A 103,560-nucleotide genomic window follows, 5' to 3' on the forward strand; every position below is an offset into this window, starting at 1 on the left:
CAAGGAAGCTACAGACATCACTCTATCTAATAAATTAATTATACATGTAAATGTATAATTGTTGATAGCTTTAAAGGTTATAGGTCGTCCTTTAAAACCTAAATACATTATATAAGGAAGACTGACATGTGAAAGCGGGTGATCATTTTGCTTTTGGGATGTCAGTCGAGGATCGGGTATGTTGTTTTTTGCAGGTATTATTATGTTTATGAATGTTTTGTTGTTGACGGTTCTGGTGCCGGGCGGACCAATTGAAAACAGAGATTTTAGTGCACTAAAAGGCATTGTATTTTGGGGATTTAACGTTTTTCTCATTACTTTGGGGCTTGCATCTTACGGTACAAGTTATTTATTGCTAACGGCAAACCACTATGCTGTGCGGGCGGCACAAGTACTTGCCGTATTGTACTTTGGTGTTTACATGGTAGATTTAGGAGGCATTTTTCCAAAATCACCGACGAAGATGTCAAAAGTGCTGATGCTGATGGAAATTATCAACGCATCCATGGCTGTTTTGCTCTTTATTTGTGTTACAGCTGTCGAAAAGGGTGTGATGTAAATGCTGGCAAAGGCGCCCATTTCCATTTATTATTTTTCAGGGACAGGGAATACACTGCTCATGGCAAATGCGATTAAACAGGCATTTGAGCAAAGAGACTATCGAGTGACATTAAAGGATATGATGCGCTCAAAAGCGATTGAAGCAACGGAAGCTGGCTATTTAGGCATTGTTGTTCCCGTAGCGGTGCAGTCGACATTTCCAATCGTATGGGATTTTATTGAACAATTGCCGCCTGGAAAAGGTCGAAAAGTCTTTTTTGCCGATACAATGGAAAGTTTCTCCGGCGGCATTGTCGGACCGATGAAAAAAGCATTGACGGCAAAGGACTATATGTGCATTGCCGCACATGAATTCAAGATGGCGACGAGTATGCAGACAACACCGAAAAAAGTTGATGAAGGTGAGCGAAAAAATGCAAAAGCGCTGGAAGAAGCAGATGACTTCGTTCAGGCGATCGTGACTGAAAAAGCAGTGTGGCGACGTGTACCGATCTTTTCAGATGCAATGCGTGCCATATCCAAGGGACGCGGCATTTGGACTAAGACCAGTGAACGTATTCAAGCGGAAACAGCGCTATGCGTTCAATGCGGCTTGTGTCAGAAACACTGTCCTGTTAATGCCATTACAATGACAGCGGACAGTGTTAAAATTCAACATGAAAAATGTATTGCCTGTGTGCGCTGTGTGAATTATTGTCCCCAAAATGCTTTCACGCTGGGCGGCAAACACGTGATGCAGAAAAAAGTGATTGCCATTCAGTCTCTTTGATACCAGAAGGTGTCGACGGTGGCTGATTACGATTATCACGTAATGTAATGATGAGATGCGAAATGCCTTTGTCCGATAATGAATGCGTCGGGAGGAACAGCATCTTTTTGTTTTTTGAGGAAAGCTTGTAATGTTTTGATATTGGTGTGATTGCATCTGATTTTTTTGCTGACGGGATGGTATAATAGGGAATAGAAAGGATGGTTGCCATGAAACTCAAGGGAGATTATCATATGCACTCTAAATACAGCGGTGATTGTAAAAATGAGATGGAAGCAGTGGTTAAACAAGCCATTGAAATGGGACTGTCGGAGATTGCCATCACAGATCATGGGCCGATGCATTCAGGGTATGGCATCAAGGCATCACAGTATCCGGAGATGCGTGCAGAGATAGATGCTTTAAGGCAAAAGTATCCGCAAATTAGTATTTTGCTTGGTTTAGAGGCCAACCTTATCGGAACAGCTGGGGAGATTGACCTAACGGATACCATGCAACCACTTTGTGATTGGCTTAACGTTGGATATCATTTTGGCAGCAATCTCGGTCGTGATATGGGACTCCATATTCGCAATTTTTTAAGTAAGTTCAGCAAGCGCATTTATGAACGCGCCAAGAAAGACAACACAATGGCCATGATCAATGCGATGCGCAAACATTCGATTCGCATGCTGACACACCCTGGTGCCAAAGGCCCTGTCGATATTGACGCTGTAGCGCGCGTTGCGGCAGAAACGGGTACGATGCTTGAAATCAACAACTCACATGGTCATTTGACAGTAGAAGAAATTAAAATTGCGATGCAGTACGATGTCGTTTTTGTGGCAAACAGTGATGCACACCGCATTGAACGAATCGGCATCGTCACGGACAGCATTCAGCGCATTGTCGAAGCGGGGTTGCCGACTGACCGCATATACAATCTGGATGACGCATGCGTTTGAAACCATCACGGCTGTATCAATGATCACGTACTAAAACAGCGGCGCTTTACAATAGTCGTGTTCTGTAGCAGCATTGTTTTGCAGCAATTCTGTTTTCTACCGCTGTGTTTACGGAAAGGCTCCGTGTATGCGCTGTGTTATATTGAAATAAAATGCCAATAGAACCCATGATTAAGTTTGATAGGAAGGTGTCACGTGAATTTTATTATCATCTCCGGACAGTCCGGTGCAGGCAAAAGTCAAGCGAAAAAGGTCTTTGAGGACTTGGGGTATTATTGCATTGACAATTTACCGCCGTCGCTCATTCCCAACTTTGTGGAGCTGGTAGAGCAAAACTCTGAAGGTATTCACAACATTGCTCTTGTCATTGACATTAGAGGCGGCAGATTTTTTAAAGATCTGGAAGATCATCTCGAAGGGCTCAAACAGCGGCATTACGAGTATAAGATATTTTACTTCGAAGCCAACGATGATATTCTGGTGAAACGGTTTAAAGAAACGCGGCGAACGCATCCGCTTGACCCAACAGGTCGCATTGAAGATGCATTGGCTTCTGAAAAGCAGATTTTGGAGACGCTAAAAGATCAGGCACACTATGTGATCAATACGTCCAATCTGACACATGCCGAGTTAAAAGCAGAAATTACACGGTATCTTGACTTGTCAGAAGGCGATCAAAGTCTGAATCTGACGATTATGTCCTTTGGGTTTAAAAAAGGACTGCCGCTCGATGCGGATTTTGTCTTTGATGTGCGTTTTTTACCAAATCCTTATTATATTGAAGATTTGAAGCATCGTACGGGCAATGAAGCGGCGGTGCAGTCTTATGTGATGGGATTTGAAGAGAGTCGCCAGCTGATGACGCATATTCAGTCACTGCTTGACTTTGCCATGCCCGGCTTTATGAGGGAAGGGCGCAGTCAGTTGGTGATTGCCATAGGCTGTACCGGCGGACAGCATCGGTCTGTGACCTTTGCGAACTTACTAGCCGCTTATTACCGGGAACAGCATTATCCCGTCAAATGTGTTCACAGAGAACTGGATTAGACAAGATGACAATGGTATAAGGGCTGAATAAAACGTAAGACGATTTGAAGAAAATCTATAAAAGGAGATGCAACACTTGAAAATAGTAGCAATAGGCGGTGGGACGGGTTTATCCATTCTCCTAAGGGGGCTTAAGGAAGTTTCACAAGAGATTACAGCAGTTGTGACCGTTGCCGATGACGGCGGTGGCTCGGGTGTATTGAGAGAAGACCTTGGCATGCTGCCGCCGGGTGATATTCGCAACTGTATTTTGGCGCTGGCCAATACCGAACCTATTTTACAGGACTTGCTGCAATACCGTTTCTCAGAAGGTCGTCTGAAAGGCCAAAACTTCGGCAATTTAATGATTGCCGCTATGCAAGGAATTTCAGAGGGGTTTGAAGATGCGATTCGGAAAATATCAGATATTTTCGCCATCACTGGGAAAGTACTGCCGGTTTCTGTCGTTCCAATGGTGCTCTATGCACAACTGACGGATGGCATCCACGTTAAAGGCGAATCAAATATTCCGCTGGAAGTCGTTAAACGCGGCGCAGGTGTCAAGAAGATCTGGGTTGAACCGCACGATGTGGAGAGCGGCGATGAAATTATTGAGGCGATTTTAGCGGCGGATGTGGTAGTGCTGGGACCAGGTAGTTTGTTTACCAGTGTTATTCCCAATATGCTCGTCGATAATCTGATGGCGGCGCTTAATGCAACCCATGCCAAGCGCGTCTATATCTGCAACATTATGACGCAGCCGGGTGAGACCGACCACTTTACCGTTGGTGATCATGTCAAGGCGCTTTTTACCCATACAAAACTCAAAGCACTTGATGCCGTCTTTATCAACGAAGGAACGCTGACGGAAGAACAGATGGCGCGATACTTAAAAGAAGATTCTAATCTTGTTGCCTTCACGCCTGAATGTGAGGCGATGCTGGCTAAAATAGGCATAGATGTCTATAAAGATGACTTAATCGAAGTGGTTAAAGGCTATGTCAGACATAATGCGGGATGCATTGCAATGAAACTGGAGGCGATCTGCGAACGTGCTTATACGCCGATTAGTCATGATCTAAAAGTGTAAACAGTGCAAATATCTTGCTGTGTCTATTTTTTGCCCCTCAATGATTTGCATTCCGACGGTATGATGATAAGAAGAACATCCATAAAAAGGCTATCAGTAGATGCTATTATTGTATACAAGAGAGATTGGCTTCAAAATAAACTGGAAATCCGATATAATAAGGATGACCACGAAATTTTGAAGCCATAAAAATTTTTTGGAAGCTGAGAAGGAATGACATTGTGATTTGCAAAGGCGTCTAGCGATGCCTTTTAAAAATTCACCTTATATCATCACATAAGGAGGATTAATTTTATGGCAAAGCGAGTACCAGAACCATTCAGAATCAAGATGGTGGAAAGCATGAGCATTATTCCAAAGGAGGTCAGAGCACAGCGTCTCGTCGAAGCGGGCTACAATCCATTTGCATTGCGCGCTGAGGATATCTACATCGACCTCTTAACGGACAGCGGCACAGGCGCTATGAGTGACAGACAGTGGGCCGCACTGATGCTTGGCGACGAATCCTATGCGGGGAGTCGATCATTCTATAAGCTTGAAGCGGTGGTTCAAAAAATTACGGGTTACAAGTACATCATACCATCACATCAGGGAAGGGGTGCCGAGCAAGTTGTCTTACCTAACGTCATTAAGAAAAAAGGCGATTACGTGTTGAACAACATGCACTTTGACACCACCATGGGCCATGTGCTCATCGCTGGCGGCAAGCCGGTAAACCTCATTCATGAAAAAGCCTATCATACAGAAGTCTATGATGACTTCAAAGGCGATTTTGACTTGGAAATGTTGGAAAACTTTATCGTCGATAAAGGCGTGGAGAACATATCCTGTCTTATTATGACTGTGACATGCAACTCCGCAGGTGGTCAGCCTGTTTCCATGGCGAATATGAAAGCGGCTAGTGAAATTGCCCATCGTCATGGGCTCAAGGTCTTTATTGACGCAGCGAGGTACGCAGAAAATGCTTATTTTGTTAAAACGAGAGAAAAAGGCTATGAAGATAAAACCATTCTCGAAATAGCACAGGAGATGTTCGGCTATGCAGACGGTCTTATGATGAGTGCTAAAAAAGACGGGATTGTCAACATGGGCGGCCTTATCGGTATTAAGGACGATGAAGACCTCTATAATGCTTGTCGTTCAACGGTTGTACCAATGGAAGGCTTTCCGACTTACGGCGGTCTTGCAGGCAGAGATATGGAAGCACTTGCCGTCGGACTCGAAGAGGGACTTGATTTTGATTACCTTGAATACAGAATTGGTCAAGTCAAGTATTTAGGCGATCGGCTGAGAGAAGCCGGCGTTCCGATTCAATATCCAACGGGTGGACATGCGGTTTTCGTAGACTGCAAGAAACTTTGCCCTCAAATCCCATTTGACCAGTTTCCGGCACAGGCTGTCTGTAATGAAGTTTATATTGACAGCGGTGTGAGGGCTGTTGAGATTGGTTCTTTCTTGCTTGGCAGGGATGATGAGACTGGTGATCCGCTGGAATCACCACTTGAACTGATGCGGTTAACCATTCCAAGACGCGTTTATACGAACGATCATATGGATTATGTTGCTGACGCAGTCATCGAGGTGGCAAAGAAAGCAGATACGCTCAAAGGTTTTACTTTTGACTATGAACCAAAAGTGCTGAGACATTTTACGGCGAAGCTTAAACCCGTTGAGTAGAGGGCATATTGTTCAAGTCAATGTTATAAGCGTGAGAAATGTTTTGACATAGCAATATCAGTGCTGCTACAGAAAAGAGCACGTGAGGTTAAACGGATGCAAACAGTTTAGCAGAGCATAAAAAAGAGATACTCAGCAATGGCAAAAATCGAAGGAAACGCTGAAACTAAAGAAGTCAGCACACGGCGAAGCAACGCGCCGTGTGCTTTTTTTATGGATGGTTTCGCGCTGAAATTTGGTGCCGAATTACCAGCGTATTTATGATATACTAATAGTTGAACCAGCTGTGTTTAAACGGTTTTGGTTTGTGAGTTAAATGAATGTTAGAAGGTGAATGCTTGAAAAAGGTATACAGTGCCGGCGGTGTTGTCTTTCTTAAAAACAGCGTTCTCATGCTTCAAAAAATTAACGGTGATTGGGTCTTGCCAAAGGGAAAAATTGAAACCTATGAGCATAGTTCAGATACGGCGATTAGAGAAGTGCGGGAAGAAGCAGGGATCAAGGCAACCATTGTACAGCCAATAGGTGAGACATCCTACAAGTTTAAAAATTATTGGTCCAATAATCACGTTATTGAAAAACGCGTCGCATGGTTTTTGATGAAAGCCGTATCGACACAGGCAAAGCCGCAGCGTGAAGAAGGGTTTATTGCCGCCAAATTCATTCACATTAACAACGTTCAGCAACTGGCGAAATACGATGATGAGCGAGAGATGCTTATCAAGGCACTAGAAGTTATGAAATCATTGGAAGGTGTTTAATGTCCTTTTCTTCAAAATCAAAAAATGAGTTGACCCGTATTGTCACCGAGGGTAAATGCTGTCATCGCGCAGAGCTCTCAGGCATTATTCGGGTAAGTGGTGCGCTTGAATTTGCAGGCTTTCAGAAAATAAATTTGAGGATTACAACCGAAAACCCGGCAGTGGCTAGGCGTATTTTTTCGTTAATCAAGAAAACCTACAAGCGCCAAACAGAAGTATTGATGAAAGAAAATAAGATGCTGAATAAGCATCATCTATATGAAGTGCTCATTCAGGATGTGGATGATATCCTCAGAGATCTGGAAATCTTTGAAACAGATGAAGATCATATTGTTCTAAATGATGTACTGCCCGCAAAACTTTTAAAAAAGCAGTGCTGTCGAAAAACATATCTGCGCGGTATATACTTAGGCGGCGGCTCGCTTAGCAACCCAGAAAAGAGCTATCATCTGGAACTGATTACACACAATGCGGATTATGCTCAAGCGCTGTCCGACTTTATGAACCACACTTATGAATTGGGCGCGAAATGGACGGCACGAAAGAAAAATTTTATCGTCTACATTAAAGAAAGTGAGAAGATCGTTGACTTTCTCAATATAATCGGTGCACATCAAACGCTTTTGGAATATGAAAACGTGCGTATATTAAAACAGATGCGCAATAACGTCAACCGCGTTGTCAACTGTGAGACGGCGAATCTAAACAAAACCATTGACGCCGCTTACGAACAGGTTGCCAAAATTGAGGCGATCGAAGCTTCCGTTGGCATTGATACTTTGCCTGAGAAACTACAGGAAGTTGCACGTGTTCGCCTTGAAAATCCCGATGCTACACTCCGCGAGTTGGGAGAACTGATGGATCCGCCGATAGGCAAATCTGGCGTTAACCATCGACTTAAGAAAATCATCGAAATTGCAGATAAATTGCCAAATGGAGGTAAGCCGTTGTGATAAGACGTAGGACATACAAGATAAAGGCCAGTGCTTTGCGAATTGGTATGATACTCATGACAGTGTATTTTCTGTCAGGTTGTACACTGTCTGAGCGTATTCTCGCCAGTAATGACAGCGAATCTCAGGCGTGGGAACTGATTACGGACAGTGCAAATCGAACCGAAGTCGTCCTCTGCGTCGATCCATCCGATGAAGCACTGATTGACTGGCTTAAAGATGACTTTGCTGAACGCATGAAAGTTAACTACAATGTGACGGTAACCGTACTGGTACAGTCAATTGCAAAAACCTATGAAAAACTAGGTGATGACCAGCTAAATGAACGTGAAACAGGGCAATTTGATGTTGTGTTTCTGAATGGCGATACCTTTGATATTGCAATGAAAAATCAGTACCTTTACGGTCCTTTTGAAGATCAAGTGCCCAATGCGGTTTCGTACCTCAATGCCTCGGATCTTGAAATGCAATACGATGAGGCGCGCGCCATCAATGGTTATGAACTGCCCTATGCGAAAACACAGCTTTACATGATTTACGATGAAAACTATTTTTACGATATCCCCGAAAGCAATGAAGCGCTTTTAGCACTTTTTAAGTCTTTTAAAGGTCAATTTACTTACCCTGACCCACGAACCAGCGATGTTGGCGAAGCTTTTATCGTCAGCCTGATGCTGCCGTATCTCGATATTGAAAAACTCAATACAGGAGAGTTGGATGACGCAGCGCTGCTGGAAGCTGTGACGCCGGTACTGGATGCTTTAAAGGCATTAAAGCCTTATCAGTATGGTGAAGGAACCAGTTTCCCACAGACAGCGGCGGCAATGGATCAGCTTTATCAAAATGGCGATCTTGTTTTTTCCATGAGCCTCGTCAATAATTATGCAACGGATCAACTGAGGGCATATGAATATCCCGAGGAATCAAATGTCTTTGTTATGCCGGAGGGCAGTACTGGATTGACGGACTACGTTGGCATCGCCAACAATGCGCCCAACAAATCGGGTGCTATTGTCGTAATCAATGAACTGCTTTCAGCGGCATCACAGGCAGACATTTACAATCCGAAATTCTTGGGCAAATTGCCGGTTTACGATTTGACGACGACACCGGATGAGGCCTTTACTGATTTAAAATCCGTTAAACTTAAATCGACGACGCTTTCCTATAGTGAATTGCTGGATATGCGCTTTCCGGAAATTGCACCGGGGATGCGGCAAAAAATGGTGAACCTTTGGACAGCGCATGTCTTAAACGATACGACAGGGGAATAGCCATGGCAACATCTGATTTTGTACATTTGCATTTGCACACCGAATACAGCCTTTTGGATGGCTTTGCACGTATGGACATGCTCTTTGACCGCGTCAAGGAGCTTGGCATGCAAGCCGTCGCCATTACGGATCATGGGGTTATGTTCGGTGTTGTTGATTTTTATAAGGCGGCAAAGAAAGCAGGCGTCAAGCCAATTATTGGCTGTGAGGTTTATGTTGCGCCGAATTCAAGATTTGACAAAGTTGTTTCCGAGAAAAATGCCGGTCATCTCGTGCTGTTGGTTAAGAATGAAATTGGCTATCAAAACCTCATTAAGCTAGTTTCACAGGGGTTTACAGAAGGCTACTATTATCGGCCGAGAATAGACTATCCTTTGCTGGCGAAGCACAGTGAAGGGCTCATCTGCCTTAGTGCCTGTCTCGGCGGGGACATTCAGCGCATGCTGTATGAAGGCGACGATGCGGGTGCAAAAGCGCTGGCGTTGAAACTTGAAGCGATGTTTGAACCGGGTGACTTTTATTTGGAACTTCAAGATCACGCGATGCCGGAACAAAAGATAGTCAACCGAAAACTCATCAATCTCCATTTGGAGACGGAGATCCCACTCGTCGCAACCAATGATGTACACTATATTAATAAAGATGATGACGGTGTACACGATATTTTACTCTGTATTCAAACGGGCAAGACGCTGGGAGATTCCGATCGTATGCGTTTTCCCAGCAATGAATTTTATTTGAAATCACCGGATGAGATGACGGCGCTTTTTAAAGGTCGTCCTGATGCCATTGAAAATACAGTGGCGATTGCAGCAAAATGCAATTTCGATTTCGATTTTTCAAAGACGCATTTACCGGCATACCCATTAGAAAATGATCCGATGGCAGTGCAGTTTTTTAAAAACCAAGGAGAGCCGCCGGCGATTGCAGATGATAACCGATTGCCTGCGGATGAAAAGAATCGGGAACGAATAAATTCGTCGATGACTTATCTCCACTGGCTATGCGAACAAGGCATCTCACAAAAGTATGATCCCGTGACTGATGTTGAACGGTCGCGAATGCGCTATGAACTCGATGTGATTCACGAAATGGGCTATGACGATTACTTTCTCATCGTATGGGACTTTATTCGTTATGCAAAAGATCACAATATTGCTGTGGGACCCGGTCGGGGCAGCTGCGGCGGCAGCATCGTCGCCTATGCACTCGGGATCACTGAAGTTGATCCATTAAAATATGATCTTATCTTTGAGCGATTCTTAAATCCTGAACGCGTGACGATGCCTGATATAGACATTGATTTTGAAGATGACCGCCGAGGCGAAGTGATTCAGTATGTCATTGAGAAGTACGGCAAAGATCATGTGGCGCAGATTATAACCTTTGGAACCATGGCGGCACGGGCGGCAATAAGAGACGTGGGACGCGTGATGAACCTCTCCTATCAGGAAGTGGATCGCATGGCAAAAGAAATTCCTTACGAACTGGGGATGACCATTGAACGCGCACTTGAAGTCAATCCAAAGCTGCGGCAGTTAAAGGTCGAAAGTGCAGAAGCCAGTGCGTTAATTGAAGCTGCCCTAAAATTACAGGGCGTACCGCGACATGCATCAACCCATGCGGCGGGTGTTGTCATATCCCGCAAGCCAGTCGATTCATACGTTCCGCTGTATATGCAGGACGATAATATTTCAACACAGTTCAATATGGTGCTGTTAGAGGACTTGGGACTTCTTAAAATCGATTTTTTAGGACTCAGGACATTGACAGTTATCAAAAATGCTTTAAAATTAATTGAAGAGCAACATCATCAACAGTTGAATATTGCTGACTTTCCAGATGGTGATCCGATAACGTATCGCATGATTGGGAAAGGTGATACACTGGGGGTTTTCCAGCTTGAGTCCGCTGGATTTCGCAAGTTTATGCGTGAGCTAAAACCCACAGTGCTTGAGGATATTATAGCCGGGATATCATTGTACCGGCCGGGACCAATGGATTCCATCCCACTCTATATTAAAAACAAGAACAACCCTGCAGGCATCGCCTATTTGCATCCGAAACTTAAGCCAATTCTGGAAGTAACATACGGCTGTTTGGTTTATCAGGAACAGGTTATGCAGATTGTCAGAGATTTAGGCGGCTATAGTTATGGTCGATCTGATATTGTCAGGCGCGCTATGAGTAAAAAGAAAATGGATGTCATGCAGCGCGAACGTACCTATTTTAAGTTTGGCAAGCATACCGGTGAGGAAGACGATATCACAGGGTGTGAAGGCAATGGCGTTTCTGCTGAAATAGCAGATCAAATTTTTGATGACATGATTGACTTTGCCAAATACGCATTTAATAAGTCACATGCTGCGGGATATGCAATTATTGCCTATCAAACGGCATATCTCAAGGCGCATTACACTGTCGAATATATGGCGGCGCTTATGACGAGCGTGACGGGCAGCCATTCCAAACTGGCACTGTACATTCAGGATGCGAAAGATCACGGCATTGAAATTTTGCAGCCGGATGTTTCAAAGAGTTATAAATATTTTTCGGTCGAAAATGGAAAAATACGCTATGGACTTGGCGCCATTAAGAATGTCGGTTCGGGCATTATCAAAGCAATTGTCAAAGCACGTCAAAAGAGGCCGTTTCAGAGTTTCTTTGATTTTTGTGAAGCCATTGAAACTTCTGAACTCAATAAAAAGGCGGTTGAGAGCCTTATTAAAGCAGGTGCCCTTGACAGTGTCGGCGGGTATCGATCACAGCTGCTTGCCGTCTTTGAGCGAACGGTAGATGGTGTTCACAGTCAGAAGCGGCGAAATGCAGAAGGTCAATTTTCCATGTTCAGCATGGATTTGCCCGATCTCAATTCTGAGGCAATGGGCAACAAACTGCCTGAAATGCCGGAACTCAGATTCGATATATTTTTGCAATTTGAAAAGGAAATGTTGGGTATATATCTCACGGGACATCCGCTGGATCCCTATAAAGCGCGATTAAAGCACATTTCGACACTTAATATGAGTGAGCTGCAAGAGACGGTAGAAGATCAGCTGTCACCGCTCGTGAAAGACGGCGATATGATTTCGCTAGGGGGCCTCGTCGTATCAAAGCTAGAGAAGATCACACGAAATGGTCAGAACATGGCCTTTATTACCGTTGAAGATCTTTACGATCAAATCGAAGTGATTATATTTCCTAAAGTTTATCAGCAATGTGAGGCACTTATTCAGAAGGATAGCTTTGTCGCAGTAAGAGGGCGGTTGAATTTGAAAGAGGATGAACCGCCGAAATTAATTGCCGATCGAGTTGTCGCAATTGACGATAGCGCATTTTCAGGCATCAGGCTTAAAGGAACCATTCGAAAAGAGACGCTGTACATTCGTTTTAGCCGGTTTGATCAAAGGATGATACGAGAGGTTGAAGCCATCGTGGATAATGCACGTGTTACAGAGCAGAACAATAACCCCGCGGCCAATCGTACAACTGCCGATGTGGTTTATTATATAGAACCAAAGAAACTGAAAAAGAAAGCAAAAGGACAAATTGTCGTGTCACAAAAGCTCGTCGAAAGTATTGAGCGTATTGTCGGCACGGAAAACATCAAATTACAGTAATGCAGATTCACGGAGGAGTGAAGGTAGTGAAAAAAATTGGCGTACTAACAAGTGGCGGCGACGCACCGGGCATGAACGCCGCTATTCGAGCGGTTGTTCGAACCGCAATTTACAATGGGATGGAAGTTGCCGGCATCTATAGAGGCTATCAGGGGCTCTTAGAAGGCGATATAGAAGCACTGACAGTCGCTTCGGTCGGCGATATTATTCACAGAGGCGGTACGATGCTGAGAACGGCGCGCTGCCTCGAATTCAAGACAGAAGAGGGCTTTCAGAAGGGCTTGACAATGCTTAAAATGTTCAAAATCGACGGATTGGTCGTTATTGGCGGCGATGGTTCATTCAATGGTGCAAAGAAGCTTGCGGAAGCAGGTTTTCCAACTATTGGCGTACCGGGTACCATTGACAACGATTTACCTTATACCGATTTCACACTCGGCTTTGACACGGCACTGACGACAGTTGTCAATGCAATTGGCAATATTCGGGATACATCATCCTCACATGGCCGTATTAACATTATTGAGGTCATGGGGAGAAACTGTGGTGATATTGCACTGTACGGCGGTTTAGCCGGCGGTGCGGAAGCAGCCATTATTCCAGAAGTACCAATGGATATCAACGATATCTGCAGTACGATACTCAGAGGTAAAAGACGCGGCAAGTTACACAGTATTTTACTGTTGGCGGAGGGCGTGGGGAAACCCTACGAACTTGCCGAATCCATTACTAAAATTACCGGTGCAGAAGTGCGCGTAAGTGTGATTGGACATCTCCAGCGCGGGGGAACGCCAACACCAAATGACCGCATTCTCGGCAGTCGGTTCGGCGCGTATGCCGTTGAGCTCTTGAGAGACGGCAAGGAAGGACGTGCTGTCGGTGTAAAAGGCAATGCTCTAATAGATCTCGACATTTCTGAGGCATTGGCGATGAAGAAAACACTAAATCAGGAAGTCTATGATTTAGCGCAGATTCTGGCAATTTAGAATAGGTGTGACTAGAAGCACCAAAGCGCATCGCATAAGTGAAACGTTTGGCAGGCTGTATGATGAAGCTGGTTGAAGTCAAACGATCTACTCGGATAATTGGAAGTTTAAAATTGTGAGGGAGCAAGTTAAAACCGAAAATTAGGAGGAAATTATGTTAAGAAAGACGAAGATTGTATGTACCATTGGGCCTACCAGTGAGAGCAAGGCGACTTTCACAAAATTGGTTCATGAAGGGCTAAACGTCGCGAGATTAAATTTCTCACACGGCTCCCATGAAGAACATCTCGCGCGTATTGAAATGATTAAGGAAGTACGCGAAGAACTCAATGCACCCATTGGTATACTGCTTGATACGAAGGGGCCTGAAATTCGAACCGGCAAATTTAAAGAACCCGTTTTTACGCTGGTTGAAGGACAGGAATTTGTGCTGACAACTTCTGAACGCGTTGGCGATCAGGACGGGTGTCAGATTTCTTATAAAGGACTACCTGCCGATGTCGTCAAGGGAAATCGCATTCTTATTGACGATGGGCTCATCGAACTCGAAGTGCTTTCCACAACGGAAACGGATATTGTAACCAAGGTCTTAAACGGCGGAGATGTTAAAAATAACAAAGGTATTAACGTACCAAACGTTAAAATTAATTTGCCTGCCATTACACAGAAAGACATTGATGATATTGTTTTTGGCATTCAAAATGACATCGATTTTATTGCCGCTTCTTTTATTCGGAAAGCCGCTGACGTTTTGGAGATCAGAAAAATTTTGGAAGCCAATCATGCACATGATATTCATATTATTTCTAAAATAGAAAATCAAGAAGGTGTTGACAATCTTGAAGAAATTCTTGAAGTTTCGGATGGACTCATGGTTGCTAGAGGTGATCTCGGTGTGGAAATTCCAACAGAACTCGTACCGCTTGTTCAAAAGCACATGATTGAAATGTGCAATACGGAGGGCAAGCCCGTTATTACAGCAACCCAAATGCTCGATTCGATGATGCGGAATCCTAGGCCGACACGTGCAGAAACCACAGATGTTGCCAATGCGATTTTTGACGGTACGGATGCCGTCATGCTTTCTGGCGAAACTGCTGCCGGGAAATATCCCGTTGAGTCGGTTAAGACGATGGCGAAAATTGCACTGGCGGCAGAGAGCTCTATTAATTATCGTGAAGCGCTTCAAAAGCGCATTGCGATGGCTGATGAAGCTGGTGTCACTTACGCAGTTAGTCACGCGACGGCATCGACGGCACTGGATCTCGATGCATCAGCAATTTTAACGGCGACAGCCTCTGGATTTACAGCTCGTAAAGTCTCAAAACTCAGGCCGAAAGCACCGATTATTGCCTGTACGATGTTGGAAAATGCGAAATACCGCATGGCATTGGTATGGGGGGTTATTCCACTCGTCATCGGTGAAGCGACAAATACAGACCGTATTTTTGAAATGTGCGTTGAGCATGCGAAAGAGGCGGGACACATTGAAGACGGCGATCTCGTCGTTATTACCGCAGGGATTCCCGTTGGTGTGTCCGGTGCAACAAACTTAATGAAAGTACACCTCGTTGGCGAAGTGATCATTAAAGGAACTGGACTCGTCAAGGCAATGGTTCGCGGGCGCGCCTGCATCGGCAGTACCGCTGAAGAAATTGAAGGTAAATTTGAAGATGGCGATATTATTGTCGCAACATCAACAGATCGCGATTTAGTACCGTTTATGTCACGTGCAGCGGGCGTCATCGTAGAAGAAGGCGGCTATACGTCTCATGGCGCCATTGTTTCGCTCAGTCTGAAAAAACCTTGTGTTGTCGGTGTGGCGCATGCAACCACCCAGCTGACTGATGGTATGGAAATCACACTTGATTCTAGCAAAGGCATTGTATATGCTGGGAAATCACGCGTCCTTTAGGATGTAAAATATTTAAAACAGTATGAAATGACAAAGAGTCAGATATGATACCCTTCTTGAAAACGACTTATCGGTTTAAGCGTTTTTTAGAGGGGTGTTTTTATATAAGCGTTATGTAAGGAAATGGCATCATGTAAAAAATCCGATAAATAATTGTAAAATCCTGAGAAACAGATAAAATTAAGGGTATAACCTACAGTGATCGAAATGATTGCATCACGTTCTTTTAGTCAATCATCTTTAGGCAGAGGATGTTACATTATATTTAACGATGGAGGTAGTTCATGAACAGCTTACAACTCGAGAGAATGAAAAATGATAAAGGTTTTATTGCAGCACTTGATCAGAGCGGCGGCAGTACGCCAAAAGCATTGGCCAACTACGGTATTCAAAAGGATTCGTATAAGGATGAAGCAGAGATGTTCCAATTGGTACATGATATGCGTAAACGTATTATGCAAAGTCCGGCATTTACAAAAGAACGTATTTTGGCTGCGATCTTATTTGAAAAGACCATGGATATGAAAGTTGATGGCAAGTATAGTGCCGATTATCTTTGGGAAACGAAAGGGATCGTCCCCATTTTAAAAGTCGACAAGGGATTGGCTGAACTTGCAAATGGCGTACAGCTTATGAAACCGATGCCGCAATTAAATGAACTGTTAAAGCGGGCAAAAGAGCGCAACATCTTTGGCACAAAAATGCGTTCCGTTATAAAAGAAGTGAATGAAGCGGGAATCAAGGCGGTTGCTGCGCAGCAGTTCGAGATCGCTAAAATAATTTGCGAGGCTGGATTCGTGCCAATAATTGAACCGGAAGTCGACATTCACACAAAGAATAAAGCAGGTGCAGAAGCCATTTTAAAGCAGGCGCTGCTTGATGAACTGAAAAATTTGGATTCACAATATAAAGTCATGTTCAAGCTCACAATCCCAGAAGAACCCAATTTCTATGAAGCATTAATGGATTCGCCAAGCACCATAAGGTGCGTCGCATTGTCAGGTGGTTATTCGCGTGAAATGGCAAATGAAAAACTGTCGAAAAATCACCAGCTTATTGCCAGCTTTTCAAGAGCGCTGACAGAGGGGTTAAGCGTTGATCAGACTGATGATGCCTTTAATACGATGCTTGATCAATCTATTCAATCAATTTTTGATGCATCTGTAGCAGGCTAATCCTTATGATACTAAATAAATTCGAACGTTGCCTGCAATTGTTTTTCAAAGCTTGAGCCAATCGCAGGGAAAGATCACAAATGGGGGTTCTGCAATAAAATAGGTGCATAAGTGATGCGCTAGATGCAATGGATAAAGATAATCTTGAAAAGATGAACGGCCAGCGTGCTGTTCATCTTTTTCTATGAGCAAGTACAAAGAGCGCTTTATTTAGACGCACGAAATTATGCTATAATAAAGAGGCGAAGCGACTGTGATTTGTTCGTGAGGAGGACTAAAGGAATGATAAATAATGAACTTGGCAATACGGGGTTAAACGTATCGCGGATAGGTTTCGGCGGGATCCCTATTCAGCGATTGGCGCAAAGTGAAGTCAATAAAATCATGAAGCATTTAACGGAACAGGGCATTAATTTTATTGATACCGCGCGTGCTTATACTGTTAGCGAAAGCTACATTGGCGAAGCGTTGAAAGATGGTTTAAGAGAGAAATTCATATTGGCGACAAAAACACAGGCGAGAACATATGATGCTATGAAAGCGGATATTGAAACGTCTTTAAAAAATCTGCAAACGGATTATATTGATTTATATCAGCTTCATTTGCTAAAAACAAGGGAAGATTATGATTTAGTGATGAGTGAAAATGGTGCTTATCGAGCGTTGAAAGAAGCGAAAGCAGCCGGTAAAATTGGACACATTGGTGTAACGGCGCATAATGCAGTTTTTTTGGAAAGCCTTTTAGATGAGATGCCTTTTGAAACGATACAATTCCCATACAACCTCGTTGAGCGACAGGCGGAAATGCTGTTTGAACGCGCGAAGGCGAAAGGGATCGGCGTGATCGTGATGAAACCGCTTGCAGGCGGCGCGTTGGACAATGCGGACTTAAGCATACGTTTTATCCTTGAAAATAAAAATGTCGATATTGCAATCCCGGGTATGGATAGTATTGAACAGGTTACCCAAAATGCAGCAATTGGCGCCGGCAATCTTCCACTCTCAGAGAGCGAGTGTTTGCAGGCGGATCAAATTGCGCTTGAACTGGGTACACAATTTTGCAGGCGCTGTGGTTATTGTCTACCGTGTGCTGCGGGGATTGATATTCCGATGCAGTTTTTACTCGAGGGTTATTTAACACGTTATGACTTAAATGATTATGCGACGACGCGCTATGTCAATCAGCCAGTTGATGCGTCAGCTTGTATCAAATGCGGGCTTTGTGAGCCAAGATGTCCTTATCATCTGCCGATCAGAGAGATGTTGACCCGCGTGACCAAAGCATTTGCAGCTGTCTTGTAAAGAAAGAAACAGGTGAGAATCAAAAGTTTTTTAAAGCAGTTTTTTAAAATTAAAAGCGTTGTCATAACAATCGTTCGTCATTAAAATGACGCCGACAGTGTGACAACGCTTTTTTCAGGATGCGCATCCCGTATCTTTTCGATGCTGCAAGAGGAGGCCTGCAGCAATGAGACATAAACCGAAAATTCGCTTGACATCAAATATGCCTGCTGTGTAATAGTCGAGAACCATGCCCATGCTCATTTGACCAAGGAAGGGCAGCAGAACAATATGGAAAGCTTTTATTTTCGGTGCAATATGATTGAGCAAAAACAAGACCGCACAGCCTAGTGCACCGCCAATCAAGCCGTTTGTAAGGGTCAAAGGCGATTGAATGGCGAGGGCAGTGCCGTTGCCGCTCAGCAAACTCACTAAAAGATAAGTGATGCCTGCCGTTAAAGTTGCAAATAAATAATTATAAAAGGATGCGCCGAGATTACCTATTTTTTGGGCGTTGTTCCCATTGGCAATGGGTGTGACCACAATGAGAACGCCCATGAGAAAGGCGAGCAACAGATACATATTACCTCCATATGGATAAAATCGTGATCAGGCTGTTAAAAAGAGTCCTAAACCTGCTGCGATTAGGATAAACCCAATGCCTTGATCTCTCGTGACAGGTTGTTTTGCTTTTCCCAGCAATCCAAACTGATCAATAATCATGGATGCTGTTACTTGTCCAAAGAGGCTGAGACCAACCATCAACGCGATTCCAAGCGGTCCGATAACGGTATTGCTAAGCAAGACGGTTAAAGCAGACATGATACCGGGTATAATAAATTGCAGTGGTATGCGCTTGATTGGCAGTGAATGCGACTTAAACCAAAGGACGATACTAAAAAAGAGCAGTCCAAAGCCTTGGAAAAATAAGTTGGCAAAGGCTGCACCGGTTTCAGCAGAGATTTGTCCGTTGAAATAGACCATTAGCGCCAAAAGGGCGCCTGTAAATAGTGCTAACATAAAGCCTCCATAACAATCATTTCTAATCTTATTGTAAAGTAAGATTGCCATTAACAAATAGGACATATGTCATGTTTTTGGAAATTGTGTTATCATTTTTTATATAAATTAAGTTGGATTTGTGGAGGCTTGTATGCCGTTTACGCTAATACAGACAGCTGTAGAAAGGAGCGCTATGATAACACGATGTAAGAAAAATCGGATCATCATGCTGATATGCATTGTAATATGATTCAGGCGGATTGAGAGAGCGATTAATAGTGAGGAGGCGTAACCATGAAAATAATTGAATCCGGGAAGGCATCGCCTTTGATTAATAAAATGATTTTGGAAAACAATTTATCCGATATACTGACTGATTCGTTGTTGGAGCGTATAGAATTGTGTCTTTATGAAAGCGGCGAAAACATTATTCGCGAAGGTGAGGCAATGCAGCATTACTTTTTCTTTATTACAGGTCGGCTTAAGATTTTCCAAACATACGAGAATGGCAAATCACTGTTGATTCAATTTTATACGGCGATGGATTCACTTGGAGAAGTTGAGCTTATTGAGGAATGTGATGCCTTTTGTTCAGTAAGTTGTATCATGGATTCTATGCTGCTGCGTCTGCCGATGTATGAGATGAAAGCAATTTTATATCAGCATTTGCCCTTTTTAACCTATGTTTCGAAGTCATTGAGCAGAAAGCTTACATCTGCAAACCACAATCAGGCATTTAACTTGCTGTATCCAGTAAAGTACCGATTAGCCAGCTATTTGCTTTGGCATTGTCCCGATAAGAAAGAAGTGCGCTACGCTGAGAGCTTTCAAGAAATCTCTGAATTTATTGGGACGAGCTATCGTCAATTTAATCGAGCACTCAATATGCTGATTGATGAGGGTTTTATTGAAAAGAAGGGCAAGAGGATTTGCATTATTTCCTATGAGGCACTCGCTAAGCTGTCAGGGCATATTTACATTGGTGCATAAAGAATGGATGCACATCGCGAATCACATCACGAATACACATCAGAAGATTTCTCAAGTGAAAGCGAGTGGGGGCGGTCTGTAATGCCGGGCGCAGCATGGAGGAGGGGGGAATACAAAATATTTATACGAATAAACCATTGACCGATATTAATATTTTTCAGCGGGTATGTATAGAATGATACTATAAAAAAATGAGGCAATTGTATGATTAAATTTTAATCCTTTCACGGCAATATGTATTATTTTCGCAAGCTGAAAATTCAACTGATTTTCGTGAAGAATCAACGAATGGCAATGATGCAATTTCCTTATATAAGTGGGAATGGGGCCTATGGACAATAAGCGTATAATAATTGTAGATGATGATCCGATGATGCTCAAATCGCTGGCGAGACTACTCAAAAAAGCGCATTATAGTGTGGAAGCTTTTGTTGATCCTCGCGAGGCTGAAAATGCTGTGTCTCAATATTATTATGACATAATGATTACGGATTACAGTATGCCGTATTTAACAGGGATAGAGCTGATACGACGCTTTAAGCGGCGTCATGAAAACAGTGAGGCGATCCTCGTAACGGGGCTCACTGAATTCGGACTCGCAGTCAGTGCTGTCAACGAAGGGAATGTTTTTAAATTTATTACAAAACCATTTGAAGCCAATCGTTTGATTAATTATGTGGAAGATGCATATCAGCAAGTAGAGAAAAATAGCATATACAGGCATTTTAAAGACTGGTCTTTTGAGACGTTGGGCAATAATGATTATGATGATGTCGTTGTTGCACTTCAAAGAAATGCGATTGATGGTCTTATGAATCTCATGAAAGCAAAAGATGAGGAGCTGTATGAGCATTCGCAACGCATTGGCAAACTCTGTCTCTTATTTGCCAATGAAATTGGCTACCCGATAAATGATGTTGATAATTTATACCATGCTGCTTTACTTCACGATATCGGTAAACTGGCGATTAAAGATCAAATATTAGATAAACAAAGCGGTCTCAATGCGCTTGAATTTAATGAAATAAAACGACATCCAAGCGTTGGTGCGGATCTTGTTAAGAAACTGGGGGTCAATCATGTAATTCAAGATTATATTCGTCAGCATCACGAGCGCATTGACGGTAAAGGCTATCCCCTGGGATTGTCGGGGGATGAGATCGCACAAGCAGCCAAAATTATTGCAGTGGCAGATGCTTATGATGCGCTGAGTTCAAAACGTGCTTATAAAGCAGCCTTAGATTTTAAAGAAGTTCAACGCATATTGATTGAGATGAGCGTGGGGACGTTTGATCGAGTTCTCGTAGATGCTTTTCTAGAAATGTTGACGCGGAAACATTTAAGAATTGTTTAAAGGAATGGGACATGATGAAAGCCAATAAATGCAGTAACCATGCGTTACGCTTTATTGGCTTTTTGATAGAAATAAAAGTGCTCTTCTAAGTGCTCTTCCGGATTATTCAGCATACGATAATGACATCCTTTAATGACGGCATAAGAAGAGATTATAGTGCCATTGCATTCTGATTAAGAAATGCTGGGATCCATATTGATGTAGAGCGGTTGTGTGAACGGCTTTGAGATATCAACGCCATAAAAATCGTCGATGATTTCATGGTTGACAATTATTTGTACACTGTCAATATTTTCATAACTGCAATAGGAATAAACGATACTGTCAATCATTCGCTGTGCCGCATTTGATGCGATTTCATCGGAAAGAGTGTCAAGACAGCTTTCGAAATTATCACTAAAATCCAAAGTGATGGTGCCGTTTTCGTTTAGATCGGTTCCGAGCAATGAGACTTGCGCAGGTATCGATGGTGATAAACCATCAATTGCCTCTTGATCCCGAAGCGCCAAGGCGCCTTTTAGAATACGAAGCATTCTTTCGTAGGTAGAATCGTCAGCGCTTTCAAAAGCATCAATTGATATCGGCATCATCATGCTGTAATCACTGTTCAAACTGTAATTGAGATAGGCCATATTCGCTTTTGTTGGTTCATAATGTGCTTTCAGATCGACATTGCCAAATGCTTCATCATCCTTATTGTCAATATAGAATTTCACGGATGAGATAAATGACAGTGATGTCATTGAGTTGACAATAGATTCTGTCACCTGCTCAAAACGATCTTCGTAACCGACTTGTTCAGGCGAATAAATGTAAACTGAAGCGACGCCATTGCTGATATAAATACGAGAAGCATACGGAATCGTCGGTCCGGGTAATAGTCCCAGTGTTTCTGTTGGTCCAGCGTGCAGTGCTTTAAAAAGCGTTCTGGATCTGTTTTCCGGATAGGCGACGCGTGTCGAGATCGGAACGAGATGTTTATAATCATCAGTTGGACAATACAGTGTCATGGACAGTCTGCCGTTTTGCTCTGTATCCGATGTAGTGAGATACGTTTTGTCGAAGTTTAGTACGGAGAAATTCGCCATAGCTTTGACAGTTTCACTGTTTGATGCATCAATCTGATAATACCCCGGCGAAAGTGCATTTGAAATTTCACTGAGGTTAATGACAATTGAAGTTATTAACGGATCATCAGTGGCACTGATGGTATAATTAAGTTCTGAAAGTTTCAAAACCGCAGGAGACTTTAATGGCGAATTAATCGTAACTTGTAGGGTATTTAAAAATGAATCGGTCGGCTGCGCAATATCTGAAGCTAAAATGGCAAGTGTCATGCGTTGTGGGTTGACCGGATCTATCTCAATTGAATCTTCTAGCGTAAATTGAACGGGTTTTTCTGTAATCGTCGGTGTTTCAATAACGGGCTGGAAAGGATTGATGTCTAGGATTTCCATATTCATGGGCATTCCGGACAGAAAGAAAAAGAGCATGATAATAAAGATTAGATTTGTGAAAAACTTTAACATGCATTGCCTCCTGCAATCATTTGCCAAGTTCAGAAAACTTCTATAAAATAAACGTCAAGCGTGTGATACAATCATATTGTGACCTATTTGAAAGTGTTAACAAAAGATGATTAAAATCATTGTAAATGGCTTTATAACGCCATTCATTTCAACATAACGTAGGTGAACCATAGAATGATGTATAAAAAGTTATCATAAAATCACTATACTCTATTCTATAATAATATAATCACACATTGATTGCAAATGAGAAACGGCAATAAACGAACAATTGCCATGAAAAATCCATTTTGAAATAGAGGAAATTCATATGAAGTCAAAATCATCCAAAAAACGTTCGAAAAAAGAACTCAAATCATCGGAGGCAAAAGTACTTGACGATAAAATCCTTTACCCGATTACGATAGAAGACATTACCGAGGAGGGTGAGGGCATTGGCCATATTGACGGCATGACAGTCTTTGTTCACAATGCACTGCCGGGAGACCATTTATTGACAAAATTGATAAAAGTGAAGAAGCGTTATGCCATTGGCATTATTCATCAAATGCTGGAACGATCGGAAAACCGCATTACCGCGCCATGTCCCTATGCCAGACAGTGCGGCGGCTGTCAGTTGCAGGAATACGATTATGCGGCACAGCTCGCTTTTAAGGAAAACCATTTAATTGAAACGTTAAAACGCATTGGCGGTATTGAAACGTATCAGTACGATGGCTTTATTGGCATGGCGTCGCCGGAACATTATCGCAACAAAGGTATTTATCAAATGGCGCTTGTTAAAAGCAGCGGTGCCGTTGGCTTTTACAGAAAGCGCAGCCACGATATCGTTGACGTCAAACAATGCATGCTTCAAACGCAGTCAACCAATGATCTTATCTACCTGCTCAGAGGTTGGATTGAACGCAGCGGCATTGCCATTTACAATGAAAAGACCGCGGAAGGTATTTTAAGGCGCGTGATGGTGCGCGATACGCAAAAAGGCGACGCCATGATGGTGGTTTTTGTCGTGACAAAGCGTGATAAAACTGTCGATCGCCTTTTGGCTGCTGTGAAAGCAGAACTGCCGCCGACGCTAAAATCCGTTTATTTGAATTACAATGCTGATTTAGGGAATACCGCACTTTCCTATGATTATGAACACGTATACGGTGATCCTGAAATTATAGATACCATCGGGACGGCGTCTTTTAAGATTTCGCCGCAGTCGTTTTTCCAGATAAACCGCGTCCAAACAGAGCGGCTCTACGACGTCGTCGTGCGCTATGCGAGTGACATTTTTGGGGAAAAGCAGGCCATAGAAGTGGCGCAGAATTTTGAACAAATGCAGCCTGCAGCGAAGCAGCCTTGTGATGAAACCATCGTGAATACAGTGAATACTGGCGCTGAAACATGTGATGCTGCAGCAGGGGACATTGAAAACGCTAAAAACATTGAAGACGGGGATAACGGGGATAACGCATTAGAAGGCTTAACGGTGCTTGATCTCTACTGCGGCATCGGCTCCATTGGCATTTATCTGGCGAAGCATAATCCTAGAATAGCCCGGATTATTGGTGTGGAGGTGGTATCGAATGCCATTGAGGATGCACGTGTCAACGCGGCCTTTAATGGTCTTGAAAATACCGAATACCACGTTGGCAAAGCGGAGGCAGTGATGCCAATGCTCAAAGAGCGTGGCATCACCACTGATCTCGTCATCCTCGACCCACCGCGAAAGGGTTGTGATGAAGCACTCCTTTCGACGCTCGTGGCAATGGCTGTTCAAAACATTATCTATGTGTCCTGCAAGCCATCCACTTTGGCGCGCGATCTTAAATACCTTACAGAAAATGGTTTCATCGTCCAAAAGGTCACAGGTGTGGACATGTTTCCGTGGACAGGGCACGTGGAAGCGATAATTCTGATGACGCGTAGTGGTTCAGGTGAGAAAAAGTAGATGTTGACCACAACATATAGTGGTTTTGGTCTAAAATTTGGGCAAAAAACAGACGAAAAAATGACGTTTTTTGACCCCGGAAAAAGGGCTAAAATATAGATGACATAGCGGATTTTATGAGTTGAGAGTATAATAAGAGCTTAGAAGCATATGAAATAAGAAATTAAAAAGTTTGAAGGAGGACAATGGATGAGTGAAGAAAAATGTTGCTCTTGTTGCAGTACTGATAGTAAGGATCCTGTAATTGGTGAATATGTTTGCTATTGCAACCATGTAACTGAACAAGATATTATAGAAGCAATTGAAAATGGAGCATTAACTGTAAAAGACGTGATTGATAAGACTGGCGCTATGAAGAACAGCAATTGCGCAGTCAATAATCCAAAAGGGGTATGTTGTTATTCTGATATAGTTTATGTTTTCAATAAACATATGGAAAATACAAAATTATAGATTGTAATGAGTGAAATTTATTGAACTTAAATAATCAATAAATGATAATTTGAAAGGCGAGGCAGAGTTTTTAGATCAACTAAAATGATCTATAGACTCTGCCTTTTTTATGTCCAAAAACAGAAAGTGAGGAAAAAGAGATGGCTAAATTTCTTATGTATGATTCTGGATTACAGGAACTAGAGCAGTTGATGATGCTAGTTCCAAATTTTGTACCAAGAGGAAGCGGTATGGTTGTAGTCCGCGGATTTGTAAAGGAAGATACACATCAAGTATTAAAGTCACTGCCTAACTTATTAACCAAGTAAGCGTTAAATCAGATACTGGATATCTTGATTAATGTTGGAATTGTTAAGCAAACATAAACGATGGGAGTTCTGAACAAGTAATATTAATCCAGCTAAAATTTAATTAATTGAATAATCAATGGCTTAAGCGTATAGTATGGCAATTAAACCGTACATTTTTTTTACTATAACCCAATGGGTCACTTGAAAAACTGCAATATGCAGTGAATCAAGCGGCCTTTTATGCCCAAAATCAGAAAGCTGAAAATGGTCACGTTGAATTAAAAACAATGACTCAGTTCTTCAGTAACTTGAGTACCTAACAGCTCTTCTTATTCCCAATTTTTACCAAAACGAAGTAGTGAGCTTGTTATGTAAAGTATATAAATATAGAAAGGTAAAATGATATATGAGTGTGCATTCATATATGTTGACATTTTTAATATAAATGGTAAAATGAAATTATAATATATGAACGTTTGAACATATAATCATACGAACAAGAGGTGGCATAGTGATCAAAGATTTCGAAGCAGAGCGATGTGACTGTAATGTGCTTCATGAAGATGTGGTGAAGAAGGTAAAATTGAAGATGCCTCAGTACACAGATATGAATGATTTAGCAGAATTATTTAAGATCTTTGGGGATACAACCAGAATTAACATTTTATCTGCATTATTTGAAGAAGAAATGTGCGTATGTGATATCGCATATTTATTAAACATGACTCAGTCTGCGATATCTCATCAATTAAGAGTCTTAAAACAAGCAAGAATAGTGAAGAATAGGAAAGATGGTAAAGTAGTCTTCTACTCTTTAGATGATGAGCATGTAAAGAGAATAATTGATCAAGGCTTAATTCATGTTAATGAAAACAATAAAGGGAGGGCTTTAAATGAGTAGCACAATCAAGAAAGAACTGATACTGGAAGGCTTAGATTGCGCAAATTGCGCAACTAAGATTGAGGATAGAGTGAGTAAACTAGAACATGTTACTTTATCTTCAATGAACTTTGCAACCAAAACACTGACGATTGAAGTTTTGCAGACTGGTGATATCGATCAAGTGATGAATGATACCACTGCCATTGTTGCAAAACTGGAGCCAGATGTAGTTGTTAAAGAGAAAGTTATTACTAAAGCAGAAAAAAAGATTTTGATGCTTATGGGTTTAGGATGTGCAAATTGTGCCTCTAAGATTGAAAAAGAAGTAAAAAATATCGATGGGGTTGTGAATGCAACAGTGGATTTTGTTTCAAAAAAACTCATTATAGAAGTAAGACATAAACGAGAACTACCAAGAATTGTTGAAGAAGCAACAAAAATAGCCGTAAGAATTGAGTCAGGAATTAAAGTGGTTGATATGGAAGTGCACAAGAAAAAAGAAGTCAGTGAAGACAACAGACATGAAGAAAGTGGACATGAAGAAGATGGTATCAATAAAGTAGAGATAATCCGTCTCGGCTCAGGTTTTGTTTTGTTCTTAGTAGGTCTACTGATGAATTTCTCACCAATGATTGAATTGGTAGTTTTTTTAACAAGTTATCTTTTAGTTGGTGGAAGTGTCGTTCTAAAAGCTTTGAGAAATATATCAAGAGGACAGGTTTTCGATGAAAACTTTCTGATGGGTGTAGCAACCATAGGCGCATTTGCTATTGGAGAATATCCAGAGGGTGTTGCAGTAATGCTCTTTTACCAAGTGGGAGAATTTTTCCAAAGTATGGCTGTAAATCATTCAAGAAGGTCAATAACTGCTTTAATGGATATTCGACCTGACTTTGCAAATCTCAAAATTGGTGATAATGTCGAGAAGGTTTCTCCTGAAGATGTAGCAGTTGGAGATACTATTATTGTAAAACCGGGAGAAAAGGTTCCACTAGATGGCAAAGTACTTTCTGGAACTTCTATGTTGGACACTTCAGCAATCACTGGTGAATCGGTTCCTAGAGAAGTAGAAACGGGAGATGATATTCTTTCTGGAACAATTAATAAAAACGGACTTTTGACAGTTTTAGTGACGAAAGAATTTGGAGAATCAACGGTTTCTAAAATTCTTGATTTGGTTCAAAATGCAAGCAGTAGAAAAGCGCCTACCGAGAACTTCATCACAAAATTTGCTAGATACTACACACCAGCCGTTGTTTTTATCGCTCTTGCACTGGCTATAATTCCACCACTAATGATTCCGGGAGCAACTTTTAGCGAATGGATTTATAGAGCACTTGTGTTCCTTGTAGTGTCATGTCCTTGTGCATTAGTAATATCAATTCCGTTAGGTTTCTTTGGTGGTATTGGCGGTGCATCAAAAGCAGGCATTTTGATGAAAGGGAGTAACTACCTTGAAGCCTTGAACAATGTTGATACAGTTGTTTTTGATAAAACAGGAACTTTAACTAAAGGCGTTTTTAAGGTAACAAAAATTGTGAACTTAACAAATCAATTATCCGATGAAGAACTTCTTGAATACGCAGCCTACACTGAAAGCTATTCAAATCATCCAATAGCTCAATCAATTTTGAAAGCCTATAAGAATAATGTTGATAAGAGCATGATTGAAGAGTACGATGAAATTTCTGGATATGGTATTCAAGCGAAAGTTAAAGGGAAAACCGTACTGGCTGGGAATCTCAAACTGATGAAAAAGGAGAATATATCCTTTGATGAAGGTCGTACGAAGGACGAAGTTGGTACGATTATTCATATGGTTATCGATCAAAAGTACTCAGGATTTATTGTTATTTCTGATGAGATCAAGGAAGATTCAAAGCGAGCAATTCAAGAGTTAAGAAAATTAGGCGTTAAGAAACTTGTAATGTTGACAGGTGACAATAAAGCAATTGGTGAAAAAATAGGTCAACAACTTGGATTAGATGAAGTATATTCAGAACTTTTGCCACATCAGAAGGTTGAAAAGCTTGAAATGCTGGAAGGCCGAGAGGGTAGAAAAGGTAAATTGGTGTTTGTAGGTGACGGTATAAATGATGCCCCAGTTTTAACACGGGCAGATATTGGTATAGCAATGGGTGGGATTGGTTCTGATGCTGCAATTGAAGCTGCGGATGTCGTAATCATGACGGATGAACCATCAAAAATTGCAAGTGCAATACGCATTGCAAAACGAACGAAGACCATTGTGTGGCAGAATATTATATTTGCTTTCGCAGTTAAAGGAATTGTACTGGTTCTTGGCGCTGGCGGACTAGCCACAATGTGGGAAGCTGTATTTGCAGATGTTGGTGTTGCTGTTCTAGCTGTTTTCAATGCTATGAGAGTACTTAATTCGAAAACTCAATAAACGCATTGTTGAGTTTCAGGAGGTAACATGCTAAATGTAATATCAAGTGGGTGTCTGCTTCTTTTTGGTAGTGTGTACATTGCGAAATTGTTGCTTTTAAAGTATAGGGATAAAATCCTCGCCAATTCATTAGGTGATAAGGGAAAAGAACGAAATTTGAGCAGAGTTGAAAGACTGGTTAAATGGTCTGTATATACTTGGATTGCAATTTGGATTTTGAATATTTTCGGAATTTCGATTTATGCACCATTGTTGATGAATATGCCACTTAGGTACATTGGTGTGGCATTGAATGCACTTGGAGCAATCTTGTTTTTCATATCCGTTATTGTTATGAACAAGTCGTGGCGAGTAGGTATTGATCACAATAGCACTGCTAAACTAGTGACAAGTGGGATTTACAAATTTTCTAGAAATCCTGCTTACGTTGCCTTTGATACTATGTTTTTAGGAACGGCAATTACTTTTGGAGATTTTGGATTGTTGTTGATAGGTATAGTTGCTGGATTTAGTTTGCACAATTTGATATTGAAAGAAGAATCGTATCTTGAAGAAAAATTTAAAGGTGATTATATAAAGTATAAAAATGATGTTGGTAGATATTTATAAAGAATAAACTTATTAAAATCCCTGAACGCTATGAATCGACAATTCAATTCAGGGATTTTAATTATTTGGTTTATAGGTTAGTAAGCATGAATTGGTTTGACAATTACGGATAATGTGCTATTATAAAATTATATTAAATAAAAGTAACAGTGAAGAGATACTCTTTTCACGATAATGGCAAACCATTGGAAACGGTGGGACGCAAAGCTATAGGGCCTTTCGAATGAATGGCAGCCTAGCCACCGAATGAGAAGATTTTCTGTTTTTTGAAAACTTCAATAAGTCCATATTGTGATGAGTAACTCTCAACGATAATAGCAAACCATTAGTAATGATGGGACGCAAAGCCATAGGGCCTTTTAAAAAGAGGCAGCCGTGCTACCGAAAGGAGAGTTATTATGAAAAAAATAATAAGCATTTTAATGGTTTTAATGATTTTAGTTGGAAGTTCAATACAATCATATGCTTCAACACAAGCGCTCCAAGCTGATACTGATAATGGATTAGTAAGAGTTCAGCTTGATGATGTAGACGGTGCTAAAATGCTGTTATTAGTTGAAAAAGATGGTGTACGATACTCTTATCCAATTACTGATACAGATATCAATCAATTTCCACTTCAATTGGGAAATGGCAACTATCTCGTTAGAATTATGCAAAATACAACCGGCAACAGTTATAAAGAGTTATCCAGAATTGATGTTACATTAGAATTAGAAAACAACAATAATGTATTTCTAGCATCTATACAAGACATAGAGTTTGATGATACTTCATTACCTATCGTCAAAGCCAAAGCATTAACAAAAGGATTAAAAAATGACATCGATAAAGTTAAAGCAATATATAATTATGTAAATCAAAATATTAAGTATGATTATACAAAAGCAAAAAATGTTAAAAGTGGTTATTTTCCAGATATCGAGTCTACTTATATCACAAATACAGGTATTTGTTATGATTACGCTTCAATTGTAGCTGCGATGCTTAGAAGTGTTGGTATTCCAACAAAATTGATAAAGGGTTATTCAATTCCAACGAAAGACATCTATCACGCATGGAATGAAGTATATGTCGATGACGAATGGAAAATAATAGATACTACAGTTGACTCTGCATATGTTCAAGCAAATTTGAGTACAAAAATGTTTAAATCATTTACTGATTACAAGGCATCTAAAATGTACTGATATAATCTTCGATTTTGATTTTTAAGAAGTCATTGTCGTGTTTATTAGTCTCTGAAAATCGTAAATGGATGAGCTATCGGAAACAAATTTGATTCAATAAATTCATATTATTACTTGTCGGGCCCCAAAAGTCAATTATGCAGATTTCTGAATTAGGGATTTGATTTTTGACAACAATGAAGATTTATGAAAGTATATTGATAGAGCTCACATTAGCAGAAAAGCGTGAATGCTTTGAATTTGATTTGAATTGAATAGTCGAATTAATATTTGAAAAGTTATGAGGCAATTGTTTAAGGTCAACTATAATGACCAATAAGCTATGCCTCTTTTTTTATTTTAAAAATCTGTGAAAAAGAGTCATTCATAAACAAGCCAATTGTTTATTTAGCTTATGTAAGAATCAAAGTTATATGAATTTAAAATGGATTTGAAGCCGGGGTCAAATAGTTGATTCCGGTTTTTTCATATCAAAAATTAAACGAAAGGATGGAAAATTTATGAGACAGAAAGAAAAACGCATTGGTATTGTTGCACTCGCCTTCTTGATTCTGCTATGTAGTGGAATCTATATTGCTTACCGACTTCATCCGGAAAGTTTTATAGGAAAGGACGAAATTATCACACGTGGCGAATACGCTGCGATTCTAGCAAATGAGATTTCGCTTGATATCTCAAATTCAGAAAAAGAACCACCAAGTTTTCACAGACATCGATGATCATTGGGCAGAGAAATACATTGAGGCTTTAGTAGATGCAGGAATCTTTGATCTAGCAGACTATCCAGATGCTTTCAAACCCGATGAGCCAATTACCCGTGCTGAAATTATCAAGCTTCTAGTGAAAATTAAAGGTTTGGAAGATGAGGCAATGAACACTCAAGGGCACAGTGGCTATAAGGATCAAGAAGTCATCAAAGATGAAGACAAAGGCTTTGTAATCATTGGTCGAGAGAATGGAATCATTGGAGATGAGGAGGATGATAAAATCAGGCCAAATGATCAGGCGACCAAAAGCGAAGCGGAGGAGATGACAGAGAGTATTAATCAAAAGCCGATTGAAGAAAAGCCTACAATACCATCACAAACGCCTGATACGACAACACCAGAACCAATTAAACCGACTGAACCTGAAACTCCCACAGACCCAACGACAAATCCAGAAGAGAACATGCCACCTATAACACCAACTCCAGACTCTAGTGGTGGAAGTTCTCACGATAAATCTGATAGAGATTCTTATCATCCTACAGCAGAGGTGAAGTTTGAATTACCCGAAGTAGTCCACACAGACAATGAAATTGAAGTGATGCCTATGTGGAAATACATGAATAGCTATACTTGGACACTGTCTAAAACTGATGTAGATGGCTCTGAAAAGTCTATTGAGATGAAAGATGCTGTTACAGGCGCACTTGGACTGGAGGGTGGCACCGTTAAGTTTATGGAGTACGGTCAATATACTTTGACAGCCACCGCTAAAAATGCCAGAGGAAAAGAAACTGTACTATCCATGCAAATCAAAGTATACCCAGTTATCAATATGAACTTTGATATGCCTGAAACAACGCACACTGATAAATCAACAACCATCACATACTCGTTAGAAAATCTATATGGAAACAACATCGAGTGGTCAGCGATAAAAGATGGTGAAGTAGCAAAAATAGCTGACATCTTTGACGGTGAACTTGGAAATGAAGGTGGAACCTTTGTTTTCAGGAACAAGGGGGAATATACCCTAACTGCATGGATTAAGGACGCTACTGGCCGTATATTTTCACATACGGAATCCACAAAAGTTTATCCTGTTGCGGGAATTTCATTTAACCTTCCATCCGTGTCTCATACGGATAAGGAACTTAATCTTTCAACGGTCCTAATTGAAGCAAATAACATGAACGTTGATTGGATCCTACTGAAGAATGGCGAGGCAGTTGAACTTTCAAATGAGCTCGAAGGTAAGCTAACCAATGAAGGTGGAAATATTCGTTTCAAGGATAAGGGCGTGTATATGCTCATTGGAAAATTAATCGATGAAACCAATAGAACATTTGAAGTTTCACATAGCATAACAATCTATCCCATTGGTTCTGTTGGATTTTATGCACCTGAAATTACGCATACAGATAAGACAATCCACGTAGAAACCCGATTTGAAAATCTCGGAGATGCATCAATTCAGTGGTCACTATCCAAAGATGGTGAAACAGTTGAAGTTAAAAATGCAATTCAAGGTGAACTTGCTGATGAGGGAGGCTTCATCAGCTTTGTAAATAAAGGAGAGTATGTTCTTAAAGCATCCTTCACTGATAAGGCAGAAAGAAGTTACAGTTACTCAGCTCCAGTCAAAGTGTATCCAGTCCCGAGCATCTCGTATACTTTGCCTAAAACGGCTCACACAGATACTGTAGTCCAAGTGGTTCCTGAAACCTCAGAGATGGATGGCCTTAATGTTCAGTGGTTACTTGAGAATGGTTTTGGATTCCAAGATTTTGGAACGTATGTTAATGGAACGCTTGATAATAATGGTGGTTCTATAAGTTTTAAACATGCTGGAACTTACGAATTGATTGCTCGCATTACTGATGAAACAGGTCGAGTATTCCTATTTGAAAACGGTGGTAAGATTGAGGTTCTGCCAGTGCCGAACATTTCATTTGAACTTCCGGAAACGACACATCTCGACCGTACCTTAGATCTTAGAACAAGAGGAAATAACAATGTACTTCCGGTGAATTGGTCAATCATGAAGGATGGTGAGTTAGTAAATTTATCTGACGTTATTGATGGAGCCATTAATGCCTATGGTGGACAAATTCGTTTTACTCAGACTGGAGAATATACACTTACTTCCTCAATGACAGATGCTCTGGGAAGAGTATTTTCTTATACAGCATCAACTACAGTCTATCCAGTTCCGGAGATTTCACTTTCTGTGCCAGAGACTTGGTATGTAAGTGAGATGGGGGCAATCAGTGTTACCGGTACTTATATTGATAACCTCATTACAGAATGGACTATTATAAAGGATGACGGTGGCTCTGAACCTTATTCCAATTTTGCAACTGGTGAATTAAACAAACAAGGTGGCAACCTAACATTCCCTTCAAAGGGCCAGTATGAACTAACCCTAACAATGGCAGATACTTCTGGTCGAAGTTATGTAAATAGTGGTAGGTTTACGGTTTACCCAATCCCTAGCATGAGCACTTCACTGACACCAATCAGTTACAGTGGTGATGCCATTACCGCTACAGCACTTGGTTCAGAACTTGATGGTATGGACATTGAATGGCTAATTTCTGTTGATGGTGGTGAGGAAAAGCCATATGCACAATGTGTAACAGGCTCGCTAGGTGAAAATGGAGGCAGCTTTACAGTCACTACAGATAAAACAATCTCTATTAAGCTGGTTGCTGAGGTGACAGATGTTAATGGTAGGAAATTTACTTTCACATCTAATACTGCGACAGTCAAGCCGGTAGCAAGTTTTAGTTTCTCAGCTCCACAGACTGTTCACGTTGGTGATAGCATAAACGTTTCTATGCAGTCCTTATCTGGACTTGAGGGTAGGAATCTTAATTGGTCTCTATCTCAAGATAGCAATCCAGAGAATTATTCTGGAACATTATCAAATAGTGGCGGTAGCATTGTCATAAACAAAACCGGCAACTATGTTATAAAAGCTAGTACTATTGATAGCACCGGTAGAGAATTCAGTTTTTCCAAGAGCATCGCCATAACAAACACAGCACCTAACAAGCCAATCGCTAGTGCTGTTGTAACAAGAACTGCACTGAACTCTAAGCTAAAGGTCAATATTTCAGCCACAGCAACTGATCCAGACTCAGATGCATTCACACTTGAGTATTCAGGCAGTACGGCAGACAATTATTATCCTGTAGGAACTCATACTGTAAAGGTTAGAGCAAAGGATAAATGGGGTCTATATTCAGAATGGACAAACATCACTTTTACAGTTACAAACTCTGTACCTACTACACCAGTGATTACACGTACACCAGACGGAAACAGTGTCGCTCCCGGTGTACCAATAACCATTACAGCATCGAGCAGCGATCCTGATGGTGATGCCATCACATATGTTTGGGAGGGACGACCTTCACAAACAAGCACAGCTTATCCACTGGGTAAAAATGTTGTTCGCGTCAAAGCAGTAGATTCTACTGGAGCAGAATCGCCATGGGCAGCTATCGTATTCTTTGTTGCTGATCCTAATAGTGGCGGTGGTATGACGCTAAACGGTCCTGAATCCGTTATTCTTGAACAGGGGATTGCAGGTGCGACCATTACAAACTATACCTTTACAGTGCCACCGGTTAGCGGACATAGTGGTCAAGATTATGGAAGAGTACGTGGATATAACGTTTTAGCTGGACAGTGGGATCAACTTGACTATGCAACGACTACAAATGGCATTACATTCAGTAGAACTCTGTCGCCGAGTGTTTACAGCAAATTGGAGTTTTATTACTACACCAATCACGATTGCATGTACAACAAATCAAATATCACCTATTCAGTAAGCTTCTATTTTCAATAACGATTCAGATTTAAATAACAAAACTTGAAAGAGAGGTAGATAACCAATGTCAAAATTATATATGTACGGTACAGAGCTTGGGGAGCTGGAACAATTGATGATGCTAGTGCCCAATTTTATGCCAAGGAAAAGCGGAATGATTGTTATGCATGGTATTAATAGGGGGAAAGAGGCATCGAAATGTCAGCCATGCTTGTATGAGGAGAGTAGCTCCCAAATAAGTGAAATTGGAAATGTGATTAATGAAATAAATCGATTAGGATTTGACAGCTATAAAGACATCACTTTCACTTGTTTTAAAAATCATAGGTCAATTCGACTCAATGAAAGACTTATCAATTTAGCCAGAAATTATGATGGGGAAATATTTTTAAATGAAATTCAGCGTTCGAGATTTTATTCAGTGTGCAGGTTGCAAGGTGTATCCACTAAAGATAGAAATTCGTTTTACCTTGCCACATTGTTTTTGCTTACTGCGGATGATAAGTTGTGGAGCGTTGCAAAAGATCATGTTTATTTAGACAGTTTTGAATTTAAAAAGATGCAGCTTAGTGGAATTAATACTGAAGGATATGCTCTCTATCAAACCGCCAGAACCATTTGCATGGGTAGAGAGTACATCAAACTGGATGAGATTGCAGACAAGACGTTAATCGGTGATAGGGCTTTTAAAGCGATTATCAATGCAATACTCATTTCAAAATATGGATTACTAGTGCTAAACCTAAATGACTAGAAGAGTTACTTTCTTACCGAGATGACTGTCTCAATAAAATAGAAGGTAGTTCTTTTTTATTGGCTCAAACTAGAAAGCGGGTTAGCTTATGAGATCATGAGAATTGGTCTCTGAAGACCGCTGAAGAGCTTGGAGTAACAGAATGTACAGACAATGGAGGGATAGGTATATGCATGGTTTTAAATCTCGAAACGAAGTTGAAAGAATCAAGGAGCAGTATCCTGTAGGCACTAGGATAGAACTTATCCAGATGGATGATCCATATGCACCTGTTGAGTCTGGTATACAAGGAACTGTTGAAATCGTTGACGATGCAGGCACTCTTCATATGAAATGGGATAACGGAAGAACTTTGGGCATCGTCCCCGGGGAAGATCAGTTCAAGGTAATCTCAAAACCTGCTGAGGAAACAATGGACAATGATCAAAAGCAAGGCATGGGAGGATTGAATATGTAAAGACAAGAACAAAAACTGCTACAAGCAAATTAATTGAATAATTCAAGGCATATATGTACGGAAAGTAAACCGTGCTTTTTTTTATGCCTTGAGTTCTATGAGGCCGCTTGAATGACTGCAATATGCAGTGAATCAAGCGGCCTTTTTTTATTTCAAAAAAACTATCCCACCAGAAAAAGGAGGCGAGGAGGTGGAATATGTAAATCTTAATGAGAGATTTTTAAGTCACTTAAAAAGAAATCATACAGGTGCAGGGAGTGCTGTACAAAGCAAGGGGTTGGAACTACGGTTTCAAATGAGCGGAAGGAAGATCCGTGACATAGTCAATACACTCAGATGCGAGGGACATCCCATCTGCAGTGACGATGGCGGTTATTATTATGGCGCCAATAAGCATGAGGTTCTTGGTAGCATACGTCAGCTGAATAGCCGGATTGAAAAAATTGCAGAAGCTAAAAATGGACTGGTAGATGCCCTATCCCTCTATCCGGATTCAAGTAGCAATGAACAGCTTCAAATCTGGTTTGTGTGTGTGAAGGAGGGATGATTTATTAATAGTTTTATGAGTTGGATAGGCGGAAAGAAATCCATGAGGGAACTGATTGTTTCGCTCTTTCCGCTTTATTATGAAAGGTATATTGAAGTATTCGGTGGAGGGGGTTGGGTTTTATTTCATAAGCCACCGGGCAATGATTTTGAAGTTTATAATGACTTCAATAGTTTGCTCGTAAACCTTTATCGATGTGTCAGAGATCAATATGAAGAACTTCAAAATGAGCTGAAGTATGTTTTAAATTCAAGAGAGGATTTTGATGAAGTCAAAGCTGTCCTTGATAAGGCATATGTTGAAAATGACGTCAAACGTGCAGCGTGCTTTTATCAACTAATCAGATACAGCTATGCATCAGGACTTACGAGCTTCGGCAGCCAACCCCATGACATCAGAAGCAATTTTCCTATCATTGAGCAGGCTCACCGTAGACTAGCAAAAGTAGTCATCGAAAATAAAGATTTTGAAAAGCTGATTCGGCAATATGATCGCCCTGTCAGCTTTTTTTATTTGGATCCACCTTACTTCGACACAGAAAAGTACTACAAGAATGTCGGAGAAGGTGGTTTTCAAAAGGAAGATCACATCAGACTCAGAGATACACTGCTTGGTATAGAAGGGAAGTTTCTACTTTCCTACAATGACTGCGAGTATATCAGAGAACTGTACGATGCCCCTGGCATCACGATCGAGAGTTACAACCGAATCAATAACATCAAGCAAAGATATGATAATGGCGCTCAGTTTTCAGAGATTCTCATAGCCAATTATGACATGCATGAACGTGAGCGAGACGGCTTGGGGCAAATGAATTTATTTGATATCAATAACGAATTTAATAAGGAGGAAATCAGCTTATGAAAAGACTAGAACAAGCGGTAAAAGGTTTTCTGTGCCTTCCAATTACAGAATCTGCAGAAAGAAAAATTGGTGATGTCGGAAAGTTAGAAGCAACCATCATCAAAAGTGGTGTAGTGCTTACAAAGTCAGAAATGACGGCGATGGATGTATTAGAAACCATTGATGGACTTGAAGAAATACTCAAAGAATTGTACAACGCTCTAGTTGGTGCAACAGGCATTTGTTGTGAGGATTGCGACCCAGATGAAACTGAAGATGCGGTTGCAATCAAACTGCCAGAATTTATTCTCGAAGATGCAGGCATTCCAAAAGACGCTAAGCTTTGTGCGTTCACAACTGAGGCGAGTGGCGAAGTGACCGTCATGGAGGCTGAATACAAACATGATCTCACCGATGTGCCTGAAGACATGCTTAAGTTATTAAAGGACATTGGAGTTTGCTTATCTTGCCTCAATGAGTGCCTGATGTCTGAAAGAATCATTTATGGAAAGTAGAAGTAACCTAAACCTAAAATCAATTTATGTGAGCGGACATGGGGCAATGGGAGGTGATGTAAATGAGCGGAATTGAAATGAAAAACGGACTACTTGTCTTTTATGGGAATCCTGCAGGTTATGTCAAAGAGAACGAAGCAACTGTTGACACGATGTTTCAGGGTAAAGAATTTGACGAGTGGCTTGCAGAAAAAAAGTTCATTCCCAATTGGACAGAAGGCGTTTTTGAAAGGCTTTCTAAAGGTGAAAAATTAGGGGGCTCACTTGAGGCTAGCAGTCCCCTTAAAAAAGTTCGAATTTGGCAGCTTAAACCTGAGTCAGATTTTGAACTCAGATTCAGATCTTACGATGATGTAGTGACAGCCTCTGGAGAGCCATGTAAGGATAATTACGATGTTATCTTTGATTGTGAACTTGAAACAAATGATCTTGAGTCCATCTATACAAATTTCAACTTGAACCACCCATCAGATTTTAAAGGACACTCTCTTTCAATTTCTGATGTGGTGGAGCTTTACGATGAAAACGGCAGAGAATTTCATTATGTGGACCAATTCGGATTCAAGGAAATTGAATTTATGGATCAAGAAAAAGAACAGGATATAAAAATGAGCATGTAAAAAATCTAAACTACTGGAGGAACTATCAATGAAAAGATTTATGAAAAACGTAAATAACTTTGCTGTAAGACAGGCTATCAGAGCGGATAAAGCACTTAGAAATAATAAGGGAGAAGGCTATATCGATACAGCGGTTAAAATTCTGATTGCTGTTGTACTTGGCGCACTTTTACTTGCAGGACTCTATGCATTGTTTGGTGAGGTGGTCATGCCTACACTCACACAACGCATTAGAGACATGTTTAACTATGGTGGTGCAAATTAGAGAGGAGTAATGACTCATGGGAAAAACAGCGAAAACTCAGAATAAAAGAGAATCTAGTCTTTACTATGATGTGAAGATACAAAGTATCAGACCAGAAGGAACATTAAGAGCCACTGCAACAGTCAACATCAATGATGCTTTTGCCATCAGGGGTGTAAAACTCATGGAAGGATCAAAAGGGCTCTTTGTATCCATGCCGAGTTACAAAGCAGGCAATGGGGAGTATAAGGATATCTGTTTCCCTTGTACATCTGAAGTAAGAAAAGAATTTGATAAAGCTGTGATTGGAGCGTATGAACAGGCACTGACACAAGGCCATGATCAGGAATAAAAAGAAAAAGCTTCAGAAGAAGCGACTCAGGAAAATGCACAAACGATGACATTGTAAATCAAAATAAAGAAAGGTTGGTAATTCTGATATGAAGAAATTTATAAAAAAAGTGAATGACATTACTATGACATATGCTATTAAAGCAAAGGTGGCAGTCAGTAACCATAAAGGTGAGGGCTACATCGATACAGCCGTCAAAATCTTGATTGCGGTAGTGCTCGGAGCATTACTTCTTGCAGGTCTATATGCATTATTCGGTGAGGTGGTCATGCCCACTCTTGAGCAAAGAATCAGGAACATGTTTAACTATGCAGGTTAGCAGTATCATTCAGACGGTGCTGTTTTTCTGTTTGATGGGATGTGCAGTCTATACAGATATCAAAAAAAGAGAAATCCCAGCAATCATTTGGTCGTTGGTTGCACTGATATCAATATTAGATTTTAAGACTGTTCATCTGTTTGGCATTTTAGTAGCACTACCATTATTAATTGCAGCTATGATGAGTCCAACTGGTATTGGTGGCGGGGATATTAAGCTTGTAGCTGCGGTCGGACTTGTGATTGGCTTTTGGAAAACAGTGACTGGGATGGCAATTGGACTGAGTCTAGTGATCATTTTTCACGGAGTTGTAAAACTGTTTTACAGAATCTCGAACAAGGAGCATGGGCGCATGGCCTATCCGTTAGCGCCCTTTCTCGCTCTTGGTTATCTGTGTATCTATTTTTTATGAAGGAGATGATGAAGCTGTTTGTAAAAGGACATAGATTTGAAACGAGTTATAATCATGAAACCTATGCATATGCAGGCAAGTGGTCAGGATCCGTGGTACTTGCTCCTGAAAATGACGAGAATGCGGAGGTTCTCATTTATACAGAAAATGAAATTAACGAACTGATTGAGACAGGCGAATTAAAGCAGATCACAGATCAGGAAATGGTGATGCGGTAACAATCTAAAGAAAAGAATCTATATAAAACGGAGGTACGTATGAATATTTTTAAAAACAGAATGGTTGTCGGGGTGTTTTGCATTGTGCTTTCACTCCTCATTTGCTTTGGCATAACGCCATTGTTCAATAAAGGCATCAGCCAAAAGACTGAGATTGTCAGAGTGACTAAAGAAATAAAGGTAGGGGCTCAAATTACAAAGGATATGGTCCAAAATATTGAAGTTGGTGGGTACAACCTCCCAACAGATGTTGTGAGATCAAAAGAAACAGTAGTTGGAAGCTATGCACTTGCTGATTTATCAATTGGGGATTACATTTTGAATGCAAAAGTTTCAAAATCACCAGCTGCTGAAAATGCTTATTTGTACAATCTAGATGGCAGTAAGCAAGCTATGTCCATTACCATTAAGAGTTTTGCAAATGGTCTTTCCGGAAAGCTTCAAAGCGGTGATATTGTATCTATCATTGCTCCAGATTATAAAAAACAGGGGGCAACTGTTATTCCGCCAGAGCTTAAATATGTGGAAGTCATTTCAGTCACAGCTTCAAGCGGGTATGATGCCAACACAGGTGAACAGAAGGTTACCGAGGACGAAAGAGAATTACCTTCAACAGTTACACTACTTGTAACACCTGAACAAGGAAATATTTTAGCTAGTCTTGATGCAGATGGAAAGACACATCTTTCACTTGTGTATCGAGGAGACCAGAAAAATATTAAGGAGTTTCTTGATACTCAGACTAAAATTTTAGATGCTCTATATCCCAAAAACAGCACTAATGCTACAACTTTAGTTGGACAGGGGGAATAAGGATGATCAATTTTAAGAAGAATTCAATCTTCTCCCGTGATGCCAAAGAAGAATCAGTAAAAGAAGAGATTCTCCACGGCGGTGTTCTAGCTGTCTGGGGAAGCCCAGGATCCGGTAAAACAACGACTGCCGTCAAACTAGCCAAGTATCTTGCAGATAAAAAGAAAAATGTCATTTTAGTACTGTGTGATATGACTGCACCGATGCTGCCTTGCATTTGTCCGCCATCAGATTTGGAATGTGAAAAGTCACTCGGAAGCATTCTGTCTGCGACACATGTGACCGAACCGTTGGTGAAATACAACATGATCACCCACAAGAAGATGGCCTACCTAACAATGATTGGTATGCTGAAAGGCGAGAATGAGTACACCTATGCTTCGTATTCAAAAGTGCAAGCGATGGAGTTTATTGAATCGCTTAGAAAAATAGCGCCATTTGTTATCATTGACTGCAGTAGCTACATTGCCAATGACATTCTATCAGCTGTTTCACTTCTTGAATGTGACAGTGTTCTCAGGCTTGCCAATTGTGATTTGAAGTCTATAAGCTATCTCTCCAGTCAGCTGTCACTCTTACAGAACAGCAACTGGGATATAGACAAGCAGTACAAAGTCGCATCCAATGTCAAATCCAATCACGGAATAGAACATATGGCAGGAGCACTTGGGAGTCTTTCTTTTAAACTGCCTTATTCAGAGGAAGTGGAAGAACAGACCTTAGCAGGAAATTTACTTGCAGACCTGACACTTAAAAACAGCAGGGAATACAGAAAAGAAATTGAAAAAATTGCAAAGGAGGTGTTCGGATGCTAGATAATCGAAATGAAAAACTGATCGAACCAATGGATAATCGAATCGAAGAACTCATGAACACCTCAAACAAATATAAGAAAAACAAGGAGCTGGGTACTGAAAATCGTACACACTCCTTATTTTTCGCCCCTGAGTCAGAAAAGAAGGATTTTCAGACTGTCCTCAAAGAAGTGCAAGAATACATCTCTAGCAACTACTCTGTTCTGATCACGGATCAGGGCTTGGAAGATGCTAAAGAGCAGATGAAACGTTACATCAGCAAGTACGTCATGGATGAAAGAATTGCAGTCAAGGGCATGGAAGGACAAGAACTGGTTGATGCCCTATATACCGAAATGGCTGAGTATGGTTTTCTCACAAAATACATCTTTGGAAAAGGCATTGAGGAGATAGATATCAACTCATGGCAGGATATCGAGGTGCAATACTCTGATGGACGAAATGAAAAATTGAAAGAGCACTTTGACTCACCGGAACACGCCATCAATGTCATTAGAAGAATGCTTCATGTCTCTGGGATGGTCCTTGATAACGCAAGCCCTGCAGTCCTTGGACATCTTTCAAAGAATATCCGAATTGCTGTCCTTAAAACGCCACTTGTGGATGAAGACGTTGGCATTGCAGCATCTATCCGAATTGTTAATCCTCAAAGCATGAGGAAAGAGGATTTTGTCAGGAGTGGTACAGCTACGGAGGAGATGCTCGACTTCCTGTCCAACCTGATTCGCTACGGCATTTCTGTTTGCGTAGCAGGAGCGACAAGCTCTGGTAAAACAACGGTCCTGGGATGGCTTCTTACAACCATCCCAAACAACAAGAGAATCTATACCATTGAAAATGGATCCCGTGAGCTAGACCTAATCCGTCAAGATGATGGGAAAGTCGTCAATTCAGTGATTCATACCATCACTCGTGACAGCGAGAATGAAAAACAAAGAGTCGACCAAATCATGCTTCTTGATATGGCACTGAGATTTAATCCGGATATTGCAGTGGTTGGTGAAATGCGTGGGGCTGAAGCAAACGCAGCTCAGGAGGCAGCTCGAACAGGTATTGCGGTACTTACAACAATTCATGCCAACTCTTGTGAAGCAACTTACCGAAGGATGGTATCCCTTTGTAAACGTGCGGTGGATATGTCAGATGACACGCTTATGGGATATGTGACAGAAGCCTATCCTATCGTTGTCTTTTGCAAACAGCTTGAAAACAAGCAGAGAAAGATGATGGAAATCATGGAATGCGAAATTCTACCGGATGGTTCCAGGAATTATCGCGTACTGTTTCAGTACATCATTACGGAGAATCGAATGGATGAGCAGGGCAAGTTTATCATTGAGGGAACACATAAACAGGAGTATAGCATTTCCGAGAGCTTGTCCAAAAGGCTCCTTGAAAATGGGATGCCCATTGAAATGATCAATCGAATGAAGCGAAGGGAAGTGACTTAAAGATGAATGTGATACTACTAATTGCCTGTATCGGAATGATCACGGGCTTTTTTATCATCTTATCGCTATCACCAATGGAATTTACAGATAGCGTTTTCAAAAATATTTTGAACAAACCGCGCAGTATCAAAGAAGAAATAAATGAAATAACCAAACGAAAGAAAGTGTCTTACTTTAGACGAGAAGTCATTGAAGTGCAGTCAATTTTGAAGCTGACCGGACGAGAAGGATGGTTTCCAATGATCTGCGCAGTGTCGTTATTTCTTTTTGCCATTGGCAGTGGAATTGCAATTGTGCTTGGCAATTTCTTTTCAGCGCCTGTTCTTGGTATCGGTTTTATGCTTCTACCGTTTTGGTATGTGAGGCTGACACAAACCCATTTTAAAAGGGATATTGCAGCTGAGCTTGAAACAGCTCTGTCGATCATCACGACAGCGTACCTAAGAAATGAAGATATTGTGACTGCGGTAGAAGAAAATATCGACTATCTGAATCCGCCAGTTCTGTCTGTATTCAAGGGATTCGTCTATCGCATTAAGATGATCAACCCAGACATTGCAGCAGGTTTGGAGGAAATGAAAGTTCAGCTTGAAAACGCTGTGTTTCGTGAATGGTGCGATGCTTTGATTGCATGCCAGATTGATAGAAACCTAAAAACCACACTAACACCCATCGTATCTAAATTATCTGATATGCGAGTGGTAAATGGCGAGCTAGAAAATATGGTCTTTGAGCCGAGAAAAGAATTTATCTCCATGCAGCTCTTAGTGGTTGGAAACATACCGCTATTATATTTTTTGAATAAGGACTGGTACAACGCTTTAATGCATACACCTCTTGGCCAGATTATTCTAGCCATCTGTTTCGCTGCAATCTTTATTTCAGCAGCATTTGTTATTAAGCTGACACAGCCCATTGAGTATAGGAGGTAGGCAGAAATGATGATATTGATTGTGCTATTTGGACTTCTTTTTGCCGTGGGTCTGTTCTTTATACTAGCTGAGGTATTTAAGCTTCCAAGACTTGCAACGGGGAAAGCCATGATCTCTGCGGTAAGTCAGAATAAGGGTAAGGCGAAAAATCTGGATGTTTTGATTGGCAGTTTATCGGTGAAACTTGCCAAACATCTTCCAATGGATGAATACAAAAAAAGCAGGATGAAAAACACTTTAAAAGCCGCCGGCATGAACCAAAGTCCAGAAGAATTTATGGCTTTCGCACTTGTTAAGGCTTTGCTCGTGGCAATTGGTGTTATCCCATGCCTTCTGGTTTTGCCGTTACTTGCTCCTGTTTTGATGTTCCTCGCGGTGATGATCTACTTCAAAGAAATTAAAAAGGCCGATGAAAAACTGTCTGCCAAAAGAGAAAAAATCGAATCAGAACTGCCAAGGTTTGTGGCTACGATTACACAAGAGCTGAAGGCAAGTAGAGATGTTCTTGGCATACTTGAGAACTTTAAGAAAAATGCTGGGGAGGAGTTTGGAAATGAACTGGACGTTTTAACTGCGGATATGAGATCTAGTAGTTATGAAGCGGCCCTTACAAGATTTGAGGCAAGAATCAACTCGCCTATGCTATCGGATATCACAAGAGGTTTAATTGGTGTTCTTAGGGGTGACGAAGGGGGCGTATATTTTCAGATGCTTGCCCATGATATGAAACAACTGGAACTTCAAAGATTGAAAGCACAGGCAATGAAGATACCACCCAAAATTCGAGTGTTCAGTTTCATCATGCTCATGTGTTTCCTCATGACCTACATGGCAATTATTGTGTATGAAATTTTACGTTCCCTTGGCGGAATGTTTTAGGGGAGGTGGTGAAGTGTGAGGCATTTATTAAAAAGCAACCGTGGTGAAGGATACATTGATGTGGTTGTGCTTGTACTTTGTGCAATGCTCGTGATTGCGCTTGCTGTGAAGGTGTTTCCTGCCTACATCATCAAACAGCAGGTGGACACCTTTGCTGTTGAGCTAATGAGAGAAGCAGAAATTGCTGGAAGAGTGGGAACAGAAACTACACAGAGAGAACTGATTTTAAGAGAAAAAACTGGAATTATCCCAACGATTGTATGGTCAAAATCGGGTCAGATTCAGCTCAACGAAGAAATATCAGTGACAGTGACTTATCCGATTAACATAGGACTGTTTGGCGGTTTTGGCTCCTTCCCGATTACCCTCAGAGCTGATGCTGCAGGAAAGGGGGAGGTCTATTGGAAGTAAAAAAAATACTGTCAAACAACAGAGGTAGTGGTTTTCCACTAGCAGTTGCCATCACGCTGTGCTTGGTCATGATTTTCACTGGAATATCTGAATATTTTAGGCTCATGATAGTTGCACAGGGTGTTCGTGATGCACTTCAGTCAGCTGTCATTTCAACAGTCAGTGACAATTATGATGATGTTTATCATGGTGTTCGTGAAGGGTACTCAGGTGGGTATCAACCTATTGATACAGATTTTGAAGAGTCCTTCGACTATGGTGATGTTTATGATCGTTTAGATGGCATTCTTGGTCTGAAGCAACTTGGCTATGAGCACATTAAAACAACCGGTGAAGGTAAAACAGAGTTTAAAATATGGGATTTGAATGTTGATATCCAAAATGCACCACTGGCTAGCGGCGATATTAAACAGCAAAGGTTTAAGGTGGATAGTTCCATTATGCTTGAAGTACCTGTATCATTTGGTGGAAAACTTCTGCCACCCATGATAATTAAGGTCAAAAACAGCGCTGGTTACACCCCGAAATTTTAGATTCTAAGAACTTGTAAAATTATAGTAGACTATTCAAAAGGCTTGTGCTAGGGTGAGGTTTAAGAAGGACAATACTTTAAAAATTAAGGAGGCATTTCTCATGAAAAATATTAATGATAAAACGAAGAAAAGAGTAGTACTGGCTTGCGGTCTTGTGATCAGCGTGGCACTTATTGTGATGATCGGGGCTAGATTTACGAAAGCACCAGTGACCGAGGCAATCAATAATACTCAGAACACTGAAATAAGCAAGGTTGTCGTAGAAAACCCAAATGGTGCAGAAACAAATAAAAATGACGAGGTCAAGGTCGAGCCAATCGAAGTGCCAAAAGAAACTCAAGTGGATAGTGGTGCAGACGATACAGGAACAGACCAAAAAATTCAAGGTGATGTTCCCGATAAACCAACTTATACTGAAGAACAACTGACTGATCCGACACAAAAGCCTGACGGTGAAAAAGTAGATCCACAAAAATCAGAAGATAAGAATCCTACAACGACTACAACACCAAAGCCAAATAAACCGGTAACGACTACGGAACAGAAACCTTCTGGTGGGCTACCCGGATTTGATAGTGTGCCAGATGGCGGAGCGAATCAAGTGATTAACGGAGAAAGCGATGGAGATATCAACAAAGAAGTTGGATCGATGAATTAAGAATAGTAGCAAATGAGGGCACTGCATATAGCGGTGCTTTTTCTTTTGCAGAAAGGAGCACAAATGAAAAAAATAGCTAGAAGCGTTTTGATGATTCTGATGATATTCAGTCTATTGGTACCAATGAATGCATTTGCTGATGGGGACGGAAACATCGATACCGGTGGTGGGGATATGGGTTCGGGAACCAGTACCAATGTATGGAATCCCGGGAATGAAGGCGTTAGAGTTACTGTTGTTAGAAGTAGTGATCATGCAGTAGTAACGACACCGATTGATATTACAAACAAGCAGCCCAGTGCGTCCATTTATCACTTTGGTAAAGTGAGTAAAGTCCAATACAGTAGCGGTAGAGCACTATCACCAGTAAAAGGTGGATATGCTAGTGTGAAACCATCTCAGAGCATGCCTAAGATAATCAGTACGAGCGGGAAAAATAACATAACAGCTATTAAAAAATACTTCTGTTCGGAGTATCTGGTCAAGTTGATTGCCAATCAGACCGGTATGAACTATGACGTTTTAGTCAGTGGCGATTACAAATTACTACTTGAACCAATGGCATATTATAAATTTGAAGGGGTTATGATTGCAACTACAGCGACTGAAGCTGCAATGTATGATGAGAAAGTAAATGGCTTGCTAAGAAAAAGAATGGTTTCATTAACTCATAAAAACTTGCCACTAGCCATGTTCTTAGAAGTTGCGGATTTAGGATATCCTGCGTGGAGTGGTAGCACGACAACACCAGCTACAAATGCAAATATTAAATCCTCATTAGGACTTGGTATAGTCAGGTATAAGGATGAACCAACCGAAGCACCAGTAGTAAGTGCTAATGATTATGAATACCGAGTCAACACGGATGTCATCACAGCGGTTACGGTTAGTGGTGGTCAATCGGATCCAGATCACCCAACGCGGGTCAGTTTTAGCATTGAAGGAACTACCTATAACGTTGGAAATGTATTTTATCCGAGTGGTGATTCACAATTGGCATGGGTCAAATGGAGGACGCCTTCGGAACCAAAAAACATGACCATACAAGTAACTGTAAGTGGTCCCGGAAATACTTCGAAATCAACGATTCATGTTAAAATCATTGACCTTGATAAGAATCCGCCACCAAATCCTGTAGCAGATGATAGGAACGATGAGTTCACATTTTCATCAGTACCTGCAAGACAAGAAATGACAAGGGCAGATTGGAGTATTTGGCGACCTTGGTGGTTTGCATACTGGGTCGATGAAGGTCATTGGGAGAGAGACTCATGGACGGATAGCGAGGGAAACTCACACTCGAGTAGTTACTGGGTATCAAATTGGGTTGATCGAGGATGGTGGGAATTTAACCTTGATCAATATTATGCTACTTTTTCATCGACCATGAGTATCAGATGCGACAGTAAAAACCCAACAGCAAATGGCAGAACGATGAAAAGTGGATACGGAATCAATGAATCTGTAACTGCATCAATCACCAGTAACCAGAGTACTGCAGTCACACATCCTCAAAATGCAGTGGCTTATTTTCCTGAGTTTCAGTACAAAACTTACTGGAGGCTACTTGAAAAAATTCAAAGTGGATCAACGGCTAGATTTGAGTATAAGAGGAATCCATATAGCACTTACAGTAACCGAACACACTTCACACCTATATGGATGCCTGATGGAAACTACACAGTGAATACTTGGGTCATCGATGCATGGACTCCTGTTGGGATGTTATCCATGAACCTATCGGACTCATTAACAATCAGGGGCAACCTTTGGAATGACTGGCACATTGCACCGCTAAAACCTTAGATCAAAAAAAGAGAGGTGGAAAATCTAAATGAAAAAAAATAAAAAAATAGCAGTGATTATCTGCATGGTATTGCTGCTGACATTAATGTTTAGTACCACAGCCTTTGCAGGTGGTACTGGAGATGTTGCAGGAGCAATTGAGAGCACTTGGACTGATGCATCTGGGCAAATCAAAACCGTTGTGAACAAGGTAGTCTTTCCGGCAATCGACCTTATTCTAGCGGTTTTTTTCTTTGCTAAACTTGGGATGGCATACTTTGACTATCGGAAACACGGACAATTTGAATGGGCAGCGCCGGCCATTTTGTTTGCGTGTCTTGTTTTCACATTAACTGCCCCAACATATATTTGGAAAATACTCGGGATATAGGAGGCCTTGTCTATGAACTTTTTTGAACAGGAACTAAGAAAATTTTTCGCAAAAGATCACGCATTCAATGATGTCAAATTCATCGGAAAAGCCTGCTATGGTACTTTGGGTGAGAAGACTAGAATGAAACTTGAATTTGTAACGCTTGGAACTCATCAGAAATATGAAGGGATCAAGGCGACAGTCATTGATAAAAATGATGGCGTCATTGACACACTCACTTTGAAATTTTCAGATGCTTGGGGGAAGAAAAAGCTTAATAACCCCAATTTTAGAGATGGCATAGAACCATACATCTGGATTTATAACGAAAAAGCGGAGTGGTATGCTTACCAGCCGACTAATGCAGATTACAAAGTAATGGCTGAATCGGTGAGTGACTATGCTGAGCTATTCAAAGAGCAGACACAAGAGATGAGAAACAGTTATTCCCTAAATCAACAAATGTAATGAAGAGAGGCATGTCGTGACAAAAACGGCATGCCTTTTCACTTTGATGGAAAGGAGGTAGCTGTCAAATGTTTATATGGGATTTTGTAATGGGTGATGTCATGGACCAGATTATTGACTGGTTTTATGGTCATCTTGTAGGTTTTCTGGGAGATTTCTTTGCCCAGATGGGCAACATGGGTGTTGAGCTTTTTGATATGACATGGGTGCAAAGCATTGTGCTTTTTTTCACTTATCTTGCTTGGATGCTGTATGTGGTGGGGTTAGTTGTGTCTTGCTTTGAAACAGGAATTGAGTATCAATCAGGAAGAGGAAGTGTCAAAGATGCTGCGCTTAATGCTATTAAAGGATTCATGGCAGTGAGTCTTTTCACAACTGTACCAATCGAACTCTATAAGTTATCAGTAACTCTACAAAGCAGTTTAACCGCAGGCATTACGGGTCACAATAGCGGTGTTGGTGAACTTGCAAATGCAATCATTGGAGAACTGGGAAACATCAGTGACGTTTCAAGCGTAGGCAGTTCAGGTGTGTTCGGTGGACTTTCTACGATAACGAGTCCTATTATGGCACTTTTTATTATTATCCTCATGGGATATGCAGTCGTGAAAGTGTTCTTTGCAAACCTTAAAAGAGGTGGAATCCTGCTCATACAGATAGCCGTAGGAAGTCTTTATATGTTCTCGGTTCCAAGAGGATACATTGATGGATTTATTCAGTGGATAAAGCAAATCATTGGTCTTTGCCTCACGACTTTTTTGCAGGCAACAATACTGACTGCAGGCCTAATGGTGGTAAAAGATAACGCTCTCCTCGGTCTTGGACTCATGTTATCAGCAGGAGAAGTACCAAGAATCGCGGGTGCCTTTGGTCTAGATACATCAACAAAAGCAAATGTGATGAGCGCGGTTTACACCGCTCAAGCAGCCGTTAATACAACTAGAACGATTGCACAGGCTATACCAAAATAGATTAATTGGGAGGATTATAAAAATGTTACGACTGGCGCAAAGGGAGGCGTTGCCATGATTACTATGGGAAGCCTCTTTGATGGAATAGGAGGTTTTCCACTTGCAGCAGTCCACAATGGTATTGTTCCATTGTGGGCAAGTGAAATTGAGAGTTTTCCAATTGAGGTCACAAAAATAAGATTTCCTGAAATGCTTCACGTAGGGGATATTACAAAACTTAGTGGAAATACCCTTCCTGTTGTGGACATTATTTGTGGAGGATCTCCTTGTCAGGATTTATCTGTTGCAGGACAAAGAGCTGGACTTGCCGGTGAGCGATCAGGGCTTTTCATGGAACAGATAAGGATAACGAAAGAAATGAGGATTGAAGATGGAAAACGAGGCAAAACAAATGACCTTGTGCGACCTCGATTCTTCGTTTGGGAAAACGTCCCTGGAGCATTTTCATCAGCAGAAGGAGAAGATTTCAAAGCAGTTCTTGAGGAAACCGCAAGAATTGCTGACAACAACATACTTATACCTCGACCTCCGGGAGGGGTATGGAAATCTGCTGGGTGCATTTTGGGAAGTCAATTCTCCGTTGCTTGGAGAGTTCTCGATGCTCAACACTGGGGTGTCGCCCAACGACGCAAAAGAATCTTTCTTGTCGCAGATTTTGGAGGATACACCGCTCCCAAAATATTATTTGAGCAAGACCGCTTGCTTAGGAATACTTAGAAGGTCGAAAGCTAGAGATAAAGAACTACCATTTCAACTTAAAAAGGCTCTCGAAATTCAGGCAGGTATCGCTAATTTGGATCAAGATTTATCGAACAATTTGGCAACAGAACTGAGATCATATCACATCAATCAACGAAACGAGGGCATCGATCTAAATGGAATATCAGGTGCGTTAATGGCAACTCAAAATATGCAGATGCAGACCTTTATTACAGAACCTATGATTTGCCTTAACGACCAAGGTGGTAATCGGATGGATATCACTGAGAATATTACATCCACTTTGAGAGCTTGCATGGGAGGACATCTGCCAATAGTGACTCAGCGTTACAAAGAGGGTGTTGAATTAGAAAAGGAAGAAAATGAACAAGCGCTTCTATTCGATAATCATGCGAAGGACTGTAGATACACTGGCCCACTAAATGTAGCACCAACTATTGCAGCAACATACGGGACAGGTGGTAATAATGTTCCTTTGGTTTCAAAACACATGAATGACGAAAGTTATTGTATCGCAAGTAACATCATCAATCGGCAAGATAAGAATGGTGGAAATGGTTGTGGCTTTCAAGAAAATATAAGCTATACCTTGACTACAGCAGACATCCATGCTGTATGTTCAATCCCGAAAGCCTACCAGAATATCGTTGGAGCTTTGTGTGTAGGTGATGAAAAAGGAATTGGAAATCAATATGTGAGTCAAGATAAATGCATAATAGACTATCAAGAGATGACATCTGAGAAAAAAGAGGATACTGAAATTGATAAAAGACTATCCTCAATTAATCTTGTTCGGAGATTAACCCCACTAGAATGTGAAAGACTTCAAGGCTTTCCAGATGGGTGGACAGATATACCAAAAGCATCAGATAGTCCGAGATATAAAGCTCTCGGAAATAGTGTAGCAGTTCCATGTGTAGATTTTATTATGCATGGAATTGCTTGTTTTTTGAGAAAAATCAGACAAGAAGAGGAGGAGCGATAGATGTACATGTACCCTGACAATCTGAAAGCTAAAGCCACACTTTGGCTTTGGGAACTAAAAGATATTGGCATTATTGGAGTAGGACTTCTGATTTCTGTATTTGCACTTTCACAGACTGGAATCTTGGTCCCTATAGTAATAACAGCAGTTTATGCCTTTTTAGCAATCCGATTTGAGGACACGAGTATTTTGGATTTTATCCGTTATGCCTGTGCTTTTTTTATTTTAAAACCGCAAATGTATGAATGGAGGTTGTAGATTTGAAAAATAATCGTCAGAAAGAAAAACAAAAGCAGTCCACAAGGGAGCTTATAGGGATCAATGAAATCACGGACTATAGCATTAAAACGGCATATGGGGAACTAGTCTATTTCATCATTCATCCAACAAACATTTCTGTTTTATCTGAATCAACAGTCAGTGCAAGGATCTATGCCCTCATGACTGTGCTTAAAGGAATTGCTGAGATCGAAATGCTTTGTCTAAACTCGAAAGAGAACTTTGATGAAAACAAGCAATACCTGAAAAAAAGAATGGAAGAAGAATCAAATCCAGTGATTAGAAAACTACTTCAAATGGACAGTACCAATCTCGACCGAATGCAGGTTCAAATGGCTACTGCTCGAGAGTTTCTAATCATTATTAGATTAAACAGAGGCGATGAGAACAGTCAGAAAGATAAAACTTCAGATGTGTTTCCTTATCTATCAAGAATTGAAAAAAGCCTTAAGGATCAAGGCTTTACTGCTAGACGAGCAGATAATGCTGACATAAAGCGATTACTCGGAGTCTACTACGAGCAGAATGTAACGACAGAGAAGTTTGAGGATTATGATGGCGAAAGGTGGGTGATTATTGGTGATTAATGAATCGATTCCAAATCCTTTTGCAAAATATACCAAGGTGGTATAATCAATGCATTAGTATGTACAAATGATTCGTTGATTAAACTATTTTGAGGTGAGTTGAAATGAAGAAATTGCTGAGCTATGATTTCGAATATATCCAAGATATTAATCCAATTTTAGATGAATCGGGTAAGATTCAAGAGTATTCTCCGCAAGAAAATTACAGTAAAAAGGATTCTTTTGAGTTGAATAAACATGGTTCAGGTACATTTTGTAAATTTTCAATACATTCGAAATGGTCGGGAGTAGCAGGGGTATATGCGTTTTTTATCGATGACATACTTGTCTACATTGGTCAAGCAGCGGATTTTGCTCAAAGATTCAATATGGGGTACGGGAATATTTCACCCAAAAATTGTTTTATTGGGGGCCAATCTACTAACTGTAAGATAAACAAAATGGTACTCGACTCTATTAAATCGGGGCATACAGTCTCTGTGTATTTTCATAGAACTCATGATTATAATAAAGCTGAGAGGGAACTCATTAAATACTATAAACCTCAGTATAATACAGCGCTTAATAATGATTTGGATACAGCGCAAATAAATACTATTAGGAATCAGACGACATCTTCAAAACAAGCTGAAGTGGTTGAGATTAAAAATAAGTCGGTGAACCCATCTGTCTCGAAAGTGAGGGAATTCATTCAAAAAGAAATCGAAATTGCAAAAGCACAAGGAAAAAAAGATCTCGTAATTCGTTCGGGAGATATTCATCAGACGTTAAAGATGGCAAATGCAATGCCAACAGTGTGTTCCGCAATGAGGACGTTAGATGGAGAATATAAGTATGAGGTAATAGAAGAACCACCAAAGGGTAATGGATCAAGATTAGTTTTTAAGTATATTTTTAATTGAATGCTATCAATTACCAAACCGAACTAATTTAAATACAATATATTAGGCAGCTTTGAAGAATTTTCTTTGAAGTTGTTTTTTTATTGCAAAGAAAGGGTGAGTGAATGAAAAAGATAAAAACCAATGATATGACGGGAAGTGAAGTAAAATCATTTGTCGATATGATTGCTCCATCAGTCATCAAGTTCAACGTGGACCATTTTATTTGTGGCAACACGTTCCGCTGTGTTTGGGCACTTCGAGAGTATCCGACAAGCACCAATGAGCAAGCAATTCTAGGACACTTGGGAGAAAAAGATGGTGTTACACTGCGTATCTATACAAGACAGGTGACAGCAACTGAAGAAAAGAAAATTATTCATAATGCAGCTAATAAGAACCGCATGCATTCCACAAGCACGAATGACCTTCAGCAGACCGTCACCGCAGAAAGTAACCTTCAAGATGTGGTTACCTTGGTATCTACCATGCACCGAAATAGAGAACCATTACTTCACTGTGCTGTTTATATTGAACTTACTGCTAGTGATATGGATGGCTTAAAGCTCTTGCAGACGGATGTTCTGACTGAGCTTGTAAGGAGCAAATTGAATGTGGATCGGTTGATGCTTAGACAGCAGCAGGGTTTTATGTGTGTTGGGCCAACGGGTAGAAATGTGTTCGGCAGTCAGTATGAAAGGGTGCTTCCGGCATCATCAGTCGCCAATCTATATCCCTTCAACTATTCGGGGAAGACCGATAGCAATGGCTTTTATTTAGGCAGAGACAAATATGGATCCAATGTCATTGTAGATTTTGACAAGAGAGATGATGACAAAACCAATCCGTGTATCCTCATCTTGGGGAACTCCGGGCAGGGCAAGAGCTATCTTTTGAAACTCATTTTGTGCAACATACTGGAATCTGGCAAGAATGTCATCTGCCTTGATCCTGAGCATGAGTATGTGGAGCTCGCTGATAACATCGGTGGATGCTTTGTAGATTTGATGTCTGGTGAGTACATGATCAATCCGCTTGAACCCAAAACATGGGATGAGGGTGGATCGCCACAAGATAAGGATGCACCCATTGCTTTTAGACAGGCAACAAAACTCAGTCAGCATATTTCATTCTTAAAAGACTTCTTTAGATGCTATAAGGATTTTGATGATAAGCATATTGATGTCATTGAAATTATGCTTGGCAAGCTATATATCAAGTGGAATATCAGTGACAATACCAATTTTAAAAGCTTAAGTTCCAATGACTATCCGATCCTTTCAGACCTTTACCAATTGATAGAAGAGGAATATCAAAACTATGACAAAGGCAAATTTCAACTTTATACGACAGAACTGCTTCAAGAAATACTTCTTGGGCTCCACTCCATGTGTCAGGGTGCTGAAAGTAAATTCTTTAATGGACACACCAACATCTCATCGAATCGCTTCATAGTGTTTGGTGTAAAAGGCCTGCTTCAAGCGAGTAAAAATGTCAAAAACGCTTTGCTTTTCAATATACTTTCCTTCATGAGCGACAAGCTTCTGACGGAAGGCAATACAACTGCAGGTATTGATGAACTCTATCTGTTCTTAACCAATCTCACTGCAATTGAATATATCCGAAACTTTATGAAACGTGTGCGTAAGAAAGAATCATCGGTTATTCTAAGTTCTCAAAACCTTGAAGATTTCAATATCGAGGGGATCAGAGAACTGACAAAACCGCTGTTCTCCATTCCAACGCATGCGTTTTTATTTAATGCTGGCAATATCGACAAGCAGTTTTACATGGACACCTTGCAATTAGAAGAGTCAGAATACAACCTCATTAAGTTCCCTCAACGTGGCGTCTGCTTATATAAGTGTGGGAACGAACGATACAACCTTGCCGTACATGCACCGGCATATAAAGAAAAGCTGTTTGGAAAGGCAGGTGGAAGATAATGAATACCCAGAGAAATCTAGCGGAACTTAAAAAGAAGAAGGACGAGATCATTGCTGACATGAAGGCTTGCATTACCTATGCACCAGATCAAGTAAATGATCTGCTATGCCTAATGGAGCGATATATAAAAGCAGAGACAGAAGAAAGGCAAAGACTTATTGGCCAGATTAGAAGATGCATGGATGGAGAAATCTATGATAATCCTTTTGAGGCCTATTATTGTTATTCAATCGATGACATTGAAAGATTCGACCAGATCCTGAGCAGTTTTATCAATCAAAGTAAGGGCCTTGGCTATAGACAATTGGAGCTTGAAACTGAGGTGCAGCAGGTAGTAAAACAACTTAATCATTTGAATGCCAGTTGCCGTGACGAGTTAATTGATCCTTACAGAAGAGAAAAGCTAATAAATCTGTTTGAAGAAGTCGGAAAGCTTCGAAACATTGATGGCATCAAAGGAACTATCAATAATCAGCGAACATGGTAAGGTGGTGAACCATGGACCTACGAGATCAGAAATTTGGAATTGAAATTGAAATGACGGGCATTACAAGACAAAGAGCTGCCGAGGTGCTTTCAGAATATCTTGGCGGATATACGGATTATGAGGGAGGTGGGTACGGCACTTATACTGTTGCAGATAATGAAAATCGAAAGTGGAAACTGGTCAGCGATGCCAGCATTCAGTGCCAGAAAAAAGTGGGGAATCGCAAGCAGATTGCCGACCGAGATTACAGTGTTGAACTGGTAAGCCCGATTTGTAGGTATGAGGACATTGAAAAGATTCAGGAGATGATTCGAGTGCTTAGAGAGGCAGGGGCTTTCAGTAATAGATCCTGTGGCATTCATATTCACATCAATGCAGCACCCTTTGAAGCTTATCAGCTCAGGAATTTGGTGAACATTATTGCTTCAAAAGAAGATATGGTCTACCGAGCTTTACAGGTGGATTCGCAGAGAGAACGGCGCTATTGCAAGAAAATAGATCCAGAGTTTCTCGAAAGCATGAACCGCCAAAAGCCCAAAACCATAAATCAAATGCAGAACCTGTGGTACAAGGGGAACGATGGTAGCTATCAGCATTATCATGACAGTAGGTATCACTGCCTTAATCTTCATTCTGTCTTTCAAAAGGGAACGATTGAATTCAGAGCGTTTAATGGAGCTCTTCATGCAGGTAAGGCGAAAGCTTATGTTCAGTTCTGTATGGCAATTACAGCGCAAGCCTACAACCAACGCTCAGCAAGTCCTATCAAAACGGTATCAGACAATGAAAAATATACGTTCCGTGTTTGGCTACTTCGCCTTGGTCTTATCGGAGATGAATTTAAAACAGCACGAAAGCATCTGCTAGATCATCTTGAAGGGAACATCGCATGGAAGTCCCCAGAACAGGCCATTGCACAGAAAGAAAGGCTTCGAAAGAAAAAAGAGCAAGAGCTCATTGAACCTAGTGAATCAGTAATAAATCAAACGGAATATGTAGCCATTGAAGAAATTCAGCAGGAGGAAGAGTCTCCTGCTTTTTCTATGTCTATGGGAATGTAGGAGGGAAAAATGCAGAAAGAAAAACTATATATCGCCTATGGCAGCAATATGAATTTGCCCCAAATGAAACAACGTTGTCCCACTGCAAAACAAGTGGGAACAACTGAAATCAAAGATTATGAACTCCTTTTCAGAGGGTCTAAAACAGGTGCTTATGCAACAATAGAACCGAAGGAAGGTAGTTCTGTTCCTGCTATGATTTGGTCTGTGGGTCCAAAGGACGAAATTGCACTAGACCGATATGAAGGATATCCGAGGTTTTATGACAAGGAAACTGTGGAACTTGAGGTAGATGGTGAGTCTGTGTCGGCTTTTGTATATGTAATGACAGAAGGGCATTTGCTTGGCATTCCGTCTGATTTTTATTTAAAAACAATTGAAGAAGGCTATCGGACTGCAGGTTTTGATACGGAAATTCTAGAACGGGCAGTCGAGTATACCAAAGAACGAATGGAATCAGAGCAAGTTGAAGACTACGAACAAGATAATATGTATGGACTCGGGTGGTGGTGATAAAAAATGGCGGATCCGGTTTTAGTGGCTAGAGCTGTGGCAATGGCCCTTAGTGATGAAAGAATTAGAAAAAGTATTGGGTGGACAATAGTCGCCGTACTGTCTCCAATCATTGTGTTAATCGCTATCCTTTGCGGGATGCTTTCAGGAACTGCAAATCATAACAATGCAGCACTAGAACTGTGCTTTCATGGAGGTGCTATAGCGGGTAATGTACCAGCAGAGTACCGCGAGCACATTGAGAATATGCGAAGTAGCTTTGCTGTTCTTGACGATGCGATCAAAGAGGTAAACTCAAATATAGAAGGAGGAGATAGTCTGGATTCAACACGGATCAAGGCTATTTTTTATTCTCTGTATTTCGGCGCCGAGCAGCCATCCCAGGTAAATAGCAAAGCGTTTGTTGATAGTTTTGTAACTTATGAAGAACGCACAAGGTCGGTGATTGGTGAAGACGGAACAACTCATACTGAAGTTTATACCGTTACAGTTCCAATAAAAGACCATCCTACCATCTATAAAAATATAGATAAGAAATTGGGCATTACCGTCACAAGTGAAAATAAAGCAAACGCAACAGAAATCTATTATCGGATTTTATACGGAAAACCTGCGCCTACTTACGGCAGTGAGTTTGATGATTTTATTAATGGAATTGCAGTTTCGCCTGAGCCTTTCATTGGTGAGGATGGGTTTTGTTCACCTGTCGGCGCTAATTGGAGGAGTGCTGTGACAAGCGAATTTGGATATCGAGCGGATCCCTTTACCAAAAAGAAAAGAGGGCATGGCGGTATAGATTTGGGGATGCCCAAAGGAACGCCTGTTTACTCGGCTCTAAGCGGTACTGTCATGTTGGTGAGGTACTCAACCTCTGGATATGGCTATCATGTCGTTGTTGATCATGGTGGTGGCGTTATCACTTTGTACGGACATTGCTCGAAAATACTTGTTAGTGAGGGAGAACCAGTAACTGTAGGTCAAGAGATTGCCAAGGTCGGCTCTACTGGAAGAAGTACAGGAAACCATCTACATTTTGAAATCAGAGTGGGCGGTGAAAAACAAAATCCAAGAAATTACTTACCCTAGAAAGGACGTGGAGAAATGCTAAAAACAAATGCTATATTTTTTAGAAAAGTGAGTGAACTAGAAACACAGCCATGTGTAATTGAAGCTATACAGTTGATGAACCAAAGTGAATATGATGAGCTTTCAAAAGGACTGCTAAGGGACAGGTCTTTTATTTCAGATAAAAAAGAAGATATGTTCACAAACCCGTCTGGACAAACACACTGTCTGCTTGCACTGAATGAAGAAAGTGGTGATGGCATTTTGATTGATAGCAGCGGCTATAACTATGCAAGATACATCAGTTTCATGCCTAATATTAAGGCGTACATTGATCAGCAAATCTCTCAAGTAGCAGATCAAATCCTACAGGAGGCTGCCGAAAATACATCGAATGGTAGTTGGATTGTGTACTTTGAGGAAATCGCTGAACAGCACAGCCTTAATGTGAAACCGAATAACGGAATCGGGACTTTGCTTGTGAACGAGCTTCAGGGCAGAGAAGAAATGGCGGAAATTAACTTGGAGGAGGATTGCCTTGATATGACGCTTTACCTCGACTTCTGCAAAAATATCAATCCATCTGAGCTAGAACAAAATATGGGAATGTAGGGAGGACTACGATGATGAAAAACGAAAATACGATTAAGGTACTGAAAATTGAACCCGGGAAAATGCCTTATGAAAAAGAAATGGTCAATGACCTTGAAGGGATTCAAGCTGAAGTAGAGGGTATGTTTGAATGTGTTTATCTGGATAACAACTGCATTGCTGTTGTGAATGAAGAAGGAAAATTGAATGGAATGGAGTTGAATCGAAGGATTGGTAATGACATTATTGCCGGTCCTTTTTTCATTTGTGGCGATAGCGATGATGGTGAATTTATTTCATTAACAGATGAGCAGATGGAGGTGTTCGCTAGTGAATTTAAGGATGCCCCTGTATTTTCTGGTGATGAGCCAGAGGCTCAACCGAGAATGATCGTTACTAGTTTCAACTATTAGGAGGCGCAAATCATGAGTATAACAACAGAAAAAACAACGCTTCAGGTGAGCTTTCCAAAAGAAAAGTTGGAGGCGCTCAAGTTTTATATGGACGAAAAGGACACCACAGTTGAGAAAGAACTGCAGGGCCATATCAAAAGTATTTATGAAAAATATGTTCCGGCAGCAACAAGAAGATACCTAGATCGAAACGATCCTGCTGAAGGTCTACAAACTGAAGTAAGGGTTGAAGCAGAGGAACAACCGCAAGAAATAACTGCGCCAATGCCTTCTACACGTGGCAGAAGACGTAACGCCAGAGAACAAAATGAGGAAACTGTGGAAGTAAATCAATTGGTTGAATCCGAGAGTGCTGATGAAAATCAGGAGCAAGGTGAAGAACAATCACAAGAGATGAGCATGTCGATGTAGGCTTTTCTCATCTTAACATTGTGCATTAGAGCTATGAAAAATCATATTTGGAGGATGACGATTATGAAAAAAGAAACAATTTCAATCAGCCTTGAGGCTGAAAAACTGAGAGCGATTAAGAAGTATATGGAGAAAAAAGAGGCCGATCTGCAGGCAGAGATGGCGGATCAGCTACAAAAGCTTTACGAGAAATACGTGCCGGCCAATGTCAGAGAGTACATTGACGAACGAGAAGAGGACGAAATCGCACCAGAAAAGACAAAAAAGGCAATCAAAACAACTACTCAGCCGAAATCCATTCCAACATCTCATGAAGGGCAGTAGTAAATCGGGTTTTTGAGCCATTATTTGCCCCTGTGTACGATTATTTAGCATGGAGTGGAGTAACACTACCCCCTGCTAATATTTGAGCGAAATTTGAGCCGAGTTTGGCAAAATAAAATCTGGCATATAATCAGAAATCAAAGTCGAAATTAGGGGTTAATCGTGCCTGATTCTAATTATTATTCTGGTGCAGGATAAAGAGAGGTGGTCGCAAAGCGCCACCTCTCGCCCACTTCGCCCGGCAGTGCCGAGCGTTCAAAGATTTCGGGTAGGTGGTCAGAATCGCTCAAATGGGACAAACAGGTGGTCGGATGGGGAAAGAATGCCCATATTGCAGGGCCTTTCAGGTGGTCAATAGGGTGGACATAGGTAAATAAAGGCGATTTGGAGGTGGTGTGATTGAGTCAATTGCAGAATAAAGCCAAGAGCAGAACGGCAGTGTGGCTTTATCCTGAGACAATGAAGCGCATGGATGAAATGCTGGAAAAAGATAACGTGAAAAATCGGAGTGAGTTTATCGAAAAGGCTTTGCAGTTCTATATGAGCTACCTTAACAGTGAAGGTGCAACGGAATACTTGTCCAAGGTAATCGTCGCAGCAATGCAGGGGCTACTTAGAGAAACAGAAAGCAGGCACTCTGGGAATCTTTTTAGGTTATCTGTTGAGATGTCCATGATGATGAACATTCTTGCAGCAGGGCTTGAGATCAGTGATGAAGATTTAAGAAAACTCCGTGGCCGGTGTGTTAACGAAGTGAAAAAGACAAAGGGAAAAATCAGTATAGAGGAAGCGTTGAAGTTTCAACATGGAATTGAAGAATAATACATGAAGGGAAGGTGACCAATGCCAAGGATCGTTTTAAAATGCCCATATTTAAAAGGGGGCACAAAAAAGTCGGCTGCTCATCTTTCCAATCTTGTAACCTACATGGCGACTCGATGCGGTGTTGAAAAGTTACCAAAGGAAAGGAGCAGTCTTCCTTCAACATTGAAACAGGGGGATTTGATTCAGCAGATTATTAATGAATTCCCTGAAGCCAAGAAACTATTTGAGTATGAAGATTACATTGAAAGCAAGACAGTAGAAAACGCATCTGAGTTTATCACGATGGCTCTTGAGCAAAACATGGATATAATCGGTCAGCGAGAAAATTACGTGGATTATATCGCCAACCGTCCAAGGGTACAGCGAATGGGGACTCACGGTTTATTCACTGGTGGAGATGATGAAATTGCCCTTAGCAGAATTGCAGAAGAAGTGGGTAATCATCCGGGTAACATATGGATTCCTATTATTTCACTTAGAAGAGAAGATGCGATTCGAACTGGATTTGATAAAGTCAAAGCCTGGCATAATATGCTTTCCTATTTCACCCCGGAAATTGCGGAGGCGATGAAAATACCGATTCAGAATTTTAGATGGTATGCAGCATTTCATAATGAAAGCCATCATCCTCATGTCCATATGGTCTGTTACTCGACAGATCCCAATGAAGGATTTCTTACGAAAAAGGGCATTGAGCAAATGAAGTCTGGACTTGTAAAAAACATCTTCAAAGGTGAAGTACAAGAGATATATGCTCAGCAAACGGAGAGAAGGGATCAGCTAAAATGTGAGAGTAACGAAGCACTGCTTAAACTGATCGGTGAAATGAAAACAGGACATGCTCAGAATCCCAAAATCGAAGCGCTATTCTTGGAGCTATCAGAAAAGCTAAAGCATTCTAGCGGTAAGAAAGTCTACGGTTACTTGCAGCCAAGCTTAAAAAAGCTTGTTGATGAATTGATTGACGAACTTTCAAAAGAAGACATTGTGGCTAAAGCATATGAGCTATGGTATGAGATGCGAGAAGAGGTATTCCATAGTTACATGGATGAGATCCCAAACCGGCTTCCACTTTCAGAGCAAAAGGAATTCAAAGCCATCAAGAATATGATCATTGCTGAGGCAAATCAGTTTTCGTTTGAGTCATTTGAGCTTGAGGAGATAACTGCAATTGAAGAGTCATTCAATGATGAAATTCCAGGGCCTCATGGTTATGAAGTAGGTGGAGAGTTCAATGGCTTTGACTATGAGCAGGGTGAAGTGCAGAGTGGAAATGTTTTGAATGAAAACGATCAAGACTTTTATGTGGACTGGACCGATGCATATAAAATGGCTCGGAAACTTTTAGTTAGAACAGAAGACATTCCACAAGATTTTAAGATGGCACGAATTAGACTAGAGCAAGAAGCAGAAATTGGAAATGTGCTTGCGATTTATGACTTAGGAAGAATCTATTCTTTGGGTCTTGGTTTGGAGAAGAATTCGGACACTGCAGATGAATACTATGTAAAAGCTTTTACCGGATTTCAACAAGTAGAATCGAGCAAGGCATGGAAGTACACAGAGTACCGCATTGGCAAAATGCATGCAGCAGGACAGGGTACAGACCAAGATTATCAAAAGGCAGCAGAATGGTTTCAGTTATCAGCAGAGAAAAAATACAAGTATGCGCAGTATTCACTTGGAGCACTTTATAATCGAGGACAAGGCGTCGATCAAGATTTTAATAAAGCTTTTGAATTGTATCTGAAGTCCGCAAAGCAAGGATTTCCATATTCGAAATTTGAAGTGGCCAAGATGTACCGGGATGGCATTGGAACTGACAAAGATGAAACAAAATCGAGACAGTATTTTCAAAGAGCTTTTAAAGGGTTCGAAAGCTTAGAGGAAACTAGCAAGGATGATAAAATCCAGTACCGGCTGGGGTGGATGCTTCAAAACGGCGTTGGAGCAGAGCGAGATCTAATACGGGCGAAAGATTACTATCTGAAATCAACAAAAATGGGTAATGTCTACTCAAGCTTCGCATTAGCCAAGATTGTACTTAAAGAAGAAAATCCTGAACCAGATGAATTAAAAAAGGTGATGGAGTTTCTACAATCAGTGGCTGACAGTGATGATGTTTCATTGAAAGATATCAAGAACCCAACAGCCTATTCACTGGGGAAGCTTTTTCTTGAAGGTAAGGTTGTAGCTAAAAATATAGCACAAGCGATTCATTACCTTGATACATCGAATGAGTATGGCAACCCGTGGGCGAGTTATCAGCTTGGAAAATTGTATTTGCAAGGAAAGGAGATGCCCAAAAACATTGAAAAAGCGATTCAATATCTAACGAGCTCTGCGGAAACGGGCAATTCATTCTCACAGTATCTTTTAGGGAAGAACTATTTGCTTGGAAAAGATGTGCCAAAGGATAAAGAACAAGCAATCAAATGGCTGAGGCTATCTGCAGAGCAGGGCAATGAGTATGCAAAGTTCTTTCTTGATAATATTGATAAGTTCGGAGATCCATCTGTAGCCCTTGTTGTATCTCGTTTGCTGAAACATATGAGTAAGATATTCGAAGAAACTAGGATGCCATATAGAAACCCAAACGGTATGAAAATTGACAGCAAGCTACTCAGAAAGCTGAAAGAGAAAAAGGCTGCTCAGGGCCACAAAGGTGATGACCTTAAGTTCGATTTGTAAAAAAATGCTATATCGATACACAATAGTAATTTGAACTATGTTAGAATATTACTATAACTTTATAATCATTTTAGAAAATGCTAATAGAAGTTTAATTTTTAAATGAGTAGTATTTCATCACAAAGGGGGAGATAAAAGTGCCAGAAACGATAGTGTTCAGCAAAATTAGAAATGGTGGAATTTTTGAGGACGAGTTTAATGATTTGATAACGCATGGAAATGCTGAGATTGAGTTTAAGATGCAAAGCCAGTCTAGTGGCGGAATTGCAGTGCTTTATGCACCAAATGGAACTGGGAAAACTAGTTTAAGCGAAGTTCTTGCATCTGAAAACTATTCTGAAGATAAGCACTTTATTGGAGAGTATAACGGAACTTCAATACAGTGCAGTAATAATATGTTTCATGTCATTAAAGATCATATTAACCGTAATGTCATCCCGGGAGATACATCGGATTACTTAATCGGTGCCGACATAAGAAGAGAATATGAACTTAAGAAAAAAATAGCAGATGGTTTTACAAAGGCATTTGCTGAATTACCAAAGACAATTAAGAGTGATTATAAGGTAACGAAAGTTGGAGATTATCTTCTAAATAGGATTGTAAACGCTGATGCATTAAGATATATCAAAGATATTATTCCTACTAGAAGTCGAGGGAGAAATATTAATAAGGAAGAGTTTATCAATTTTATTTCTTCTACAGTGCCTTCTCTGATACCAGAAACTCTAAATGAAGAAAAATATCAATTTGTCATTGATGATTGTGGCGATAAGAAACTAATCGAGACGATTATGAGTATTTCTTTGGATGATATAGTTACTAACGCAGAAATTGCAATAATTGAGCAGAATGATGATGCTATTGGCGTAATAAAAAAATATAGTAGTATGCAATCGTGTATAGTTTGTGATAATGACGAGTTTGACGCTTCAACTTTGCTTGAACGTAAAGAAGGGAATCGAAGGCGCATATACGAAAATTTAGACACTAAAACAAAAGAACTTCTTGATAAAGTAATCAATGAACCCTCATTAAAAGTTACTGATCCATTTGATATTAGGGCAAAATTGATTATGTTTATTTCTAATGGTGAAATTGAATCCATACATGGGCTAAAAGAAGAAATTGAATTATATACTTCATTCGCGGCTAACAAGATAATAAACACCTTACTTAGTTGCTTTGAAGGGACTACAATGATTCAAGACTTTGCAACATATTCAACTCTATTAGAGTCACAGCCTCAAATTGATAGTGAAGAATTGCTATTTATTCAAGAAATAATTAGTGAAAATATAGGCCCAGAAATAACAATTGTTAGAGATGAAGAAAATGATAAAAACTTCAAGCTCATGTTAGGCGGACAAGAGTTTTTGGGTGTAGATAGGAATAAACTTCATCTAAGTACGGGGGAACAAAATTTCATTTCTTTAGCTTTTGAGTTACTGCTTGCGAGAAGAACTACTAAAGAATTTGTTGTAATGGATGATCCTATATCAAGTTTTGATTCGGTGTATAAAAATAAAATCGCATTTTGCATTGTCAAGTTTTTGGAGCACAAGAAGCAGATAATTCTTACTCACAATACAGATTTAATACGTTTATTGGATGTGCAACAGAATGGCTGTTTTAACCTTTACATTATTAGGAATACGTCTGGAGGCAATAATGGGTTTATCAAGGTGAACACAGAGGAAAAGGATATACTGATTAACCTAAATAAACTGGTTAAGTTATTCCAAAACAATAATAATGTGTTGAGTAATCATATTTTGGATGAAAAGATGTTTTTAATGTCGATGATTCCTTTTATGAGAGGATACTCACATATTAGTAAAGATGGAGATGCTATCTATACTAGTCTTTCAAGTATTATGCATGGCTATGAGTCCTCAAGTGTTGATATAACGGATTTTTATAAAAAGCTTTTCGGCTATCAATTTGCTAATACGCATGTTATCTCAGTAGATGATATATTGTCATTAGATTGTACTGATATAAATATTGTTGACAGTGAACAATACCCTTTGTTGGCGGAAACACTTAGGCAGACACTAATCTACTATTATTTAAGAATGAGAGTTGAAAAGGAACTTGTTGAAATTTTCAATGTTACAATAAATCCCAATCGCCCTTTGATGCTAAATCAAATTATTCGTAAAGCATTGCATTATAACCAAGGCGATCAGGATGAAGAATCGAAACGAAACTTTAAAGTATTCTTTACATCTAGAAAAACCCTTCTAAATGAATTTAACCATTTTGAAGGGAATATGAATATTTTCCAGCCTGCTATTGATATTGCTCCTACAGTATTAAGAAGAGAAGTGACAGCGATAGAAGAGAAACTTTTACAAATTAGGATGCAGTATAGGCCAAATTAGTCGTTTAACCTAAACTTGCACATAAAATAAAATCTAAATGACAGTCTTTCGATAATGAGGGACTGTTTTTTGTTTACAGTGATGAATATTTGAAAAGGAGATTCCAAATGAAGAAAGACTTTATCTTTAAGATAAATTCAATCTATAGAAATTTTGAAAAGCTAAACATCAATTCCTACATGAAATGCCGTCCAGTAAAAAGGACGGCGTTTCATCGTATAGGAACCAGAAGACAATAGGCGGTGCATTATGGGGACATACATTCATTTTACCGACGATCAAAAGCAAAGAGCCAATAGCGTAGATCTTGTTGAATTTTTAAAAATGCAAGGTGAGACACTTTTGTCTTCCGGAAGAGAGAAGCGCCTTGAAAGTAACCACAGTGTAACTGTGCGAGGGAATGAGTGGTTTGATCATGCAACTAAGGAAGGTGGACTTGCGATAGATTTCGTTCAATATTTCTATGGGCATACATTTCCTGATGCGGTTACAATGCTTCTTAACGGCGAGCAATGCATTCCGTACATCAAGGCAAAAAATTATCAAGAGACTAAAAAACCATTTAAACTTCCGCCGTGCAATAATGACATGCGAAGATTATTTGCATATTTAACCAAGCATAGATTAATAGATCCTGAAGTGGTGAGTTTCTTTGTCAAAGAAAGGCTTATTTATGAAAGCAAGGAGCTGACTGCTGATGAATCAAAGGAATATCATAATGCCGTGTTTGTGGGCTATGATGAAAATGGTGTTTCAAAGCATGCTCATAAGAGAGGGCTCTACTCGGAAGGAAAAGGCTACAAGGGGAATATCGACAGTAGCAATCCATGTTATAGTTTTCATCACATCGGAAACAGCAATCGCGTATATGTGTTTGAGGCTCCTATTGATCTACTGTCATTTATCACAATGCATAAAGAATCGGGCTGGAGAAAACATAGCTACCTTGCACTTTGTGGTTTATCAGAACAGGCACTTTTCAAAACCCTTGAGAGTAATGCAGAATTAACGCATGTTGTTTTGTGCTTGGATCATGATGCGGCTGGGATTGAAGCTTGCGAGAAAATTGAAGACATGCTTGCTGAGAAAAATAAAAGTTGTAGCAAATTACAGCCTTGTTTCAAGGATTGGAATGAAGACTTAAGAGCTAAACAGAACTTAGTTGCGATTCCGTCTGAGGAGCACCCACAACATCGAATGAAAAATGATCTGTGCGAAGAAATACTGATTCTCATGAAAGATATGGGATCGATGAATCTAGGGTATTCCGATGGTGAAGATATACTGAAGCAAGCTCAAGTAAAAAATGAAAATCAAGCTGAAGCCATGAAGTTGGCATCAGCTGTTTTTTTATGTCTAGCATTGAAAGAACATCGGCGATTAGGTCATCAGATGACGGCAGAAGAAATCGTTCAAAGTATGAGTGAGCAGTTTCGTGCATATCAAAATCGGAGCCGATGGGATCCTACATTCTCTGAAGTATCCGATGAGTTTTCTAGAATAAAAATGAATGCAGAACCCATTGATGAAACAGAAGTATTGAGCTATGTCATTAGATTTCAGAAAGTTGCTTTAGCCCTTCTGAAATCTACGATTAAGCGAGAACTTCTTGTGCAAAAGCAGATACAGACTCAATCACTTAATATGGCATGAAATTATGAGGTGTGGGAGAAATCTCATGCCTCATTTTTATGAAAGGATGTGAAAAATGAATTCTCAATTATACATGTTAATAGCTGCTGCAGCCGTTATGTTCTCTGTTATCGGTGGACTGTCCTTACTAGCCCATTACTATACTTTAAATGGTATCAAATCCAAAACCGTTGGGGATGGACAGCATGGTGTTGCAAGATTTGCAACGAAAAAGGAAATTGAAAGCACTTATCATCATATACCATTCAAGGTTAAAGAGTGGCGACAAGGTATCAACCTACCAATTGATGAAAAAGGCAATCCGATGCAAGGACTAATAATTGGATGCAAAGAATCAAATAACATGGTGACAGGTCTTGTGGATCCTGGAGATGTCCACTGTTTAATGATTGGTGCGGCAGGTGTTGGTAAGACGGCATATTTTCTATATCCGAATCTAGAATATGCCTGTGCTAGTGGAATGTCATTCATTACAACTGATACCAAGGGTGACCTCGCAAGAAATTATGGGATAATAGCTAAGGAGAGTTACGGCTATAATATTGCGGTCATTGACTTGCGTAATCCAACCAGAAGTGATGGGAATAACTTGCTCCATCTAGTCAACAAATACATGGATTATTATCGGGAAGATAACTGCAATTACTCAGCGAAAGCAAAGGCGGAGAAATATGCAAAGATCATTTCCAAAACGATTATCTCGACCGATGGAAACAATGCTGCAATGGGGCAGAATGCTTTCTTCTATGATGCAGCAGAAGGGCTCCTCACATCTGTAATTCTACTAATTGCAGAATTTCTCCCACCAACAATTGAGGACGGCAAAAATGTCGACAAGCGGCACATCATTTCAGTCTTCAAAATGGTGCAAGACCTTATGGCACCGAGCAAGATCAAAGGGAAAAGTCAATTTCAACTTTTAATGGATAAGCTGCCACCAAACCATAAGGCAAAGTGGTTCGCTGGAGCAGCCCTTAATTCGGCTGAACAAGCTATGGCATCTGTGCTCTCAACGGTACTATCAAGGCTAAATGCATTTCTGGATTCTGAGATGGAGCAGATCCTTTGTTTTGATACAGCAATTGATGCGGAAACTTTCTGTAACGAGAAATCAGCAATCTTTCTCATTCTCCCGGAGGAAGATAATACAAAGTACTTTATGGTGTCGCTATTCTTACAACAATTTTACCGAGAGATGCTTACTGTTGCAGATGAAAACGGTGGTAAGCTCCCAAATAGAGTAATGATATACGCAGATGAAATCGGAACAATTCCAAAGATTGAGTCTTTTGAAATGATGTTATCTGCTGGTCGTTCGAGAAGGATATCCGTGATTCCAATTATACAATCATTCGCTCAGCTTGATAGAAATTATGGAAAAGAAGGAAGTCAAATTATTACAGACAACTGTCAGCTTACTATTTTCGGAGGATTTGCGCCAAACTCTGAAACGGCACAGGTGCTCTCTAAGGCTTTGGGCAGCAGAACGGTGATGAGTGGAAGTATTAGTCGAGGTAAAAATGATCCATCTCAAAGTCTACAGATGATAGAAAGACCGCTACTTACAGCGGATGAATTAAAAGCATTACCCAAAGGAAACTTTGTTGTTATGAAAACAGGTGTGCATCCAATGAAAACAAAGCTAAGGCTCTTCTTGGACTGGGGAATTACATTTGAAAAGATATATGAAACTGAGGAGAAGTCCCATCGTAAAGTTCACTACGCTAATAAAGAGGAGCTTGAAGAAAACATCATAAGGCATACGATGGCATTGGATGTTGATGACGAGGTAGATAATAATGAGAATCCTGAAACTGCTAAGCGAGGTGGGACACTTCATTATCCTGTGATGGATCCAAGCGATGAATTTGCTGTGAAGAGAAAATCAATTATTAGAACATAGGGAGGTGAAACCGTTGAGCTTCTTCGGGAATTTATACAGAGAAGAAATATCCTCTCGAGCCAAAGCAGTATATATGTATTTGAAAGACAGAAGCAATGCAGAAGGCGAATGTTGGCCAGCCATAAAAACCATTGCCAGAGATACATCAATGTCTGTCAGTACGGTAAAACGAGCTCTAGATGATTTGTTGAAGTGTGGATTACTTCGAAAGGAATGCCGTTATAGGGAGAATGGCAGCAATTCTTCAAATCGATATTTTTTAAAATAGAAATATGAAAGTCCACGAAAAATCTACAGTTTTCCGCCAAGGGGAAGATATGCCTTTTTCGTGGACTGAGGTGGGGTTCATGATGGACTACCCAGAAGGAGTCACTTTAAGAATTAAACTAAAATCAGAAAAAGAAGAAAATATAGTGAAAGTATGTATTGGGCTTTTAAGTTTGCTTTGGAACTCGGAATGAGCATAGGTGCAAAGTTTCATTCAAAACCTCAGATAATACTTAATTACGATTATTAGATAATTTGTCACTCAACTTCAAATAATTATTCTTTTTGAAGTAATTTCTGAAATCCGTAGAATGAGGCAGTGCTCAAAATATTAACAACTTCCGTTTCAGTAAGGTTCACTCCGTTTTTTAAATACTTTAAATAAGCTGCGATTAGTCCTGCAACGTAAAACTCTACATATAGTTCAAGTTCATCCTTTTGTATATTCAAACCTTCAAACATGGATTCTATTGCAACGCTTTTTGCTATATCTTTGATTTCTTCCCAGAAAAAAGCATAAGAAGGCATTTTGGCAATTTGTCGATATAGATCAATATCACGTTGAATCAATACATTGAGTGATTCGAATAAAGCAAAAACATCAAAAGATCTATCAAAAAAATCATTCTTTTCTAGTATCAAAACAAAATCATTAATGAGACTTTTATAAAATTCATCCATGATTGCTTCTGGAGAATCATAGTGGAGGTAAAAGGTTTTTCGGTCAATATTGGCGCGCTTAGCGATGTTTGTAACAGTAATTTTTTGTGATTTATTTTCTTTAAGCATTGAGAAAAAAGCTTCTCGAATTGCCGCTTTTGTCTTTGTAATTCTTCTATCTTGAGTCATAAAAACCCCACTTTCATCGAATGTGTAGATTATTCTACAGTAGTCGATACACTGGCAATTGAATACCTCTCTATAGACTATTATAATGCACATATATAGAAAAATCAACAGATGAGGAATAAAAGGAGGTGCTTGTTAAATATGGATTTAAAAGAATGTGTACTAATTATTGAGAGGGACATCAAACAGATGTGTGAAGATTCACGGTTCTCACAAACGATTAAATATAGGCAACATGGAAGTGTAAATATATATGAACACAGTATTGCTGTAGCATATGCGAGTTGTTGGATTTCATGTAAATTCAATTTTAAGGTAGATTATGATTCACTGATTAGAGGTGCTCTGCTACACGATTACTTTTTATACGATTGGCATGATAAAAATAATGGATATCGACTGCATGGCTTTTTCCATCCTCGAAAAGCTTTGAAGAATGCTTTAGAGGATTTTGAACTGACAGCAAAAGAGGAAAATATTATACTTCGACATATGTTTCCGCTAACACTTATTCCACCATATTATCTAGAGAGTTGGATTATATGTGCTGCCGATAAATTCTGCGCTCTAAGAGAAACTTTATCTATGGAAGATATAAAGCTAAAAAAAGGGATTGGAGCTCATTTGTATGATTTTAAGTGAATTATTTCTTTGGTTCTTTTTCTATAGCATATTAGGATGGCTTTATGAATCTCTTTTCTGCTCGATTTTTGGAGAGCGACGATTTATAAACCGTGGATTTTTACTTGGGCCATATTGCCCTATATATGGAACTGGTGCAATTTTGTGTTGGATAGTGTTAAAGAACAATACTAATATTTTTGAGGTTTTTGTAATTGCAGCGGTTTTATGCAGTATCGTAGAATATACTACCTCTTACTGCATGGAGAAAATTTTTCATGCTAGATGGTGGGATTATAGCAATATGCCTTTTCAGCTACATGGAAGGATTTGCTTATATGGAGGTATTATTTTTGGTAGCGGTGTTGTAATTATCAGATTTTTAGTGCAACCCAATATTATGAAGTTTACCGCTCTTATAAATGAAAGCTTGCTAAACGGATTAGCACTTGGTCTTTTGATTATCATAGGGATTGACACTGTTATTACAATCGGTAACTGGAAAGGACTTAATAAACATCTGAGCATACTCCATAATGCAATTTATGATAAAGCTGATGGAACATTTTCTAAGCTCACTGATCAGTTTTGGAGTATACCAGTTTCATCTGTCATTGAAAAAGGTCATGGGCTTTTTATCAGAGTCCAAAACATTAATGTAAAATTTGAATCAAATGAATTGCGGTTTTTTAAAGCATTCCCAAACATCCAGATTCTTGGTTATGAAGAAATACTCAAACGGTTGCAGATAAAAGAAAAGATTAAAAAACTTTCTGCAAAGAAAAAGATAGAAGACTAGATGAATCAACTGTTATCTGGGTAGAGAATGTGTTTCAGAATAAATAATAGGATAAGGTGATAATAAAATATGGATCAGAGTAGTATACCTAACCATTTGGCGATTATTGTTGATGGAAACAGAAGATGGGCGAGAAAACGCAACATGCCTGCCTTTATGGGGCATAAGCATGGATTTGAACGTATGGAAAACGTGATTGAGTATGCAGTAAATTTAGGCGTTTCGTATATAAGTCTCTTCGTATTTTCGACTGAGAATTTTAACAGAGATGATAAAGAAATTGATTACTTGATGGATCTTTTTTGTAAGAATTTTTCTAAGCTGGGTCTAAAAATGAAAAAAGAGAACATTAAAGCTGTTTTTTCCGGAAGAAGAGATGGACTTGTTCCTTACGTAATTGATGCCATGGATTATTTATCATCTGAAACACAAGATTGTACAGCATCAACTGTTAATTTCTGTCTTAATTATGGAGGAAAAGCAGAAATTGTCGATGCTTGCAAAGAAATTGCTGTTGAAGTAAATAATAAAGCTTTGCTTATAGAAGATATCAATGAGACAATTTTTACCCGATACCTTTATACCGATTTACCGCCGATAGATTTACTGATACGCACAAGCGGAGAAGTTCGTATCAGTAATTTTATGCTGTGGCAGCTTGCTTATTCAGAAATGTATTTTATCGACGTTCTTTTCCCTGATTTTGATGAGAACTGTTTTAATGAAGCGCTCAGTGCTTATCAATGTCGAAGTCGTCGTTTTGGAGGAGATTCTCACAAATAAAGGGAATGTTTACAATAAATATCTTAGATTCACTAAAATTTTACTTGATAGGTGACGAGTATGCTAAAGAACTAATATGCGCAAAAGATGATGTTTTATTATTACAATATTAGAAGAATTAGAAAGGGAGTGAAAAATGATCAAAAAGAATAAAGTCCTTTTGTTTTATAATCCTAATTCAGGAAATGGAATGTTCAAAAATCACTTGGATTTGATAATTGAAAGGTTTCAAAAAAAACGGATAATGGTAATTCTTATACGTGCAGACTACAAGGAAATATTCAATGAAGTATTTAAGACATTGGATCAGAATGAGTACAAAAAAATCATTGTTGCAGGCGGTGACGGAACAATTAATATTCTTATCAATGCCATGATCAGCAACAATATCAACCTGCCACTGGCAATTTTTCCAGTGGGGACAGCTAATGACTTTGCATATTGTTTTGACATACCTAACGATATCGATGGGATGTTGAATATCGCATTAGAGGAGTACTACATCAACGCTGATATCGGTAAGATGAACAATAAATATTTCGTCAATGTTGCATCAATGGGCTTTCTTATAGATGTCAGCCAGAAGACGGATCCTATTATTAAAAATACTATAGGTATTTTATCTTATTATCTAAAAGGAGTATCAGAAATTCCAAATATGCGACCGATTTCGATTAAGATTACAAGCGAAGAGTATTCTTCCAAAGATAGAGTATTCTTCATCCTTGTGATGAATGGGCGTTCAGCGGGAGGATTCAAGAGAATCGCACCTTTAGCTGAGATCAACGACGGACTACTTGATGTGATTATTTTTAAAGAAATGCCCATTATAGATCTTGCTCCTCTTCTGATCAAAGTTATGACTGGTCAGCATACAGAAAATAAAAATGTTGTTTTTTTTCACACACAAAAACTGCTCATCGAATCAGACAATCAAATCGGTACAGATATAGATGGTGAAAAAGGTGAGGAGCTTCCTCTCAATATTGAAGTTATATCGAGTAAAATAAAAGTTAACACGAAACTTGCAACATATTTGAGTAATTAAAAAGGAAGGAGTGATTTATTTTGGAAAGAGAAATTCGTGATGGCTTTTTAAATAAAAAATTCAGCATTTTAAATCAGATCAGACTGATTGTGGAAGTGAAATGAAAGAAGATGGAATTGAATTAAACAATATAGGTTTAGTCATAGAAGGTGGTGCTCTTAGAGGCATATTTACGGCTGGAGTATTAGACTTTTTTATAGAAAAAGGGCTGAAATTTCCTTATATAGTTGGGGTTTCCGCAGGAGCTTGTAATTTGTTGGGATATGCAGCACAACAAATTGGCTATACAAAAAACTGCATGATACAAAGAGATGCTAAAGATCAGTATCTTGGTATAAATCAACTGTTACAAACAAAATCCTTAATAAACCTTGACCGGATTTTTTATGAGTACCCGTATAGTCAGCTCCCCTTTAATTTCAGAGCATTTTTTAATTCCGGAATTACAACAGAATTTGTAGTAACGAATTGCAATACAGGAAAGCCGGAATATCTTCATGAGAACAGTGATGAGCATCGGCTTTCCACTTTGGGCAAAGCTTCAGCTAGTGTACCGCTTTTTTCCAAAATGGTAGAACTAGATGATAATAAATATTTGGATGGAGGATTGGCAGACTCCATACCTATCAAGCGTGCAATGAAACAGGGTTTTTTCAAAAATGTGGTTATTTTAACCCGTAGTAGGGGCAATGTTCCAACAATGAATTCATATCTAAAGGTATTGTATCAAACATTTTATAAGGAATTTCCACAATTAATTGAAACTATTTTAAATCGCCCGGCAATGTATAGACAGCAGCTTGCGCTATTAGATAGTCTTCAAGAAGAAGGAAAAGTATTTGTGATACGACCCTCAGTACCTGAGATCAAACGTTTTGAAACAGATTCGGACAAGTTGGAAGCTTATTACCAACACGGCAGATTAACTGCAAAATTGTGTTGGAAAGAATTGCAAGCTTTCATGTTTAATTCTGTTCAATCTCCCTAAGTTATGAAAATGGAATTCAAATAGGTTGGATAAAAGTTTATTTTGTAAGGAGAATTTAAGATGAATTTAAGTGATAAAGCAAAGACTTTTGGTTTTGAACAAGCGATTAAATATCTGGAAAAGGATCCGGAAACAAATATACCTAAACTTGCGGGTTTAGTGAATCATATCTTAAAAAAAGAAGAATTTGTAGAGCAGCGCAAGGCTGTTATGAATGCAATTGAAAAAAAAGACAATTGGTATCAGTTAATGTTGAAAATTTATGAGCTGGACGCTGATACAAGAAGTACATTTTTCCGCAATTTTATAATGAATGAGAATATTTTTGGCTGGCCAGAACAGGAGAAAAATCGCGAAAAATATGGCTGTAATATTCCTTGGGCTATTCTATTGGATCCTACGTCTGCATGCAATCTGAAATGCACTGGATGTTGGGCGGCAGAATATGGGCATAAACTCAATCTTTCTTATGAGGATATGGATTCAATAATTGAGCAGGGCAAAGCGTTGGGTACTTATCTATATATTTATACCGGTGGAGAACCTTTGGTAAGAAAACAAGACTTAATTCGTTTATGCGAAAAACATTCTGACTGTATGTTCTTGTGTTTTACAAACTCTACTTTGATTGATGAAAACTTTTGCAAGGAAATGTTGCGTGTAAAAAATTTTATACCTTCGATCAGTTTAGAAGGTTTTGAAGAAGCAAACGATAGTCGCAGAGGAAAAGGCGTTTATTCAAAAGCGATGGATGCTATGCAATTGCTTAAAGACAACAAGCTACCGTTTGGAGTTTCTGTTTGTTATACCAGTGTTAACTGGAATGATGTTACCAGTGTAGAATTCTATGACATGATCATAAATATGGGAGCACTTTTTGTATGGTTTTTTCATTATATGCCTGTGGGAACTGGAGCTGTTCCTGAACTGATGGTAAACCCTGAACAGCGTATAGAGTTATATAAGCGTATAAGAGAATTCCGAAAAACAAAAGCCATCTTTGCTATAGACTTCCAAAACGATGCTCAATATGTTGGGGGATGCATTGCTGGTGGAAGAAGATATCTTCATATAAATGCTGCAGGAGATGTTGATCCTTGTGTATTTATCCATTACTCAAATGCAAATATTCATGATTGTACTTTGCTGGAGGCACTACAATCTCCTATTTTTATGGCTTATCATAATGGCCAGCCATTCAATGATAATATGTTGCGCCCTTGTCCGATGTTAGAAAATCCTGAAATCTTATGTGAAATGGTTAAAAAGACAGGGGCACATTCAACTGACCCTCAATCGCCGGAAAGTGTAGAAGAACTTTGTGCTAGGACAGTTAAATATGCTGAACAGTGGGAACCCGAGGCAGACCAGCTTTGGTATAAAGGTGATTTCTGTAAGGGGTGTTCAAAATGTGTGTAAAAGGCGGTGATGAGATTTCCTATCAGATTATTACTGATGCTACTGCAGATATGGATTGGAAACTATGGGATGTATACGTAATTCCGATGGAAGTGCGACTCAATCAGATTCCTTATTTGTATGGACCTGATGGAACAATTAGTGTACATGATTTCTATGAGTTACAGAAAACAGGAGCTGATACAAGTACATCGCAAATCCCTCCTGCTGTGTTTAACAGTGTATTTGAAAAAATTTTGTTACAGGGGAAGGACATTTTATATTTAGGTTTCTCCTCAAGCATGTCAGGAACTTTTCAGAGTGCCTGTTTAAGCGCTAAAGAATTGAGTGCGCAATACACAGAAAGACGCATTATTTGTATTGACACGCTTGCCGCTTCTGTGATGGAGGGTTTTCTTGTATATGAGGCTTATAGAAAAAAAGCAGAAGGAATGACATTGGAAAACCTTGCAAATTGGGTGACGGAAAAGCGAAAACAGACTTGTTGCTGGTTTATAGTCGATGATTTAAGTACACTGAAACGGGGAGGTCGTATATCAACTGCTAATGCTATTGTTGGTACAGCTCTTCAGATCAAACCAATTTTAGAAATAAATGAGAACGGTAATTTGCAAATGATTGATAAAAAACGTGGAAGGAAGCAATCAATAAATGCTTTAATAAGCTGCTTTCGATTGAAAAGAAAGAAATCTTCTGATGAGATTGTTATCATTGGACATGGTAATTGCCTAAAAGATGCAGAAACACTTAGAAATGCTATTTATGAACTTTCTCCAGAAACTAAAATTATTATAACCCCTGTTGGTCCAGTCATAGGAGCTCATACAGGTGCTGGAATGTTAACAATTGCCTTTAATTGTTTAAAGAGTTAGAGTTGTTGTTTTCATTTTTGAAAATTATTTACTAAAGAATCCTGCTACCTGCCCTAAATCGATGGATAGCAGGATTTTATAGATTAAGACAAACTAGTATATCAAATCCAAGCAATAAAAAATGTTTGTGATTGTTCCAATTCTCAAGAAAGTCAGGCATGGTGATAGCAAGTGCTGTCATTTATCTCAATATAATAAAAAATGAACCTAAAATGAATAGATAATTAGACTTGAATAAACGTTAGTGCAGCTTAAATTATAACTGTACATAATCTTTTAATGTAATGCCATTTAGAATCAGTTTTTTTAGTGTTCTGCTGTTAAGAAATTTATTAAAACACACAAGGAGACGATTTGAAAGAACAAATTAAAATTCCTGGTAATTGGTAATGTGTGCCAACAAATATCTTTACTCATTGACGACATGGCAAGATTATTAACAAAACGGTGATGTGACAAAGAATAGGGCGATGATATCAGAAAGAAGGATATCACTTTGGGGAATATTTCTGATATTGCGGTTACGTTGAGGCTACACTGAGAACTTTAACGGTTGAAAAAATTTCAGCTGAGGATATAATCCTCAATTTCCTTGCAATATATACTCCGTATGCTTTAGTACCTATCATAGTAAGTATAGTGCAAATCAGTATTGGCGCAATGAATACAACATGTTTCGATTTTTCACCGCATACACAGGATTCATTTACACACTCTTGACATGTCTACTCAGTATAGCAAATTGGAATGTCAAACTGAGTTCTTGTCATAGGTACAGATAATCAGTTAAAAATTCTGAATCGGGATGACACGGTTACTAGAGCATTTTTAGAGCTAATGTCCTTGTACCAATATAAAGGCACTCTTGCATATAAGTTATAGCGGTTCTAAAACTATGGAATAGATTTTATCAGTTGAGGTCGTTCCATAAAGTTACCCATTCATGGAAGGACAACTAATCAACATTCAACTAGGCAAACAGCACCAAAAAGATGGATAAAATAGAGATATTCAAGGTTGTAGTGAGCATAATGAATAATCCATAGATGAGCTTACTAAAATTTTCAGGCTCAGATTAGATGAAATAAAACATGTAAACCCTCATCACTTCAACTATAGGATATTTGACTCAACAGCCAATAGTCTGAGAGTAGACATTAATAAATTTTCCATGAATATTGAAGAGTACAGAAAAGTGTTCGAAGTAAGTTTAAGCCATAGCTTTGGATGAACTTACCAAGAGTGTCAGACTTAAAAACGAAGATAAAGTGCTAAAAGATAGGCTTCGATGGAGGTTTCACTTACTTCAGTATAATCGTAAAGTGGCAGGAAAATAGGAATGATTTTGTTCTTATTTACTTGATTAATAAATCTTATATGAAAGCACTATAAAATAACCCTTGAGTAGATGGGAGATATATATGACGATAAGCCAAAAAAAAGATTTTATTATAAACATTGTGTATATTACATTTATCACCTTAATTATATATATTTTCCTTAAATATGTTCTTATTCTGGTCATGCCTTTTATTATAGGATATTTAATTGCAATCCTTATAAGACCGGCAATCAAATTTGTATCAGGCAAATTACATATTCCGCAAAAATTAGCTGCAGTTTTCTTGATTCTATTATCATACATCGGGATTGGTTTGTTTGTATCATTAGTAGGGGTTCGTTTTTTAGTTTTAATAAAGAGCATTATTGCTAGACTTCCAGAAATATATGCGCTTCAAATTGAACCTTCATTTAGTAATATTTTTGATAGTGTCGAAAAAGCTTCCTCTAAACTTGATCCAATGATGGTTCAAGTGATTCAAGATATGGCTGCTTCTATATCTCAATCATCAGGATTGGTTTTTAGTAAAGTCTCTTCAACAGTGATTGAGTTTATTTCTACTTCGGTATCATTTTTGCCTGGGCTATTTTTAGGAATCATATTTTCAGTCATTTCTTCTTTATATTTTTCAATAGATTACAATAAAATATTTATTTATATTTCTAATAAACTATTGCCTAAAAACTCTAGCTTTCTAGTCGAATTAAAAATATTGGTTACTGCAATTGGCTTTAAGTATGTGAAAGCATACGCAAAATTAATGGCAGTCACATTTGTTGAACTTTCGGTGGGTTTGCTTCTCCTGAGAGTGGAAGGGGCAATCATGGTTGCAGCATTTATTGCCATTATCGACTTTTTCCCAGTACTTGGAACAGGTGGAGTTATTATCCCCTGGGTTATTATTGAGTTAATACAGGGTAATTTTCCGATTGCTTTAGGACTGATTGCTTTATATATTACTATAACAATTGTTCGAAACTTATTAGAACCGAAGTTGATAGGATCGCAGATTGGATTGCATCCCCTTGTTATGCTGATTAGTATGTATGTTGGGGTCAAAATCTTTGGATTTGTTGGGCTTGTAGCGCTACCAATTACTATTGTTGTTATAAAGTATCTTTACGATAATAATAAAATTCATTTGTTGTAACAATATATAAATACGTTAGCACATTTATCTCTGCTTCAAAAAAACAGTGAGATGACAGTTTTTTAAGTAATTACGAACTGTAAGGCGATATTCTCAACAATAATTATAGAACTAAAATACATTTTTTAGGAAGGAGATAAAAGCTATTATGCTAGACTTTATTTCTATCCCAATGGGATTTATCTTGAAGTTTATATATGATAACATTGCATTTCAAAACTATGGGATAGCAATCGTACTCTTCACTGTAGGAGTGAAAACACTGTTGCTACCTCTGACAATAAAGCAGGTAAAATCTACTTCGAAAATGAGTGCGCTTCAGTCGCATGTGCAGGAAATACAAAAGAAATACAGTAATGATAAAGAAAAGCAAAGTGCAGAAATGATAAAGCTATATCAAAAAAATAAAGTAAACCCGGCAGGAGGTTGTCTTCCAATTTTGATTCAGATGCCTATACTATTTTCTCTATATTATGTGATTTCTGAGCCTTTAAAGTATATGATGGGAAAATCTGCTGAGTCAATTAATCAGATTTATGCTCTGATACCATCCGGAGCGGAGAATATGGGGAATATAAAAGATTTGAATATAATCAATTATTTTAGTAGCAATCCAGAGCAACTTTCAAATGTATCATACCTGTTAAAAGCAGAGGAACTACTTAATATGAATTTTTTTGGTGTTAATTTAGGGGTTGTTCCTAGTTGGATTCCTTCAAATTATTTTGCCCCCGGCACAGATTTAGATGCGTATCTACTACTTTTGATCCCTTTAATGTCGGGATTAACTTCTTATATTTCTGTGAGATATTCGATGAAAGACAATCTGAAAGCAAGTGATAATAAGCTACAAGCCTCTATGCAAAATAACATGATTTTTCTTTCACCTATCATGAGCGGGATTATAACTTTTACTGTGCCAGCCGGACTGGGGCTATATTGGATAACAGGGAATATATACCAAATTCTTCAACAAGTATTTATTGATATTTTTGTATTTGAAAAATACGGTTTAAGTAGTTTGAAAAAGAAAATATGATGCTGAAATGCAAAATCAGTTTTAAAAAAAAATAATAAGCTCAATGGTATTAATGACAGCAAGCTAAATTAAATTCCTTGATATGATAATTGAGTTTCTACAAGCATTAGGAGCTATGAAATATGAATATTATCGAAAATAAAAAAAGCAAATGGATAATTACAATTGATACAAATCTCCAGTTTGAGATTTCGAAGAACCTAGAGAAAAACTTTAAGGACTTATCTAGTAAAATTTAATTTGAAGGGGAAGAGAATTATGATTAGAAAAATTAAAAATTATAATTTAATTGCTATTATTTTTGTTACATTATGCATTACAAGTATTTTCATCGGAACGATTTCTTGGCTTTTAAGTAAGAATATTGTTTTTTTATTCTCTTTAACATTAATAGGCATCTTGTTGTCATGTGTTGTGAGCTTTTTTATAAATCAATCGCTAAATACCTTATTTACAAGATTTGATGATGAAATGAATATTATAAAAAACGGAGATTTTTCACATATTTTAAAGTCACGGTCTTATGGCTCATTAGGGAAAATTTCTAACTCGGTAAATAGTATAATCGAAGAAATTAGGTTATTAGTATTAGATTTTTCAATGCTTTCAATATCAATTACTGACATTTCAAAGATTTTAAAGAATAAAACAACAGAAAATCTTATATCAACAGAGCAAATTTCTACTGCGGTAGATGAAATAACAAAAGGTGCTATAAATCAAGCCAATGTTGTAAAAGTAGGCCTTGATAAAACAGTAATGTTAAAAGAATGTATTCAAGACATATCAACTTCTCATACTGTCATGTTATCAAATAATGATGGCATAAAAAAATTGAATGTATATGGAGTTGAGATTATAAGTGAATTAGAGATTATTTCATCAAAATCAGACTTGGCACTAACGCAAATTTATAATACTACGGAAAACTTGATAACATCTACAAATATGATTTCAGATATGCTAAATTCAATCGAGGAAATTGCAAACCAAATTAATTTATTGTCGTTAAATGCTGCGATCGAGGCAGCAAGGGCAGGGGATTCAGGAAAAGGTTTTACCGTTGTTGCAGAGGAGATAAAAAAACTCGCTGATTTGAGTAAAAGCACAACTGGTGCTATTAATGGACACCTTAGTTTGATGGAAGAGCAGTCTAATAAGGCAATAGAGTCTATGGACTTTATGAAAACAATATCTAAGGAACAAAAGAGTGCAACTGATAAAACATTTAAATCTTTCCAATCTATTTCACAAGGAACTACTGAGATTGGTAGTATGTTAACTCATCAGACTGAAGCGATAAAGTATATACAGGAATACTCAAAGTCTTTCATAGAGTCAATTGAGATTCTTTCTTCAATATCGGAAGAAGCTGTTGCATCATGTGAGGAGATTTCTTCCAATACTTTATTTCAAGTTGAAGCGATTACTGAAATGGATCAAACTGCAAAAAAATTAGCAGACTTAGCATTTGACTTAAATGGGAAAATAGGAAAATATAAGCTAGATAACTAAAATAGGTGAAAATTTCCAATGGAATTTAAAATATATTTTTCAGCAAAATTAGGACGTATGTGCGAACTAAAATGAGTCTGCCCGAGATTAATAGCATGTTAGTCAGGGGTTTTTTCTTTTCAATTTTTGATGCTGATAAAAAAATCATATTAATACATTAAACCGAGACTAACAAGATGTTACTCTCGGTTTTTTTTGTACATTTCAGGAGACTAAATGAAAAATTCAATCTTTTTTAAGTTAATTATATGTCGCTCACCTCCTTATATCTGAGTTAGATTGATGTAATTGGCAAAACATGTTAAGGAGAAAATATTATGTTAATTAAAATGCGAATTCCAGATTATGAAAAAAAGTACCCAACTGCAAGTAAAGAAGTAATAAATGTCTTAAAGAGAAGTGAGAGAAAACTTAGATATTTAGAATATGACCTTAAAGTAGAGCGATTTGTTTTGGATGAAACCAAGCAAGTCGCTTTTTTTATTCCAAGCAGAGAGGATTCATTGGAAAGGTTGATCGATGCGGATGTTCAGTTTGTAGATGATGAGACAAATGTAGAAGACATGGCAATCGAGGCTGTGATGATTGCTAAGCTTAAAGAAAGCCTGGGGTTACTTAGTGCTGAAGAATTAGAAATGATTCATGCGCTGTTCTACCAAGGCTTAACAGAACGAGAATACGCTAAGAACGTTGGAATTCCTCAGAAAACCATAAATGACAGGAAAGCGAGAATACTTCGTAAGCTAAAAAAACTTTTGGAAAATCAAAAATAAATCCGCTCAACCCCTTCGCTTGTCGTGGAAGTAAGTGAGGGGGTCTTCTCATCTTCTCATTTGAACCTTGAAAAATGAATATCCGGTTTCATAAATACGTTAGCTGATGGGCCTGAAAAGGGTGAGCGACACGGGTAGATGCGCATTGACCACCTGTAAGGTCAGAACTGATCAATGCAAATGGATTTTTTCTCTTGGGAGATTTTCTGATTTTATAAATGCGGCCAACAATAAGGTGCGAGCGGGTCCGTCTGATCCATAAGCAGAGCGTTGGAACTACGGTTCCAAACAGTTCGACTGTTTTGCCATAACCTCATCAGCCTACAATGATACTTCTGTCCAGCCATAGACATCGCAATGGGGGCAGCCTGCGGAGATCCCGGAGGAGGTGAGAATCCTATGATGAGGTAAACTGACCTCAGTTTATGAAACCGCCCTTAAGTCTTGAAAAAGGCTATGCACTGGGGAAGTTGTGTCAAATACAGTGTGTGAACGAATAAAAACTGACTTAATGTCAGAAGCCATGGGGATTGCAAGAGTCTATAGACTTGCTTTCTTCTGGTGTTCGCGGATGTGGGTGTCAGGAGAAAGGCAATCCCTATTTTTGTGATATTAAGCAAAATGAAAGATTGGAGGCAAAAGATATGGTTTTTGATTTAACTAAAATCGGGGAAGAAGAAGCGAAACTTCATGGAATGACCAGAGAGCAATCCAAGGGTGAAGTTCAATATAAAATGGCACTGAAGATGTTAGACATTCTGATGAGAAGGGGCATCGTGAGCGAGGAAGAGTACGAAAAAATCGATCATTTGAACCGCCAATCCTTCTCCCCACAGCTTGCTAAGGTATATGCGTAAAAACACTTGCTATGTTCCAGCCTTTGGAGTATTGTGTGTTGCTAAGAAGGGGCACATGCCCAGAAAGGAGGAAACCACATATGGCAAAGAAAGTAACTATAATAGAACCGGTGAGACAGAATGTCATCCAAACTCTCAGACCGAAAAAACGGGTTTGTGCTTACTGCAGAGTCAGCACGGATTCCACCAAGCAGCACATATCCTACGTAGCTCAAATGGAATATTACGAAAGCTATATCGGAAAACGTGAGGACTGGGAGTTTGTCGGCATCTTTGCGGATGAAGCAAAAAGTGGAACAAAGGTTAAGAGCCGAGATGAATTCCTGCGAATGATGCGTGAATGCGAAAATGGCAATATCGATATCATCATTACGAAGTCGGTGACACGATTTGCAAGAAACACCGTGGATAGCATAGAAGCCATCCGGAAACTGAAATCCCTTGGAGTTACAGTATACTTTGAAAAAGAGAATCTCAACACCCTATCAGAGCAAAGCGAACAGATGCTGACGATTTTGAGCTCCTTGGCACAAGGGGAATCAGAGAGCATCTCGACCAACAACCGCTGGGGTATTCAGAAGAGATTCAGGGATGGCAGCTATAGGCTCAGCACAGTGGCCTATGGATATACGAAGGATGAAGATGGCGAACTGGTGATTAAAGAAGATGAGGCGGAAATAGTACGCCGAATTTACCTGGAGTATCTGGGCGGGAAAGGATCCTACGTCATCACAAGAGATTTAAACAAAGACCAAGTTCCAACCGTTAGAACTGCAGAAACTTGGAATGAAAGTACAGTGAAAGAAATTCTCCAAAATCCTATATATGAAGGTGATCTGATCTTACAGAAAACCTATACCACTGAGGTACTTCCATTCACGAAGAAACGAAATCGTGGCGAGATGCCTCAGTTTTTTATTAAGAATAACCACGAACCGATTATCACCAGAGAACAAGGACAGCTGGTTCGAGAGATTTATGAATATCGAAGAAAACAGATGGGGAATGACCACAGTGATAAATATCAAAACAGGTATGAGTTCAGCGGAAAAATCATGTGCAGTGAATGCACTGGCTCATTTAAAAGGCAAAAGATCTACATCGGTAAGCCTTACGAGAAAATCCAATGGAGCTGTACGAACCACATTAAGAACAGTGCGATGTGCCAAATGAAACCTGTTCGTGAGGATATCATAAAAGATGCCTACCTGACGATGTGGAACAAACTGGTCAGCAATTATGGGTACATACTCATCCCGATGCTGGACTCCCTTAAGAATCTTCGAATCAATAAGGAACAAGAAACTGAAATTGAAGAATTAAACCATAAGATCATGGAACTGACTGAGCAGAGCCATATCCTGAGCCGAGTAGTGCAAAAGGGATATGTGGACTCTGTTCTTTTTATACAGAAACAAAATGCACTGAATGTTGAACTTGAAGAAACGAAGAGAAAAAGGAACAGCCTTCTGGATTCCAATGGGTTCGAAAAGGAGATCGCTGGTACTCAAAGACTGCTTGAAATCATCCGGTATAACCCAGTGATTATGGAGGACTATGATGAAAGCCTCTTTAGCCATACAGTGGAGCAGGTGATTATCGGTCAAAAGAATACAATAACCTTCAAACTGATTAATGGACTGGAGCTGATAGAGAAGGCAGGAACAGGTGGTGAGCAGGAATCATGCAAAGACATATGCCTATGGGATACAAGATGGTGAATGGAGCAGTTGAAATACAAGAGGAACATGCAAAAACCGTAAAATCAATTTTTACAGATTACATCGCTGGGAAATCTATGTTTGCCATCGCAAAAGACCTGACCGCAACAGGCGTACTAAATGCCAACAAGAAGCCGAATTGGAATCATGGTTCAGTGGGGAAGATCCTGCAGAACATCAGGTATCAAGGGGACGAATTATATCCAAGACTTATTGATGACGAGTCATTTAAAAAGGCACAGGAGCGAAGGGTAAGAGTAGAGAAAAAGCTCAGTAGAACACAGCAAGTACAAGCTCTTCGAAATCAAACGGTTTTCAGCGGTATGATCCGATGCGGCGAATGTGGTGAAAACTACAAGAAGTACATCGAGCACGCTGGAAAGCCTTCTGAAAAAGTCAAATGGAAATGCAAACATTATATCTACCAAAACCGAGTTTTATGCAAAAACCATTTCTTCACCGATGAGGATTTGAAAGAGATTTTTATAGAAGCCACCAATCAACTATTAAGGAAAAGGTGGCTGATCGAAAAAATCAAACCGCAAGAACCGCCGAAGATGAGCTTAGATTTAAGAGAGACAGAAAATCGGATTAAGGAACTGGAGCTAGAAGGTGAGTACTCGAATCCGGAGCTGCCAGAACTGATAATCAGAAGAGCGCAGCTCTACTATGCAGGGGCTAAAGTATATGATCAATCAAGAAATGCTGAGAAGTTGAAAGAAGCTCTTGCGGAAAACATCACCTTGACGAAATTTGACGAGGAACTGTTCAAAACGATTATTAAGCAAATGACCATTTATAAAGAAACCAAGATAGCGGTTGAATTTATAGGTGGCATCATCGTAGAACGACCCATAGAAACCCAAAGAAAGGATGGTAACCATGGCAGTAGCAAAAAAGACGGTAGCAATCATACCGCCTCAAATGAAATATGATAGGCATGTGAGAGTAGAACAGAAAACACTAAGGGTAGCCGCTTATTGCAGAGTCAGTACGCTTCTTGAACAGCAGGAAGGCAGTTATGAAGCACAGGTCGATTATTATACAGAAAAAATCAATAGCAACCCCAACTGGAAGTGTGCCGGAATATTCGCTGATGATGGCAAAAGTGCCACACAGACAAAGAAACGTGACGATTTCAATGCCATGATCGATGCATGCATGGCTGGAAAAGTGGATCTGGTACTGACAAAATCGGTCAGCCGATTCGCTAGAAACACAGTCGATGCCCTGCAATGCATACGAAAGCTTAAAGAAAAAAATGTGTCGGTAATCTTCGAAAAAGAAGGCGTCAACACCATGGAAAGCGGTGGCGAACTCCTGATTACGATCCTAAGCAGTCAGGCTCAGGAGGAAAGCCGGAATATCAGCGAGAATACAAGGTGGGGCTTAACCAGAAGATTTGAAAACGGCATCATATCGGTAAACCATAAGAAGTTTCTCGGCTACACCAAAGATGCCGATGGTAACCTCATCATCGTCCCGGATGAAGCGGTGATTGTTAAACGGATTTTCAGAGAGTATCTGGAAGGGAAAAGCATTATACAGATTGCCAAAGGGCTACAGGATGACGGCATAAAGACCGTGACAGGACTCGAAAACTGGCATCCTGGCACCATCGATAAGATGCTTTCAAACGAGAAGTTCTGCGGAGATGCTTGCATGCAAAAAACCTACACCATCGACTTCCTCACGAAGAAGAAGGTCAAGAACCAAGGGTATGCGCCGCAGTACTATATCGAAGACAACCATGAGGCGATTATTCCGAAAGAGCTGTTTCACCAAGTACAGGTTGAAAAAGCCAGAAGAGCAAGTCTCAACAAAGCTGCAGTAACAAGAAAGGCGAATAAGGCCAAGAAAGAAAAGAGCAAATACAGCTCAAAATATGTGCTGACGGAACTCTTGACTTGCGGAGAATGTGGACACTCGTATCGAAGACAGACATGGTCCAAATACGGTCAAAAGTCAGCAGTATGGCGCTGCGAGGATAGATTGAAACAGGGGACAAGCTCCAAATGTCATCACTCTCCAACTCTGAAAGAAGAACAACTGCATGATGCAATCATGAAGGCAATCAATAATGTGGTCGAAAATAACGGCGATTTTATCGGAACCTTTAGAGAGAATGTGATCCGAGTCATCGGTAACTATAGCACCAAAGGGGTTACAACGGAATACGATGACCAGATCGATGCCTTGCAAAAACAGATGCTGTCGCTCATCGAAGATAACGCACGACAAGGCGCTGTCAGCGAAGAGTTTGATGAAGCATACAGAAAGTTATCCGAGCAGATAAACGAGCTAAAACAGGCGAAAATACAGCTTGTAAGGGCACGGAAGCAAGCTGAGAACTATGCTGAAAGAATAGATGAACTGGACAAGGCAATCAAGGCTGTAAACCCAGAGGTAAGAGGGTTTGATCAAGAACTTGTGAAAAGACTGATCTACAGCATCAAGGTCAATAAGGGCATGAAAATAACCATACAGTTTCACTCTGGGATTGTAATGACTGAGAGTGTGGACTATTACGAAGACTAATAAATAGGAATAACAGAAAAGGAACAATGGCCGTGGCTGAATAAGTAGCTGCGGTTTTTCTGTTTGGATGGGCTAAGTCTGTGAAACTAAACCGCTGTCCAAACAACACTATGAATGGAGAAATGACGATGACGCGAGATGAACTATATGAACTGATGGAAGACGGTAACCTTGGATATGTCTGTGTTTTTAATAGAGAAGATCATTGAACGCATACAGATTATATGTTCAAGATGACAGCAGAAAACATTGCCAATTTCATTGGGAAGAATGCTTATACAGCGGATAAGATCATCATGACGGATATGTGTGACAACTTGATTTGTGAGTCTGTATTTGGTGGATTTCTTATGAATTGCCCGGATCAGAATTTGTGCCGAGAGATTATTCCACACCTTGCTCCAATACAGATGGAAGAGGCAGAACCTAAAGACATAGCAGTAGCAACCAGAGAAGAAATGGAGCAGCTCTGGTCTGAAGAAGAAGAGACTGTGATGCAGGTAGAATTCAGGATGTTGTGGATGGTATAATTTCCAAATATTTGGTCAAATCTTCTTGTGAAAATCTTCTCATAGGGGTACAATTAACATAACAATGTTGTTGATATTGTTATCCGTGTGGGAGGTAAGAAAATGCCAACTGTGAATGAATTATTAGATAAAGCAAAGGCTGAATTATCAAATCTATTATCCGGGGAAATATTCCTTTTAAGAGATCTGTTCAAGGGATACGAATGGAACCGGATTTCTAGAAGTGATCGATTGCTCCTTGGTACCTTATTTCTCAACTATATAAAGACAGATGATATAGGGGTTGTACCGATAGAAAAGACTTCGTCGGGGCAGCAGAGATATAAAACACAAGGGGGATCATTATGAAATTACAAAAGATAATAATTAGCAATTATAGATGCTTTGGGAAGACACCTACTACTATCTTAATTGACGACTTAACCGGATTGATTGGACATAATAGTAGTGGAAAAACTGCGTTAATTACATCTTTAATAAAGATGTTTGGTGATAAAGCAACAGATAGAAATATTGAACGAGCTGATTTTCACATCCCTGTTAGTCAGAACCCCGAAAGTATAAATGAAAATGAAATGTTCATAGAAGCTTACTTTACATTTGATAATTCTCTAATGAAAGAAGATGCTCTTGACGTTCCAGTATTTTTCAAGCACTTCGTTATCGATGCACCACAAGGAAAACCGTTTTTAAGAGTTAGACTTGATGCAATGTGGAAAAAAAGTACAAACCCAGATGGCGTTGTGGAGAGCAAAATTAGCTATATAACAACAGGATCATCAGAGTTCGAAGAATCTGATTGTCATAAAGCGAATCGCCAAGAGTTAGAGCGAATCAAAATCGTTTACATCCCTGCAATTAGACAACCAAATGAGCAACTTAAGAATGTATCTGGTTCGATAATGTACCGGTTGTTAAATAGTATCAAATGGTCAGACAAATCAAAAACAAAAATCATTGAGAGAACGGAATTAGTAGAACAGGCATTTCTAGAAGAAGAATCAATACTCTTGTTAGCTGACTCATTAGATACTCAATGGAATGAGTACCATAAAGACCAAAGATATTCTAATGCAAAAATTAAATTTAATAGCTCAGATCTAGAAACTATATTGAAAAAGGTAGAGGTTACTTTTTCACCAACTCAAACTGCGAGAAGCTTTAAAACTGAAGAACTAGGGGATGGACTACGATCATTATTCTATCTCTCTATTGTTGATACAATGCTTGATATTGAAGAAAAAATCATGGAAGAAATAGTGTCAAAAGGAGCATCAAAGCATTTTGATCTTTTACCTCCGATATTAACTATTGTAGCCGTAGAAGAACCCGAAAACCATATATCGCCTCAAATTCTAGGAAGAGTAATCGAAAGGCTGAAAACTATCTCAGCAAAGGCAAATTCTCAATCGGTGGTAACTTCTCATTCACCATCAATTATTAAAAGAATAGATCCTACTAACATAAGATACTTCAGAACTTGTAAGATTAATGAATGCTCTGAAATAAGAGCATTAACATTACCGAATGAAGAAAAGGAGGCAAGTCAATTCAAATATATCAAAGAAGCCGTAACTGCCTATCCTGAATTGTATTTTGCGAAATTAGTTGTTTTAGGTGAAGGTGATAGTGAGGAAATAATACTAAAGAAAATGTTAGAACTGAAAAATACTAGAATTGATACTACGGAAATTTCTGTAGTTCCGTTAGGCGGGCGACATGTAAATCATTTCTGGAGATTGTTGAGTGATTTAAATATACCGTTTATAACTCTACTTGACCTCGACAAAGAACGCGATGGAGGAGGTTGGGGGCGAATTAAATATTCAATTCAGCAACTAATTGAAAATGGCAAGAATCGAGATAAACTCTTAGATACTACCGATGGGGTTTTAAGCGAAGATGAATTTAATGATATGCATACATGGACAAGTTATGAAGATATCGACGGTTGGATCGAAATGTTAGAAAAGTATGATGTATATTTTTCAACACCGCTAGATATTGATTTTGCAATGTTGACAAAATTTAAAGAAAAATATGTGGCTACGTTAGCTAGTAGTGAAGGTCCTTATATTAAAGGGTATGGCAAAATTCACAAACCCGATATTGAAGACGGTGATTCAAAAGAATATGAGGACTTGTTAGAAAAGAGAATACAATCCGATTTGCGTGCGACATTGAAAAATGAAGGCGGCGATGGAGCTACTTATAGTGAAGTAGAAAAGGAACTAATGATCTGGTATAATTACTTCTTTTTAAATAGAGGGAAACCTACTACTCATCGTGTCTTGTTTACGGAAAATGAGGATATAATATTTGAAGACTTCCCGGATTGCTTACAAAAGTTTGTAAATGAGATTATCACAAAATCAAACTAGTGTTATATATAGGGGTGAATGCAATGCAATGGAAAAATTGTAATGAGTGGATGCCTACAGATGGCTTTATTCTAGAAGATGCAGCAATGCTTGTTGCTACTTCTAATACGAATAAACTAGTAATGGCAGGTCCTGGTTCAGGAAAAACAGAACTATTGGCACAAAGAGCTAGTTTTTTGTTGGAAACCAACTCATGTATAAATCCCCAAAAGATACTTGCTATAAGTTTCAAGAAGGATGCTGCTCTTAATCTAAAAGACCGTGTTGAGAAAAGATGTGGTAAAGAATTAGTTTCAAGATTTGATTCTATGACATTTGATGCATTTGCAAAATCGCTGCTAGATCGTTTTATGAATGGATTGCCTACTAATATTAGGCCCAATAAAAACTATGATATAGGCCAAAACAGTGAAAACAATGGGGGAAGTATCCTATCTTTTTTAGCTATTTCGAAGTTAGCTACTGAAATTATCAGAACAAATCCTATGATAAAAAAGTCATTACAATTAACGTATAGCCATATTTTTTTGGATGAGTTTCAAGATACTACCTCAGTACAATATGAGCTTATTAAAGCTTGTTTTCTAGACTCTAAAGCTGTATTTACTGCTGTAGGTGATAGTAAACAACGGATTATGCTTTGGGCAGGTGCAAGGAAGACCGTGTTTGACGATTATTTAAGTGATTTCAAGGCTACAAAAGATATATTATTAATGAATCATAGGTCAGCACCACGTCTTGTAGAAATACAAAAAGCAATGTATGCGAATTTAAATGAGAAAGAAACTGATATTCACCCTTCTCCTAAATGGGACAATCAAATGGGCGAAGCTTACCTGAGGTTTTTTGATGATGAATACGCCGAAACGGATGTTTTATGCAATGAAATAGCCGATTTGATTAAAAATGGTATCAAGCCCAGTGATATCTGTATTCTTGTTAAACAAACTGTGGATGCTTACAGTGAAAATATAATTAAAAGACTTGAGATTAGTGGTATTAGGGCACGAAATGAAACTGTCTATCAAGATTTGCTGAAGGAAGAAATTGTTAAGATTCTGGCTTTGATTTTTATCCTTACTGTGCCAAAATCAAATCCTCATGCATGGAGGTACATAAATAATTTCTTTTGTGAAATTGAATCTTTGGATGAAAATTCAAAAGCAGAAGAGTTTGTTCGTATTGAAAACGAGTTGAGCGAAATGATTTTGACATTCTCCAAAAATATTGATGATATTACTGATGTGGAGATCTTTAATCAAAATATCGATATCATTCTGGATAAATTATCGTATGACAGGCTTGCTGCAATGTTCCCGGAGTTTAAGAACAAAGCTTATTATTTGAAGATAATATCTGATTTTAAGAGGTTGCTGTGGATGGAGTACTTGGTTTCAAATGATTGGAAAGTTGCTGTTGATAATTTTATGGGTGAAAACTCGATTCCAATTATGACAATTCATAAAAGTAAAGGATTAGAATATCATTCAGTATTTTTTATTGGACTAGAAGACTCTGCCTTTTGGAATTTCAAAAATCAGCCAGATGAAGATAAGTGTACATTTTTCGTAGCCCTATCAAGAGCTAAAGAACGTGTAGATTTTACATTTTGTAGTTCTAGAAAAACAAGGTTTACTGATAAACAAAGCAATAAAAAAATAAATGAGCTTTATGAAATGTTGGCAAAAACGGGTTTGGTTGAAGAAATTTGCCACTAACAAATTAGTTGATATACTTACGGTTCATAGCAATCAAGTAAGAAGTATTTGCAAATAACTTATGTGATTTATATTGCATGATATAAAACTCTACATGGCAGGGGGGGATCAAGATGATATTATCCGATAACGAAACAAAAGTTGATATGATAAACAATCGGGCCATAGCTAAGACGATTGTTGAACTTATTATCGAAAGTAAAGATAAACCGATATCAATTGGTATTCATGGGGATTGGGGCGCTGGAAAATCAAGTGTACTCGAAATGGTCGAAGACGAATTTCAAGGAAAAGAAAATACAGAATGCATTAAATTTAATGGGTGGAAGCACCAAGGTTTTGAAGATGCAAAAATAGCACTTATGAGTGCAATCGTTTCTGAGCTTGTCGCGAAGAGAAATCTAAAGAGTAAATGTAGTGATGCGGTAAAAAAGGTTTGGAAAAACATCAATTGGTTGAATGTCGCAAAAGGTGCTGGCAGTTTTGCCATAACAGCTGCTACCGGTGTACCGCCAATAGGTCTATTGACTGGCATAATTGACAATCTGAAAGGCGACCTTGCTGATGCTGAAAAAGTTAATTGCACAATTGATACGGTAGGTCAGTACTTAAAGGATTCTAAGGTTTTTGAAGACACATCTACAACGAAAGAATTTACAGAGTTTCAAGAAGCATTTTCTGATCTGTTAAAAAAATCAGAAATTGAAAAATTGGTTATTCTCATAGACGATTTAGATCGTTGCTTGCCGGAAGTAACAATACAGACTTTAGAGGCTGTTAGATTATTTATGTTTTCAAATTCAACAGCCTTTGTAATAGCTGCTGATGAATCAATGATAGAGTACGCCGTAAAGAAGCATTTCCCAGAAGCTTATGACAATAACTTAAGTAAAGAATTCTCAAAACGTTATCTGGAGAAATTAATTCAGGTACCTTTTAGACTCCCTGCTTTGGGGGAAATTGAATCTAAAATGTATATCACATTATTATTGATTGGCTCAAAACTAAGTGAAGACAATGAGTCATTTAACAAAGTCCTAGAAACTGCTGTTGAAAGAATGAAAAAGCCATGGAAAAACCAAGGCCTTACTGTCGGTGATTTGCATGAAATTCTATCTGAAGGTTACGGTGAAGTCGCAAATGAAATTGCTGTATCAACTCAGATTGCACCTATATTAGCAAAAGATACAAGTGGAAATCCAAGAAAAATAAAACGATTCATTAACATGCTATTGTTGAGGTATAAAATCGCAGTAGCAAGAGGGTTTGGCGATGAGATTAAGTTGCCGATTCTTGCGAAAATGATGCTGATTGAGTACTTCATGGCCGAAATATATCAAGATATTGCATATGAAACATCAGAAGATGGGAAGTGTAGACCACTTGATGAATTAGAAAAGTATTTGAAAGGTGAAATTGAGACTGCGAAAGCTACAGCATCGGAAGTAGAAAGTATAGATGCAAAACAGAAATCAACAGAAAGTAAACTAGAAAAAAAAATCCATTTGAGCGAAAAGTGTAAAGAATGGTCATCAAATGAACCTCTGTGTGATTGGGCACGATCAGAACCTTCTTTGGGTGGAGAAGACTTAAGACCGTATTATTTCGCAAGTAAAGAGAAAAAAGACTATTTCTTCAGCCAAATCAAGTCTGAAAAACTACGTTTCATCATTGATGGCTTATGTTCCTCGGCATACTTCATCGCAAGTATAAATGACAAAATCGCCGGATTGACATCTGAAGAGGCTAAATACGTATTTGATATTTTGTCTCAAAAGATTCTAGGGCAGGGTGATGGTTCTAAAAAGCCTGACGGAATTGATGGAGTTATTGCCTTAGTGAAGCTTCATAAAGAACTTCAAAGTGAATTAATCAGCTTGATTTCCTCCTTCGATATGGAGCATGTAGGAGTTTGGATATGCAGCGGATGGGATAAATGCATTGTTGATGAAGCAGAAAAGCAGAAGCTAAATGCATATTATGCGATATTGTCACAAAAAGGAAGCCCGTTTGTAAAAGCTGCCTTAAACACGGTTAAAAAGAGAGGTTAAAAGAATGGGTACATCGACAAGGAACCAAGGGCAAAATGGGAAGACACCTTTAGTGCCATCTTGGCTAGATGATAATTCGGGCATTATAGATAATGGAGAAAACAACAATAGCAATAATGCTGTGCCAGCTCAAGCTGATCCTGATAGATTCCGAGTTCCAAGAGGTGAATTTACAAGATTCGTGAATTCTGGAGGAAGAAACGGTGGAAATCTAGGTAAGTCAGTTTCAAATTACGTGAGACAATCATTAGGTGGGGCACATAGTGCCACTACTAGATTAGGTGCTTCAAGAAGCAGTAGCGCACGTTTGATGTCAGTCGTCGGGACTATGGTGAGCAGGGGTGTTGAAGCTGCCAGCAGGAAATTCGGACTTGGAGAATTAATTGGTAAAAATGCTGGTGATGTATTCTTGCAAATCATGGATTTCGTTTGTCCTGATGGCGGTTCTACAGATGAAGGTATCGCGAGATGTTCATACATTGAAACTATTGAATCAATGCCAGAGTTAAGTGATGTCCCAATTGAGAATATTTCCGAAGAGCAGTTTTTGGTTTTTACCGAAACATATATGGCGAAAGTTATAGAAGAAAGATTGCTTAATGATATTGGAAATAAAATAATTTCTCTTCCGGATGATATTGGAACTGTTCAAGTCATTCAAGATCAATTAAGTGAATACATATTTGGATCTGTTTCTGACGCAGTGACTCAGTTAAATGTTGATATAAAAAACATTAATAGTTCACAAACGAGGTCTATTGTAGATTCTGTGTATGAGAAGGCATATACGATATTAGAATCATTAAGTGAGGAATAAGGATATGAATAGATTTAAGTTAATAGGAAGTTATGAGGAATTTGATATCCGCACAATTAGCGAAATGGATTCAGAAATCGTTTATATTCCGCTGATTACAGAGCAAGGTATATTGAGATATGGTGTCAGCAAAGTTGTTGACAAGATGTTGGGTTATGGAATATGTCCAACTGAAAATGGGATTGATGTGATGGCAATAGCTACCATGGTTTATTTGGCTGACACTCGTATTTCAAGAGCTAAAACATCGCAAGATTCTTGGACTAGAGAAATTACTATTCAAATTCCTGTTATCGATGTTGCTAAATGGGATAGTGTTCGCAATGACTTAATAAGAATGCTCAACTTTTTGACCGGTGACAAATGGAATTTCTGTTTTGAAAAACGAAATTTCGAGTTTGATGATCTGCAATCGAAAATTAAAGAAAAAACAGAATTTGAAGTTGTATCGCTGTTTTCTGGTGGGATGGACAGCTTAATAAGTACGATAAACTATTTGGAAGAAAATAAGAAACTACTATTAATTAGCCATGCTGGAGATGGACATACCAAAAGTGCACAGAAAGAAATTCTAGAGGTACTGGAAGATAAGTATGAAAATATTAAGCCAGTACAATTAGATTTGTGGATGGTCTTTGAGAAGGATATTATTCCCAGCGGATTTACAGATAATACCACTCGTAGTCGCTCGTTCCTATTTATTGCTCTAGGTATTTTCGCATTGTCAGGGCTGCCAGAAGTGCAGAAGTTGGAGGTGCCTGAGAATGGATTGATTGCGCTAAATGTTCCTCTGGATAACCTGCGAGTAGGTTCGCATAGCACAAGAACCACACATCCATTTTATTTAATGATGTGGAATAGAATATTGGACACTTTAGGGTTTTCGATAAGTGTTGAAAACAACTATTGGGATAGAACAAAAGGTGAAATGGCAAGTGAATGCAAAGATAAAGATTTGCTCCTTGAGCTGATGAAACAATCTGTATCATGTTCATCTCCCGGGAAAGCAAGGTGGGCTGGTTTGCCACCACAACACTGTGGTTTCTGTGTTCCTTGTCTAATAAGAAGAGCAGCGATGTTAAAAGCATTTGGATTTGGAAATGATAGCACTGAATATACGAAGCAGAGTGTAACTGAGCTTCGCATCAATCATAATATGGGCATGGGGATTCAATTGAGATCCTTTGAATATGCGATAGAGAGAATTCAAAAGAATCCTGAAATTGCAAAACTGTTAATTCATAAACCTGGACCATTACCGAATAATCAAGAATATCTTAATGGTCTTGCAGATGTGTATCGTAGAGGTTTGAATGAGGTTGGCGATTTTATTCATACGTCACTTAGTAACGAGGTGACTAAATAATGCTATACGACATGCACTGCCATTTGGATCTAATGCCTAAAATGAAAGGAATCATACATGAATCCGTAGGCACAAACTTTGGAATAATGGCTGTTACAACAACACCTCAGGCGTATACTCAGGAAGTTGATTTTTGCAAAAACGCCCCCAATATTAAAGTCGCAGTCGGATTACACCCACAATTGATTGAAGATAGGCACAACGAGCTTTCTATAGTATTATTCTATCTTCAAAAGGCAAAGTATATTGGAGAAATAGGTCTTGATTTTAACCGTGAATATGTGAGTTCAAAGGCAAAACAAATTGAAGTCTTTAGTTCTATTACAAAAGAATGTAGCAAAATCGGTGGGAAAGTACTTTCTATACACAGTGTTAAGGCTGCTGCGGCTGTGATCGATATTTTAAGTTTGCATAGAACAACGGAAAATAACATTTGTATCTTACATTGGTTTACCGGTAACGAGTCTGATCTTAAGAGGGCTATTGACTTGGGATGTTATTTTTCCATCAACAGCAAAATGCTTAGTACATCAGGTGGGAAGAGAGTAATTCAATCTGTTCCTGAAGATAGAATTCTCGTTGAGACTGATGCTCCTTTTATTAAAGAAATAAGCCATTATCAAGAAATTTATATAGCGTTGAGGCAAGTAATAAAAGGAATGTCAGAATTGAAGTGCAAAGATTTGTACGATGTAATTTGCCAAAATTCAGAGAATGTGATTAACGGTTGACTTTAAAATAGGATGCTACTTATTGTCTTGAAAGTGTTCTCCTTGTGGAATACTTCCTGCAAGAGTAAAATTATAGCAATTGTTTATTTTTCTATTGGGAGGTATGAAGCTTGTCGTATACAGATTTGATAGATAAAGCAGATAAAAAATCACGAAGCACGTCTATAGCAATCAAAATTAGAGATATGATGAAGAACTTAAGACTAAGTAGTAATGAAGAGTCATCAAGGCGATGGATCTGGGAGTTGCTACAAAATGCAAAAGATGTTTCGCATTTAAATTCGAAAACCAAGGTGCAAGTTCACTTAGATATAACTAGAAATTTATTGAGATTTAGTCACAATGGAAAGCCTTTTACCGCAGAAAATATAACTTTTCTTGTTGGACAAGTATCCAGTAAGGAGCAAGTACCCTATTCTGGTGAAGGGGTGAAAGAAACTGGGAAATTTGGGACAGGTTTTTTAACGACTCATTTGTTATCAGAAATAGTTACCGTGGATGGTGTTCTAAAAGAAGATGATGAGCCTTATAAGCAATTTCGTTTAACGTTGGATAGGTCAGGGAAAGACATTGATTCTATAATTAAATCTGTAGAATCTTCTCTTGAGGAATTAAAACGAGTTGAAGTTTCACCCAATATGGATGATTATTCCGCTGAGAACTTGAATACCTCATTTACATATATGCTTAATCCAATAGGAATTGAGGTAGCGAAGAGAGGCCTTGTTGATTTAATAAATTTAATACCATATACCTTGGTTTTTGTCCCGAATATTGAGAGTGTTGTAGTTGTAAATGAAGGTATTACTTATTCTTTAGATGATAGAATTGAACAAATAACAGATAATATTTTTGTTTATACAATCGAAAAAAGTTCCAGTACTTCTAAGCAAGAACATAAAATTATCGTTGCAAAAAATGCAGATGTCAGTTTAGCTTTTGAAATTATGTATATCAATGAACAAACATTCTTAAAAGAACTTAGAGAGGATATACCAAGATTGTTTTGTGATTTTCCTCTCATTGGAACCGAAAAATTTGCATTTCCATTTATATTAAATTGCTCGAGGTTTAATCCAAATGAACCTAGAAATGGTGTATATATGACGGATAAACCAGATGAATTAGTAATCGAGAACAAAGACATTGTCAAAAGTGGATTAGAGTTATATTGTGAGGTATTAGATTTTGCATCCGCAAACAATTGGAAAAACATGCACTTATTTTTAGATAATATTAATTCTACGATCGATGAAGATTGGTTGTCGAATGTTTGGATGAAAAGTGAAATAACTACGAATATCAAAAATAAAGTATTAAATACTGAAATAGTTGACACTGAAATTGATAACCGGATTGCCATTAAAGAGAATAATAAAATACAAGTTCTTTTCCCTAATCATAGAGATAAAAATATAAGAGCAGGTTTATTTGAGCTATGTAAGAGTGTAGCTCTAAATAAACTGCCCTTGAAAAGTGAAGTGGAAAACTGGAATGGCAAAATATGGTCTGAATGCAAAATATTAGATTTCAAAATACTGACATCAATGATAGAAAACCAAGGGAATCTAGATAATTTGATGAATAGATTATCTGGTGTTGCAAATCCTATTTCGTGGCTCAATTCTTATTATCAACTGCTAAATGAAGAAACTGTATTCATCGAAGATATTGTCGCGGATAAATATTCAGTAATTCCAAATCAAAATGGAAATTTTGTTAAGCATACAGAAGTATTTATTGATTGTGAAATTGATGAAGCATTAAAAGATGTTTTGAAATTAGTAGGTGAAGATTGTAGAGAATACTTGATAAGTAATCATATAAATACCGGAGCGGGTATTAAGTATTACCACAAAGATTCGGATTATATTGTTTCAAGAATTAATGATCTCATATCAAATTGCAAACCTGAAACTAAATTCGAGGCAGCTCTAAAGCTAATTTCGATGTTTGCAATTGATGGTCAATTCCCAGCAGAAAGACAATTAATCTATGATTTTTCTAAAACGATTTTACAGGATCGTATTGGAGAAAAAAATATAATATCTAATTACTCAAAAAAAATATGGGAAAAAGCAGATCGAATTATTATTAGGAATCTTATTTCGGAAATTGCAACATACAGAAATATCGAGTCCTTTAAAGATGCAAAACATTTCCAATCTACAGATGACTGTATTAAGTGGTTACACAATTTTATTAGTTTCATATCTAAAGAATATAGCTCTTTATTAGAAGATGAGACTAATGCCATTTTACCAAATCAAAATGGCGATTTCTGTACAAAGGATAGCTTATATTTAGATGATGATAGTACAGATGAAATATTGAAGAGTATTACAGCCAAACTAGGTTATGATTTTAGAAGCGAGATGTTGGATAAGGGCATATGCCTAGATTGGCCCAAAAGAACAATTGCATTATCTGATGTAGCAGAAAAATTGACTGCGTTGGTTAGAGGTAAATGGAATGATTTATTGAAAGACAGTGTAACAAAGGAAGCTTTAAGAGATTTATACTCCTGGCTTAACGAAAACGATTATAGTGCTAACAAATTCTTTTCAGACTTATACAAATACAAGCACAGATTCTTAGATGATGCAGAGGTAATAGAGAGTATAGACAAAGCAAGGAAATATGATGAAATAATGACCAAATTTCAAATTGACGATTATGAAGAATTAGAGAATGCGCTTGAAAGAGTGACTGGGAATGATTCCGAAAACACCAATGAGAAAGTAACTCTATCTGATGAGTTGCTAGCCCAATTGGGTATTTCATCTAAAGATCAACTAGAAAATGCCTTGAGTAATGGCGTTTTGTCTGAGCACTTTATACATTTGTCTGATGGACAAAACTATAAATTTGAATTTGTACAAGATCTTATAGATAATGCGATTGAGAAGGTAATTGGAGAGTTAAAAAAAGATGATGCATATGATTTTTCTGAAATGATAGAATTAGACAAAACGGTTTTTCTAATAAAGAAGCATAAAACGGAGTTGTATTTAATAATTAGACCTTCAGATTATGGTCAGATAATTTTTTATTATGACTCAGAAAAAGATATTCTTGATTACGAAAAAGACTGGGAAATATGGGCTGCAAGTAAATGTGATGCGCCTCAAAAAATTACATTTGGGAAAATACTAAAAATTACAGGTATTAATAAAATACCACTAAAAAGGATTAGATAAATAATGATTGATATGAAAGAAGTTACAAGATTGCTTAGCGATAAGGATGCTGAGAACATAATATGCAGAGAATTTGATTTAAAACCCAAAAACATTGCACTATTTATTGCAGCCATGGCGAGTACAAAAAGTGATTATGGATATATTGTTATTGGAGCAAGCAAACACTCTGAAGGATGTCGCATTAATGGCATTAGTAGGAGTTTTAAGATAGATGGCGTGATCAAGGCTGCTTTAAAACAATTATCAATTCAACCAAGCGTTGAATTCCAGATGGGCAGTATTGATGAGAAAAATGTGTGCGTTATATGTGTAAAGCAATCAGAAAGAAATATTTTTGTAAGTAACGAAGTTTTGAAGGACACAAATCAAGTTTACTCGAATGATGTATTGCTAAGGGCCGTATTTTTAGCATGTGTCAAATTGCAAAGAAATAATCTTTTTAAAGACGTTTCAGAGGATGAAAGAAATGATTATATTAGAGATTTATTAGAGACTAGTGGATATCAAGTTAAAGATCAGACAAGGCAGGGGGTATCATCTTCAGGAAAAGCCTCTGGTGAAGTTGATATACTTATTCATGATAAGGGAATGCCTATTACGATTATTGAGGCTTTGAATTTAAGCAGTTTGGATACAAACTACCTAAATACACACTTGGATAAGATATACAAGTATGATACTTTGGGGAATCGTTTTAATTTTATATTGTCTTATGTAAATGTAAAAGATTTCGAGTCATTTTGGGCAAAATACTGCCAGCATGCTGAAAATCATGTATATCCGCATGCGTTAGTAGGTATAGATGATACTCGTGACAAAGAGTACAATTATTCAGATATAAGGCTATTGATGACTAAACACAATCGACATGGAAGAGAAACAGAATTACATCACATCTGTGTAAAGATACATAGTTGAGTTGTTTAGCTTCTATGGAAAAATGAAATTGCCTACCCGCCAAGGAACCAGTGGGTTCACACGGCATCATTTTTGTCTACTCAAGGCATGTGGAGACCGTCTGTTGTCTACAAAGGGTGAATATGTAAAAATCCTTGAATTTACGCACTTTGCAAGAGTTTTTAAGTTCACTGGGAAATCGAATTTTGGAAGAAAAAAAGAGATTTCCAATGAGATTAAAGTCTCAGTAGTTATAGAACTGGTATGAGTGGACACAAAAATATATCGTTCATAAATCGGATGATTTCAGTAAAATAAACCGTCAACAACTTCATAAGAAAAAGTCGAAAGACCGCTTGTTTTCAACATCTTTGATGTGAAAGCAGGCGGTCTTCTTTTTTTGCCAGTTTTCACATGACACCTAGAATAACAGGAGGAATGAGAAGATGAAGAAATCAAAGGAATTGTGTTCATTATGGAACAACGAACAGGAATTACAGACGGGAAACGTCAAAATCAGTGAATTGCATGAGTTTAAAGGACATCCTTTTCGGGTGGAACATGATATGCAGTTGTTTGAATTATCCAAAAGCATTGAAGAAAAGGGAATATTGGTTCCGCTGATTGTTAGACCCAATCCTGATGGAGAAGGGTATGAGATTATTGCAGGTCATAGAAGAAAAGCTGCCTGTGAATGGGCTGGTGTTGATACAGTTCCCGTCATGGTTATGCAGATGGATGATGCAGAAGCCACAATAGCCATGATCGACAGCAATCTCCAACGAGAGCATATCAGACCTAGTGAAAAGGCATTTGCTTATAAAATGAAGTTGGAGGCAATGATGTTTCTGATTTCTAGTTCTGTCATTGCCTAGCTCATAACTCTTGCCGTAGCTAGCTCGCTTATCTTGCCTCAAAAAATGCGTGTAGTGGCTGCAGTGTTACTGCAGCCCAATAATCATG

Annotated in this window: 96 protein-coding genes, 2 pseudogenes and 2 riboswitches; of the genes and pseudogenes, 94 read left to right on the forward strand and 4 right to left on the reverse strand. The window is 39.0% G+C overall.

Annotation, left to right across the window (positions count from 1 at the left end):
* Positions 1 to 202 precede the first annotated feature (202 nt).
* The 15 genes from KHM83_RS10130 to KHM83_RS10195 all read left to right on the forward strand — a co-directional run bounded on the left by KHM83_RS10130 (position 203) and on the right by KHM83_RS10195 (position 18,053).
* Entirely contained in the window at positions 203 to 559 is a 357-nt protein-coding gene (locus tag KHM83_RS10130) for a hypothetical protein (protein ID WP_213236901.1), read from the forward strand.
* A complete protein-coding gene (locus KHM83_RS10135; RefSeq protein WP_213236902.1) occupies positions 560 to 1,330 on the forward strand; it encodes an EFR1 family ferrodoxin in 771 nt (256 codons plus the stop codon). It begins immediately after the preceding gene.
* Between the two features lie 209 nt (positions 1,331 to 1,539).
* On the forward strand, positions 1,540 to 2,274 hold the full coding sequence (locus KHM83_RS10140; RefSeq protein ID WP_213236903.1) for a PHP domain-containing protein: 735 nt from the start codon (positions 1,540 to 1,542) through the stop codon (positions 2,272 to 2,274).
* 195 nt (positions 2,275 to 2,469) lie between these two features.
* Positions 2,470 to 3,321, forward strand: a complete 852-nt coding sequence (gene rapZ / locus KHM83_RS10145) for an RNase adapter RapZ (RefSeq protein WP_213236904.1) — start codon at positions 2,470 to 2,472, stop codon at positions 3,319 to 3,321.
* Between the two features lie 76 nt (positions 3,322 to 3,397).
* Positions 3,398 to 4,390, forward strand: coding sequence for a gluconeogenesis factor YvcK family protein (locus tag KHM83_RS10150; RefSeq protein ID WP_213236905.1), 993 nt, complete (start codon positions 3,398 to 3,400; stop codon positions 4,388 to 4,390).
* Positions 4,391 to 4,684: 294 nt separating this feature from the next.
* Positions 4,685 to 6,067, forward strand: a complete 1,383-nt coding sequence (locus tag KHM83_RS10155) for a tryptophanase (protein WP_213236906.1) — start codon at positions 4,685 to 4,687, stop codon at positions 6,065 to 6,067.
* 138 nt (positions 6,068 to 6,205) lie between these two features.
* A complete protein-coding gene (locus tag KHM83_RS19855; protein ID WP_281415046.1) occupies positions 6,206 to 6,331 on the forward strand; it encodes a hypothetical protein in 126 nt (41 codons plus the stop codon).
* A 74-nt stretch (positions 6,332 to 6,405) separates the two neighbouring features.
* Complete coding sequence (locus KHM83_RS10160) at positions 6,406 to 6,828, forward strand: NUDIX hydrolase (protein ID WP_213236907.1); 423 nt, start codon at positions 6,406 to 6,408, stop codon at positions 6,826 to 6,828.
* Entirely contained in the window at positions 6,828 to 7,781 is a 954-nt protein-coding gene (whiA, locus tag KHM83_RS10165) for a DNA-binding protein WhiA (protein WP_213236908.1), read from the forward strand. The genes KHM83_RS10160 and whiA overlap by 1 nt, the downstream gene beginning before the upstream one ends.
* Complete coding sequence (locus KHM83_RS10170) at positions 7,778 to 9,055, forward strand: ABC transporter substrate-binding protein (protein WP_213236909.1); 1,278 nt, start codon at positions 7,778 to 7,780, stop codon at positions 9,053 to 9,055. Before whiA ends, KHM83_RS10170 begins: the two co-directional genes overlap by 4 nt.
* Before the next feature lie 2 nt (positions 9,056 to 9,057).
* Positions 9,058 to 12,675: a DNA polymerase III subunit alpha gene (locus KHM83_RS10175; RefSeq protein ID WP_213236910.1), complete on the forward strand. Its 3,618-nt coding sequence runs from the start codon at positions 9,058 to 9,060 to the stop codon at positions 12,673 to 12,675.
* 26 nt (positions 12,676 to 12,701) lie between these two features.
* Entirely contained in the window at positions 12,702 to 13,661 is a 960-nt protein-coding gene (gene pfkA, locus KHM83_RS10180) for a 6-phosphofructokinase (protein WP_213236911.1), read from the forward strand.
* A 154-nt stretch (positions 13,662 to 13,815) separates the two neighbouring features.
* A complete protein-coding gene (gene pyk / locus KHM83_RS10185; protein ID WP_213236912.1) occupies positions 13,816 to 15,576 on the forward strand; it encodes a pyruvate kinase in 1,761 nt (586 codons plus the stop codon).
* Positions 15,577 to 15,860: 284 nt separating this feature from the next.
* Positions 15,861 to 16,751: a fructose bisphosphate aldolase gene (locus KHM83_RS10190; RefSeq protein ID WP_213236913.1), complete on the forward strand. Its 891-nt coding sequence runs from the start codon at positions 15,861 to 15,863 to the stop codon at positions 16,749 to 16,751.
* 282 nt (positions 16,752 to 17,033) lie between these two features.
* Positions 17,034 to 18,053: an aldo/keto reductase gene (locus KHM83_RS10195; protein WP_213236914.1), complete on the forward strand. Its 1,020-nt coding sequence runs from the start codon at positions 17,034 to 17,036 to the stop codon at positions 18,051 to 18,053.
* Between the two features lie 114 nt (positions 18,054 to 18,167).
* Here KHM83_RS10195 and KHM83_RS10200 read toward each other — a convergent pair whose 3' ends face one another.
* On the reverse strand, positions 18,168 to 18,614 hold the full coding sequence (locus tag KHM83_RS10200; RefSeq protein ID WP_213236915.1) for a DMT family transporter: 447 nt from the start codon (positions 18,612 to 18,614) through the stop codon (positions 18,168 to 18,170).
* A 27-nt stretch (positions 18,615 to 18,641) separates the two neighbouring features.
* Positions 18,642 to 19,052: a DMT family transporter gene (locus KHM83_RS10205; RefSeq protein ID WP_213236916.1), complete on the reverse strand. Its 411-nt coding sequence runs from the start codon at positions 19,050 to 19,052 to the stop codon at positions 18,642 to 18,644.
* A gap of 276 nt (positions 19,053 to 19,328) precedes the next feature.
* Between KHM83_RS10205 and KHM83_RS10210 the strand changes: the two genes are divergently transcribed.
* Together KHM83_RS10210 and KHM83_RS10215 are read left to right on the forward strand one after the other, a co-directional pair.
* Positions 19,329 to 20,024 carry a cyclic nucleotide-binding domain-containing protein gene (locus tag KHM83_RS10210; protein ID WP_213236917.1) on the forward strand — a complete coding sequence of 232 codons (696 nt, stop codon included), beginning with the start codon at positions 19,329 to 19,331 and terminating at the stop codon, positions 20,022 to 20,024.
* 331 nt (positions 20,025 to 20,355) lie between these two features.
* Positions 20,356 to 21,378, forward strand: a complete 1,023-nt coding sequence (locus KHM83_RS10215; RefSeq protein WP_213236918.1) for an HD domain-containing phosphohydrolase — start codon at positions 20,356 to 20,358, stop codon at positions 21,376 to 21,378.
* A gap of 173 nt (positions 21,379 to 21,551) precedes the next feature.
* Here KHM83_RS10215 and KHM83_RS10220 read toward each other — a convergent pair whose 3' ends face one another.
* A complete protein-coding gene (locus KHM83_RS10220) occupies positions 21,552 to 22,907 on the reverse strand; it encodes a GerMN domain-containing protein (protein ID WP_213236919.1) in 1,356 nt (451 codons plus the stop codon).
* Positions 22,908 to 23,217: 310 nt separating this feature from the next.
* Here KHM83_RS10220 and rlmD point away from each other — a divergent pair, with 310 nt between their 5' ends.
* The 50 genes and pseudogenes from rlmD to KHM83_RS10475 all read left to right on the forward strand — a co-directional run bounded on the left by rlmD (position 23,218) and on the right by KHM83_RS10475 (position 70,590).
* Positions 23,218 to 24,846, forward strand: a complete 1,629-nt coding sequence (rlmD, locus tag KHM83_RS10225) for a 23S rRNA (uracil(1939)-C(5))-methyltransferase RlmD (RefSeq protein ID WP_213236920.1) — start codon at positions 23,218 to 23,220, stop codon at positions 24,844 to 24,846.
* A gap of 189 nt (positions 24,847 to 25,035) precedes the next feature.
* Positions 25,036 to 25,299 (forward strand): (2Fe-2S)-binding protein, encoded by a 264-nt coding sequence (locus KHM83_RS10230; protein ID WP_213236921.1) that lies wholly within the window; start codon positions 25,036 to 25,038, stop codon positions 25,297 to 25,299.
* A gap of 140 nt (positions 25,300 to 25,439) precedes the next feature.
* Positions 25,440 to 25,607 (forward strand): hypothetical protein, encoded by a 168-nt coding sequence (locus KHM83_RS10235; RefSeq protein WP_213236922.1) that lies wholly within the window; start codon positions 25,440 to 25,442, stop codon positions 25,605 to 25,607.
* Between the two features lie 496 nt (positions 25,608 to 26,103).
* A complete protein-coding gene (locus KHM83_RS10240; protein WP_425513872.1) occupies positions 26,104 to 26,490 on the forward strand; it encodes an ArsR/SmtB family transcription factor in 387 nt (128 codons plus the stop codon).
* Positions 26,483 to 28,882 carry a heavy metal translocating P-type ATPase gene (locus KHM83_RS10245; protein WP_213236923.1) on the forward strand — a complete coding sequence of 800 codons (2,400 nt, stop codon included), beginning with the start codon at positions 26,483 to 26,485 and terminating at the stop codon, positions 28,880 to 28,882. The genes KHM83_RS10240 and KHM83_RS10245 overlap by 8 nt, the downstream gene beginning before the upstream one ends.
* Before the next feature lie 27 nt (positions 28,883 to 28,909).
* Positions 28,910 to 29,491 (forward strand): methyltransferase family protein, encoded by a 582-nt coding sequence (locus KHM83_RS10250; protein WP_213236924.1) that lies wholly within the window; start codon positions 28,910 to 28,912, stop codon positions 29,489 to 29,491.
* 166 nt (positions 29,492 to 29,657) lie between these two features.
* Positions 29,658 to 29,738, forward strand: a riboswitch (cyclic di-GMP riboswitch).
* A gap of 59 nt (positions 29,739 to 29,797) precedes the next feature.
* Positions 29,798 to 29,877: riboswitch (cyclic di-GMP riboswitch) on the forward strand.
* A gap of 12 nt (positions 29,878 to 29,889) precedes the next feature.
* Entirely contained in the window at positions 29,890 to 30,681 is a 792-nt protein-coding gene (locus KHM83_RS10255) for a transglutaminase-like domain-containing protein (protein WP_213236925.1), read from the forward strand.
* A 500-nt stretch (positions 30,682 to 31,181) separates the two neighbouring features.
* A pseudogene (locus tag KHM83_RS10260) lies at positions 31,182 to 35,247 on the forward strand (S-layer homology domain-containing protein).
* A 46-nt stretch (positions 35,248 to 35,293) separates the two neighbouring features.
* Complete coding sequence (locus KHM83_RS10265) at positions 35,294 to 35,983, forward strand: hypothetical protein (RefSeq protein WP_213236926.1); 690 nt, start codon at positions 35,294 to 35,296, stop codon at positions 35,981 to 35,983.
* 169 nt (positions 35,984 to 36,152) lie between these two features.
* The gene (locus KHM83_RS10270; protein WP_213236927.1) at positions 36,153 to 36,440 is read left to right on the forward strand and encodes a DUF4314 domain-containing protein; all 288 of its coding nucleotides are present in this window, start codon (positions 36,153 to 36,155) and stop codon (positions 36,438 to 36,440) included.
* 190 nt (positions 36,441 to 36,630) lie between these two features.
* Positions 36,631 to 36,987, forward strand: a complete 357-nt coding sequence (locus tag KHM83_RS10275; protein ID WP_213236928.1) for a hypothetical protein — start codon at positions 36,631 to 36,633, stop codon at positions 36,985 to 36,987.
* 15 nt (positions 36,988 to 37,002) lie between these two features.
* Complete coding sequence (locus tag KHM83_RS10280) at positions 37,003 to 37,851, forward strand: DNA adenine methylase (protein ID WP_213236929.1); 849 nt, start codon at positions 37,003 to 37,005, stop codon at positions 37,849 to 37,851.
* Positions 37,848 to 38,345, forward strand: a complete 498-nt coding sequence (locus KHM83_RS10285; protein WP_213236930.1) for a hypothetical protein — start codon at positions 37,848 to 37,850, stop codon at positions 38,343 to 38,345. Before KHM83_RS10280 ends, KHM83_RS10285 begins: the two co-directional genes overlap by 4 nt.
* 62 nt (positions 38,346 to 38,407) lie before the next feature.
* The gene (locus tag KHM83_RS10290; protein ID WP_213236931.1) at positions 38,408 to 38,965 is read left to right on the forward strand and encodes a YodL domain-containing protein; all 558 of its coding nucleotides are present in this window, start codon (positions 38,408 to 38,410) and stop codon (positions 38,963 to 38,965) included.
* 28 nt (positions 38,966 to 38,993) lie between these two features.
* Positions 38,994 to 39,230, forward strand: a complete 237-nt coding sequence (locus KHM83_RS10295; RefSeq protein WP_213236932.1) for a DUF6133 family protein — start codon at positions 38,994 to 38,996, stop codon at positions 39,228 to 39,230.
* Positions 39,231 to 39,246: 16 nt separating this feature from the next.
* Positions 39,247 to 39,561 carry a SpoVG family protein gene (locus KHM83_RS10300; protein ID WP_213236933.1) on the forward strand — a complete coding sequence of 105 codons (315 nt, stop codon included), beginning with the start codon at positions 39,247 to 39,249 and terminating at the stop codon, positions 39,559 to 39,561.
* A gap of 88 nt (positions 39,562 to 39,649) precedes the next feature.
* Entirely contained in the window at positions 39,650 to 39,880 is a 231-nt protein-coding gene (locus tag KHM83_RS10305) for a DUF6133 family protein (RefSeq protein ID WP_213236934.1), read from the forward strand.
* Positions 39,840 to 40,292, forward strand: a complete 453-nt coding sequence (locus KHM83_RS10310) for a prepilin peptidase (RefSeq protein WP_213236935.1) — start codon at positions 39,840 to 39,842, stop codon at positions 40,290 to 40,292. The genes KHM83_RS10305 and KHM83_RS10310 overlap by 41 nt, the downstream gene beginning before the upstream one ends.
* 8 nt (positions 40,293 to 40,300) lie before the next feature.
* The gene (locus KHM83_RS10315; RefSeq protein WP_213236936.1) at positions 40,301 to 40,510 is read left to right on the forward strand and encodes a hypothetical protein; all 210 of its coding nucleotides are present in this window, start codon (positions 40,301 to 40,303) and stop codon (positions 40,508 to 40,510) included.
* A gap of 39 nt (positions 40,511 to 40,549) precedes the next feature.
* A complete protein-coding gene (gene cpaB / locus KHM83_RS10320; protein WP_213236937.1) occupies positions 40,550 to 41,323 on the forward strand; it encodes a Flp pilus assembly protein CpaB in 774 nt (257 codons plus the stop codon).
* Between the two features lie 2 nt (positions 41,324 to 41,325).
* Positions 41,326 to 42,138, forward strand: a complete 813-nt coding sequence (locus tag KHM83_RS10325) for an AAA family ATPase (RefSeq protein WP_213236938.1) — start codon at positions 41,326 to 41,328, stop codon at positions 42,136 to 42,138.
* A gap of 53 nt (positions 42,139 to 42,191) precedes the next feature.
* Positions 42,192 to 43,589 (forward strand): CpaF/VirB11 family protein, encoded by a 1,398-nt coding sequence (locus KHM83_RS10330; RefSeq protein ID WP_246543030.1) that lies wholly within the window; start codon positions 42,192 to 42,194, stop codon positions 43,587 to 43,589.
* A 2-nt stretch (positions 43,590 to 43,591) separates the two neighbouring features.
* Positions 43,592 to 44,521, forward strand: coding sequence for a type II secretion system F family protein (locus tag KHM83_RS10335; protein ID WP_213236939.1), 930 nt, complete (start codon positions 43,592 to 43,594; stop codon positions 44,519 to 44,521).
* A gap of 6 nt (positions 44,522 to 44,527) precedes the next feature.
* Positions 44,528 to 45,400 (forward strand): secretion protein F, encoded by an 873-nt coding sequence (locus tag KHM83_RS10340; protein WP_213236940.1) that lies wholly within the window; start codon positions 44,528 to 44,530, stop codon positions 45,398 to 45,400.
* 15 nt (positions 45,401 to 45,415) lie between these two features.
* The gene (locus KHM83_RS10345) at positions 45,416 to 45,811 is read left to right on the forward strand and encodes a DUF4320 family protein (RefSeq protein WP_213236941.1); all 396 of its coding nucleotides are present in this window, start codon (positions 45,416 to 45,418) and stop codon (positions 45,809 to 45,811) included.
* Entirely contained in the window at positions 45,802 to 46,344 is a 543-nt protein-coding gene (locus KHM83_RS10350) for a hypothetical protein (protein ID WP_213236942.1), read from the forward strand. The genes KHM83_RS10345 and KHM83_RS10350 overlap by 10 nt, the downstream gene beginning before the upstream one ends.
* 100 nt (positions 46,345 to 46,444) lie before the next feature.
* A complete protein-coding gene (locus tag KHM83_RS10355; protein ID WP_213236943.1) occupies positions 46,445 to 47,002 on the forward strand; it encodes a DUF6550 family protein in 558 nt (185 codons plus the stop codon).
* Positions 47,003 to 47,065: 63 nt separating this feature from the next.
* Positions 47,066 to 48,808 carry a hypothetical protein gene (locus KHM83_RS10360; protein WP_213236944.1) on the forward strand — a complete coding sequence of 581 codons (1,743 nt, stop codon included), beginning with the start codon at positions 47,066 to 47,068 and terminating at the stop codon, positions 48,806 to 48,808.
* Positions 48,809 to 48,836: 28 nt separating this feature from the next.
* The gene (locus tag KHM83_RS10365) at positions 48,837 to 49,178 is read left to right on the forward strand and encodes a DUF3852 domain-containing protein (RefSeq protein ID WP_213236945.1); all 342 of its coding nucleotides are present in this window, start codon (positions 48,837 to 48,839) and stop codon (positions 49,176 to 49,178) included.
* 12 nt (positions 49,179 to 49,190) lie between these two features.
* Complete coding sequence (locus KHM83_RS10370) at positions 49,191 to 49,628, forward strand: hypothetical protein (RefSeq protein ID WP_213236946.1); 438 nt, start codon at positions 49,191 to 49,193, stop codon at positions 49,626 to 49,628.
* Positions 49,629 to 49,696: 68 nt separating this feature from the next.
* Positions 49,697 to 50,599 (forward strand): conjugal transfer protein TrbL family protein, encoded by a 903-nt coding sequence (locus KHM83_RS10375; RefSeq protein ID WP_213236947.1) that lies wholly within the window; start codon positions 49,697 to 49,699, stop codon positions 50,597 to 50,599.
* A 54-nt stretch (positions 50,600 to 50,653) separates the two neighbouring features.
* Positions 50,654 to 52,304 (forward strand): annotated as a pseudogene (locus KHM83_RS10385) (DNA cytosine methyltransferase).
* Positions 52,305 to 52,562, forward strand: coding sequence for a hypothetical protein (locus KHM83_RS10390; RefSeq protein ID WP_213236949.1), 258 nt, complete (start codon positions 52,305 to 52,307; stop codon positions 52,560 to 52,562).
* The gene (locus KHM83_RS10395) at positions 52,550 to 53,170 is read left to right on the forward strand and encodes a hypothetical protein (RefSeq protein ID WP_213236950.1); all 621 of its coding nucleotides are present in this window, start codon (positions 52,550 to 52,552) and stop codon (positions 53,168 to 53,170) included. Before KHM83_RS10390 ends, KHM83_RS10395 begins: the two co-directional genes overlap by 13 nt.
* A 104-nt stretch (positions 53,171 to 53,274) precedes the next feature.
* The gene (locus KHM83_RS10400; protein WP_213236951.1) at positions 53,275 to 54,072 is read left to right on the forward strand and encodes a GIY-YIG nuclease family protein; all 798 of its coding nucleotides are present in this window, start codon (positions 53,275 to 53,277) and stop codon (positions 54,070 to 54,072) included.
* A gap of 104 nt (positions 54,073 to 54,176) precedes the next feature.
* On the forward strand, positions 54,177 to 55,997 hold the full coding sequence (locus tag KHM83_RS10405; RefSeq protein ID WP_213236952.1) for a VirB4 family type IV secretion system protein: 1,821 nt from the start codon (positions 54,177 to 54,179) through the stop codon (positions 55,995 to 55,997).
* On the forward strand, positions 55,997 to 56,485 hold the full coding sequence (locus KHM83_RS10410) for a hypothetical protein (RefSeq protein WP_213236953.1): 489 nt from the start codon (positions 55,997 to 55,999) through the stop codon (positions 56,483 to 56,485). The genes KHM83_RS10405 and KHM83_RS10410 overlap by 1 nt, the downstream gene beginning before the upstream one ends.
* Before the next feature lie 11 nt (positions 56,486 to 56,496).
* Complete coding sequence (locus tag KHM83_RS10415; RefSeq protein WP_213236954.1) at positions 56,497 to 57,546, forward strand: amidoligase family protein; 1,050 nt, start codon at positions 56,497 to 56,499, stop codon at positions 57,544 to 57,546.
* Positions 57,547 to 57,555: 9 nt separating this feature from the next.
* Positions 57,556 to 58,059 carry a gamma-glutamylcyclotransferase family protein gene (locus KHM83_RS10420; protein WP_213236955.1) on the forward strand — a complete coding sequence of 168 codons (504 nt, stop codon included), beginning with the start codon at positions 57,556 to 57,558 and terminating at the stop codon, positions 58,057 to 58,059.
* Between the two features lie 6 nt (positions 58,060 to 58,065).
* A complete protein-coding gene (locus KHM83_RS10425; protein WP_213236956.1) occupies positions 58,066 to 59,145 on the forward strand; it encodes a M23 family metallopeptidase in 1,080 nt (359 codons plus the stop codon).
* Between the two features lie 15 nt (positions 59,146 to 59,160).
* On the forward strand, positions 59,161 to 59,736 hold the full coding sequence (locus tag KHM83_RS10430; protein ID WP_213236957.1) for a DUF6329 domain-containing protein: 576 nt from the start codon (positions 59,161 to 59,163) through the stop codon (positions 59,734 to 59,736).
* 11 nt (positions 59,737 to 59,747) lie between these two features.
* Complete coding sequence (locus tag KHM83_RS10435) at positions 59,748 to 60,128, forward strand: DUF3846 domain-containing protein (RefSeq protein WP_343213141.1); 381 nt, start codon at positions 59,748 to 59,750, stop codon at positions 60,126 to 60,128.
* Between the two features lie 12 nt (positions 60,129 to 60,140).
* Positions 60,141 to 60,539, forward strand: coding sequence for a DUF6103 family protein (locus KHM83_RS10440; RefSeq protein ID WP_213236958.1), 399 nt, complete (start codon positions 60,141 to 60,143; stop codon positions 60,537 to 60,539).
* A gap of 63 nt (positions 60,540 to 60,602) precedes the next feature.
* Positions 60,603 to 60,863, forward strand: a complete 261-nt coding sequence (locus tag KHM83_RS10445; RefSeq protein ID WP_213236959.1) for a DUF6103 family protein — start codon at positions 60,603 to 60,605, stop codon at positions 60,861 to 60,863.
* Between the two features lie 399 nt (positions 60,864 to 61,262).
* Positions 61,263 to 61,685: a hypothetical protein gene (locus tag KHM83_RS10450; protein ID WP_246543023.1), complete on the forward strand. Its 423-nt coding sequence runs from the start codon at positions 61,263 to 61,265 to the stop codon at positions 61,683 to 61,685.
* A 21-nt stretch (positions 61,686 to 61,706) separates the two neighbouring features.
* Positions 61,707 to 64,379 carry a MobP3 family relaxase gene (gene mobP3, locus KHM83_RS10455; protein ID WP_213236960.1) on the forward strand — a complete coding sequence of 891 codons (2,673 nt, stop codon included), beginning with the start codon at positions 61,707 to 61,709 and terminating at the stop codon, positions 64,377 to 64,379.
* A gap of 137 nt (positions 64,380 to 64,516) precedes the next feature.
* Complete coding sequence (locus KHM83_RS19960) at positions 64,517 to 66,766, forward strand: AAA family ATPase (RefSeq protein ID WP_213236961.1); 2,250 nt, start codon at positions 64,517 to 64,519, stop codon at positions 66,764 to 66,766.
* 249 nt (positions 66,767 to 67,015) lie between these two features.
* Positions 67,016 to 68,419 carry a DUF3991 and toprim domain-containing protein gene (locus KHM83_RS10465; protein ID WP_213236962.1) on the forward strand — a complete coding sequence of 468 codons (1,404 nt, stop codon included), beginning with the start codon at positions 67,016 to 67,018 and terminating at the stop codon, positions 68,417 to 68,419.
* 55 nt (positions 68,420 to 68,474) lie between these two features.
* A complete protein-coding gene (locus KHM83_RS10470) occupies positions 68,475 to 70,322 on the forward strand; it encodes a VirD4-like conjugal transfer protein, CD1115 family (RefSeq protein WP_213236963.1) in 1,848 nt (615 codons plus the stop codon).
* Positions 70,323 to 70,335: 13 nt separating this feature from the next.
* Positions 70,336 to 70,590, forward strand: coding sequence for a helix-turn-helix domain-containing protein (locus tag KHM83_RS10475; protein ID WP_213236964.1), 255 nt, complete (start codon positions 70,336 to 70,338; stop codon positions 70,588 to 70,590).
* A 275-nt stretch (positions 70,591 to 70,865) separates the two neighbouring features.
* On the opposite strand, the gene KHM83_RS10480 is transcribed toward KHM83_RS10475, so the two are convergent.
* Positions 70,866 to 71,438 carry a TetR/AcrR family transcriptional regulator gene (locus tag KHM83_RS10480; protein ID WP_213236965.1) on the reverse strand — a complete coding sequence of 191 codons (573 nt, stop codon included), beginning with the start codon at positions 71,436 to 71,438 and terminating at the stop codon, positions 70,866 to 70,868.
* A gap of 141 nt (positions 71,439 to 71,579) precedes the next feature.
* On the opposite strand from KHM83_RS10480, the gene KHM83_RS10485 reads away from it, so the two are divergent.
* The 27 genes from KHM83_RS10485 to KHM83_RS10610 all read left to right on the forward strand — a co-directional run bounded on the left by KHM83_RS10485 (position 71,580) and on the right by KHM83_RS10610 (position 103,472).
* Entirely contained in the window at positions 71,580 to 72,080 is a 501-nt protein-coding gene (locus tag KHM83_RS10485; RefSeq protein WP_246543024.1) for an HD domain-containing protein, read from the forward strand.
* Positions 72,067 to 72,858, forward strand: a complete 792-nt coding sequence (locus KHM83_RS10490) for a putative ABC transporter permease (RefSeq protein ID WP_213236967.1) — start codon at positions 72,067 to 72,069, stop codon at positions 72,856 to 72,858. The genes KHM83_RS10485 and KHM83_RS10490 overlap by 14 nt, the downstream gene beginning before the upstream one ends.
* A 69-nt stretch (positions 72,859 to 72,927) precedes the next feature.
* Positions 72,928 to 73,641 carry a polyprenyl diphosphate synthase gene (uppS, locus tag KHM83_RS10495; protein ID WP_213236968.1) on the forward strand — a complete coding sequence of 238 codons (714 nt, stop codon included), beginning with the start codon at positions 72,928 to 72,930 and terminating at the stop codon, positions 73,639 to 73,641.
* 136 nt (positions 73,642 to 73,777) lie between these two features.
* Positions 73,778 to 74,689: a YegS/Rv2252/BmrU family lipid kinase gene (locus tag KHM83_RS10500; RefSeq protein ID WP_213236969.1), complete on the forward strand. Its 912-nt coding sequence runs from the start codon at positions 73,778 to 73,780 to the stop codon at positions 74,687 to 74,689.
* Positions 74,690 to 74,789: 100 nt separating this feature from the next.
* The gene (locus KHM83_RS10505; RefSeq protein ID WP_213236970.1) at positions 74,790 to 75,677 is read left to right on the forward strand and encodes a patatin-like phospholipase family protein; all 888 of its coding nucleotides are present in this window, start codon (positions 74,790 to 74,792) and stop codon (positions 75,675 to 75,677) included.
* A 60-nt stretch (positions 75,678 to 75,737) separates the two neighbouring features.
* Positions 75,738 to 77,096, forward strand: a complete 1,359-nt coding sequence (locus KHM83_RS10510; RefSeq protein WP_213236971.1) for a radical SAM protein — start codon at positions 75,738 to 75,740, stop codon at positions 77,094 to 77,096.
* A complete protein-coding gene (locus tag KHM83_RS10515) occupies positions 77,087 to 77,968 on the forward strand; it encodes a DegV family protein (protein ID WP_213236972.1) in 882 nt (293 codons plus the stop codon). Before KHM83_RS10510 ends, KHM83_RS10515 begins: the two co-directional genes overlap by 10 nt.
* Positions 77,969 to 79,028: 1,060 nt before the next feature.
* Complete coding sequence (locus KHM83_RS20025) at positions 79,029 to 79,199, forward strand: 3-oxoacyl-[acyl-carrier-protein] synthase III C-terminal domain-containing protein (protein ID WP_425513873.1); 171 nt, start codon at positions 79,029 to 79,031, stop codon at positions 79,197 to 79,199.
* Between the two features lie 190 nt (positions 79,200 to 79,389).
* Positions 79,390 to 80,460 carry a sporulation integral membrane protein YtvI gene (gene ytvI, locus KHM83_RS10520; protein WP_213236973.1) on the forward strand — a complete coding sequence of 357 codons (1,071 nt, stop codon included), beginning with the start codon at positions 79,390 to 79,392 and terminating at the stop codon, positions 80,458 to 80,460.
* Between the two features lie 148 nt (positions 80,461 to 80,608).
* Entirely contained in the window at positions 80,609 to 81,499 is an 891-nt protein-coding gene (locus tag KHM83_RS10525; protein WP_213236974.1) for a YidC/Oxa1 family membrane protein insertase, read from the forward strand.
* Positions 81,500 to 81,757: 258 nt separating this feature from the next.
* Positions 81,758 to 83,014 (forward strand): methyl-accepting chemotaxis protein, encoded by a 1,257-nt coding sequence (locus tag KHM83_RS10530; protein WP_213236975.1) that lies wholly within the window; start codon positions 81,758 to 81,760, stop codon positions 83,012 to 83,014.
* Positions 83,015 to 83,331: 317 nt separating this feature from the next.
* Complete coding sequence (locus KHM83_RS10535) at positions 83,332 to 83,787, forward strand: sigma factor-like helix-turn-helix DNA-binding protein (RefSeq protein ID WP_213236976.1); 456 nt, start codon at positions 83,332 to 83,334, stop codon at positions 83,785 to 83,787.
* Positions 83,788 to 84,317: 530 nt separating this feature from the next.
* Positions 84,318 to 84,644, forward strand: a complete 327-nt coding sequence (locus KHM83_RS10540) for an SHOCT domain-containing protein (RefSeq protein WP_213236994.1) — start codon at positions 84,318 to 84,320, stop codon at positions 84,642 to 84,644.
* 80 nt (positions 84,645 to 84,724) lie between these two features.
* Positions 84,725 to 86,365: a recombinase family protein gene (locus tag KHM83_RS10545; RefSeq protein WP_213236977.1), complete on the forward strand. Its 1,641-nt coding sequence runs from the start codon at positions 84,725 to 84,727 to the stop codon at positions 86,363 to 86,365.
* Positions 86,329 to 87,300: a recombinase family protein gene (locus KHM83_RS10550; protein WP_246543025.1), complete on the forward strand. Its 972-nt coding sequence runs from the start codon at positions 86,329 to 86,331 to the stop codon at positions 87,298 to 87,300. Before KHM83_RS10545 ends, KHM83_RS10550 begins: the two co-directional genes overlap by 37 nt.
* Positions 87,239 to 88,903: a recombinase family protein gene (locus KHM83_RS10555; protein WP_425513871.1), complete on the forward strand. Its 1,665-nt coding sequence runs from the start codon at positions 87,239 to 87,241 to the stop codon at positions 88,901 to 88,903. The genes KHM83_RS10550 and KHM83_RS10555 overlap by 62 nt, the downstream gene beginning before the upstream one ends.
* 233 nt (positions 88,904 to 89,136) lie before the next feature.
* Positions 89,137 to 89,433: a resolvase gene (locus KHM83_RS10560; protein ID WP_246543026.1), complete on the forward strand. Its 297-nt coding sequence runs from the start codon at positions 89,137 to 89,139 to the stop codon at positions 89,431 to 89,433.
* A 102-nt stretch (positions 89,434 to 89,535) separates the two neighbouring features.
* Positions 89,536 to 89,781 carry a single-stranded DNA-binding protein gene (locus tag KHM83_RS10565; protein WP_213236979.1) on the forward strand — a complete coding sequence of 82 codons (246 nt, stop codon included), beginning with the start codon at positions 89,536 to 89,538 and terminating at the stop codon, positions 89,779 to 89,781.
* Entirely contained in the window at positions 89,778 to 91,814 is a 2,037-nt protein-coding gene (locus KHM83_RS10570; RefSeq protein ID WP_213236980.1) for an ATP-dependent nuclease, read from the forward strand. The genes KHM83_RS10565 and KHM83_RS10570 overlap by 4 nt, the downstream gene beginning before the upstream one ends.
* Before the next feature lie 23 nt (positions 91,815 to 91,837).
* Positions 91,838 to 93,532 (forward strand): UvrD-helicase domain-containing protein, encoded by a 1,695-nt coding sequence (locus KHM83_RS10575; protein WP_213236981.1) that lies wholly within the window; start codon positions 91,838 to 91,840, stop codon positions 93,530 to 93,532.
* A gap of 113 nt (positions 93,533 to 93,645) precedes the next feature.
* Positions 93,646 to 95,583, forward strand: coding sequence for a Qat anti-phage system ATPase QatA (gene qatA / locus KHM83_RS10580; RefSeq protein WP_213236982.1), 1,938 nt, complete (start codon positions 93,646 to 93,648; stop codon positions 95,581 to 95,583).
* Positions 95,584 to 95,587: 4 nt separating this feature from the next.
* Entirely contained in the window at positions 95,588 to 96,400 is an 813-nt protein-coding gene (qatB, locus tag KHM83_RS10585; protein ID WP_213236983.1) for a Qat anti-phage system associated protein QatB, read from the forward strand.
* 4 nt (positions 96,401 to 96,404) lie between these two features.
* The gene (gene qatC / locus KHM83_RS10590) at positions 96,405 to 97,766 is read left to right on the forward strand and encodes a Qat anti-phage system QueC-like protein QatC (protein WP_213236984.1); all 1,362 of its coding nucleotides are present in this window, start codon (positions 96,405 to 96,407) and stop codon (positions 97,764 to 97,766) included.
* Complete coding sequence (gene qatD, locus KHM83_RS10595) at positions 97,766 to 98,497, forward strand: Qat anti-phage system TatD family nuclease QatD (RefSeq protein ID WP_213236985.1); 732 nt, start codon at positions 97,766 to 97,768, stop codon at positions 98,495 to 98,497. Before qatC ends, qatD begins: the two co-directional genes overlap by 1 nt.
* Before the next feature lie 110 nt (positions 98,498 to 98,607).
* The gene (locus KHM83_RS10600) at positions 98,608 to 101,697 is read left to right on the forward strand and encodes a sacsin N-terminal ATP-binding-like domain-containing protein (protein ID WP_213236986.1); all 3,090 of its coding nucleotides are present in this window, start codon (positions 98,608 to 98,610) and stop codon (positions 101,695 to 101,697) included.
* Positions 101,698 to 101,700: 3 nt separating this feature from the next.
* Positions 101,701 to 102,618 (forward strand): hypothetical protein, encoded by a 918-nt coding sequence (locus KHM83_RS10605; RefSeq protein WP_213236987.1) that lies wholly within the window; start codon positions 101,701 to 101,703, stop codon positions 102,616 to 102,618.
* A 425-nt stretch (positions 102,619 to 103,043) separates the two neighbouring features.
* Positions 103,044 to 103,472: a ParB/RepB/Spo0J family partition protein gene (locus KHM83_RS10610; protein ID WP_343213143.1), complete on the forward strand. Its 429-nt coding sequence runs from the start codon at positions 103,044 to 103,046 to the stop codon at positions 103,470 to 103,472.
* The last annotated feature ends 88 nt before the right edge of the window (positions 103,473 to 103,560 follow it).

The sequence above is a fragment of the Fusibacter paucivorans genome, assembly GCF_018390735.1.
In the GTDB taxonomy this organism is placed as follows: domain Bacteria; phylum Bacillota; class Clostridia; order Peptostreptococcales; family Acidaminobacteraceae; genus Fusibacter; species Fusibacter paucivorans.

What these genes read in the sequence shown, in the direction of transcription:
- ytvI (WP_213236973.1), top strand. Translation starts at nt 79,390, where the DNA reads ATGACGATAAGCCAAAAAAAAGATTTTATTATAAACATTGTGTATATT.
- KHM83_RS10285 (WP_213236930.1), top strand. Translation starts at nt 37,848, where the DNA reads ATGAAAAGACTAGAACAAGCGGTAAAAGGTTTTCTGTGCCTTCCAATT.
- KHM83_RS10490 (WP_213236967.1), top strand. Translation starts at nt 72,067, where the DNA reads ATGATTTTAAGTGAATTATTTCTTTGGTTCTTTTTCTATAGCATATTA.
- KHM83_RS10235 (WP_213236922.1), top strand. Translation starts at nt 25,440, where the DNA reads ATGGCTAAATTTCTTATGTATGATTCTGGATTACAGGAACTAGAGCAG.
- KHM83_RS10535 (WP_213236976.1), top strand. Translation starts at nt 83,332, where the DNA reads ATGTTAATTAAAATGCGAATTCCAGATTATGAAAAAAAGTACCCAACT.
- KHM83_RS10340 (WP_213236940.1), top strand. Translation starts at nt 44,528, where the DNA reads ATGATGATATTGATTGTGCTATTTGGACTTCTTTTTGCCGTGGGTCTG.
- KHM83_RS19855 (WP_281415046.1), top strand. Translation starts at nt 6,206, where the DNA reads ATGGCAAAAATCGAAGGAAACGCTGAAACTAAAGAAGTCAGCACACGG.
- KHM83_RS10430 (WP_213236957.1), top strand. Translation starts at nt 59,161, where the DNA reads ATGCTAAAAACAAATGCTATATTTTTTAGAAAAGTGAGTGAACTAGAA.
- KHM83_RS10295 (WP_213236932.1), top strand. Translation starts at nt 38,994, where the DNA reads ATGAAAAGATTTATGAAAAACGTAAATAACTTTGCTGTAAGACAGGCT.
- KHM83_RS10190 (WP_213236913.1), top strand. Translation starts at nt 15,861, where the DNA reads ATGAACAGCTTACAACTCGAGAGAATGAAAAATGATAAAGGTTTTATT.
- KHM83_RS10265 (WP_213236926.1), top strand. Translation starts at nt 35,294, where the DNA reads ATGTCAAAATTATATATGTACGGTACAGAGCTTGGGGAGCTGGAACAA.
- qatC (WP_213236984.1), top strand. Translation starts at nt 96,405, where the DNA reads ATGAATAGATTTAAGTTAATAGGAAGTTATGAGGAATTTGATATCCGC.
- KHM83_RS10200 (WP_213236915.1), bottom strand. Translation starts at nt 18,614, where the DNA reads ATGTATCTGTTGCTCGCCTTTCTCATGGGCGTTCTCATTGTGGTCACA.
- KHM83_RS10155 (WP_213236906.1), top strand. Translation starts at nt 4,685, where the DNA reads ATGGCAAAGCGAGTACCAGAACCATTCAGAATCAAGATGGTGGAAAGC.
- KHM83_RS10330 (WP_246543030.1), top strand. Translation starts at nt 42,192, where the DNA reads ATGAACACCTCAAACAAATATAAGAAAAACAAGGAGCTGGGTACTGAA.
- KHM83_RS10545 (WP_213236977.1), top strand. Translation starts at nt 84,725, where the DNA reads ATGGCAAAGAAAGTAACTATAATAGAACCGGTGAGACAGAATGTCATC.
- KHM83_RS10140 (WP_213236903.1), top strand. Translation starts at nt 1,540, where the DNA reads ATGAAACTCAAGGGAGATTATCATATGCACTCTAAATACAGCGGTGAT.
- whiA (WP_213236908.1), top strand. Translation starts at nt 6,828, where the DNA reads ATGTCCTTTTCTTCAAAATCAAAAAATGAGTTGACCCGTATTGTCACC.
- KHM83_RS10435 (WP_343213141.1), top strand. Translation starts at nt 59,748, where the DNA reads ATGATGAAAAACGAAAATACGATTAAGGTACTGAAAATTGAACCCGGG.
- KHM83_RS10565 (WP_213236979.1), top strand. Translation starts at nt 89,536, where the DNA reads ATGCCAACTGTGAATGAATTATTAGATAAAGCAAAGGCTGAATTATCA.
- KHM83_RS10270 (WP_213236927.1), top strand. Translation starts at nt 36,153, where the DNA reads ATGCATGGTTTTAAATCTCGAAACGAAGTTGAAAGAATCAAGGAGCAG.
- KHM83_RS10230 (WP_213236921.1), top strand. Translation starts at nt 25,036, where the DNA reads ATGAGTGAAGAAAAATGTTGCTCTTGTTGCAGTACTGATAGTAAGGAT.
- KHM83_RS10325 (WP_213236938.1), top strand. Translation starts at nt 41,326, where the DNA reads ATGATCAATTTTAAGAAGAATTCAATCTTCTCCCGTGATGCCAAAGAA.
- KHM83_RS10390 (WP_213236949.1), top strand. Translation starts at nt 52,305, where the DNA reads ATGTACATGTACCCTGACAATCTGAAAGCTAAAGCCACACTTTGGCTT.
- KHM83_RS10210 (WP_213236917.1), top strand. Translation starts at nt 19,329, where the DNA reads ATGAAAATAATTGAATCCGGGAAGGCATCGCCTTTGATTAATAAAATG.
- KHM83_RS10610 (WP_343213143.1), top strand. Translation starts at nt 103,044, where the DNA reads ATGAAGAAATCAAAGGAATTGTGTTCATTATGGAACAACGAACAGGAA.
- KHM83_RS10135 (WP_213236902.1), top strand. Translation starts at nt 560, where the DNA reads ATGCTGGCAAAGGCGCCCATTTCCATTTATTATTTTTCAGGGACAGGG.
- KHM83_RS10300 (WP_213236933.1), top strand. Translation starts at nt 39,247, where the DNA reads ATGGGAAAAACAGCGAAAACTCAGAATAAAAGAGAATCTAGTCTTTAC.
- uppS (WP_213236968.1), top strand. Translation starts at nt 72,928, where the DNA reads ATGGATCAGAGTAGTATACCTAACCATTTGGCGATTATTGTTGATGGA.
- KHM83_RS10515 (WP_213236972.1), top strand. Translation starts at nt 77,087, where the DNA reads ATGTGTGTAAAAGGCGGTGATGAGATTTCCTATCAGATTATTACTGAT.
- KHM83_RS10245 (WP_213236923.1), top strand. Translation starts at nt 26,483, where the DNA reads ATGAGTAGCACAATCAAGAAAGAACTGATACTGGAAGGCTTAGATTGC.
- KHM83_RS10220 (WP_213236919.1), bottom strand. Translation starts at nt 22,907, where the DNA reads ATGTTAAAGTTTTTCACAAATCTAATCTTTATTATCATGCTCTTTTTC.
- KHM83_RS10290 (WP_213236931.1), top strand. Translation starts at nt 38,408, where the DNA reads ATGAGCGGAATTGAAATGAAAAACGGACTACTTGTCTTTTATGGGAAT.
- KHM83_RS10400 (WP_213236951.1), top strand. Translation starts at nt 53,275, where the DNA reads ATGAAGAAATTGCTGAGCTATGATTTCGAATATATCCAAGATATTAAT.
- KHM83_RS10255 (WP_213236925.1), top strand. Translation starts at nt 29,890, where the DNA reads ATGAAAAAAATAATAAGCATTTTAATGGTTTTAATGATTTTAGTTGGA.
- KHM83_RS10510 (WP_213236971.1), top strand. Translation starts at nt 75,738, where the DNA reads ATGAATTTAAGTGATAAAGCAAAGACTTTTGGTTTTGAACAAGCGATT.
- KHM83_RS10470 (WP_213236963.1), top strand. Translation starts at nt 68,475, where the DNA reads ATGAATTCTCAATTATACATGTTAATAGCTGCTGCAGCCGTTATGTTC.
- mobP3 (WP_213236960.1), top strand. Translation starts at nt 61,707, where the DNA reads ATGCCAAGGATCGTTTTAAAATGCCCATATTTAAAAGGGGGCACAAAA.
- KHM83_RS10550 (WP_246543025.1), top strand. Translation starts at nt 86,329, where the DNA reads ATGCAAAGACATATGCCTATGGGATACAAGATGGTGAATGGAGCAGTT.
- KHM83_RS10415 (WP_213236954.1), top strand. Translation starts at nt 56,497, where the DNA reads ATGGACCTACGAGATCAGAAATTTGGAATTGAAATTGAAATGACGGGC.
- KHM83_RS10410 (WP_213236953.1), top strand. Translation starts at nt 55,997, where the DNA reads ATGAATACCCAGAGAAATCTAGCGGAACTTAAAAAGAAGAAGGACGAG.
- KHM83_RS10525 (WP_213236974.1), top strand. Translation starts at nt 80,609, where the DNA reads ATGCTAGACTTTATTTCTATCCCAATGGGATTTATCTTGAAGTTTATA.
- KHM83_RS10555 (WP_425513871.1), top strand. Translation starts at nt 87,239, where the DNA reads ATGGTAACCATGGCAGTAGCAAAAAAGACGGTAGCAATCATACCGCCT.
- KHM83_RS10195 (WP_213236914.1), top strand. Translation starts at nt 17,034, where the DNA reads ATGATAAATAATGAACTTGGCAATACGGGGTTAAACGTATCGCGGATA.
- KHM83_RS10575 (WP_213236981.1), top strand. Translation starts at nt 91,838, where the DNA reads ATGCAATGGAAAAATTGTAATGAGTGGATGCCTACAGATGGCTTTATT.
- KHM83_RS10570 (WP_213236980.1), top strand. Translation starts at nt 89,778, where the DNA reads ATGAAATTACAAAAGATAATAATTAGCAATTATAGATGCTTTGGGAAG.
- KHM83_RS10315 (WP_213236936.1), top strand. Translation starts at nt 40,301, where the DNA reads ATGAAGCTGTTTGTAAAAGGACATAGATTTGAAACGAGTTATAATCAT.
- KHM83_RS10355 (WP_213236943.1), top strand. Translation starts at nt 46,445, where the DNA reads ATGAAAAATATTAATGATAAAACGAAGAAAAGAGTAGTACTGGCTTGC.
- KHM83_RS10465 (WP_213236962.1), top strand. Translation starts at nt 67,016, where the DNA reads ATGGGGACATACATTCATTTTACCGACGATCAAAAGCAAAGAGCCAAT.
- KHM83_RS10280 (WP_213236929.1), top strand. Translation starts at nt 37,003, where the DNA reads ATGAGTTGGATAGGCGGAAAGAAATCCATGAGGGAACTGATTGTTTCG.
- KHM83_RS10530 (WP_213236975.1), top strand. Translation starts at nt 81,758, where the DNA reads ATGATTAGAAAAATTAAAAATTATAATTTAATTGCTATTATTTTTGTT.
- KHM83_RS10360 (WP_213236944.1), top strand. Translation starts at nt 47,066, where the DNA reads ATGAAAAAAATAGCTAGAAGCGTTTTGATGATTCTGATGATATTCAGT.
- cpaB (WP_213236937.1), top strand. Translation starts at nt 40,550, where the DNA reads ATGAATATTTTTAAAAACAGAATGGTTGTCGGGGTGTTTTGCATTGTG.
- KHM83_RS10500 (WP_213236969.1), top strand. Translation starts at nt 73,778, where the DNA reads ATGATCAAAAAGAATAAAGTCCTTTTGTTTTATAATCCTAATTCAGGA.
- KHM83_RS10130 (WP_213236901.1), top strand. Translation starts at nt 203, where the DNA reads ATGTTTATGAATGTTTTGTTGTTGACGGTTCTGGTGCCGGGCGGACCA.
- KHM83_RS10215 (WP_213236918.1), top strand. Translation starts at nt 20,356, where the DNA reads ATGGACAATAAGCGTATAATAATTGTAGATGATGATCCGATGATGCTC.
- KHM83_RS10405 (WP_213236952.1), top strand. Translation starts at nt 54,177, where the DNA reads ATGAAAAAGATAAAAACCAATGATATGACGGGAAGTGAAGTAAAATCA.
- pyk (WP_213236912.1), top strand. Translation starts at nt 13,816, where the DNA reads ATGTTAAGAAAGACGAAGATTGTATGTACCATTGGGCCTACCAGTGAG.
- qatA (WP_213236982.1), top strand. Translation starts at nt 93,646, where the DNA reads ATGATATTATCCGATAACGAAACAAAAGTTGATATGATAAACAATCGG.
- KHM83_RS10505 (WP_213236970.1), top strand. Translation starts at nt 74,790, where the DNA reads ATGAAAGAAGATGGAATTGAATTAAACAATATAGGTTTAGTCATAGAA.
- KHM83_RS10605 (WP_213236987.1), top strand. Translation starts at nt 101,701, where the DNA reads ATGATTGATATGAAAGAAGTTACAAGATTGCTTAGCGATAAGGATGCT.
- KHM83_RS10440 (WP_213236958.1), top strand. Translation starts at nt 60,141, where the DNA reads ATGAGTATAACAACAGAAAAAACAACGCTTCAGGTGAGCTTTCCAAAA.
- KHM83_RS10485 (WP_246543024.1), top strand. Translation starts at nt 71,580, where the DNA reads ATGGATTTAAAAGAATGTGTACTAATTATTGAGAGGGACATCAAACAG.
- KHM83_RS10205 (WP_213236916.1), bottom strand. Translation starts at nt 19,052, where the DNA reads ATGTTAGCACTATTTACAGGCGCCCTTTTGGCGCTAATGGTCTATTTC.
- KHM83_RS10250 (WP_213236924.1), top strand. Translation starts at nt 28,910, where the DNA reads ATGCTAAATGTAATATCAAGTGGGTGTCTGCTTCTTTTTGGTAGTGTG.
- KHM83_RS10365 (WP_213236945.1), top strand. Translation starts at nt 48,837, where the DNA reads ATGAAAAAAAATAAAAAAATAGCAGTGATTATCTGCATGGTATTGCTG.
- rlmD (WP_213236920.1), top strand. Translation starts at nt 23,218, where the DNA reads ATGAAGTCAAAATCATCCAAAAAACGTTCGAAAAAAGAACTCAAATCA.
- KHM83_RS10560 (WP_246543026.1), top strand. Translation starts at nt 89,137, where the DNA reads ATGACAGCAGAAAACATTGCCAATTTCATTGGGAAGAATGCTTATACA.
- qatD (WP_213236985.1), top strand. Translation starts at nt 97,766, where the DNA reads ATGCTATACGACATGCACTGCCATTTGGATCTAATGCCTAAAATGAAA.
- KHM83_RS10175 (WP_213236910.1), top strand. Translation starts at nt 9,058, where the DNA reads ATGGCAACATCTGATTTTGTACATTTGCATTTGCACACCGAATACAGC.
- KHM83_RS10480 (WP_213236965.1), bottom strand. Translation starts at nt 71,438, where the DNA reads ATGACTCAAGATAGAAGAATTACAAAGACAAAAGCGGCAATTCGAGAA.
- KHM83_RS10370 (WP_213236946.1), top strand. Translation starts at nt 49,191, where the DNA reads ATGAACTTTTTTGAACAGGAACTAAGAAAATTTTTCGCAAAAGATCAC.
- qatB (WP_213236983.1), top strand. Translation starts at nt 95,588, where the DNA reads ATGGGTACATCGACAAGGAACCAAGGGCAAAATGGGAAGACACCTTTA.
- KHM83_RS10335 (WP_213236939.1), top strand. Translation starts at nt 43,592, where the DNA reads ATGAATGTGATACTACTAATTGCCTGTATCGGAATGATCACGGGCTTT.
- KHM83_RS10425 (WP_213236956.1), top strand. Translation starts at nt 58,066, where the DNA reads ATGGCGGATCCGGTTTTAGTGGCTAGAGCTGTGGCAATGGCCCTTAGT.
- KHM83_RS10445 (WP_213236959.1), top strand. Translation starts at nt 60,603, where the DNA reads ATGAAAAAAGAAACAATTTCAATCAGCCTTGAGGCTGAAAAACTGAGA.
- KHM83_RS10375 (WP_213236947.1), top strand. Translation starts at nt 49,697, where the DNA reads ATGTTTATATGGGATTTTGTAATGGGTGATGTCATGGACCAGATTATT.
- KHM83_RS10395 (WP_213236950.1), top strand. Translation starts at nt 52,550, where the DNA reads ATGGAGGTTGTAGATTTGAAAAATAATCGTCAGAAAGAAAAACAAAAG.
- KHM83_RS10305 (WP_213236934.1), top strand. Translation starts at nt 39,650, where the DNA reads ATGAAGAAATTTATAAAAAAAGTGAATGACATTACTATGACATATGCT.
- KHM83_RS10420 (WP_213236955.1), top strand. Translation starts at nt 57,556, where the DNA reads ATGCAGAAAGAAAAACTATATATCGCCTATGGCAGCAATATGAATTTG.